Origin of the sequence: Pseudacidovorax sp. 1753, assembly GCF_040544975.1 — a bacterium.
Taxonomy (GTDB): Bacteria; Pseudomonadota; Gammaproteobacteria; order Burkholderiales; family Burkholderiaceae_C; genus Xenophilus.
Genome location: NZ_JBEPKY010000023.1, coordinates 1 through 100,288, shown reverse-complemented (window position 1 = coordinate 100,288; position 100,288 = coordinate 1). Strand labels below are relative to the sequence as shown.

The following is a 100,288-nucleotide window of genomic DNA, read 5'->3' as shown; positions in this document are numbered from 1 at the left end:
TCTCCCACGGGATTCGCTCCCCAAGGGGCAACGGGCTGTGGACAACTTCCCAAACCTTTGGTCTTCGTCATCTCAGATTCGAAGATACAAGGGGCCGAGACACCTGGGCGTCGTGGCCTTTCAGCCCTTGCGGCGGCCCTTCCAGAACTTCGGTGCATCCGCGAGCCGGCGCAAGGCCTTGCCGGCCTTCTTCGCGGTGCGGGGCTGCTGCGCCGCCAGCCAGCCGATGGCGAACCAGGCATGCGCGTCCTGCTCGGCCGCCTGCTCGTAGAGGCGGCGGGCCGTCACCTGGTCGTTGAACAGGCCCAGCGCGTCCTGCGCGGGGCGCAACTGGTCGAGGTAGCGGGCCGTCCGGCCGGCGTCCAGCAGGGGCGCCACGAACTCGGCCAGGTAGCGCAGCCGCTTGAGCCGCTTGCGGGTGCGATGGCGCTGGTCATCGTCCAGCTGGTCGAAGCGCTCCGCGTCGCGCAGCGACTGGCGGTGCAGCCGGCGCAGGCGGTGGCGCAGGTGGGCGAGGGTGGCATCGGCGTCCAGCGCCCCGACGCCCTCGGCCGGGTCTTCGGCCGCGCGGCCTGCCAGGGCCACCAGCACGCCCTGGAAGGCCGGCTCGCGCACCGCGATCGCCGGCGTGGGCGCATCCTTCGCCTCGGCCACACGGATGGCCGGTGCATCGCTGCCTTCCATCCAGCGGCGCGATTCGGCCACCACCTGCGTCCGGTCGCGCCGCGCGCCCAGGGCGTGGAAGGCGCGCTGCAGTGGTGCTTCCCAGGCTGGGTCCAGCCCGCCGGCCAGCGGCGCCAGCTCGCGCAGCGCAGTGCGCAGGCGGCGCAGGCCGATGCGCAGCTGGTGGATCTGCTCTTCGTCTTCGCTGCCCTCGGCGATCTCGCTGGCATTGGGCAGGACCTGGGCGAGGCAGGCGGCGATCACCCGACGCTGCAGCGCCGCGCCATCGGGTGGGCTGGTTTCCTCGAAGCGTGGCGTCTCGGCCTTGACCGCGGGCACCTGGGCGATGCCTTTCATCAGCCGTTCGCCACGTTCGGCCTTGGAGACGGTGCCCAGCCACAGGCCATGGCGCTGCGCCCAGTCGCGCGACAGGGCGACCAGGCCCGCGAGCGGGCCCTGCACCAGCTCCAGTTCCAGCTCGCACACGGGCGCCACGCGCATCGGACCGCCGGCGGGCGCCTGCGCGACGATCTTGCCCACGTCCAGCGCCAGCTCGACCCGCGCACCCTCGTGGCGGATCTCGCGCGTCAGGCGCCAGATGTCGGTGGCATAGGTCTCGACCACATCCTCGCCCGCGGCCTGCAGCACCTGCACCAGGCGCTCGCCCACCGCCGTGCCCTGATGGCGCAGCAGGTCGGGCCGCAGCAGGTCGGTGGCGCGGGCAGCGCCCAGGTCGGCGTTGTGCTCCAGCCGCTGCAGCAGGCCGTGTCCCGCGGCCTTGACCGTCTGCACCCAGCGGCGGCCTTCCTTGCGCAGGCGCAGCGCCATGCCCGCGGCGGCCAGGGCGCCACCGGGCGTGTCGAAGTAGCGGGCCTGCATGCGGGTGCGCTGCACGGCGCCCTGGCGCAGGTCGGCCTCGACCGCGGCCAGCCGCTCGGCGGGGATGTGGAACTTGAATTCGGTTTCCATGGGGGCTTGCTAACGGATGCGGGGTGCAGCGGCGTCGGCGCCCACGGACGCGGGCCTTCGGCCGACAGGCCGCGCGGGCGTCGGTGCCCAGAATGCCGCCGCCTGCCGATGGTGGCAGGTCTGTGTGTCATTGTCCCCGTCGACCGAGCCGAGCCCTTTCCATGCGCCTCAAAGCCACCAACTTCCTCAAGCTGGACTGCCAGCAGCCCTGCCCCGTCGTCGCCATGCTCCGCCCGCGCAGCGGCCTGGCCCAATGGGTGGTCAGCGAGCACTACCACCTGCGGCCCTGGGTGCCCACGGTGGAGTATGTGGACCCGTACGGCAACCTCGGTCAGCGCTTCGTGGTGCCGGCGGGCGGCATGGAGATCGAGGTGCAGGTGGAGATGGAGACCGAGGAGGCCCTCGCCGTCGAGCCCGCCGCGCCGGTCACGCCCGTGGACCAGTTGCCCGACGCCGCGCTGATGTACCTGCTGCCCAGCCGCTACTGCCCGTCGGACCGGCTGGCAGGCCGCGCGCGCGAGATCGTCGGCGACCTCCCGGCCGGCTATGCGCAGGTGGAGGCCATCCGCCGCTGGATCCACGAACACATCACCTACGAATACGGCGTGAGCGACGCCAGCACCGATGCGCTGGGCACGCTGAACCTCGGCAAGGGCGTGTGCCGGGACTTCTCGCACGTGGGCATCGCCCTCACGCGGGCGCTGCAGATCCCCGCGCGGCAGGTGGTCGGCTACCTGCACAAGCTCGACCCGATGGACATGCATGCCTGGTTCGAGGCCTTCATCGGCGGCCGCTGGTACACCTTCGATGCCACCCAGGCCGAGCCGCGCGGCGGCCGCCTGGTGGTGGGCTACGGCCGCGACGCAGCGGACGTGGCCTTCATCTCCAACTACGGCGAGATCGCGATCGAGGAGATGCGCGTGACGGTCGAGCAGGTGTAGCCCGCCGCAGGGCGCGGCGGCAGCGCCGGCCCTGCGTATCAGGCGCCGCGCCGCTCAATGCCAGCCGCGGTGCCAGCCATAGACGGGGTGGTACCAGCCCCAGCCATGGCGCGGGTGGTAGTGCCACACATAGCCCGGTGCCGGCATCGCATAGGTGGGCGCCACATAGACCACGGTGGGCGGCGGTGCGTACACCGGCGGAGTGACCACTACGGGCCGCGGCACCACGTGTACCGGCTCGGGGGCCACCACGCACCCGGCCAGCAGTGCGGCCGGCAGCACTGCCAGCGCACACAGCCGGACGGGAGAGGAAGAGGGGCGGGAGCTTGTCTTCATTGGCGGATGTTCGAAGTGCCCGGTCGGGCGATGTCCCCGATCAACGCCTGCGCGCATCCGCCCGGCCGACCGCCGGCGTGTAAAGAAGGGTTTACTCAGCCGGTCGTCAGTCCGTGCTCAGCCCACTGTCAGTGGCTTCTTCAGGCGGTGGTGCCGCGCGGGCCACTGCGCCGGCCCAAGGCCTTGCGGCGCAGCCTGTCCTTCTTGCGCAGCCGCTTCTGCCACTGCGAAGCGGCCACGCTCAGCACGGTGGCGCCACCGAGCAGCAGCAGCTGTCGCGCCAGGTCGCGCGTAGCGCCCTGCAGCCGCCGGTCCACCTCGGCCTGCACGTCGCCGGTCTGCGTCAGCGCCACGGCCGCGGGCGGCGGCGGCGCGTCGCCCGCGTCGGGCTGGCCGGTCGTGGTCTGGGTGGGCACGACGGGCGGATGGGCCACGCTGGCGGCCAGCCGTGCATCGGCCACCGAGCCGTGCTCCAGCGCATAGACCTTGGTGAACTCCGCACCCAGCAGGAAGATCTGCGCCGCGTAGTACACCCACACCAGCAGCACCACCAGCGAGCCGGCGGCCGCGAAGGACTCGGTCATGCTGCTGCGGCCCAGGTACAGCGCGATGGCCGTCTTGCCCACCTGGAAGAGCATCGACGTGACGGCGGCACCCACCCACACGTCGCGCCAGGCGATGCGCGTGGTGGGCATGAACTTGTAGATCATGGCGAACAGCAGCGTCATGATCGCGAAGGAGATGGCGATGTTGAGCAGCTGCAGCATCAGCTCCCAGCCCGGCAGCAATGCGCCCACCCAGCTGCCCATGGCGGCCAGGAAGGCCGACACCAGCAGCGACACCATCAGCAGGAAGGCCAGCCCCAGGATCAGCCCGAAGGACAGCACCCGCGCCCGCAGCACCGACCACACGCCCTTGGGCTTGGCCGAGGGCGGCACATGCCAGATGCGATCCAGCGCGCTCTGCAGTTCGGCGAACACGGTGGTGGCACCGACGATGAGCACGCCCACGCCGATCAGCCCGGCGACCAGCCCTTTGCCGGGTTCGCTGGCGCTGCGGATCAGGCCCTGCACCGCGATGGCCGCCTCGCGGCCGATGAGGCCGGAGAGCTGGCCGACGATCTCGCCCTGCACCGCCTCGCGGCCGAACAGCGCGCCGGCAATGGCGATCACGATCACCAGCAGCGGCGCGAGCGAGAAGAGGGTGTAGTAGCTGATCGCGGCCCCCATGCTGGGGGCGAAGTCGTCGCTCCAGGCGACGACGGCTTTCTTGCACAGCGAGAAGAGTTGCTTGAAGGTCATGGCGGCGGCTTTCTGGAGACGCGTACGACGGCGCACGGATGCCGCCAGTGTGCGGTCCCCGCGCCGCCGCGGCCATGCGTCAAGGCGCGCTTTGGGGGTAGGCCAAGTGCGATGTGCGGCGGGGTCAGGCCGGTGGCTGCTCCCGCTGGGCCGTGCCGTTGCCGTCCGCAAGGTGGCGGGCGACGTCGGTGGCGCGGTCGCCGACGGCGGCCACCGCGGCGCGCAGCCGCTCTTCGTCGATGTCCATGCGGCGCGCCCATTCGGCCACCGCGCCTTCGGACTGCAGGTCGATGCGGTCCGGGTCGTTGCCGGCGGGGGCGATGAGGGTGTGGTCGTCGGGCATGAGGGGTTCCTGCAAAGGCGGAAGAAAGAAGAAGGGTCAGATGGCCGCCGCGGCGCGCGCGAAGCTCGCGACCAGGGTGCGCCCGGGTGGTGCCGCCTGGCGCATGACCTCCAGCCGGCCGCTCTGGCTGCGCACGGCGTCGCGCAGGCGGTCCTCGCCGCCGCCGCCGGGTGCCTCGCCTTCCGCCGGCGTCGGCGCATGCACCGCGATGCGGAAGCGCTCGGGCTCCACGATGGAGGCGACGATGAGCCCGCTGCCCGGGGTCGCGACGGCGGCGGCCTCCGCCACCATGCGGCCCACCAGCTGGGCCAGGCGGTCCGGGTCGGCCTGGCAATGGCCTTCGCCCAGGCGGTCATGTTCCAGGGCATGGCCCGGAAAGGCCTGTGCCAGCGTCTCGACGCACTGGGCCACCAGCGCATGCAGGGCGACGGGGCGGTGCGGCTCGTCGGCGCTGGCGGCGGTCTGGGCCTCGGCGATGCGCTGGTCGATCAGCTGCTGCGCGCGCTCGCCGGCGCTGTCGATGTGGTCCAGCACCTGCCGCTGCTGCGGATCGAGCGCCCCTCGGCGCAGCAGCTCGGTGCCCAGCCGGATGGCGCCCAGCGGGTTGCGCAGGTCGTGGCTCAGCCGGGCGAGCTGGCGCTCCAGCTGGTGCACCTGGGCCTGGAGCGCGTCGCGCATGGCCACCAGCGGCTGCAGGTCGGGCCGGTCGTGGGACGCGGGCGGCTCGGCGGGGGCGGAATCCGGGTCGTGCATGGGCGCTCCTGGATGCGGGAACGGAAAGGCGACAGCAGGGAAGGGAGGCCGATGGTCGGGTGCGGGCCGGGGTGCGCCGATGCGCCGTCGGCGCCACCGCGGGTAGGCCAATGACGACGCCACGGGCACTGGGCACGGCGACGGTGCGCGCGGTGGCCTTCACGCACAATCGGCAGCCCTGTGGCGGGCTCCGGCGCCGCCAGACCGCCGGCGCGCCTGCTTGCAGCGCAAGGCCGGCCCACCTCTTACGAACAGGCCGTCCGCGGCCCTCCAGCCTTTTCCTTCATGCAGATCACCCAAGACACCGTCGTCACCCTGCGCCTGCGCATCGCGGACGCCCAGAGCGGCCAGCTGCTCGACAGCCCCAAGGAGCCGGTCGTGTACCTGCACGGCGGCTACGACAACATCCTGCCGGCCATCGAGACGGCCCTGGACGGCCAGGCGGCCGGCCACCAAGCCACGCTGAACCTGTCGCCCGAGCAGGCCTTCGGCGCGCGCGACGAGAGCCTGCTGCGCACCATCCCCAAGAGCGAATTCCCGCCGGGCGTGAAGGTCGGCGGCCAACTGCGCGGCCAGCTCGACAACGGCGAGCCGCATGTGTTCAACGTGGTCAAGATCAAGGGGCCGCAGGTGCTGCTGGACGGCAACCATCCCCTGGCCGGCCGCAGCCTGCGCATCCAGCTGAACGTGGTGGCCGTGCGTGCCGCCACCGGCGAGGAGATCGCCCATCGCCATGTGCATGGCGATGGCGGCCATCACCACTGAAGGCTTCCCAGCCTTGCCTCGGCATCGCCGAGGGCTGCGGCGGAGGCGACGGGGCGTGCCCGGCGCCGCAGGGCGGCCTCAGCCGTGCGGCGTCACGGGCGAGGGCGGTACGCCGCGGGCCTCGATGGCCTCGGCGGCTTCCAGGCACAGGTCCTCGCGGAAGCGCGCCGCCACCAGCTGCACGCCCACCGGCGCCGGGCCGCGCTCGCCTTCGGCCATGCCGGTGCTCACCGTCAGGCCCGGCAGGCCCATGAAGGGCAGCGCGATCTGCGTCATCTGCGCCGCCCACACGCGGGCATAGCCTTCGGGGCCCTGCAGGTCCAGGTCGACCGGGAAGGGCAGCTCGGCCGACACCGGCAGCAGCACCAGCGGATAGCGCTCGTGCAGAAAGCGCTGCCACTGCCGCGTGAGCGTCGCGCGCCGCACCAGGATGGCCGACAGCGCCGCGCTGTCCATGCGCGCGGCCACCTCGGCCTGCCCGCGCAGCACGACCAGCGCGGCCGGATCGCCCTCGCGCTCGGCCGTGCGCAGCTGCGCCTCGTAGCCATCGCCCACCCACAGCAGCGTCTGGTCGTCGGCGGCAGCCTTCAGCGGCGGCAGCGCCTCCACCTCATCCACCAGCCAGCCGGCGTCGCGCAGGCGCGCGGCCGCGTCGCGCAGCGCTGCTTCGACGGGGGCGGTGGTGGCCAGGCCGTCCGGGCGCACGCACAGCGCGGCCCGGCGCGGCACGGCGGGCCCGACCAGCGGCGCCGCCACCGACCAGGGATCGCGCGCATCCGGTCGGGCCATGGCGGCCAGCGCGAGGCGCAGGTCGTGCACATGCCGCGCAATCGGCCCGGAGACGGCCGTCAGCTGGCCGCCGATGGTGCGCTCGGGGCTGGAGGCATTCCACGCCGCCACCCGGCCGAAGCTGGGCCGCAGGCCATGCACGCCGCAGGCATAGGCCGGGTAGCGGATCGAGCCGGCGATGTCCGTGCCATGGCCGATGGCACCGATGCCTGCGGCCACCGCCGCGGCCGCGCCGCCGGAAGAGCCGCCGGGCGTCAGCGCCGGGTTGCGCGGATTGCGCGTCACGCCGTGCAGCTGGTTGCTGGTGAACCAGCGGTAGCTGAAGGCGGGCGTGTTGGTGCGGCCGATGAGCACCGCGCCGGCGGCCAGCAGGCTGTCCACCACCGGGCTGTTGTGTTCGGCGACGAGGTCCTTCTGCAGGCGCACGCCGTTGGTGGTGGCGAAGCCGGCCTGGTCGACGTTGACCTTGAGGGTGACCGGCACGCCGGCCAGCGGCCCCACCGCCTCGCCGCGGGCCAGCGCGGCGTCGATGTCGGCGGCGCGGCGCAGTGCCTCGTCGGGCCGGTGGTCGACCACGGCGTTCAGGGCGGGGTTGACCGCCTCCAGCCGCGCCAGGGCCGCCTGCGTCGCCTCGGTGGCGGAGATGCGGCGGCTGGCGACCAGGGCGGCCGTCTGGGCGGCGCCCAGCTGCCAGAGCTCGGTCGGCAGTGCGGAGAGGGGGATTGAAGAGGGAACCAGCGGGGAGGACATCCCCGAGGTGTAGCGGGATGCGTGCCCGCTTGTCCAGCACCGGACGCGCCGCCCGTGTGCCTCAGGGCCCGGCCTGCATGGCCGGCGGGCGCTCAGCGCGCCGGCCCCTGCGCGTTGCAATAGTCGAAGAAGGCGTCCAGGTCGTTGGACTTGTCGAAGACGCGGTCGGCCCCGGCGTCGCTGCAGCGGCGGCGCATGTCGGCCGTGGCGTAGTTGGTCAGCACCACCATGCGCTGCCGGGCCCCACCGTTGCGCACGCGACGCAGCACGCCCAGCCCCGAACCCTGGCGCAGGAAGAGGTCGACGATGGCAAGGTCCCAGCCGTCGGAATGCGACTGCATCCACCGCACCGCCTCGTCCTCCCCCTCGGCCAGCCCGACGATCTCAGCGTCGGTCAGGTCTTCGAGCGTGGGGATGAGGCTGTCCCGGATGGTGGGGTTGTCTTCGACGATAAAGATGCGGGGGGCGGCCATGGTGTGGCGCGGACTGGAACAGGGGAGCTTAAGGGCCGGGGCGGTGCGGGCGTGGGCGCCCTGGGCCTCCCTTCCTGTGGGACGCGGCCTACGGAACGGGGAGGGTCAGCGCGGGCGCGCCTTCTTTTCGACCTCGGATTGCGCGGCTTCGAGGGCGTCCAGCACCTCGGCGGAGCGGCTGATCTGCTCCTCGACCTGGCCCGACTGGTCCAGCGCCTGGGCCACGTCGCCGACCTGCACATGGTCGGGCAGGGCCTCTTCGAGCACGGTGTTCACGACAGCCAGATTGTCGGCCGCCTGGCGGATCTCGGCGGCCACCGCCTTGGCCTGGTCGATGGTGCGCTCCAGCGCTTCGACCGCCTGCGCCGTCGGGTCCTGCTTGTCTTGACTCATTCAACGCTCCTGCGGGGGCCTTGGGGGGAAGGCCATGCCGCGTGTGTGACGACGGCGGATGGTAGCGCCGCCCGCCCGGGGCTGCCGGTGAATCCACTGTTGCACCCATGGTCCGGGCTGTCGCGCGGGCGGGGGCTTCCACAATGGCGATATGCGCCGCATCTTCGGCGTTCGGGCTGACCGCCAGCCTTCTTGCGAACGAACGAAAGACTCTCTCCATGAGCACCCACCCCTCCTCTGCCGTCCTGGGCGTGCACCCGCTGGGCTTTCCCTGGCCGACGGTGGACCCCTTCCTCTTCTGTGCGTACCACGACGACGGCTATCCGCGCGGCGACGGCCGCATGGCGCCGGCCGCCTCGCTGGCCGGCCGCGAAATCGGCGCCGACTTCAGCCGCAAGGACGGCTGGAGCATGTACCACGGCGAATCCGTGCCCGGCTTCCCGGCGCATCCGCACCGCGGCTTCGAGACCGTGACGCTGGTGCGCCGCGGGCTGATCGACCATTCGGACTCGCTTGGCGCCGCGGCCCGCTTCGGCGGCGGGGACGTGCAGTGGGTGACGGCCGGCCGCGGGATCGTGCATTCGGAGATGTTCCCGCTGCTGCGCGAGGACGCGGACAACCCGCTGGAGCTGTTCCAGATCTGGCTGAACCTGCCGGCGGCGCGCAAGATGGTCGATCCGCACTTCACCATGTTCTGGTCGGGCCAGGTGCCGCACCTGCGCGCCGAGGGCGTGGACGTCACGGTGGTGGCCGGCCGCCTCCCGGGTGCCGACGCGCCGCCTTCGCCGCCGCCGGATTCCTGGGCCGCGCAGGCGGATGCCGACGTGGCCATCTGGACCGTGCGCCTGGCGCCTGGCGCGCGCTGGACGCTGCCGGCCGCGCGCGGGCTGGGCACGCAGCGGGTGCTGTACTTCTTCAAGGGCGCGTCGGCCACGGTGGGCGGGCAGGCGGTGCAAGGGCCGGCGGCCATCGAGCTTCGGGCCGATCTCGACGTGGCCCTGGCGGGCGGTGACGAAGTCTGCGAATTCCTGCTGCTGCAGGGCCGGCCCATCGCCGAGCCCGTGGCGCAGCACGGCCCCTTCGTCATGAACTCGCAGGCCGAGATCATGCAGGCCATGCAGGACTACCGCCGCACCCAGTTCGGCGGCTGGCCCTGGCCCGACGCGGCGCCGGTGCATGGCGCGGCGCCGGCGCGTTTCGCCCGCTATCCCGACGGGCGCCGGGAAGAGGCGGTGGACGCGGCGGAGTAAGCGTCAGCGCCGACTCGCGCTGCCGGCGATGGCGCGCGACAGCCGCCACATCAGCCACAGGAAGCCCAGCGGCAGCAGCACCGTCTGCACGACGAACAGGGCGATCAGCCGCACCATGGTGCGGGTCCATTCGCCGGCCGCCTGCAGGATCGCCTCGTAGCCGGCGCGCAGGTCGGTGGCGCGCTCGGACCAGCGCTTGAGGCGCTCCAGCAGGCTTTCCTGGGCCGGTGCGGCCGGCTGGGTGCGGCCCACCACCTGCTCGGGCGAGGCCTCGATCACGGCCAGGGCCGACTGGTATTCGCCCGCCATCACGGCCCGGTAGACGCCTTCGTTGGCCAGGCCCACGGCCGGCACCGCGAAGCGCACCAGCAGCAGGCCGGCGAAGACCGGCGACAGCCATCGCAGCGCGCGTGCGGTAGCCGCCTCCTGCCTCGCTGCGGGCGCATTGGCGCCAGCGGTTTGCGCTCGCGCGCGGGTCGACACCGTGGCCGCCCGCCAGCGCAGCACCAGCCAGGCCAGCAGCACCGCCGTCAGCGCGATCGACACCGCCGCATGTCCGCCGATGCCCAGCATCAGCAGCTGGATGCCGAAGGCCACGCTGGCAGCGAGCATCACGGCGGCGAAACGGTCCACCAGCTCGTTCAGCGGCTTGAGGGCCTGGCCCGGCGCCAGGCTCAGGCCGACGCCGGCCGGCTTGACGTCCAGCTGCGTGCCCTGGGCCACCGACAGCACTGCGCCCAGCGCCCGCGCCGCCGCAAAGGCGGTGAGCGAGCGCTGCAGGCCGGCGCGCAACTGCTCGCGGGCCAGGGGCTCCAGTGGCACCAGCCAGCAGCCGGCGAGCACCGCGGCGGCCACGAGCAGCAGCAGGGCGCGTCTCAGAGGGGCCGCGGGGGCCGGCCCCGGTGGCGCTCCCGGGCGCTCGCTCATATCGATTTGAGCGCCTCGGCGCCGGGTGCGGTCATGCTGGGCGTGAACTCGACGATGTCGAGGCGGGCCAGCTTGTGCTGCGCGAACGGGTCCTGCGCGAGCACCGCTTCGAGCGCGGCCCGGTCGCCCGAGCGGGCCAGGATGACGCCGCCCACGCGCGGCACCTGCCGGCCGGAGGCGACGAACAGGCCGCTGTCGTAGTGGCGGCGCAGCCAGGCGACGTGGGCCTCCATGTGGGCGTCGATCTCTTCGACGGGGCGGATGTAGGTGAGGGTCACGATGAACATGCGCCCGAGGGTAGCCCGCTGCGCCAGCGGCTGTCTCGGATGGCCTCGGTGGGCGCGCGGATTGCGGCGCTTCGCCCGGCGGGGCGCTGCCTTGTGCGGCGGGTGCCAGCGCCGCATCCTGGTCGGCATCGCGCCGCCGCTGTGCCTGCCCTCGGCAGTTCAGCCCTGTCCCGTGGCCACTGTCCAGACCAGCCACACATTGGCCGCGCCGATCACCGCGAACAGCCCCCAGGCCGTGGCCTTCATCGCCCAGCCGCTGGCGAATTCGCCCATTAGCCGCCGGTCGCTGGTGAAGCGCACCAGCGGCCAGATGGCGAAGGGCAGCTGGAAGCTCAGCACCACCTGGCTGAGCACCAGCATCTTGCCCACGCCGCCGTCGCCGAACCACCACACGCCCACGAAGGCCGGCACGATGGCCAGGGCCCGGGTGATCAGCCGCCGCTGCCAGCAGGGGATCTTCAGGTCCAGGAAGCCTTCCATGATGATCTGGCCGGCGATGGTGCCGGTGAAGGTCGAGCTCTGGCCCGAGGCCAGCAACGCGATGCCGAAGAGCGTGGCCGCCAGGCCGCCCACCACCGGTTCGATGAGCCGGTAGGCGTCCTCGATCTCGGTGACCGGCGCGCGGCCGCCGCCGTGGAAGGCGCTGGCCGCCAGGATCAGGATGGCGGCGTTGACGAACAGCGCCAGCGTGAGCGAGAGCACCGCGTCCATCGTTCCCAGGCGCACCGCCTCGCGCGTGGCCGCAGGCGTGCGCGCCACCAGCCGCGTCTGCACGACGGAAGAGTGCAGGTACAGGTTGTGCGGCATCACCGTCGCGCCCACGATGCCGATGGCCAGGTACAGCGCGCCGGGCTGCTGCAGCCGCTCCAGGCTGGGCACGAAGCCCATCGCCACGCCGAACCAGTTCGGCTGGGCCATGGCCAGCTCCACCGCGAAGCAGCCGGCGATGGTCAGCACCAGTCCGAGCACGATGGCCTCGACCCGGCGGAAGCCCGCGCCCTGCAGGCCCAGCACCAGCAGGGTGTCGAAGGCGGTGATGACGATGCCCATGGGAATGGACACGCCCAGCAGCAGGTGCAGCGCCAGGGCGCTGCCCAGCACCTCGGCCAGGTCGCAGGCCACGATGGCCAGTTCGGCCCCCAGCCACAGGAAGCGGTTGGTGCGCGGGCCGTAGTGGCGGCGGCAGGCCTGTGCCAGGTCGAGCTGCGCGGCCAGGCCCAGCCGTACGCACAGGGTCTGCAGCAGCATGGCCGCCAGGCTCGCCAGCAGCACCACGAAGAGCAGGCCATAGCCGAAGCGCGAGCCGGCCTCGATGTCGGTGGCCCAGTTGCCTGGGTCCATGTAGCCCACCGACACCAGCAGGCCGGGGCCGGCGAACTTCAGAAGCCTTTTGTGGAAGGGCTGGCCGGGGTCGACGGTGACGCTGCCCTTGACCTCCGAGGGGCAGAACGGCGCGGTGGCGGTGCGGGGCAGGCGGAACATGGCGGGGCCGATGGTAAGGAGCCGCCTCGCGCACCGTGCGGCGCGGCGACGCTGGGCGGCAGCGTCAGAAGTGGTCGGGCGACGGCATGTGCTCGCGCATCCACGCCGTGAAGGCGCGCAACCGCGGCGGGTACTGGCGCGCGTAGGGATGCATCAGGTAGATGGGCAGCGGATCGCCCACCCACTGCGGCGCCAGGCGCACCAGGCGGCCCTCGGCCAGGTCCGGCGCCACGGCCCAGGCCGACACCAGCGCGATACCCGCCCCGCCGAGCACGGCGCGGCGGGTGGCGTAGAGGCTGTCGGTGGCGAGGCGGGGCCGGATGGCGAAGGTCTCGCGCCTGCCGTCGGCCTCGTGCGTGAGCGTGACCTCGTCGCGGTAGAAGGTCTGCAGCGCCAGCCAGGGCAGGGCGGCCAGCTGCTGCGGCGCCTCGGGCGGCGGGCCTTCGCCCCAGAGGCCGGGCGGCGCCACCACGATGCGCTGGATCTCGGTCAGGCGCTGGGCCACCACCGACGGATCGCTCACGGCGCCGACGCGGATCGCGCAGTCGATGCCCTCGGCGATGAAGTCCGGCTGGCGGTCGTGCAGCAGCCATTCGACGCTCACTTCGGGATGGGCCTGCAGGAAGCCCAGCAGCGGCGCCATCAGCTGGTCCTGCCCGAAGGCATGTGGCACCAGCACGCGCAGGTGGCCGCGCGGCGTGTTGCGGGCGCCGCGCACGTCGGCCTCGAAGCTGTCCCAGCGCTCCAGCAGCTCCCGCGCCTGGGCCAGGCAGCGCTCCCCGTCCTCGGTCAGCGCCATGGCATGGGTGGAGCGGTGCAGCAGCCGCAGGCCCAGGCTGCGCTCCAGCGCCTGCAGGCGGCGGCTGACGGTGGGTTGGGTGCTGCCCATCTGCTGGGCGGCGGCCGAGAGGCTGCCGGCGTCCACGATGCGCACGAAGGTCTGCAGCAGGTCCAGACGGTCGACAGCAAGGGGTGCTTCTTTCATGCGTTGGGCGTATAGCCGATCTGCAATCCAGCCGTCTACAGCTTTTTGTCATTCGTTGAAAGAATGCTCCACATTCGGCAGCGCCCACATTGCCCGTAAGCAAAGGGCGGCGCCGCAGACTGCCAAGGAGTTCCCCATGTCATCCCTTCCTCTTGCCTCCGGTTCCGCCGCCGCGCCTGCCCAGCCCGACCTGTCGCGGCCGCTGGTGCTGATGCTGGCCGCGGGCGCCGGCCTGGGCGCCGCCGCCCTCTACTACGCGCAGCCGTTGCTCGGCATCCTGGGTGCGGACCTGGGCGCCAGCCCGGCCCAGACCGGCCTCGTGCCCACGCTCACCCAGCTCGGCTATGCCGCCGGCATCCTGCTGCTGATCCCGCTGGGCGACCGCTACGACCGTCGCCGCATCATCCTGGTCAAGGTGGTGCTGCTGATGCTGGCGCTGCTGGCCAGCGCCCTGGCGCCCGGCCTGGGCGCGCTGCTGGTCGCCAGCCTGGCCATCGGCCTGACCGCGACGCTGGCGCAGGACATCGTGCCCGCCGCCGCCGCGCTGGCACCCGAGGCGCACCGCGGCCGCACCGTCGGCACGGTGATGACCGGGCTGCTGCTGGGCATCCTGCTGTCGCGGGTGGCCAGCGGGCTGGTCGGCCAGCAGTGGGGCTGGCGCGCCGTGTTCCTGGCCGCGGCGGGGTCCATCGCCTTGATCGGCCTGGCGCTGTGGCGCGGGTTGCCGCGCTTCGTGCCCTCGACGCAGCTGAGCTACGGCCAGCTCATGGCCTCGCTGGTGCAGCTGTGGAAGCGCTACGGCCCACTGCGCCGCGCGACGCTGGCCCAGGGCCTGCTGTCGATCGGCTTCAGCGCCTTCTGGTCCACGCTCGCGGTGATGCTGCACGAGCGCTTCCAGATGGGCAGCGCCGCCGCCGGCGCCTTCGGCCTGGCCGGCGCCGCCGGTGCGCTGGCCGCCCCGCTGGCCGGTCGCCTGGCCGACCGGCGCGGTCCCAACCGCGTGACGCAGCTTGGGGCAGGGCTGGCGCTGCTGTCCTTCGCCCTGCTGTTGGTGCAGGACCTGCTGCCGCCTGCCGCGCAGATCGGCCTGCTGGTGGTGGCCGCCATCGGCTTCGACTTCGGCGTGCAGGCCACGCTGGTGGCACACCAGACGCTGGTCTACAGCCTCGACCCCGGCGCCCGCAGCCGGCTCAATGCGCTGCTGTTCACCGGCATGTTCATCGGCATGGCCGCCGGCGCCGCGCTGGGCAGCCAGGTGCTGGCCCATGCGGGCTGGTTCGGCGTCGTGCTGCTGGCCATGGCGAGCGCCGGGGCCACGCTGGCCGTGCGGCTCTGGCCGTCACGGCGCGGCTGAGGCGCTCGGGTTCTCCAGCAGACAGGCCGCCTGGCGAGCGCCGGGCGGCCTTTCTGCATCTGGCGTCATCGCCCGGAAAGTTTGGGGAGTCTGGGAAAAGGCCGGCTCAGAAAGGGCGAGGCTGCCTCGCCGAAGCGCCAGGGCACGTCCGCCGCGCGGGTGATGCCAATGCGCGGCCCGGTCTGCACCTGGATGTTCTCGCCAGCGGGCCGCGGACGGAGTTCGAAGGGCGGCGCATCCAGCCGCAGGTGGTTGAAGCTGGCGTCCACGCCCAGCGCCTGCCCTACGCGGCCGGGGCCGGCGGCCAGCAGGCGCACATCCTGCACGCCGCGGCGCTCGCGCATGCGGGCCAGGCCCTCGGTTGGCGCCAGCGCACGGATCAGCACGCCCGCGCCGTGGCCCTGGGGGCCGCAGACGAAGTTCAGGCACCAGTGGATGCCGTAAGAGCGGTAGACGTAAGCCCGGCCCGGCGGCCCGAACATCGCCGCATTGCGCGGCGTGGGCCCGCGATGGCTGTGCGAGGCCGGATCCTCGCGGTCGTAGGCCTCGGTCTCCACGATGCGGCCGCCCACGCCGTCGACCAGAACCTCGACGCCGATCAGGGCCCGCGCCACTTCGTGGGCGGGGGCGAGGAAGTCGATGAAGGCGGTCGTGGGCGATGAGGCGGTCACGGAGCGGAAGGGGCGAGGACGGATCGCACCAGTCTAGGAGGTGCGCCAATCCGCCGGAGCCGGACGAATGCCGGTGCACCCGACATCCCCGGCCGGCGTACGGCGCGCCAGAATGGCCGGGTCCCCGCCACCCCACGGTCCCTCGCCGCACCTGCGGCCGCCGTCCTCTTCCGCCATGTCTTCGCCGACCGACTTCGCCACGCTGATCCACCAGGGCGCCACCGCCTGCGCCCGCGCCGTCGCCGCGGGCGAGGCCACGGCGCTCGAACTCTGCGACGCCGCCATCGCCGCCATCGAGGCGAAGGACGGTGCCTTGAATGCCGTCGTGCTGCGCGACTTCGATCGCGCGCGAGACCAGGCCCGGGCCGCCGACGCCCGGCGCGCGCAGGGCGAGCGGCCAGCGCTGCTGGGCGTGCCGATGACGGTGAAGGAATCCTTCAACATCGCCGGCCTGCCCACCAGCTGGGGCCTGCCGCCCTTCCGCGACTTCCGCCCGGCGACCGATGCGGCGGCGGTGCAGCGGCTCAAGGCCGCGGGCGCCGTCATCCTGGGCAAGACCAATGTGCCCGTGGCGCTGGCCGACTGGCAGACGGCCAACCCGATCCACGGCCGCACGGTGCATCCGCTGGACGCCTCGCGCACGCCGGGCGGCTCCTCGGGCGGCGGCGCGGCCGCGCTGGCGGCGGGCCTGGTGGCGCTGGAACTGGGTTCGGACCTGATGGGCTCGCTGCGCGTGCCCGCGCATTTCTGCGGCGTGTGGGCGCATAAGCCCAGCACCGGCATCCTGCCGATGCGCGGCCAGGCCTTTCCCGGCACGCCCGAAACGCTCGGCCCACCGCCGGACCTGCCGACGGTCATCGGCCCGCTGGCGCGCAATGCCGACGACCTGAGCCTGGCGCTGGACGTGCTCGCCGGCCCGGAGATGCCCATGGCCCAGGCCTGGCAGCTGCAACTGCCGCCGCCGCGGCAACCCGACCCGGCGCGCTGGCAGGTGCTGGTGCTGGACGCCCATCCGCTCGCGCCGGCCGACGCCGAGGTGCGCGGCGCGGTGGCCGAGGCGGCGCGGCGCCTGCAGGCACAGGGCGCCCGGATCGTCCGCCCGGACGAACTGCCGACCGGCGCCCTGCCCGACCTGGCGGTGCTGCACCGGGCCTACCAGCAGTGGGTGATGACGGTGCTCGGCGCCTTCGAGCCCGGCGCCGAGTGCGACCTGAACGCGCACGAATGGATCCGCCTGGTGGCCGACCGCGGCCGGCTGCGGGCGCAGTGCTTTGCGCTGCTGGAGCGGGTCGATGCCCTCGTGATGCCGGCCTTCGGCTGCGCCGCCTTCGCGCACCAGGACGATCCGGACTGGGGGCGGCGCACCCTGCGCATCGATGGCGAGGACACCCCTTACGAGGCCCAGGCCGCCTGGGCCAGCCTCGCCTCGCTGGCCAGCCTGCCCGCCACGGCCGTGCCGGTCATGGCGGGGGCGGGCGGGCTGCCGCTGGGTGTGCAGGTGATCGGCCCGTGGCTGCACGACCGCGGGACCATCGACGTGGCGCGTCGGATTGCGAGCGCGGGCCCGCGGGCATAACGGCGGACCGCCAAAAGAAAAGCGCGCCACGGGGGCGCGCTCTTCATCGCAGTCCAGGGCCGCGGGGGCAGCCCGTGCGGCGCTGCTTACTTGGCGACGACGCGGGTCATCTCCAGGCACTTGTTGGAGTAGCCCCATTCGTTGTCGTACCAGCTCACCAGCTTGACGAAAGTGCCGTCCAGCGCGATGCCGGCCTCGGCGTCGAAGATCGACGTGCGGGCATCGCCGCGGAAGTCGGTGGCCACCACCTTGTCCTCGGTGTAGCCCAGCACGCCCTTCAGGGCGCCTTCGCTCTGGGCCTTCATCTCGGCGCAGATGTCCTTGTAGCTGGCTTCCTTCGACAGCTCGACGGTCAGGTCGACCACCGACACGTCGGAGGTGGGAACGCGGAAGCTCATGCCGGTGAGCTTGCCCTTGAGCTCGGGCAGCACCACGCCCACGGCCTTGGCGGCGCCGGTGGAGCTGGGGATGATGTTTTCCAGGATGCCGCGGCCACCGCGCCAGTCCTTGTTGGACGGGCCGTCGACGGTCTTCTGCGTGGCGGTGGCGGCGTGCACGGTGGTCATCAGACCGCGCTTGATGCCCCACTTGTCGTGCAGCACCTTGGCCAGCGGGGCCAGGCAGTTGGTGGTGCACGAGGCGTTGGAGACGATGTCCTGGCCGGCGTAGCCGCTGCTGTTGACGCCGTACACGAACATGGGCGTGTCGTCCTTGGACGGGGCCGACATGATCACCTTCTTGGCGCCGGCGGCCAGGTGCTTGCCCGCGGTTTCCTTGGTGAGGAAAAGGCCGGTGGATTCGAGCACCACGGTGGCGCCGACTTCGTCCCACTTCAGGGCGGCGGGGTCGCGCTCCTGCGTCAGGCGGATCTTCTTGCCATTGACGATCAGCGTGTTGCCCTCGACGGCGATGTCGCCCTTGAAGCGGCCGTGCACCGAGTCGTACTGGAGCATGTAGGCCAGGTAGTCGGGCTCCAGCAGGTCGTTGATGCCCACGACTTCGATGTCGGGGAAGTTCTGAACCGCGGCGCGCAGCACGTTGCGGCCGATGCGGCCGAAGCCGTTGATACCCAGTTTGATGGTCATGCGAATGCTCCAGGAAGTTATGGAAAAACCAACTCAGTCGGCAAGGACGGCCTCGACCGTCGCCGCCACGTTCTCGGGCGTGAAGCCGAAGTGCTTGAACAGCACGCCGGCCGGCGCCGATTCGCCGTAGGTGTCGATGCCCACGACGGCGTCGACGCCGTATTTCCACCAGCCGCCGGTGCTGCCCATCTCCACGGCGATGCGCGGCAGGCCCTTGGGCAGCACGGACTTCTTGTACTTGACGTCCTGGCGGTCGAAGGTGGTGGTGCTGGGCATGGAGACCACGCGCACGGCAATCTTGCGGCTGGCCAGCAGCTCCTGCGCCTTGAGCGCCAGTTGCACCTCGGAGCCGGTGGCGATGATCACCGCCTTGGCCTTCTTCTTGAGGCCCACGCGCGAGGGCTCGGCCAGCACGTAGGCGCCGCGGCTGATGTCGGCCAGCTCGTCCTTGGGTGCGTAGTTCAGGTTCTGGCGCGACAGCAGCAGCGCGGTGGGCTGCGCCTTGTTGCGCAGGGCGCAGGCCCAGGCCACCACGGTCTCGGTGGTGTCGCCGGGGCGCCAGACGTCCAGGTTGGGGATCAGGCGCAGGCTGGCCGCATGCTCGATCGACTGGTGCGTGGGGCCGTCCTCGCCCAGGCCGATGGAGTCGTGCGTGAAGACATGGATCACCCGCTGCTTCATCAGCGCCGCCATGCGGATGGCGTTGCGGCTGTAGTCGCTGAAGGTCAGGAAGGTGCCGCCGTAGGGGATGTAGCCGCCGTGCAGCGCCACGCCGTTCATGATGGCGGCCATGCCGAATTCGCGCACGCCGTAGTTGATGTGGCGGCCGATGCGGCCGTCTTCGGTGCGCACCACGGCGCCGTCGGCGGCGAAGCGCAGGTCAGGCGTGGCGGCGGTCTTGGTCAGGTTGGAGCCCGTGAGGTCGGCGCTGCCGCCGAGCAGTTCGGGCAGCTGCACCGTCAGCGTCTCCAGCGCCAGCTGGCTGGCCTTGCGGCTGGCCACGGTTTCGGCCTTGGTGTGGGCGGCCAGCACGGCGTCGACCACCACCTGGTCGAAGGCGGCGGGCAGTTCGCCCTTCATGCGGCGCTCGAAGGCGGCGGCCAGGTCGGGGAAGGCCTGCGTGTAGGCGGCGAACTTCTCGTTCCAGGCGGCTTCGGCGGCCGCACCCTTGGCCTTGGCGTCCCAGTCCTGGTAGACGGCCTCGGGCAGCTCGAAGGGGGCGTGCTCCCAGCCCAGGGCCGAGCGGGTCAGGCCGATCTCGTCGGCGCCCAGCGGCTCGCCGTGGGCCTTGGCGGTGCCGGCGCGGTTGGGGCTGCCCTTGCCGATCTGCGTCTTGCAGACCACCAGCGTGGGCTTGCTGCCGTCGCCCATCTTGGCCTGGGCGACGGCGGCGGAGACGGCGGCCGCGTCATGGCCGTCCACCGGGCCGATGACGTTCCAGCCGCAGGCCTCGAAGCGCTTGGGCGTGTCGTCGATGAACCAGGGCGCGACCTTGCCATCGATGCTGATGCCGTTGTCGTCGTACAGGGCGATCAGCTTGCCGAGCTTCCAGGCGCCGGCCAGGGCGACGGCCTCGTGGCTGATGCCTTCCATCAGGCAGCCGTCGCCCAGAAAGACGTAGGTGTGGTGGTCGACGATGGCATGGCCGTCGCGGTTGAATTCGGCGGCCAGCAGCTTCTCGGCCAGCGCGAAGCCCACGGCATTGGTGATGCCCTGGCCCAGCGGGCCGGTCGTGGTTTCCACGCCGGGGGTGATGCCCACCTCGGGGTGGCCGGCGGTGCGGCTGTGCAGTTGGCGGAAGTTCTTCAGTTCCTCGATGGGGAGGTCGTAGCCCGTCAGGTGCAGCAGGGCATAGATCAGCATCGAGGCATGGCCGTTGGAGAGCACGAAGCGGTCGCGGTCGGCCCAGTGCGGATTGGCCGGGTTGTGCTTGAGGTGCTCGCCCCAGAGCGCCGCCGCCATGTCGGCCATGCCCATCGGGGCGCCGGGGTGCCCGGAGTTGGCTTGCTGGACGGCGTCCATCGCCAACGCGCGGATCGCGTTGGCCATCAGGGCTTGGTTGGCCATGAGAAAAGGCTTTCGGGGAGGTGTAGGAGGGGAGAACCCGCGATTTTAGCGAGGGGCGCCCGGGCCCCTCGCCGGGACGCTTCACACAGGTCAAGCGCTGTCAGCCTTGGTACAAGGCAGGACACAATCGTGTCCAATTTGCGAATAAATCAGTCGTACACCCTCCCCGTGCCCCGCACGGGACTGCTAGAGTCCACGCATGCACGGCCTGCACCTTACTGCCGACCTTCACGATTGCCAGTGCGATGACTTCTGGCTGACGGACGGCACCATCCTCCTCGAGTGTCTGACGCGCGCCGTTGCCGTCGCCAAATTGAAGGCGGTGGGGCAGCTGGCTCATCACTTTCCCTCCACCCCTGCCGGGCGCGGCGGCGTCACGGCGGCGCTGCTGCTCGCGGAATCCCATGTGTGCATCCACACCTGGCCCGAGCAAGGCAGCGTGACGCTCGATGTGTACGTCTGCAACTTCGGCGGCGACCATTCCGACGCCGCGAAGGCTTTGCAGGAGGCGCTGATCGTCCTGTTCTCGCCGCGGCACGTCGAACGCAACGTCCTGCACCGAGGCAGCGTGTCCCGCCACCTGGTGTGACGGTGACGCCGGCCATGGTCCTCGCCGCGGGCCGCGGCGAGCGCATGCGCCCGCTGACGGACCGGCAGCCCAAGCCGCTGCTCGATGTCCGGGGCAAGCCGCTGATGCAATGGCCCATGGAGGCGCTCGCGCGCGGCGGCTTCACCCGGCTGGTGGTCAACACGGCCTGGCTGGGCGAGCAGATCGAACAGCGTTTCGGCACCGCGCCGCAATGGGCCGGGGGCCTGGGCTCGCAGATCGCCTATTCGCACGAAGGCCGTGATTTCGGCGCGGCGCTGGAGACGGCCGGCGGCATCGCCCGCGCCCTGCCGCTGCTGGACGCCGAGCTCTTCTGGTGCCTGGCCGGCGATGTGTACGCGCCCGACTTCCATTTCACGCAGGCCCAGGTGCAGTCCTTCGCCGAGAGCGGCCGGCTGGCCCACCTGTGGCTGGTGCCCAATCCGCCGCACAACCCGCGCGGCGACTTCGGCATCGGCCAGAACGGCTCCGCGCTGAACCTGCCGGCCGACGACCCGGTGCCGCGCTACACCTTCTCCACCATCGGCCTGTACCGGCGCGAACTCTTCGCGCCGCCGTACTGCGACATCCCGCCCGGCAACCCGGCGGGCGTGAAGGCCGCGCTGGCGCCGCTGCTTCGGCGCGCCATGGACAATGGCCGCGTCAGTGCCCAGCTGCACACCGGCCGCTGGACCGACGTCGGCACCCCCGAGCGCCTCGCCCAACTCAACTCGTCGCCATGAACGCCAGTCCCTCCCTCTACGCCGGGCGCCGGGCCCGCCTTGCCGCCCAGCTCGGTGCCGACGGCATCGCCCTCATCCCCACCGCGCCCGAGCGCCAGCGCAACCGCGACAGCGACTTCCCCTACCGGCACGACAGCTACTTCCATTACCTGACCGGCTTCACCGAGCCCAACGCCTGGCTGGTGGTCGACGCCGCGGGCCGCAGCACGCTGTTCTGCCAGCCCAAGGACCTGGAGCGCGAGATCTGGGACGGTTACCGCCTCGGCCCCGAGGCTGCGCCCGAGCGCCTGGGCGTCGATGAAGCCTTCTCGGTTGCCGAACTCGACAGCCGCCTGCCGAAGCTGCTCGAGAACCGCGCCACCGTCTGGTACCCCTTCGCCACCCATCCCGGCCTGGAAGGGCGCGTCGACGGCTGGCTGCAGAAGGTGCGCGCCCGCGTGCGCTTCGGCGCCCTGTGCCCCGAGCAGCAGCGCGACCTGTGCGGCCCGCTGGACGAGATGCGCCTGGTCAAGGACGCGCATGAGCAGGACGTGATGCGCCGGGCCGCCGACATCAGCGCCCGCGCCCACATCCGTGCCATGCAGCTGAGCGCCCGCATGTTGCGCGAGGGCCGCGACGTGCGCGAGTACCACCTCGACGCCGAGCTGCTGCACGAATTCCGCCTGGGCGGCTCCCAGTTCCCGGCCTACGGCTCCATCGTGGCGGCCGGCGCCAATGCCTGCGTGCTGCACTACCGCGCCGACGTGGCGCCCGTGCGCGCCGGCGAGCTGGTGCTGATCGATGCCGGCTGCGAGCTCGACAGCTACGCCAGCGACATCACCCGCACCTTCCCGGCCGACGGCAGTTTCACCGGCCCGCAGCGCGCGCTGTACGACCTGGTGCTCGCCAGCCAGGAAGCGGCCGTGGCCGCCACCAAGGCCGGCAACCGCTTCAACGATCCGCACGAGGCCACGGTGCGCGTGCTGTCGCAGGGCATGCTCGACCTGGGCCTGCTCGACGCCAACAAGGTGGGCAGCGTGGACGATGTGATCGAGCAGCGCGCCTACTTCCGTTACTACATGCACCGCACCGGCCACTGGCTGGGCATGGACGTGCACGACTGCGGCAGCTACGTGGAGCCCACGCAGGTGGGCGAGATCAGCGAGCGGCGCGACCCGCTCTCGGGCGAGGTGATCAAGAACCGCCCCAGCCGCATCCTCCAGCCCGGCATGGTGCTGACCATCGAGCCGGGCATCTACGTGCGCGCTGGCGACGACGTGCCCGCGCAGTTCCACAACATCGGCATCCGCATCGAGGACGACGCCATCGTCACCGCCACGGGCTGCGAGCTGATCACGCGCGGCGTGCCGGTGGACGGCGACGAGATCGAAGCGCTGATGCGCGGCTGATCGGGCGGCATCCTGCCGCCCAGCCCGCCCGACGTTCAGCCGAAACGCCGCGCCGAGTAGGGCGCCGCATCCACCATCGTCGGCCCGCCCTCGATGAGTTCCGCCAGCAGCCGGCCGCTGGCCGGGCCCAGCGTGAAGCCCTGGTGCGCATGGCCGAAGTTGAACCACAGGCCGCGGTGACGCGGGGCGGCCCCGATCACCGGCAGCATGTCGGCGGTGCAGGGCCGGGCGCCCAGCCAGGGCTCGCCTTCCACCGGATGCGGCAGGTCGAGCAGTTCGCGGGCATAGGTCTCGGCGCGCGTGAGCTGCCAGGGCGTGGGCGCGGCATCCTGGCGGGCGAATTCGGCGCCGGTCGTGATGCGGGCGCCGCGCCGCATCGGCGCGATCACCAGGCCGCGGTCCAGGTCGTACACCGGTCGGCGCAGTGTGGGGCCACCGGTGTAGTGCCGGTGGTAGCCGCGCTTGACGAAGAGCGGCAGCCGGTAGCCCAGGGGCTTGAGCAGCCGGTCGGCCCAGGGGCCCAGGGCGACCACGGCGTCCTGCGCCTCCACCGGCCCGCGCGTGGTCTGCACGCGCCAGCCCTGGGCGGTCGCCGTCAGCGTGGCGGCGTCGCCCTGCACCAGCACGCCGCCGAGCTGCTGGAAATGCGCGGCATAGCGGGCCACCAGCTCGCCCGGGTCGCTCACGCACCACGGGTCCTGCCAATGCAGCGCGCCGGGCAGGGGCTGCGTGAGGGCGGGTTCTTCGGCGCCCAGGGCGGCGCCGTCGAGGGCGCGCACCCGCAGGCCGTGCCGGGCCGCGGTGGCCTCGGCATCGCGGCGCGCCTGCGCAAAGCTGGCAGCGTCGCGGAACACGTGCAGGTAGCCGTCGCGCTGCACCAGGTCGTCGGCGCCGGCGGCTGCGATCAGCGGGGCATGCTCGCTCGTCGAATGTTCGATCAGGCGCGCATAGGCCGCGGCGATGGGCGCATAGCGCTCGGGCGCCGAGTTGCGCCAGTAGCGCGACAGCCCGGCTGCCACCGCCGGCAGTGCGCCAAGATGCCAGTTGACGTCGGCCCCGCGCTTGAGCGCCACGCCGGCCAGCTTGGCCAGGCTGCGCGGAAAGGCATAGGGCGACACGGCCTCGCGCTGGATGATGCCGGCGTTGCCGTACGAGGTCTCGCGCCCCGGCAGGCCGCGGTCGACCAGGGCCACCGAATGGCCGCGCATCGCCAGATGGAGGGCGGTGCAGGTGCCGACCATGCCGGCGCCGAGCACGAGGATCTCGCGGCCCATGGGCGTCAGGCCTTCTGCTGGGCGATGACGGTCAGTTCCACCAGCGCGCCCGGCAGCATCAGGTCCGTGCGCACGGTGGTGCGCACCGGCCGCGGCTCGGCGAAGGCGGCGGCATAGATGCCGTTGAAGGCGGCGAAGTCGGCTGCATCGACGAGGTAGGCCGTCACGCTGACCACGTCCGACAACGCCAGGCCCTGGCCGGCGAGCGTGGCCGCGATGCGCTCCAGGCACAGGCGGGTCTGGGCCTCGATGCCGGCCGGCACCGAGCCATCGGCGGCGATGCCCAGTTCACCGGAAAGGAAGACGAGCGGGCCGACGGTGCGGACCTTGGAGAAGGGCAGGGCGGAGGTCTGAGTCATGAGGGGTGCCGGCGCCGAGCGCCGGCCCTGAAGGTGGGGAAGCGGCGCCATCCAGCGCCGAAGGCGATTATTCCGCCGGCTGCATTGCCGACCAATGTGTGCTTCGCAAGATCGTATTGCCGATTGGGCAATGCGTTCACGCTCCGAGCCCGAGTGGCCGCGTGGGGCGGAACTGTCCGCCAGGGCACCCGAGGAACCGGCTTTGCCGGGCCTCTGGGTGCGCCCACCCTCCAAGCCGAAGGCGCCAGAGAGGGGCTGAGGTCCGCGGCTCCGAGCCTGCCAATGCAGGCTTGGACGTGCCCGAAGAGCAGCCGCCTCTGGCGGCCGCCCGGAGCCGCGAAGCGGCATGGGGAGTGTCACTCCAATGTTTTGCGCAGGTGGTCGATGAAGGCCCGCGCCGCATCCGGCAGATGACGGCCGGCCATGGTCTGCACCTCGAAGTGGCGCTCGTTCATCTCGCGGTCGCGCAGCGGGATGGCCACCACGGCACGGTTGTGCAGCTGCTGGCGCAGCGCCAGCTCGCCGCAGAAGGTGACGGCCTGGGTGTGGGTCGCGTACTGGATCAGCGGATAGAGGTGGTCGCTGGTGATCACCGGCTGCAGGACCAGGCCCTGCCGGCTGCTGCTGATGTCCAGCAACTGCCGCAGCGTGGAGGTGCCGGCCGGCAGCGCCAGCGGCCAGGCCAGCAGCTGCGCCAGCGACACCTGCCGGCGATCGGCCAGCGGATGGGCGGGCGCCACCACCGCCATCACCGGCGATGGATGGCGGAAGGCCACCTGCAGGCCGCTCTCCGAGCTGAGGCTCACCGTCACGCCCAGGTCCACCAGCCCCTCGCGCACGCGGCGCGCCACCTCGCGCTGCACCGCCATGTCCAGCTGGAAGCGGATGCCCGGGCAGCGCGCCTGGAAGTCCGCCACCACCGCGGGCAGGAACTCGTAGGCGAAGCCCTCGGTCGCCACGATGCGCACCTCGCCCTGACGCAGGCCGCGCAGGGCCAGGATGTCGTCGGTCACGCGCTCGATGTCCAGCCAGGCGCGCCGGGCATGGGCGGCCAGCAGTTCGCCGGCGGAATTGAGCGTCATGCCGCGGGCGCGACGCTCGAACAGCAGGGTGTCCAGCTCGCGCTCCAGCCGGCCGATCTGCCGGCTGACGGCCGAGGGCGCCACGTCCAGTCGGGCCGCGGCCTCGGTGACCGAGCCGGCGCGCGCCACCTCCAGGAAGTAGCGCAGGGCCACCTCCTGCAGCACGCGCTGGTTGGGATCGCGCCGTGCAGGCTTGGCGGCGGGGGTGGACGCGGGCGGGGGAGAAGCCATCGGATGCGGTGCCAGAATATTGCCGAATCGGCAATGAAGGTTTAAGAGCCTTGTGCTTGCTGCACGGGAGGCGCGTTTCTAGCATGCGGCCATCGTCTTCCGAAAGGCCTGCGCCATGACCTTCGCGCCCATCCCCGCTTTCCGTCCTGCCTCGGTGTCCCGCCGTGCCGCCGTGTGCGGCCTGCTCGCGCTGGCCGCCACCGCCGGCGCGCTTCCTGCCATGGCGCAGCCGGACTATCCCAGCCGTCCGATCACGCTGGTGATCCCCTTCCCGCCCGGCGGCAGCGCCGACGTCATCGGCCGGCTGATGGGCCAGCGGATCTCGACCGCCCTGGGCCAGCCGGTGGTGGTGGACAACCGCCCGGGCGCCGGCACGGCCATCGCCGCCGGCTACGTCGCGAAGGCGCCCGCGGACGGTTACACGCTGCTGCTGGGCTCGCCCTCCACCTTCACGGCCAACCCGGCCATCCGCAGCAACCTGCCCTACGACCCGGTCAAGAGCTACGACCCCATCGCCATCGTGGCGCGCATCCCGCTGGTGCTGCTGGCCAACAAGGACGTGCCGATCAACACGGTGAAGGAATTCGTCGCCGCCGCCAAGGCCTCGCCCGAGAAGTATTCGTACGCCTCCTTCGGTGCGGGCACCACCTCGCACTTCGCGGGCGAGATCATCCTGGGCGCCGTCGGCGCGAAGATGCTGCATGTGCCCTACAAGGGCAGCGCTCCGGCCATGACCGACCTGATCGGCGGCCAGGTGCCCTTCTCGGTGGACACCGTCACCGCCGCCATTCCGCAGCTCAAGGGCGGCAAGGTCAAGGCCATCGCCGTGACCACGGCCAAGCGCTCGTCGCAGCTGCCGAACGTGCCCACCTTCGCCGAGGCGGGCTACCCGGACATCGACGTCGACACCTGGATCATGCTGGTCGCGCCCAAGGGCACGCCCGCGCCGGTGCGCGAGCGGCTGGAGAAGGCCATCGCGCAGATCGTCGCCTCGCCCGATGCCAAGGCCGCGCTCGCGGCCCAGGGCGCGGAGCCCGCTTTCGCCGGCCAGGCCGCGTCCGCGAAGCAGATCGAGAACGAGCTGCCCCTCATGCGCGCGGTCGCGCAACGCGCCAACATCAAGGCAGATTGATGGCCGAACTCGTCGAACTCTCCGCCGTCGAGCAGCGCCGCCTGATCGGTGCGCGCCAGCTCTCGCCCGTCGAACTGCTGGAGGCGTGCATCGCGCGCATCGAGCAGGTCAACCCCTTCGTCAATGCCGTCACCGCCACCTGCTTCGAGCGGGCGCAGGGCGAGGCTCGCGCCGCCGAGCAGGCCGTGATGCGCGGCGAGCCCCTGGGCCTGCTGCACGGCCTGCCGCTGGGTGTGAAGGACCTGGAGCCCACGGCCGGCCTGCTCTCCACCTCGGGTACGCCCAGCCTGCGCAACCATGTGCCGGCGCAGGACATCGAGCTGGTGCGGCGCCTGCGCGCGGCCGGCGCCATCGTGGCCGGCAAGACCAACGTGCCCGAGATGGGCGCAGGCGCCAACAGCCGCAACCCGGTGTGGGGCGCCACGGGCAACCCCTTCGATCCCAACCTCAATGCCGGCGGTTCCTCCGGCGGCTCGGCCGCGGCGCTGGCGCTGGACATGCTGCCGGTGTGCACCGGCTCGGACACCGGCGGCTCGCTGCGCATCCCGGCCGCCAAATGCGGCGTGGTGGGCCTGCGCCCCTCGCCCGGCGTGGTGCCCAGCGTGCGCAAGCCGATGGGCTGGTCGCCCATCTCGGTGGTCGGGCCCATGGGCCGCAGCGTGGCCGATGCCTGCCTGCAACTGGCGGCCACCGCGGGCCCGCATGCGGGCGATCCGCTCAGTCATCCGCTCGACGCCATGGCCTTCCTGGCGCCGCGCACGGCCGACCTGTCGCGACTGCGCGTGGCCTGGACTGAGGACTTCGGCTGCTGCGACGTCGACCCGGTGGTGCGCCGCGCCTTCCGCGAGAAGATGGCCGCCATGCGCCACCTGTTCGCCACCTGCGACGAGGTGCCGTTCGCGCTGGGCGAGGTGCACCGCTGCTTCGACGTGCTGCGCGCCGAGGCCTTCGTGGCCGGCATGCGCGAGACCTACGAGCGCAACCCCGAAAGCCTGGGGCCCAATCCGCGTGCCAACTACGAGATGGGCGTGCGCATGAGCCTGCTCGACAGCGCCTGGGCGCAGACCGAGCAGACGCGCATCATCGGCCGCTTCCAGAAGGTGTTCGAGGGCTACGACCTGGTCATGTCGCCCACCACGCCGGTCTCGCCCTTCCCGTGGACGCTGCCGTACGCCGCGGAGGTGGACGGCCGCCCGCAGGAGAACTACTACCGCTGGCTGGCGCTGACCTATGTGGTCACGCTCACCACGCATCCGTCCATCAGCCTGCCCTGCGGGACGGACGAGCGCGGCATGCCCTTCGGCCTGCAGGTGACGGGCACCTTCCGCGGCGACCTGCCGCTGCTGTCGGCCTCGCTGGCCATGGAGCAGGCCTTTGCCCTGTCGCCGACGCTGGCGCGGCCGCGGCCGGACATCGCGAAGTTGCGGCCGGCCGACCCGCCGCTGAAGAGCATCGTCACCGCCGCGCCGGACGATCCCCGGGCCAGCCGGCCCACCGAGGCGGGCGCCGCCTCGGTCGTGTGACCGCCTGGGCGCGCGGTGGGGCCTTCAGTCGAAGGCCCCCGCCGGCGCCTCGGCCGCCACCGCCTCCATGTGCCGCGCGATGGCGCCGGGCGTGGTGAACCACACGCGGCCCTCGTCGCGTGCCCGGGCCAGGTGGCCCAGCACCTCGCGCAGGTGCCGCAGCCGGTACGGCTGGCCCACGATGTAGGGATGCAGCGCCAGCCCCATCACCAGCGGCTGGGCCTGCGACTGCATCAGCATCTCCTCGAAGTTGTCCACCACCATGTCGCAGAAGGCGCGCGAGTCCATCTGGCGCGCCACGATCATCGGAATGTCGTTCAACTCCTGCGGATAGGGCACCGCCCACAGCCGCCCGCCGCCGCGGGTGCGCATGCGCATCGGTTGGTCGTCGTGGCACCAGTTGAGCGTGTAGCCGTAGCCGGTCTCGGCCAGCAGGTCGGGCGTGAGGTGGCTCTCGGAGATCCACGGCGACAGCCATCCGGCCGGCGCCTGGCCGCTCTCGCGCTCGATGCGGTCGCGGCAGCGCTGCAGCAGGGCGCGTTCCTCGTCCTCCGACAGCTGGCCCTGGCGCTCGGCGTTGCTGTGGCCGTGGCCGATCAGCTCGTCGCCGCGGGCCGCGAAGGCCTGCACGAGTTCGGGGCAGTGGTCGTACAGGGCGGTGTTGATCAGCGTGCCGGTGGGCAGGCCCAGCTGGTCGAAGAGTTCCAGACAGCGCCAGGCGCCCACGCGGTTGCCGTATTCGCGCCAACCGTGGTTGAGCACATCCGGGTGCGGCGAGGCCGGGCCGATGCAGGCGCCCAGGCCGTCGCCGAAGGCGAAGTGCTCGATGTTGAAGCCCAGGTACACCGCCAGCCGCGCGCCATTGGGCCAGGCGTAGTCGTGGCGGCGGGTGATGGGCCGGTAGTCGAAGCGGTCATGCCCCGGCAGGCGCTCGGGCCAGCGGGTGCGGGCGGGGTCGTGCGGCGTGCTCATCGGCTGCTGGTTCACAGCGTGGCCAGGCCGGCGCGCACCAGCAGCCATTCGGCGCTGTCGTTCCACACGTCCATCTGCACGATCAGGCCGCGGCGCACCACGTAGCGGTCCACGTAGCGGTTGCCTTCGAAGGGCGTGCCGTCGGGCCAGGCGCCGTAGAGCGTGCCGAGGCTGTAGACCACGGTCTCGTCCTCGCTGCCGCCGGCCACGGTCTCGGTGCGCTCGATCTTCTTCTTCACCCAGGCGTAGCGCTTGGCGTTGAAGGCCGAGGTGTCGCCCGGCGCCGTCATCGGCCGGTTGCCGGTGAAGCGGATGCGGATGTCGGGCGCGGTGTAGCGCGAGGCCGAGGCCGGGTCGGGAATCATCACGAGGCGCAGGAACTCGTCCACGATCTCGGCGGGGGTGGTGGGTTGGGCGGTGGTCGTCATCGATGCTTTGGGGGCTTGGGCGAAAGGGGCGGGCGCGTGCAAGCCACGTGCCCGGGGTGCGGCTGGGTCAGTGTCCCCGCGTCGGCGCCCTCGGTCGAGCCCCCGGCGGCCGACAGGCCCGCCCGGCACAATCGCCGGCTATGCGTTTCTTCCGGGATGTCAACCTGCCCGCCTTCACCGCCGGCTTCGTCGCGGTGCTGGTGGGCTTCACCAGTTCGGTGGCCATCGTGTTCCAGGCCGCGCAGGCCTTCGGTGCCGATTCCGCCCAGATCGCCTCCTGGATGTGGGCGCTGGGCCTCGGCATGGGCCTGGCCACCGCCATCCCGTCGCTGTGGCTGCGCAAGCCCGTGATGGTGGCCTGGAGCACGCCCGGCGCCGCCGTGCTGGCCACCGCCGGCGCGGGCTATTCGATGGGCGAGGCCGTGGGCGCCTTCATCGTCTGCGCGGCGCTCATCACGCTGGCCGGCGCCACCGGCTGGTTCGAGCGGGTGATGAACCGCATCCCCATGGCCATCGCCTCGGCCCTGCTGGCGGGCGTGCTGGCGCGCTTCGGCCTCTCGGCCTTCACGGCGGCGCAGACGGCGCTGCCGCTGGTGCTGCTGATGCTGGCGACCTACCTGGCGGGCAAGCGCTGGCTGCCGCGTTACGCCGTGCCGCTGACGCTGGCGGTGGCCATCGCCTATGCGGCCGTGCGCGGCCAGCTGGCCTGGAGCACGGTGCATTTCTCGCTAGCCATGCCGGTGTTCACGATGCCGCAGTTCACGTGGCAGGCGGCCGTCAGCCTGGCGCTGCCGCTCTTCGTCGTGACCATGGCCTCGCAGAACCTGCCGGGCGTGGCCGCCATCCGCGCCGCGGGCTACGACATGCCGATCAGCAAGCTCATCACGCTGACCGGCGTGGCCACGCTGCTGCTGGCGCCGTTTGGCGGCTATGCGCTCAACCTGAGCGCGATCACCGCCGCCATCTGCATGGGCCGCGAGGCGCACGAGGATCCGCACAAGCGCTACACCGCCGCCGTGTGCTGCGGGCTCATCTATGTGCTCATCGGCTGCTTCGGCGCCGCGGTGGCTGGGCTGCTCACGGCCTTCCCGAAGGAACTGGTGGCGGCCATCGCCGGACTGGCGCTGCTGTCGACCATCGGCGGCGGCCTGGCCACGGCCCTGCGCGACGAGGCGCATCGCGAGGCGGCGCTCATCACCTTTTTGGTCACGCTGTCGGGCGTGACCCTCTTCGGCATCGGCTCGGCCTTCTGGGGCGTGGTGGCCGGTGCGGCCGCGCTGCTGGTGCAGCAGGCCGGCCGGTCAAAGACCGCCGCCGGCAAGGACATCGCACCTGCCTGCAAGATCAGGCTGGACGCCCGCCAGGGCGGCCACGACAACACGCACAAGCCATCATGAACTTCCTCTTCGTCGCCGATCCGCTCGACCTGTTCAAGACCTACAAGGACACCACCTTCTCGATGATGCGCGAGGCCCAGCGGCGCGGCCACCGCATCGCCGCCTGCCTGCCGCAGGACCTGGGCTGGCGCTCCGGCGGCGTGGTCGAGGCCGAGGTGCTGCGCATCACCCTGACCGGCGATGCCGACGACTGGTACACCGTGGACCTGCGCGAGCGCGTGGCCCTGAAGGACTTCGACGCCGTGCTCATGCGCAAGGACCCGCCCTTCGACGCCGAGTACATCTACGCCACCCACCTGCTGGAGCAGGCCGAGCGCGAGGGCGCGCGCGTGGTCAACAAGCCGCGGGCGCTGCGCGACCATCCGGAAAAGCTGGCGATCATGGAGTTCCCGGAATTCACCGCGCCCACGCTGGTCACGCGCAGCGACGCGGCGGTGCGCGCCTTCCATGCCGAGCATGGCGACATCATCCTCAAGCCGCTGGACGGCATGGGCGGCATGGGCATCTTCCGCGTCAAGCAGGATGCGCTGAACCTCGGCTCCATCATCGAGACGCTCAACAAGGGCGGCGCCGAGACGATCATGGTCCAGCGCTTCGTGCCCGAGATCAGCCAGGGCGACAAACGCGTGCTGGTGATCGCCGGCCAGCCGGTGCCCTATTGCCTGGCGCGCATTCCCCAGGGCACCGAGGTGCGCGGCAACCTGGCGGCCGGCGGCAAGGGCGTGGCCCAGCCGCTGTCGGCCGACGACCGCCGCATCGCCGAGGCCATCGGCCCCAAGCTCTTCGCGCGCGGACTGCTGCTGATCGGCCTGGACGTGATCGGCGGCTCGCTCACCGAGATCAACGTCACAAGTCCGACCTGCTTCCAGGAAATCCACGACCAGACCGGCTGCGACGTGCCGGCGCTGTTCGTCGATGCGCTGGAGGCGCAGGTCAAGGCCGCCTGAGCGGCCCTGCGCCTGCGGCTCAGAGCACGCCGCGGGCGCGCAGGCCGGCGATGTCGTCGGCGCCCAGGCCCAGCCGTTCCGCCAGCACCGCGTCGGTGTGCTGGCCCAGCGCCGGTGGCGCATGGCGCAGGGTGGGCGGGGTCTCCGACAGGCGCAGCGGGCTGGCGGCCGTGACCACGCGGTCCACCTTTTCGCCGGCCGGGCGCTCGCCGTCGGCATAGCGGCGCTGCGTCACCGCAAGGCCGCGAGCCTGCACCTGCGCATCGTCGAAGGCCTGGCCGATGTCGTTGATGGCGCCGCAGGGCACGGCCTTGTCCTCCAGCAGCACGATCCATTCGGCCGTCGGGCGCTGGCGCGTCACGGCGTCCATCATCGGGATCAGCGCCGCACGGTGCACCACGCGTGCCGCGTTGGTGGCGAAGCGCGGCTCCTGCGCCCAGCCGGCGCCGGCGGCGGCGCAGAAGCGCGCGAACTGCCCGTCGTTGCCGATGGCCAGCAGCATGCGGCCGTCGGCGGTCGGAAAGTCCTGGTAGGGCACCACGCTGGGGTGGCTGTTGCCCAGGCGGCCCGGCACCTGGCCGCTGTTGAGGTAGCCTGCACCCTGGTTGGCCAGCACGGCCATGGCCACGTCCATCAGCGCCATGTCGATGTGCTGGCCGCGGCCGGTGCGGTGGCGCGCCTCCAGCGCGCCCAGGATGGCGGTGGTGGCGTACATGCCGGTGAACAGGTCGATCACCGCCACGCCCACCCGCAGCGGGCCGCCGCCGGGCTCGTCGTCGGGGCGGCCGGTCACGCTCATCAGGCCGCTCATGGCCTGCACCAGCAGGTCGTAGCCCGCGCGCGGCGCGTAGGGGCCGGTGTGGCCGAAGCCGGTGACCGAGCAGTAGATCAGCCGCGGGTTCAGCGCCGACAGGCTGGCGTAGTCGAGCCCGTAGCGCGCCAGGCCGCCGGTCTTGAAGTTCTCCACCACCACGTCGCTCTGCGCCGCCAGCGCGCGGATCAGTTGCTGGCCCTCGGCGGTGGCCATGTCCACCGTGACCGAGCGCTTGTTGCGGTTGCAGGCGGCGAAGTAGCAGGCCTGGTCGGTGGGCTGGCCGTTTTCGTCCGCGAAGAAGGGCGGGCCCCAGCGGCGGGTGTCGTCGCCTTCACCGGGCTTCTCGATCTTGATGACGTCGGCGCCCAGGTCGGCCAGGTTCTGCGTGCACCAGGGCCCGGCCAGCACGCGCGAGAGATCGAGCACCCGCAGGTGCGAAAGCGCGCCGGCAGGCGCTCCGGTGGCAGGCGTCGGGGCAACGGTCATCGCAGGCTTGTCTCCACGGCGCAGAGCAGGCCGCCGGCCCATGCTACGGGCGGCGGCGGGCGCTGCGCTTTTCATTTGTGGAAGGCGGGCTTCCACCGAGGCGGGCAGGGCCTTCGCGTCGAAAGCCCCTTCCTAGAATGCCCGCCCATGGCCATGCATTTCGACCTGGTGGACCTGCGCCTGATGGTGCACATCGCCGACGCCAACAGCATGACGCGTGGCGCGGAGCTGTCCTTCATCTCGCTGCCCGCGGCCAGCACCCGCATCAAGAACCTGGAGGAGGGCATCGGTACCAAGCTGCTCTTCCGCACCAACCAGGGCGTGACGCTCACGCCGCCCGGCCAGGCGCTGGTGACGCATGCGCGCGCCGTGCTCGGCCAGATCGAGCACCTGCGCGGCGACATGCAGGAGTACGTGCGCGGCATCAAGGGCCATGTGCGGGTGTTCGCCAACACCACCTCGCTCAGCGAGTTCCTGCCGCCGGTGCTGCGGCACTTCCTGCGGTGCAACCCGGACGTCAACATCGACCTGCGCGAGCGCCTGTCGCACGACATCGTGCGCGCGGTGATGGACGGCCAGACCGACATCGGCATCGTGGCCGGCCTGGTGCGCACCGAGGACCTGGAGACGCTGCCCTACCGCCGCGACCGGCTGGTGCTGGTGGTGCCGCAAGGCCATGCGCTGCAGGCCGAGGCGCAGATCGACTTCGCCGACACGCTGGCATTCGACCATGTGGGCCTGCACGAGTCCAGCGCCATCCATGCCTTCCTGCGCCAGGCCAGCGACCAGCTGCACAAGCCCATCAAGCAACGCATCCAGGTGGGCAACTTCGAGACCGCCTGCCGCATGATCGCCTCCGGCGTGGGCGTGGGCGTGCTGCCCGAATCGGCCGCCAGCCGCCATGCGCAGGCCATGGCCATCGGCATCGTGCCGCTGTCGGACGCGTGGTCGGTGCGCGAGATGCAGATCTGCATGCGCCGGCGCGAGACGCTGCCCGCCTTCGCGCAGGAGCTGGTGGCGCTGCTGGTGGCCGACGCGCAGGGCCGGCTCGACCCGGACTGACCCCACCCGCCTGCAGACTCAGGCCACGCGCCCGTCGCGCGCCATGGCCCGCGCGATGATGATCTGCTGGATCTGCGTCGTGCCCTCGTACAGGCGAAGCAGCCGCACGTCGCGGTAGAAGCGTTCGATGCCGTACTCGGCCATGTAGCCCGCGCCGCCCAGGATCTGCACCGCGCGGTCCGCGATGCGGCCGCAGGCCTCGGTGGCGAACATCTTGGCGCTCGAGGCCTCGATGGCCACCGACCGGCCGTCGTCGCGGCGGCGCGCGGCCTCCAGCGTCATCGATTCGGCGGCGAACAGCTCGGCCTGGCTGTCGGCCAGCATGGCCTGCACCAGCTGGAAGTCGGCCACCGGCTGGCCGAACTGGCGGCGGTCCATCGCATAGGCCAGCGCGTCGCGCAGGATGCGCCGCGCCAGGCCCACCGCGACGGCCGCGATGTGGATGCGGCCCTTCTCCAGCACCTTCATCGCGGTGCGGAAGCCCTGGCCCTCGCGGCCGCCGATGAGGTTGGCGGCCGGCACCCGCACGTCGTCGAAGATCACGTCGCAGGTATGGGCGCCGCGCTGGCCCATCTTGCGGTCGGGCTTGCCGAAGCGGATGCCCGGCGTGCGCGCGTCGACGATGAAGGCCGAGATGCCGCCCGCGCCCTTGTCCTGCGGATCGGTGCGCGCCATGAGCGTGAACATGCCCGCATGCGGCGCATTGGTGATGTAGCGCTTGCTGCCGTTGACCACGTAGTGGTCGCCGTCGCGGATGGCCGTGGTGCGCAGCGAGGCGGCGTCCGAGCCGGCCTCGGGTTCGGTCAGCGCGAAGGACGCGATCAGCTCGCCGCTGGCCAACCGGGGCAGCCAGTCGCGCTGCTGCTCGGGCGTGCCGTCGATCAGGATGCCCTGCGAGCCGATGCCCACGTTGGTGCCGATCACCGAGCGGAAGGCGGGCGAGGTCTGGCACAGCGCGAACAGCACCCGCGCCTCTTCTTCCATGGTGAGGCCGAGGCCGCCATGCTGCTCGGGGATCGACAGGCCGAACAGGCCCAGCGCGCGCATGTCCTGCACGATGTCGGCGGGCACCTGGTCGGTGCGCTCCACGGCGTCTTCGGCCGGCACGAGGCGCTCGCGCACGAAGCGGTTCACGCTGTCGAGCAGCGCATCGAGGATCTGGGGATCGCGGATCATGGGTCTTCCTTAAAGGGCGTCGGCCGTGCCCAGCACGGCGGTGGATTGGCTGGACAGCGTGCCGCCGTTGCCGTGGACCACGGCGGTGCGGTGCGTCGCCAGCTGGCGCTGGCCGGCTTGGCCGCGCAACTGCCGCACGGCCTCGATCAGGGCGAAGATGCCGTACATGCCCGGGTGCACGCAGGACAGTCCGCCGCCGTTGGTGTTGACGGCCAGCCGCCCGCCCGGGGCGATGGCGCCGCCTTCCACGAAGGGGCCGCCCTCGCCCTTGGCGCAGAAGCCCAGGTCCTCCAGGAACAGCAGCGTGTTGATGGTGAAGGCGTCGTAGAGCTGGGCCATGTCCATGTCGGCCGGGCCCAGGCCCGCCATGGCGAAGGCCTGCGCGCCCGACTGTGCGGCGGCGGTGGTGGTGAGCACCGGCATGCACGAGATCTGGCGGTGCCACATCGCGGTGGCCGTGCCCAGCACATGCACCGGCGGCTGCGGCAGGTCGCGCGCCCGGTCGGCGCGCACCAGCACCAGGGCGCCGCCGCCGTCGGTCACCAGGCAGCAGTCGAGCACGCCGAGCGGGCTGGCGATGGGGCGGGCTGCGAGCACGTCGTCGACCGTGAGCGGGTCGCGCCGGAAGGCCTCGGGATTGCGCTGGGCCCAGGCGCGGGCGGCCACGGCCACCTCGGCCAGCTGGGTGCGCGTGGTGCCGAACTCGTGCATGTGGCGCGCCGCGGCCAGCGCATAGGCGGTCACGGGCAGCACCGGCTCGTAGGGAAACTCGAAGGGCTGCGGATCGAGGAAGCGCCGCGCGGCCTGCATCTCCCGCCGGCCGAAGCTGGCCGAGCGCTGCGCGCTGCCGTAGCACACCAGCACCGCCTTGCACTGGCCCGCCTCCAGCGCACGGATGGCCGGCAGCAGGTGGGCGATGAAGCTGCTGCCGCCCAGCATGGTGCCGTCCACGTAGCTGGGGTTGAGGCCCAGGTGCTCGACCACCGGCATGGCCCACATGCTGGCCGACACGCTGCAGGTGGCGATGCCGTCGATGTCCTGCATCGTCAGGCCCGCATCGGCCACCGCCGCATGGGCGGCGCGCACCAGCAGCGTCATGTCGTCCATGCCCGGCGATTCGCCGCAGCCGTAGGTGGCGGCACCGGCGATGGCGACGCGGCCCCGCAGACCGCGGTTGACGGCGCCGGCATCCAGCGTCGAGCGGGGAATCTGTCCGGCCGTGGTCATGCCGCACCGCCTTCCTCGGGATGGAAGAGCACCAGCCCGCGGCCCTCGCGCTGGACGACGCGCGCCTTCACGCGCTGGCCGATGCGAACGGCCTCGGGCGCGACGCCTTCCACGCGGCTCATCATGCGCACGCCCTCGTCGAGGTCGATCAGCGACACGTTGTAGGGGCCGCCGTCCTCGGCCTTGCGGTGGACCGTGCTGGCCGAATGGACCTGGCCGGTGCCGCGCGCCCGCACCCAGCGCAGCGGGGCGGCGCCGCAGTGGGGGCAGAGTTCGCGCGGCGTGAAGACATGGCGGCCGCACTGCGGGCAATGCTGCAGGCAGAAGCGGCCGGCATCCAGCTCTGCCTGGTAGTGGGCGCCCGCGCCGACGTGCATGGTGTGAGAGGGTGTGCTGGACATGGGTCAGGACACCGTGATGCCGGCCGTCTTGATGACCTTGGCCCACTTGGCCATCTCGTTGTGCAGCCGCTGGCGCAGCGCCTCCTGCGTGCCGGGGTCGGCCTCGGCGCCCGCGTCCAGCAGCCGCTGGCGCACGGCCGGGTCGTTGAAGGCGGTGTTGAAGTCGGCGTTGATGCGCTCCAGCACCGGCTGCGGCGTGCGCGCCGGCGCGAACAGCGCCGCCCAGGAATAGGCCTCGTAGCCCGGCAGGCCGGACTCGGCCACCGTGGGCACCGACGGCAGCATGGCCGAGCGCTGCGGGCTGGCCACTCCCAGCACCTTGATGCGGCCGGAGCGGATGTGCGGCAGCGCCGTCGGTGCGTCGCTGAACATCAGCTGCACCTGCCCGCCCAGCAGGTCGTTCATGGCCGGCGCGCTGCCCTTGTAGGGCACATGCAGCAGCTTGGTGCCGGCCTCCATGTTGAACAGCTCGCCCGCCAAGTGCGTGCCGCCGCCGTTGCCGGAGGAGCCGAAGCTCAGCTGGCTGCCGGGCTTCTTCGCCAGCGCGATCAGCTCGGTGATGGTGTTGGCGGGCACCGCGGCATTGGCGACCACGAACACCGGGAACACCGCCGCGAAGCTCACCGGCGCGAAGTCCTTCTCGATGTCGTAGGGCAGCTTGCCCATGAGCGAAGGATTGACCGAATGGTGGATGGCGCCCACGAACAGGCTGTAGCCGTCGGGCGCCTCCTTGGCCGCCACCGTGGCGCCCACGGTGCCGCCGGCACCGGCGCGGTTGTCGATGAGGGTGGGGGTCTTCCAGATCTCCGACAGCCGCTGGCTGGCGATGCGCGCCGTGGTGTCCACCGGCCCGCCGGGCGGAAAGGGCACGATGAAGCGCACCGGGCGGCTGGGCCAGGGCTCGGCCGCCAGGGCACCGAGCGGCCAGGCGGCGGCGCTGAGCAGGCCACCGGCCAACAGGCGGCGGCGGGTGGAATCGACGGGGGCGATGGGCATGGCGGTGTCTCCTTCTTGTTCAGGGCGTCGGCGCTTCGGCCCATTCGCGCAGCACGCGCCGCAGGACCTTGCCGTTGGTGTTGGTGGGCAGCTCGTCCAGCGCCACGATGCGCGCCGGGCGCTTGTAGGGCGCCAGCAGCGGGCGCAGGTGGGCCTGCAGCGCCGCGGCGTCGAGCAGCGCGCCGCGGCGCAACTCGACATAGGCCACGATGGCCTCGTTGCCGTCGTCCTCGGGGCAGCCGACCACGGCCGAGCGCTGCACGGCGGGATGGGTGTTCAGTGCCAGCTCCACCTCCGCCGGGTACACGTTGAAGCCCGAGCGGATGATCATTTCCTTCAGCCGGCCGACCACGAAGAGCGCGCCGTCCGCCGCCAGCTCGCCCAGATCGCCGCTGGCATACCAGCCGCCCGGGCGCATGGCGGCCGCGGTGGCCTCGACGTCGCGGAAGTAGCCGGGCATCAGGCCGCGGCCGCGGATCCACAGTTCGCCGCGCTCGCCCGCGGGCAGCAGCCGGCCCGTCGCGGGCTCCACCACCTGCAGCTCGGCCTCGGCCACGCGGTGGCCGGCGCTGGTGTCGTCGCGCGGCTCGCCCAGTCGGGTGATGTGCACCGAGCCCGCGTATTCGGACAGGCCGTAGCCGTGGTGCAGCACCTGGCCGAAGGCGGCTTCCACGCGCCGCTTGAGCGCCAGGTCCAGCGGGCCGGCGCCGGTGTAGAGGTAGCGAAGCTCGGGCGCCGCGGGCCGCGCGATGCCCGCGTGCTCCAGGTGCGCCAGCAGGCGCGAGAACAGCGCCGGCGGGCCCTGCAGCTGCGAGACGCCTTCATGGGCCAGCGCGTGCAGCAGGTCCTGCGGCTCGAACTGCGGCCGCATCACCAGCTGCGCGCCGGCCAGCAGCGAACTGATCAGCACCGTGCCCAGGCCGAAGATGTGCGTCATCGGCACGAAGGCATAGCTGCGGTCCTCCGGCCCCAGTTGGCGCGAGGCGCCCGACACGCGCGCGAAGTGCAGCAGCGCGTCGTGGGTGAGCATCACGGCCTTGGGCCGGCCGGTGGTGCCCGAGGTGAAGATCAGCGCGGCCACCGCGCCGCGCTCGCCCGGCGTCGGGTCGGGCTCCGGCCGGGCGGCGGGGCGCACGGCGCTGCGATACAGGCCGGGCACTGCCGACGGCACGGCGCCCATCCGCGTGGCATGGGCGGCGGCGCTGTCGCTGGCCTGGCTCGTGAAGTACACCACCCGGGCATCCGCGGTGGCGTCGAAGCCTTCCACCTCGGCCGGCGCCATGCGGGCGTTGACGCCGCAGGACCAGGCGCCGACCCGGCTGCAGGCCAGGATCAGCGCCGCATGCTCGGGGCAGTTCTCGGCCACGACCATCACGCGGTCGCCGGGCCGCACGTGCAGCGCGCGCAGCTCGGCCTCGGCCACGTCGGTCAGTGCGCCCAGCTCGGCAAAGCTCAGGCTGCGCCCATCGGGCAGGTGGATGAAGGGCCGCTGCGGCGCATCGGCCAGCCAGCGGTCCAGGGCATGGTGCAGGCGGGTGGGCATGTCAATCGACGGTGATGCCCTGGGTGACCGTGGACCACATCGCCCGCTCCTGCGCGGCGCGTTCGGCCAGCTTCTGCGGCGAGCCGGTCCATTCGTCGTAGCCCAGCTCCTTCAGGCGCCGGGCCAGGGCCGGCTGCGCCAGCGTGGCGGTGATGGCGCGGTTGAGGCTTTCCACCTTGGCCGCGGGCAGGTCCTTCGGTCCGTAGATGCCGTACCAGCCGCCCACGTCGAAGCCCTCCAGCCCGGCGATGCCCGACTCGGCCAGCGTGGGCACGTCCGGCAGCGTGGCATTGCGCTGCGGCGAGGTCACGGCGATGGGCCGCACCTTGCCCGCCGCGATGTAGGTGCCGGCGGTGCTGATGATGTCCATCATCATGTCGATCTGGCCGCCGATCAGGTCGGTCATGGCCGGCGCATTGCCCTTGTAGGGAATGTGATTGAGCGCGATGCCGCTGCGCTTGGCGAACAGCAGCACGCCCAGGTGGTTGGAGCCGCCCACGCCGGCCGATCCGTAGCTCAGCTTGCCCGGGTGCGCCTTGGCATGGGTCACCAGCTCGCGCGTGGTCCTGAAGGGCTCGTCGTTGTTGGCCACCAGCACGTTGTAGTAGCTCAGCACCGGCGCCACGGGCGTCAGGTCGCGGGCCGGATCGAAGGGCATGCGCGCCATCACGTTGGGGCTGATGGTGATGGTGGGGCTGGCCGCGAAGAAGAGCGTCAGGCCGTCGGGCTTGGCACGCACCACCTCGCCGCCGGCCAGGGTGGCATTGGCGCCGGGCTTGTTCTCCACCAGCACCGGCGCGCCCAGCTCGCGCGAGAGCGCGACGGCCACAAGGCGCGCGCCCTGGTCCACCGGGCCGCCGGCCGCGTAGCCGACGACGAGGCGCACCGTCTGGTTGTCCTGCGCCAGGGCAGGCGGCAGCGCGAGGGCGGCCGCAAGGGCCAGGGCGGCCTGCAGCAACGGGCGCCGGGCAAGAGGGGGGCGGGGGCGGGCCATGGGGTTGTCTCCTTGTTGTCGAATGAACGGGTGGCCGGCGGCAGGCCGGTGCTCAGGCGCGTTCGAACACGGCCGCGATGCCCTGGCCGCCGCCGATGCACATGGTCTCCAGCGCATAGCGGCCCTGGCGGCGCTGCAGCTCGTGCATCAGCGTGGCCAGGATGCGCACGCCGGTCGCGCCGATGGGATGGCCCAGCGAGATGCCCGAGCCGTTGACGTTGAGCTTGTGGTCGATGGCGTCCCGGTCCTGCCAGTCCCAGCCCTGCAGCACGGCCAGCACCTGGCAGGCGAAGGCCTCGTTGAGTTCGACCAGGTCCATCTGGTCCAGCGTGAGGCCCAGGCGCTGGAGCAGCTTCTTGGTGGCGGGCACCGGGCCGATGCCCATGTGCGAGGGCTCGCAGCCGGCCGCGGCCCAGCCCACGAGCGTGCCCATGGGCGTGAGGCCCAGCGCGGCCAGCTTGTCCTCGGCCACCACCAGGCAGGCCGCGGCGGCATCGTTCTGCTGGCTGGCGTTGCCGGCGGTGACGCTGCCCTCGGCCATCAGCGGCCGCAGCCGCCCGAGGCTCTGGGCGGTGGTGTCGGGGCGGATGCCTTCGTCGCGCGCGAAGCGCAGGGCCTCGCCCTTGCGCTGCGGCACTGTCACCGGCACCACCTCGGCGTCGAAGCGGCCGGCCTCCCATGCGGCGGCGGCGCGGGCATGGCTGCGCGCGGCGAAGGCATCGGCGGCCTCGCGGGCGATGCCGTGGTCGCGCGCCAGGTTCTCGGCCGTCTCGATCATTCCGGAGATGCGGCCGAAGCGCTCGACCGGCTGCGAGCGCTCGCGCCCGCGTTCGAGCCGGTCGTAGAAGCGCACGTTGCCCGCGCGCGCACCCCAGCGCATGTCGGTGCTGTAGTACTCGATGTTGCTCATGCTCTCCACGCCGCCCGCCAGCACCACGTCGGCCGCGCCGCTCTGCACCATCATGGCGGCCGTCACCACGGCCTGCAGACCGCCGCCGCAGCGCCGGTCCAGCTGCATGCCGGGCACCTCCACCGGCAGGCCGGCCTGCAGCGCGGCCCAGCGGCCCACGCAGGGCACCTCGCTGTTGGCATAGGACTGGGCGAACACCACGTCGTCGATGCGGGCCGGGTCGACGCCGCTGCGGTCGACGACGGCGCGCACCACGGTGGCGGCCAGTTCCTCGACGGGCACGGGCCGCAGGCTGCCGCCGAAGGCGCCGACGGGCGTGCGCAGGGGGGTGACGATGGCGGCTCGGCGCATGGGGACTCCTGGGGCGATGAAGGGAAGGGCGGTCAATGGAAGGCCGCGCCGCACTGGCGCAGCAGCGCATGCGCCTCGTCGGCCAGGGCGGCGCGATGCGCGGGCGCGGCGATGTCGATCAGGCGCTGCACGCGGCGCGACAGCGGCTGGCCGCGCAGGTCGGCCACGCCGTGCTCGGTGACGATGAGGCCGGCATCGCTGCGGGCCGTGCTCACGGGACCGGACAGGCGGGCCACGACGCGGCTGCGGCCCTGGTGCGTGGCAGGCAGCGCCACGATGGGCAATCCGCCGCGGCTGCGTGCGGCGCCGCGCAGGAAGTCGGCCGCGCCGCCCACCGCGCCCACGTACACGCCGCCGGCGACCTCGGCATTGACCTGGCCGGTGAGGTCGACCTCGATGGCGCTGTTGATGGCGGCCAGACGATGGCTGTCCGCCAGCACCTGCGCATCGTGTGTGTAGCCGGTGTCGCGCAACTGCAGCGCCGGGTTGCGGTGGGCCCAGCGCCGCAGCGCGGCCGTGCCCATGAGGATGCCGGCGATGCCCGTGCCGGCATCGCGCGTCTTGCGGGCATGCGTGAGCACGCCGGCTTCGGCCAGCGCGGCCACGCCGTCGCCGGCCACGCCGCTGTGCAGGCCCAGGTCGCGATGGCCGTGCAGGGCGGCCAGCACCGCCTCGGGCAGGTTGCCCACGCCCAGCTGCAGCGTGGCACCGTCCTCCACCAGGCCGGCGATGTGCGTGGCGATGGCCTGCTCGGCCGGGCTGGGCGCGCTGCGCTGCAGGTCGGGCGGCGGCTCGGTGGCCCCCACGAGCAGGTCGAAATCCGCCCGCTGCAGCAGCGGGCCGCCGGCCGTCCAGGGCACGTCGGCGTTCACCTCGCCGATCAGCACGCGGGCGCGGGCGATGGCGGCCGGCAGGTATTCGCAGGCCAGGCCCAGGCTGAAGCGGCCCTGGGCGTCGGGCGGCGGCAACTGCAGCAGCACCACGTCCGCGGCCAGCCGGCCGTCCGCGAGCAGCGCCGGCAGCTGCGAGTAATGGCAGGGCAGGATGTCCAGCACGCCGGCCTGGGCCAGGGCGCGGTGGGCGCCGCCGGCCGCATAGCCGAAGAAGTCCAGCACGTCGGCCTGCGCAGGCTGCAGCGTGTCCGACGCGGCGATGCCCACGAACACCCGCAGCCGCCCGCCGGCCGCCATCGCATGGCGATGCGCCACCAGCGCGCGGGTCAGCGTCAGCGGCTCGGCGGTGGCCTGGCCCCACCAGAGCGTGTCGCCGGGGCGCACCAGCGACTGCAACCGCTGCGCGAGCGCTGCCTGCGTGGCCGTCATGCGTCGCGGTTCCAGTCGAAGCGCAGCGGCTGCTTGTCGCGGAAGCGCTGCACCGCGTCCTGGTGGTAGGCCGAGCTGCGGCACATCGTCTGTGCATAGGCCTCCATCTCGGCCAGGGCGGCGGCGTCCTGCTCGAAGGCGCGGTTCATGATGGTCTTGGCCATGCCGATGGCAGCGGTGGAGGCCTGGCCGAAGCGCCGGGCCAGGCCCAGGGCCGCCGCCTGCAGCGCCTCGGCGTCCTCCACCACCTGGTAGACGATGCCCAGCGACTGCGCTTCCTCGGCACCGAAGCTGCGGGCGGTGAAGACCAGCTCCTTGGCCTTCTGCCGGCCCACGATGCGCGGCAGCAGGTGCATGGCGCCCAGGTCGGGCACCAGGCCGATGCGGCCGAACACGGCGCAGAAGCTGGCGCGGCGCGTGGCCAGCACGAAGTCGGCCGCCAGCGCCAGGCTCAGGCCGGCGCCGAAGGCGGGGCCGTCCACCGCGGCGATGACCGGCTTCTCCAGGTTCTCCAGCGCCGGGAACCACTGGTGCAGCTGGCGGATGCGGTCGCGCCAGGGCAGGCCGGCCTGGGCCGGGTCCAGCATCTGGCCGATGTCGCCGCCGGAGCAGAAGGCGCCGCCGGCGCCCTGCAGGATCACGGTGTGCACCTGCGCGTCGTCGCGCATGCGGGCGATGGCCGCGGCCAGCGCCGGGCGCATGGCCTGGCTCAGGGCGTTGCGCGTCTCGGGACGGTTGAGCGTGAGGGTGCCCACGCCGTCCTGCACGTCGGCGAGGATGGGGCTGTCGTCGGACATGGCGGGTGCGTCAGACCGGGTCCCAACTGAACACGTCGGCCGAGCGGTCCATCGGCACGAAGGCGGCCTTGAGCGCGGGCATGCCGTGCTCGGCGATGAACTGCGGCGACCAGCCCTCGCTGCGGTGCACCGAGCGCAGCGGCCGCGGCTGGCTCATGACGAAGATCTCGTTGTTGCGCACCGCGAAGACCTGCGCATTGACCCCGGCCGCCGCGTCCGACAGCAGGTAGACGGCCAGCGGTGCGATCTTGCCGGGCGTCATCTGGCGCAGCTTCTCGACGCGGGCCTGCTGCTCCGGCGTGTCGGTGGGAATGGAGCCGATCATGCGGCTCCAGGCGAAGGGCGAGATGCAGTTGGAGCGCACGTTGAACTTCTGCATGTCCAGCGCAATGCTCTTCGACAGCGCCACCAGCCCCAGCTTGGCCGCGCTGTAGTTGGCCTGGCCGAAGTTGCCGATGAGGCCGGAGGTGGAGGTCATGTGCACGAAGGCGCCGCTCTCCTGCTCCTTGAAGTGGTTGGCCGCGGCGCGGCTCATGTGGAAGCTGCCGTACAGGTGCACGCGGATCACCGCGTCCCATTCGTCCACGCTCATCTTGTGGAAGAAGCGGTCGCGCAGGATGCCCGCGTTGTTGACCACGCCGTCGATGCGCCCGAAGTGGTCGAGCGCGCACTGCACGATGCGGCCCGCACTGGCCGCCTCCGAGACGCTGTCGGTGCTGGCCGCGGCCTGGCCGCCCGCGGCGCGGATCTCGTCCACCACGCGCTGGGCCGGACCGGCATCGGTGCCTTCGCCGGTGGTGGAGGTGCCGATGTCGTTGACCACCACGCGCGCCCCCTCGGCCGCCAGCGCCAGGGCCATGTCGCGGCCGATGCCGCCGCCTGCGCCCGTGACCACCACCACCTTGTCCTGCACCATCTTCTGTCCGGCCATGTCTCGTCCTTGTCGGTTCTGATGGCGCGAGCTTCGCCGCATCGGGGTCGCCGCACCATTCGCCATTGCGAAGGCCGGGCTTCGGCTGCATGGAAGGGCACGCCTTCGCGTGCATGGAGGGGGCGCCTTCATCGATGCGAAAGCCCCGCTTCCACAAAGCCGGCTTGCCGCGGCGCCGCTGCCCGCCGACCATCGCGGCCATGAAGAAGAGCCTCTTCGCGGCCCCGGCCGCCGCCACGCCATGATCGACAAGACGCTGTCCGACAACCACCACGACATCCGCGATGCCGTGCGCGCGCTGTGCGCCGGATTCCCCGACGCCTACTTCCGCGAGGTGGACGCGCAGCGCGCCTACCCCGAGGCCTTCGTCGATGCGCTCACCCGCGCCGGCTGGCTGGCGGCGCTGATCCCGCAGGAATACGGTGGCTCGGGCCTCGGCCTCACCGAGGCCAGCGTGGTGATGGAGGAGATCAACCGCTGCGGCGGCAACGCCGGCGCCTGCCACGGCCAGATGTACAACATGGGCACGCTGCTGCGCCACGGCTCCGAGGCCCAGAAGCAGCGCTTCCTGCCGCGCATCGCCAGCGGCGAATGGCGCTTGCAGTCGATGGGCGTGACCGAGCCCACCACCGGCACCGACACCACGAAGATCAAGACCACCGCCGTCAAGAAGGACGGCCGCTACGTGGTCAACGGCCAGAAGGTGTGGATCAGCCGCGTGCAGCATTCCGACTGGATGATCCTGCTCGCGCGCACCACGCCGCTGGCCGAGGTGACGAAGAAGTCCGAGGGCATGTCGATCTTCATGGTCGACCTGAAGGAGGCGCAGCAGCGCGGCCTGACCGTGCGGCCCATCGCCAACATGGTCAACCACGAGACCAACGAGCTGTTCTTCGAGAACCTGGAGATCCCCGAGGAGAACCTCATCGGCCAGGAAGGCCTGGGCTTCAAGTACATCCTCGACGGGCTGAACGCCGAACGCACGCTGATCGCCGCCGAATGCATCGGCGACGGCTACTGGTTCATCGACCGCGTGACGCACTACGTGCGCGAGCGGCAGGTCTTCGGCCGGCCCATCGGCCAGAACCAGGGCGTGCAGTTCCCCATCGCCGATGCCTTCATCGAGGTCGAGGCCGCCAACCTGATGCGCTGGAAGGCCTGCGAGCTGTTCGACGCGCATCAGCCCATGGGCGCGCAGGCCAACATGGCCAAGTACCTGGCGGCCAAGGCGAGCTGGGAGGCTGCCAACGCCTGCCTGCAGTTCCACGGCGGCTTCGGCTTCGCCTGCGAATACGACGTGGAGCGCAAGTTCCGCGAGACGCGGCTCTACCAAGTGGCACCCATTTCCACCAACCTGATCTATTCGTATGTGGCCGAGCATGTGCTCGGCCTGCCTCGGTCGTTTTGAGACCACCCCCCGCCATGAAGAACGAAACCCCCGCCGCCGTCCACCCGCTGGCCGTCTTCGCCGCCACGCTCGACTGGCAGGACGTGCCCGTGCCGGTGCGCCGCCGCACCAAGGACCTGCTGGTGGACTGGTTCGGCTCGGTGCTGGCCGGCCAGGGGGCGCGGCCGGTGCGCAGCATCGCCGGCTTCGCACTGGCGCAGGGGCCGGAGACCGGGCCCTGCGAAGTCATCGGCCACGCAAGGGGCAGCGCGCCGCTGGCGGCCTCGCTGGCCAATGCCGCGGCCTCACACGTGGCAGAGCAGGACGACGTGCACAACGGCTCGGTGTTCCACCCGGCTGCGGTCGTGTTCGCGCCCGCACTCGCCGTGGCGCAGCAGCAGGGCGCCAGCGGCATCGACCTGCTGGCGGCCTGCGTGGCGGGCTACGAGGTGGGCATCCGCGTGGGCGAGTTCCTGGGCCGCAGCCACTACCGCGTGTTCCACACCACGGCCACGGCCGGCACGCTGGCCGCCGCCGCGGCAGTGGGGCGGCTGCTGCGGCTCACGCCGCTGCAGATGCAGCATGCCTTCGGCTCGGCCGGCACGCAGTCGGCGGGGCTGTGGGAGTTCCTGGCCACGGGCGCCGACAGCAAGCAGTTGCACACGGCCCATGCCGCCGCGGCGGGGTTGATGGCGGCCTGCCTGGCGCAGGACGGCTTCACCGGTGCCGCGGACATCTTCACCGGCGCGCGCGGCCTGGCGGCCGGCATGTCCACCGACGCCGATCCGGCGCGGCTGGTCGATGGCCTGAGCACGCGCTGGGCCACGGCCGAGACCTCGTTCAAGTGGCATGCCTCCTGCCGCCACACGCATCCCGCGGCCGATGCGCTGCTGCAGCTGATGAAGGCACACGGCATCCAGGCCAGCGACATCGCGCAGGTCACCTGCCATGTGCACCAGGGCGCGCTGGACGTGCTGGGGCCGGTGGTGTCGCCCGTCACGGTGCACCAGAGCAAGTTCTCCATGGGCACCGTGCTGGCCCTGGTGGCGCGCTTCGGCCATGCGGGCCTGGGCGAGTTCGACGCCGAGTTCCTGGCTCCCGCGACGGTGGCCCTGCGCGAGCGCGTGACGATGGTGCTGGACGCGGAGGTGGACGCCGCCTACCCGCGCCGGTGGATCGGCAAGGTGACGCTGCGCACCACCGATGGCCGCGTGCTGCAGGGCCGCGTGGACGAGCCCAAGGGCGATCCGGGCAACACCCTGTCGCGCGCGGAGATCACGGCCAAGGCCCTGCGCCTGGCCGCCTATGGCAGCCCGGCGCTGCCGGCGGATGCGGCGGCCGCGGCGGTCGAGCGCCTGTGGGGCATCGAACAGCAGCCGCGCGTGGGCTGGCTGCTGGGCTGAGTCCGGCTTGCGCCTGTCGGGGGCGCCAGGCGCCGGCCGGCGGCGCGGGCGCGATCGCCCGCGCCTCGCGTCAGCCCAGGGTGGCGCGGGCGTCCATCGTCAGGTGGCCCTCGGCGTCGCGCGCCCACAGGTGCACCGTGCCGTCCGCCTGCGGCGCACCGCAGACCTCGAAGCTGGCGATGTCGAAGGTGGGCTTCATCGCACGGAAGCTGAACTGCCGCACCGTGGCCTCGGGCCGGTGGCGGCGCAGCAGGTCCAGCAGCAGCGTGGCGATCAACGGGCCATGTACCACCAGGCCGGGATAGCCCTCCACCTCGGTGACGTAGCGCCGGTCGTAGTGGATGCGGTGGCCGTTGAAGGTCAGGGCCGAGTAGCGGAACAGCAGCACGTCGTCCGGCGCGATGCGGCGCACCCAGGCGGCCTCGGCCGTGGCCGCCACGGGAGGCGGCGGGACTTCGCCCGGTGCCGGCATGTCGCGGTAGACGATGTCGTGGCGCTCCTCGATGGCGAGTTCGCCATCGGCCTCGATGCGGTGGTCGACGTTGACGAACACCAGTGGTCCGGTGCGGCCCTCCTTCAGGCGCACGTCGGCGATGCGCGAGCTGCGCATGAGGGCCTGCCCCACGCGCAGCGGCCGGTGGAAGCTGAGCTGGCTGCCCGCCCACATGCGCCGCGGCAGCGGCACCGGCGGCAGGAAGCCCCCCCGCTGCGGATGGCCGTCGGGGCCCAGCTCGGACTGCGGCGCCGCGGGCAGGAAGTACAGCCAGTGCCACACCGGCGGGATCGGCGCGCCGGGCGCCTGGGGCGCGTCGTCGCGGTCCAGCGTGGCGGTGAGCGCGCGCAGCGGCGCGGCCGTGACCTGGTCGTGCAGCTGCTCGGTGCGGCCGATCCATTGGCGCAGGTGGTCGATGTCGAGGGGCTGGGGCATGCCGGTGTCTCCGTGGGGCCGGCGTCGAGGCGCTGGCGAAACGCCAGATTCTGGTCAGCCGCGGGCTAGCTGTGAAATACTGATTCCGGCTATCGGCTAGATGCCATCCGGCTAGCGATAGGCTGTGCCGTGCGGAGCATCTGCCCATGCAGGCCCCCAGGGCCTTCCCATCGTGCCGGCAGTGGCCATGCAGGCCGGCCTCTTCCTCCCTGAACCCCAGGACTTCCCCACATGGAGCTTCGCCAACTGCGCCTGTTCGTTGCCGTGAGCGAGGCAGGCAGCCTGCTCAAGGCCTCGGCCCAGGTGCATCTGGCGCAGCCTGCGCTGGGCCAGCAGATTGCGGCCCTGGAGGCCGAGCTGGCGGCGCCGCTCTTCGTGCGCTCCAGCCGCGGCATGACGCTCACGCCCGCGGGCAGCGTGTTCCTCGAACACGCCAAGGTGGTGCTGGCCGATGCCGAGCGGGCGCGCCTGGCGGTGCGCGAGGCGCTGGACGCGCCGCAGGGCGAGGTGGCCATCGGGTTGCCCACCACCGTCGCGCTGGTGGCCACGTTGCCCCTCCTGCGCGCCTGCCGCGAGCGGCTGCCGCAGGTGCGGCTCAAGCTGGTGGAGGGCTACAGCGGCTTCGTGCGCGAATGGCTGCTGTCGGGCCGGCTGGACCTGGCGCTGCTCTACGGCGATGCCCCGGAGCCCGGCCTGGCCAAGCAGCCCCTGCTGGACGACCGCCTGGTGCTGGTGACCAGTGCCGTGCAGGGCCGGGTGCCCCGGCGCATCGGCCTGGCCTCTTTGGCGCGCTGGCCGCTGGTGCTGCCGGGCCGCGAGCATGGCCTGCGCCGGCTGATCGACGAGGCCTGCGCGCCCGCAGGCGTGCAGCTGGACGTGGTGGCCGAGATCGAGTCGCTGGGCAGCGTCAAGCGCGCGGTGGAGGAGGGCATCGGCAGCACCATCCTGGCGGCCGGCGCCGTGGCCGAAGAGGTGGCGGCGGGCCGCCTGCGCACCATCGCCATCGACAGCCCCGCCATGCGCCGCCGCGTGGTGCGCGTCCTGGGCACCGCGCGCCCGCAGACCGTGGCCTGCGCCGCGGTCGATGCGCTGGTGGTGGACGTGCTGCGGGACATGGCGCGCTCTTCAGCCTGGCCAGCGACTTGGATCGGGCCCTGAACCCGCGCGCTGCTCAGAAGTCCACCGTGGCGCTCACGTTGAAGGTGCGCGGTGCGCCCTGCACCAGGTAGCCGTAGCCTGGATAGCCACCCACTGAGGCCCAGTAGTTGCGGTCCGTGGCGTTGTCGATGCGGGCGCGGAAGGTGACGGGCTTGCCCGCCACTTCGGTGAGGTAGCGTGCGCCGACGTCCAGGCGCGTCCAGCCGGGTACGCGCAGGGTGTTGGCGGCGTCGGCATAGCTGCTGCCGTTGCGCACGACGCGGCCGGTGAGGGCCAGGCCCGGCACGCCGGGCACGTCCCATTCCAGGCCGAGGCTGCCCTGGGCGCGCGCCACGCCGATCACGCGCTTGCCGTCGGTGGCGGCGCTGCCGGTGTTCTTCTGCTCGGCGTCCAGCCAGGTCACGCCGCCCAGCACGCGCAGGCCGCGGGTGATCTCGCCGAAGGTGTTGAGCTCCACGCCCTGGTGGCGGTCCTCGCCGCGGGCCGAGAAGATGCCGGTCGCCGTGTCCAGGTAGGCGCGCGGCTTCTCGGTGCTGAAGACGGCCACGGTGGCGCCGATGCGGCCACCGTCGTACTTGAGGCCCACTTCCTTCTGCTTGGAGACATACGGGGCCAGCGCCTGGCCGCCGTTGACCACCAGCACGCCGTTGGTGGCGGTCGGCGCCGTGTCGCCCTGCGCCAGGCCTTCGATGTAGTTGGCGTAGATCGACAGGTTGTCCTGCAGCCGGAAGACGACGCCCGCCACCGGGCTGGTGCGGCTCTGGTCGTAGCTGCTGATGCTGGTGCTGCCCGCCACGAAGCGGCCGGCATTGGCGACCACGTAAGGGATGCTGGTCGATTCGAGGGTCTGGTAGCGCGCGCCCAGCGTCACGCGCAGGCGGTCGTCCAGGAAGGACAGCGTGTCGCCCAGCGCCCAGCTCTTGAGCGTGGTGGTGCCGTTGAGCGCGGGGTGGGTGAGGTCGTTGCCCAGGTAGCTCAGGCCCGGCGCGAAGCGGGCGACCGGCGTGTAGATGCTGCTGGCGACCGAGGAGCCCGCCGCCAGGCCCATGGCATAGGCGTTCTTCTTCTGCAGGTCGTACCAGGAGTAGCCCAGCACCCATTCGTGGCCCACGCTGCCCGTGCGCAGCTTGCCGCGCAGGCCCAGCTCGGCCGTCTTCACGTCGTCCTCGCGGGTGTTGTCGAAGCGCGTGGCCGTGCTGGCGCCGGTGAAGGCGTTGTTGACCGTCGGATTGGCCAGCGCGTTGCTTTCGGCGCTGCGGCGGGCGCCGGCGGCGGCCCAGGCGGTGATGTCGGGCGTGATGTCGTACTCGCCGCGCAGGGAGCCGAAGGTGTCGCGCTCCATCGAATAGGTCCAGGGCTGCGCGTAGTTGCTGCGGCCGTCGGGCGCGCGCGGCACCACGGTGACGGCGCTACCCAGCGTCACGTTGGGCCGGGCCGCGTCGAGCCGGTGCTCCTGATGGCCGATGTCGGCCGACACCCGGGCATCGCGGCCGCGCCAGTCCAGGCCCACCGACAGTGCACTCAGCTTGACCGACTCGCCGTCGACGCCGGTGCCGCCGTCGCGGTGGGCGGCGTTCACGCGCACGCCCAGGCTCTGGTCCGGCCCGAAGCGCCGCGCGATGTCGGCTGCGGCATAGCCCTGCGAGCCGCTGGCGCCGCCCACGGTCAGCTGCGTCAGCGGCTCGTTGCCGGCGCGCTTGGGCAGCAGGTTGATGTTGCCGCCGATGCCGCCGCCCGAGGGCGTCGCGCCGTTGAGGAAGGCGCTGGCGCCGCGCAGCACCTCCACGCGCTCGAACAGCTCCGAGGCGATGTACTGCCGCGGCAGCAGGCCGTACAGGCCGTTGTAGGCGATGTCGTCCGAGTTCACGATGAAGCCGCGCATGAAGTACGACTCCTGGAAGTTGCCGAAGCCGCGCGCCACCCGCACCGAGGGGTCGTTCTGCAGCACGTCCGCCACGCTGCGGGCCTGCTGGTTCTGGATCAGTTCCTGCGTGTAGGCGGTGGTGGCGAAGGGCGTGGCCATCAGGTCGACGTTGCCCAGCAGGCCCACGCGCCCGCCGCGGGCAACCTGGCCGCCGGCATAGGGCTTGGTCAATCCTTCGGCCGAGGCGTCGGCGCTGGCCTCGACGGTGACGGTGGACAGCGTGCCGGCAGCGGCGGGTGCGGTCGTCGCGGCGGGCGGGGTCTGGGCCGAGGCGGCCAGCGCCTGCAGGGCCAGGCCGGCGGCCAGGGCCAGCGGCCCCGGCGTGAAGAGTCGGGTCATGGAGATGGGTCTTGAGAGAATGCGAATTGTTATTATTAGTTAACGCATCGTCAACGCAAGGCGGTGCAGGCGCAAGCCCGCCGTTGCAGCGTGGCCATCTCTCCGGGGGAGCCGCGAAGGGGCTCGGGGGTGTCAGCCCCTGCGTCTGCCGTTCTCGAAGACCCGCAACTCACCGGGCGCGAACGGCACCCAGGTCTCGTTGGTCGTGAGCGGTGCCGTCACCACCACCGCCACCCGGTCGTCGGGCGTGGTGTGCTGGGCGAAGTCCATCGACAGGTCCTCGTCCGCCAGCTGCGCCAGCGTGAATGGGTGCTGGCGCTCAATGGACCAGAGGTTGGTGGACGCATGTGCCCACAGCGCCTGCCCGTTGGAGAGCAGGAAGTTGAACGTGCCGTGCGTCGCGATGCGCGGGGCCAGTTCGCGCAGCGTGAGCGTCAGCTCGTCCACGCTCGGTACGTCGGCATGCGACTTGGCCAGCTCCTGCATCAGCCAGCAGAAGGCGTGCTCGCTGTCGGTGCCGCCCACGGGATGGAAGTTGCCGTGCAGCCGCGGGCGGAAGTCCTTCAGGTCGCCGTTGTGGGCGAACACCCAGTAGCGGCCCCACAGCTCGCGCACGAAGGGATGGCAGTTCTGCAGGTTGACCGCGCCCTGCGTCGCCTTGCGGATGTGCGCGATGACGTTGCGGCTCTTGATGGGGTAGCGGCGGATCAGCTCCGCCACCGGCGAGTCGCAGGCCGGCAGGTGGTCCACGAAGTGGCGCAGCCCGCGGTCCTCGAAGAAGGCGATGCCCCAGCCGTCCGCATGGTGGTCGGTGCGGCCGCCGCGCTGGGCGAAGCCGGTGAAGCTGAACTGCACGTCGGTGGGCACGTTGCAGTTCATTCCGAGGAGCTGGCACATGGCGGCGGCGGGGCGGTCGTTGCAAAGGGAGATTCAGGCCTTGCGGCTGGCGCGGTACAGCCCGCAGAGCTTGTGGCCGTCCGGGTCGCGCACATAGGCGAGGTGCATGGTGCCGTCGCCGCGGGGGCCCGGGGCGTCCTCGATGGCGGTGCCGCCATGCGCCACGGCCACGTCGTGGAACTGCTGCAGCTGCTCGGGCGACGTGCACTTGAAGCCGATGGTCGCGCCGTTGGAGACGGTGGGTGCCTCGCCGTTGATCGGCTCGGTGATGCCGAAGGTGTTGCCGTCGTGGCGCCAGAACACGCGCTGGTGGCCGCCCGGGCCGGTGTTGCGCATGCCTTCGGGCGCGCCCAGCACGCCGAGCACGGCGTCGTAGAAGCGCTTGGCGCGTTCGATGTCCTGGCTACCGACCATCACATGGTTGAGCATCTGCGGGATCTCCTTCGTTGTTGTCGGGCGGCTGGGGCCCGGGTTGAAAAAAGCGGCCCCGATTAGACCCGAGCCGTCGCGTCGCGGCTGTCGCGCACACTGCGGTCAGAGCGAGCCGCGGTGGTGCCGCTCCCGCAGCTGCAGCGCCGCCAGCAGCGCCAGGCCGCACAGCCCGGCCAGGATGAGGAACACCTCGTCGAAGGCCGCCAGCCGCGCCGGGCTGCTCTGCAACTGCGCCAGCGAATCGCCATGCACCGCCAGCCGCCATTCGAGCACCACGGCGCACAGGCTCACGCCCGCCGAGCCGCCCAGCTGCCGCAGGAAGCTGATGGCACTCGCACCCTGAGGGATCATGGCCTTGGGCAGCGGCCGCATCGAGCCGATGTTGAGCGAGGGCAGGATGAAGCCCAGCCCGATGCGCCCGATCACGGCATACAGCGTCAGCAGCCACAGCGGCCCGGCCAGCGACAGCGTGGGCATCAGCGCGAAGCTGACGGTCAGCAGCAAGAGGCCGGTGCTCACCAGCAGCCAGGTGGGGTGCCGATCGGCCAGCCGGCCCACGCCGGCGATGGTGAAGGCCAGCACGATGCCGGCCGGCAGCATGATGGTGCCCACGTGCGAGGCCGACAGGTGCAGCGCCACCTGCATGAACACCGGCAGCAGGTAGGTCGAGCCGAACAGCGCCGTGCCGTAGATGAAGGCCACCACCGTGCCCATGGCGAACTGGCGGTGGGTGAAGAGGCGCATGTCCATCAGCGGCTCGCCGCCGCGCGCGGCCAGGCGCCGCTCCCACCACACGAAGGTGGCCAGGGCGGCGGCGGCCAGCGCCAGCAGCAGGGCGGCCTGGCCGGGCGTCTCGCCGCGCAGCTCGACCAGGCCGTTGAGCAGGCACAGCGTGCCCGCGGTGCCGATCAGCAGGCCTCGCCAGTCCAGCGCATGGCTGCGGCCGGCCTGGGCGCCGCCGGGCGCCGTGGGCGGCACGAACTTCCAGGCCAGCCAGAAGGCCGCCAGGCAGAAGGGCACCACCATGAAGAAGATCGAGCGCCAGCCGGCCAGGTCCACCAGCACGCCGCCGATGCTGGGCCCCACGGCGGGCGCCAGCACCACGCCCATGCCGAAGATGCCGCTCGCCCGCCCCTGCTCGTGCGGCTCGAAGGCGCGCAGGATGATGATGGCCGGGATGGGCTGCACCACGCCCGCCGCCAGGCCTTCCATCACGCGCGCGGCCAGCACCAGCGTGAAGTGGTCGGACAGCCCGCCCAGCAGGCCGCCCGCCAGCAGCAGCACCATGGTGCCCACGTAGGTGCGCCGGTAGCCGAAGCGCGCCAGCAGCCACGGCGTGGTGAGCATCGAGGCGGTCATCGCCACCATGAAGCCGGAGCTGACCCACTGCGCCCGCTCCTGCCCCAGGCCGAAATGCCGGCTCAGGTCCGGGATGGCCACGTTGACCACGGTGGAGGACATGATCGAGGCCATCGTCCCCACCATGACCGACAGCAGCAGCAGCCAGCGGTAGCGCGGCCCGTAGCGTTGACGCATCGGCGAATGGGCGGGGGCCGGGGCGGGCGCGGAGGCGGGGGAAGGCGTGGGTGAGGTCATGGAGCAGCGGGCCGCGGAGGGCCGGCCTCCGCGCGGAACGGGCAGGGCCGTCCGGTCCTACAAGCATACGGGGCTTCGCCCGCCGAGCGGCCCGAGGGGGCGCCCGAACAATCTGCGGCGTTCGGGATGGAGCGGGCGGGGTTGTGCGTCTTCCAGCGTGCGCAGCCAGTCGTGCGCCTCCCGATCCCCCTATCCACGCACAACAAGGGAGTGCCCATGCCCCCATCCGAAACCTCATCCACCCACGTGCACAGCGGCGGCTCGCTGGCCGACGAATTGGCCGCGCCCGCCGTCAGCCGCGCCTACGTCTGCCAGTGCGGCCGGCCGGTCTATCTGCGCAACAGTCAGTGCCTGGCCTGCGGCACGCCACTGGGCTATGTGACCTCGCGGGTCGGTGTGCTGCCGCTGGCGCCCACCGACGATCCCGAGCTGTTCACCGTCTTCGGCGAGCCGGACGGGCCGCGCTACCGGCGCTGCGCCAACTTCAGCACCGCCGCCGGCTGCAACTGGCTGGTCCCTGAAGATGAGGAGCCCGACCCGGGCCCGGCCCACACCCACGGCCTCGCGCCGGGCCTGTGCCTGGCCTGCAGCGCCACACGCACCATCCCCGACCTGTCGGTGCCGGAGAACCCCGAGCTGTGGCTGAAGATGGAGACGGCCAAGCGCCGCCTGATGTCGCAGCTGCTGGCGCTGGGCCTGCCGATCAGCACCCGGCTGGCCGATCCGGCCCATGGCCTGGCGTTCGACTTCCTCTCCAACCTGCCGGGCGCACCGCGCGTGCTCACCGGGCATCAGGACGGCGTGATCACCCTCAACATCGAGGAAGGCGACGACGCCCAGCGCGAGAAGACGCGTGCCGAGATGCGCGAGCCTTACCGCACGCTGGTGGGCCATTTCCGCCACGAGATCGGCCACTACTACTGGGACGTGCTGGTCGCGCCCACGCCCTGGTTGGACGGCTTCCGCGCGCTGTTCGGCGACGAGACGCAAGACTACGGCCAAGCCCTGCAGCGCCACTACGAGAACGGCCCACCGGCCGACTGGGCGCTGCGCTACGTCACCAGCTACGCCAGCACCCATCCCTGGGAGGACTGGGCCGAGACCTGGGCGCACTACCTGCACATGGCCGACACGGTGGACACCGCCCTGAGCTTCGGCGTCAACGCCGTGAACGTCGAACTCACCAGCGACCTCTTCACCCGCGAGGACCTCTGGCAGCCCGAGCACGAGGACGCCGACCGCTTCCTCGACTTCCTCAACGGCTGGGTGCGGCTGACGAACGTGCTCAACGAGCTGTCGCGCAGCATGGGCCAGCCGGACTTCTATCCCTTCGTGCTGCCGCATGCGGCGGTGGGCAAGCTGCAGTTCATCCATCAGCTGGTGACCGCGCAGCGCGGCCAGCCGGCGCCGGTGCGCGCCGAGAGTGGCGAACCGGCGCCGGTGCAGGAGCCGCCGCCGGCCGGCGATCCGGTGCCGGTCCAGGATCCGTCGCCCGAGCCCGCCGTGTCGCAGCAGGACCAGGCGCCCGTCCCGGTCGAGGGCACCGCACCGCTGGTCACGGAAGCCCCTGCCGCGAACGCGGACGAGCCGTTGCCGCAGCAGCCGCTCGCTGCCTGATCGAACCGGCGGTGCGCTCAGCGCGCCGTCGTGAACATCACGATCAGCAGGGCGATGCCCGCCAGAAAGGCGAGCAGCCGCGCCACCCACGGAAACACCAGCCAGGCGCCCAGCACCGCGGCCAGGCGGCCGAGCAGGCCGGGCGTCACCAGGCGCTGATCGGCCGGACGACCCTTGGCGGCGATCGGCGCGCCGCAGTTGGGGCAGCTCGGCGCGCGCGGCGACACGCGGCGTCCGCAGTCGGGGCAGTCGATCAGCGCCATGGCATCTCCTTGCTCTGCGTCCATCCGTTCGACGCGCGCGGGCCGATCACGATCTCCACCCGCCGGTTCTTCTGCCGGCCTTCGGGGTCGTCCCGGCCATCGGGCCGGGTGTTGGCGGCGATGGGCTCGCGCCGGCCCAGGCCTTCGGTCTCCAGCTTTCGCGTGCCCGTCGCGGCGGCCAGCCGCTCGGCCACGCGCTGCGCGCGACGCAGAGACAGCGCGTCGTTGTAGGCGTCGCTGCCGCGCGCATCGGTGTGGCCGCGCACGCGCACGGGTGCATCGGGATAGCCCTGCAGCAGCTCGGCCGCGCGGGCCAGCGCGGGCTCGGCATCCGGCCGCAGGTCGGCCTTGTCGAAGTCGAAAAGCACGTCCGCCGGCAGGTCGACGACGATGGACTTTTGCGGTGTCGGCCGGGCGTTCAGCTCGGTCAGCAAGGTGCGGGTGCGGGCCAGGCGTGCGGGCGGCACCTCCGCCAGACGCAGCGTGGTGTCGGGCGCGGCGGCCTTGCCGAAGGTGGATTCGGCCGCGGCGCGCTGCCAGCTGCTGCCGGTGCCGGCCGGGCGCCATTCGCTGACGGGTGCGCCAACCGCCGGCTGCCAGCGCGTGGGCTCTCCGGCCAGCGACTGGGCGCTGCGCCGCACCTGATAGCCGCCACCCCCTGCGGTCGACGCTGGGGTCGCTTGTGCCATCGCGGCGCAGGCGACGAGCAGCCCGGCCGCGCCGACCACGGCTGCCGCGCGCTTCATCCGCCGGCCTTGAGCGGCAGCACCATCTCCAGGCCGGGGCTGTTGGTGTCGTCCGGCGGACTGCCTTCGTTGATGACGAGCTTGACCTGCCGCGCATCGGCCGGCACGGCGCCCAGGAAGACCAGCCGGCCTTCCATGGTGTCGCCGGTCTTGATCTTGAGGTAGCGGTTGTCCTCGGGCCGCTTGAGCATGAGCTTGTTGCCGGCCTCGTCCTGCAGGTAGGTGTCGCCGGACGCCATCTGCGTCCAGTTGGTGAGCGGGCTGGCGAAGGAGGCGCTGACGTCCAGCACGGTCGCATCGGGCCCCAGCTCCACGCCCTTCACGCGAACGGTGAGGCCGGCGCTGGCCACGCCCTGCACGGACAGGGGCAACTGGCGTGCGCTGGTGGGGGTGGCGGCGGTCGGCGCCGGAGCGGGCGCGGAAGCGCTGCCCTCGGCGGGCGCCGCCGTCGGTGCCACTGCGGGCGCTGGGCTTGCCATCGGCGCCGCGGCCGGTGCCGGCGTGGGGGTGGATGCTGCCGGTGTGCTGTCGCGGTCGGAGCAGGCGGCCAGCAGCCCTGCTGCCAGCGCGAGGGTGGCGATTGGAAAGGCGTGCGTGGGCTTCATCGGATGTTGACGCTGTTGACGTTGGCTGCGGCCCCGGCACCCCCTTGGGCGCAGTCGACGCCAGCCTTCACGTCGCGCGTGTTGCGGCCGGTGACGACGACGGTGCGGCCCTGCAGGGCGCGGCTGTCGATGGCGACGCTGTTGACGTTGGCGCCGGCCGTGGTGGCGGTGCCGTCGGCGCAGCGCACCTGCACGTTGCTGGCGCTGTTGCCAGTGACTTCGATGCGGTTGGTGCCGGTGCCGGGACGTTCGATCATGGTGGTCGTGCTTCGGTCGGGAGAAAGGCCAGCGGCCCAGCCGGCGCCTGCCACCAGGCCGGCGGCGAGCGCGGCCGCGACACGGGGCGCTCGCAAGGGGCTGCGGGCTGGCGCTGCGGGAGGGGTGGAAGGTCTCTGGGTCATGGCGAAGGTCTCGTCACGGTGGATGCGGAGGGGCGGCCGGGGCCCGACGCTCAGCGCGATGGCGATGGCGATGGCGATGGCGTCGCCTGCAGCGCCTCCTGTCCAGGAAAGCCGCCGAGCGGCGAACGTGCAGGGGCGGGCGCTGGCGCGGGCGACGGCGGCTGCGCGGTGGCCTCGGCGGCTCGCAGGGCGCCCAGGCCGGGCGGGCCGGAGAGCTTGGGCCCCGCCGGCCCCAGCGCGGCCGCTGGCGGCGGCGATGCCATGCCCGGTACGGCAGGCGCGCCGGATGCAGCCGCGCCAGGCGCCTGCCGCATCTGCGCTTCCAGTTCGCTGGCGAAGCGGTCGGCCAGCGCCGTCTCCTCCGCCGCCATCTCCTGGCCCAGGCTGTTGATGGTCTCGGCGGCGCCCTGGGCGTTCTGGCTGCCGGGCAGCGCCAGGCGCTGCGCCAGGCGGGCGTAGCCCAGGGCCTTGATGTTGTCCTTGGGCACGCCCTGGCCGTTGCGGTAGAGGTCCGACAGTCGCTGCATGGCCCGCGGATCGCCGCGCACCGCGCCCAGCAGGTACCAGCGGTAGGCCTGGCCGATGTCGGAGATGCCGCTGCGGTTGCTCTGGTAGGCATCGCCCAGCAGGGTGAGCAGGGCGGGGTTCTGGGTGCGCAGCGCGTCTTCCTTGAGGCGCGAGATCTCGCTGCCGTAGAGCGGGCCCTGACAGCCGGGGTTGACCATGCCGCGCTCGATGGCCTGCTGGCACGATTCGACGAAACGCGCGCCCGCCTCGGCGGCGGCAGAGGGCGTCGTGTTGGCGCCTGCGGGCGTGACCGGTGTGGCCGCCGCCGAGCCGCTGACGACCGCGCCTGCGGCACCGCTGCTCACGGCTGCGCCATTGCTCACGTTGGCGCCCGGGTTGCCGATCACGGTCTGCGCGCGCACGGCAGGCGCGCCGAGCGCGGCCGTCGTGGCCATGGCCGCCAGCAGCAGTGGGGCCGCCAGCGCACTCGCCCTGGCAGATGGCGCCGGCGCCGGGGTGGCACCGCGGCCAACGCCGCAAGAAGAAGCCCGGCGCAGCCTCATGCGCCCGTCCTCGCCGGCGCGGCCGCCGCGGGCGGCACCGTGCCGGCGGCCGGCACCGCCGTGGCGGGCGCGGCCAGCTGGCCGTCCCACGGCATGGGCACGCCGAAGAACAGCGGCTCGAAGCCCTGCCAGCTCAGCACGTCCACCGTGTCGCCCAGCTGTGGATAGCGGCTCGAATACACGCGCCGCAGCGCCTCCTGCGTGGGCGCGTCCAGCTGCTGGTTGATGGCCACGTTCTCGCCGTACTTGCGCAGCGTCACCTGAATCAGGCCGATCTTGACTTGCGGCGTGAGCGCCTCGAAAGACTTGCGCATGTTGTCCACCACCACCGGGTCGGGCGTGCCGCCGGGAATGCAGCGCCAGTAGGGCGTGTTGGTGGCCTTGCCCATCAGCTCCAGCACGCTCAGGTCGACCAGCGTGCGGATGGCCGAGTGCCGGCCCTGCAGGTACTTGCCCTCGAGCTTGAAGCCGAAGGCATCGCCGTAGAAGCCCAGGCTGGCGTTGTCCTCCGAGCTGAAGTTCAGCACCTTGATCACGTTCGAGGCCTGCACGCGCGGCACCATCTGCTGGGTGCTGAAGCTCACCAGGTTCAGGTCCAGCGCCAGGGCCGAGAGGATGGCGGTGCGCTTGAAGTCGGCGCCGATGTTGGTCTCGCCCTTGCCCTTGCCGAAGTCCACGCTGGCCGAGTTGGAGCGGCCAGCGCCCGACAGCGCGCGGTCGAATTCGGTCAGTGCGCCGGTGATCAGGAAGTCCGGCATGGTCACGCCGAAGCGCGCGCCCAGCTGGGCCTGCGAGATCAGGTAGTCGGGGTGGTAGGGCACGTAGACGATGCGCGCACCGATGCGGTTGACGGCCGTGCGGACCATCTCGGTGATGTCGCCCGGGATCTCCGAACCCACCAGCGGGTTGGAGAGGTTGGTCGCATCGAGGATGTTGCGCGTCTGCATGTAGACCACCGGGTCGCCGTCCTTGTAGACGTCGAGCATGGTGCCGAAGCGCGTGAGCGCGGCGGCGTACTGGCTCAGGTTGGCGGTGGGCAGGGACTTGGCGGCCTCGCGCTCGGCGAGCAGCTGGTCGGCGTCCTTGAGGGCGTTCTCCGTGGTGGCGCAGCCGGCTACCAGGGCGGCGGCGGCAGCGAGGGTGGCTAGGCGGGCGCTGATCCGGGCGCCGCGGGCGAGTGCGAAGGTCATGTGAGCAGAGGCGTTGTTGTTATCGGTACGCGGTGTACGGCCCGCGCGGGCCGGGGCGGTGGTGCTGCGTCAGCGGCCGTTGTTGAGCACGGTGATGTTCTCCACCCCCTTGCCGTCGACGAACAGCGTCACGTTGCCGCTCACGTTGCCCTGGATCGTTGGGCTCGCGATGCGCAGCTGGCCGTCGGCCCCTTGCTGGACGTTGCTGTAGTCGGTGCGGATCACCAGGTTGGTCTGGTTGGCCGGCAGCTTGAGCGTGCCGTCGGGCTGCACCAGCGCCTGCTGGTCCACCACCTTGTTCTGCTCCAGCGCCCGGGCCACCCGGGCGCGGGCCGTGACGCCGGGCGTGACGCCGTCGATCAGCTTCACGCCCGCGTCCTTGTTGTCCCTGTAGTTGCCCAGTTGCTCGCTGTAGTTGACGAGCTGGGCCTGCGCTGCGCCGGCCAGCAGAAGGGCGGTGGCGGCGGCGGCGACAAGGGACCACTGTGGTGTGCGTGTGTGCATGATGAAGAAGGTCTCCAGAGTGGGTTGAATCACATGTTGAGCACCGTCACCGCGGGGCCGACGGTCACGCTGCGGTTGACCACGCCGGTGGAGGGCAGGGTGATGGTCTTGCCGACGCTGGCGGCCCAGGGCGCGCCGCCGGTCACGCCGGCCGCGCCCGCCAGCGCGCCGTAGTTGCGCACGCTGGCGGTGGTGGTGCCCATGCCGGCGCGGGCGTTGTTGCCCACGATGGTCACGCTGCCGGTGATGCTGCCGCGGTTGATGACCGAGTTGGCCGTGCCGCCCATGCCCGCCGACCCCTGGTTGCCCGCGATGGTCACCTTGCCGGACATGGTGCCCGTGTTGACCAGCGAGTTGACCGTGCCGCCGTTGGACGCCGTGCCGCGGTTGCCCACGATGGCCACTGCGCCACTCAGGTTGCCGCGGTTGACCACGCTGTTGACCACGCCGCCGCCACTGGCCGTGCCCTGGTTGCCGAGGATGGTGATGTTGGCGGCCAGGTTGCCGGTGTTGCGCACGCTGTTGGCCAGGCTGCCGTTGCCGCGCGCGCTGCCCGTGTTGCCGGCGATGTGCACATTGCCCGTGGCCCGGCCGCTGTTGACGAAGGAATTGACGGTGCCGCCGTCCTGCGCGCTGCCCTGGTTGCCCAGGATGGTGATCTGTCCGCCGGCCAGCGTGCCGCTGTTGTCCACGCTGTTGGCCGTGCCCTTGCGCGCCACCTGGCCCTGGTTGCCGCTGATCGTCACGCGGCTGCCGGCCATGCTGCCGCGGTTGCGCACCGTGTTGGCGATGGCGTCGCCCCCGTCGGCCTGCACCGTCGCGCGGTTGCCGTCGATGCCGATCTGCGCACCGCTGATGCGGCCTTCGTTGACCAGGCTGTTGGCGGCGGCCACATGGCCATCCTTGGCCTGCACGCCCTGCGCCTGGTTGCCCCGTAGGCTGACGCTGCTGCCTTGCAGTGTCGAGTTCCCGTCCAGCAGCACGCTGTTGGCCAGCGCCACGGCCTGGTCGCCGCGCACCTGGCCGGCCAGGTTGTCGGCCAACGCCAGGCTGCTGCCGCGCAACTGGCCCAGCACCTGCACCGCGTTGGCATAAGCCTGGCCCACGCCGCCGCTGACGGCCTTGCCGAACAGCGTGCCTTGCTCGCCGCTGCTGCGCACGTCGCTGGCCTGGTTGCCGGTCAGCGTGACCGGGCTGGCCTGCACGTCGCCCTGGCCGTTGACGGCCAGCGCGTTGGCATTCACCCGGCCGCCATCGGCCTGCAATTGGCGGGCCGTGTTGCCGCGCACCGTCAGCGGCGACGAGGCCAGCCGTGCGCCGCCCTCGCCTTCGAGGTACAGGCCGTTGGCGACCAGGATGCCGTTCTTCGCCGAGCCGGCGCCCATGGCCTGGCCCGAGCCGCCGCCCGCCGTCACGTCGCTGGCCTGGTTGTCGGCCAGCGTCACCGGGCTGCCCGAGAGCTGCGAGTCCCGGTACACGCCCAGGGCGTTGACCAGCGCCGTGCCGCCCGGCGCCCTCACGTTGGACGCGCGGTTGCCCGTCACCTGCAGGGTGGAGCCGCCGTCGGCGCGCGCGTTCTGGTGCAGCACCACGGCGTTGACGGCCGCGCGTGCGTTCTGGTCGGTCGAGGCCAGCCCGCCCGCAACGCCGCCCGAGGCGGCGCCGGTGGCGATCTGGCGGGCACTGTTGTCCTGCACCGTGGTGCGGGCCGACAGGCGCGATGCGCCGCCCTCGCCCTTTTCCACGCTCACGGCATTGGCCACCAGCTTGCCGCCGCGCGACGACAGGCCCGAGGCCTGATTGCCGAGGATGTCCACCCGGCCCGCGTCCACCTCGGAGCCCAGCACGCCCAGGCTGTTGACCAGCGCCATGGCGTTCTGCTCGCCCGAGGCGATCAGGCCGCCGGCCGCGCTGCCCTGGAAGCCGGTGGTGGCGACGTTGTCGGCCTTGTTGTCCTGGATGACCACGCTGGTCGCGCGCGTCGTGGCCTTGTCCAGCCACACGCTGTTGGCCACGGCCGCGCCGCCGTTGGCGCGCACGCCGTCGGCCACGTTGCCGCTCACCTGGTGCCGGGTGCTGCCCTCGACGCTGCCGCCCTGCACCGAGATGCTGTTGGCCAGCGCCACCGCGGCCATCTGCACATCGGCCAGCGCGCCCCCCAGCACCGAGCCACTGCCGCCGTCGGCACCGACGCGGCTCGCTCGGTTGTTGGCGATCTGCGCGCTGTACTGACGCAGCGCGGCGCCCTGGTAGTCGGCCAGGTTCAGGCTGTTGGCCAGGGCGCTGCCGCCGGTGGCCGTGATCGATTCGGCCTGGTTGCCCTGCTGCAGCAGCCGCGCACCTTCGAGCCGGCTGTTGGCGGCCGTTAGCGCGTTGGCCGCGGCCACACCGCTCAACTGCGCCGAGGCGATCGCGCCCCAGCCCACGCTGGCGCTGCCGCCACCGGCGCGCACGTCGCGGGCGCGGTTGTCCGTCTGGGTGATCTGCAGGTCGTCCACCGGCGTGCGCGCCAGCGTGCTGCCGTTGGCAATGGCCGCGCCGCCGAGCGAGGCCACGCCCTCCGCACGGTTGCCCGTGACGTCGGCGCGCAGGCGGCGCAGATCGCTTTCGTCGGCCAGCAGGCCGTTGGCGGTGGCGCGCCCGGGCAGCTGCAGCGAGCCGGCACCGAGTGCCACCGACGCCTTGGCGCCGTGGGCCTCGATGCGGCTCGCCTGGTTGTTCTGGATCTGGATGCGGCTGTCGGCCAGCGGCCGGCGGCCCTGGCCGCCCGAGAGCAGCACGCTGTTGGCCGAGGCCGCGCCGCCGATGGCACGCACAAAGCCGCTGACCTGGTTCTGCAGCACCGACACCTGCGTATTGCGTGTGTCGAGCGCCGACAGGCCGATCATGTTGGCCTGCGAGGTGGCGATGAGTTCGGCCGAGCCGGCGATGCCGGCGCCCGCGGTCGCCTTGCCGCCGCCGGCCATCACTTCGCCGCTGGCGCGGTTGCCCGTGTTGCGGGCGCTGCTGCCGCCTTCCAGCGTGGAGCCGGGGCGCTCGGTGATCCAGCCGAGGCCATGCAGCACGCTCTCCTGCGCCTGCACGCCGGTCGTCGCCAGGCCGGCCAGGCCGCCGCACACGAGGGCGAGGGCATGGACGAGGGCGGTGTTCTTCTTTCTCGGGGCCTGGGGCACGGGCACGGTCTCCATCCGGTGTCCGGGACGGCGGGCGGATCAGCCCTCCCGCCCGGCGGCCGTCCCGGCACACCGAGCGAGGGCCTCCGCTCAGTTGATGTTGACGGAGTTGACGTTGGCGGTGCCGCCGATGGCCTTGATGGTGTCGGCCTCGTTGCCGCTCACCGTGATCTCGCTGTTGCGCACCTTGGAGCCGGTGATGTTGACGGAGTTGACGTTCGCCATGCCGGTCATGCTGACGTTGGCACCGACCTTCATCACGCCGGCCTCGCCGCCGCCGGCCAGCACGTCGCGGGCCTTGTTGCCGCTGACGGTGATGCGGCTGTTGGTGATCTCGGAACCTGTCGATCCGCTGGCCTTGCCCACGCCCGGGATGGTGACGGCGCCGCTCTGCGCAAAGGCGGGGGCGCACAGACCGGCCATGAGGGCGACGGCACCGGCTGCAACGAATTTCTTCATGGAAAGGACTCCTGTTGGATGCGATGAGAGATGGGTTGAAGCGCGGTCCGCTGGGGACCACGGACCGCAATCTATCGGCGTCCCGGATGTCGCTTTGACATAGATGTAAGTCGCTGTGTTGCTCACATTTTTTTGCGTTTGCTTCCAAATCCCGCGCCGGAGTGTGAAGAATTTCGTGGTCTGGACCCCGTAGGCCAAGACGCATGGGAGGCGTCGTCCTCAGCTCCCGCCGGGTCAGGTTGTGCACCAAAGTGGTCAGTTTTCGGGGCCGGCGAAGGGGTGGCGAGCCTTAACGGAAGCTGAAGGGTGTTGTCAAACCCGAAGTCGTGCCGCTGAAACGAATTCGAGGTCAGGCTGGACACAGTTTGGAAACAGGCGTTCACAAACCCGGCATGGCCGTAACCGTCCGTCGGCCTTCTCTGGCGTGCGCCGGTCGATCCGGCCCGCACACTGCGGCCGTGTTCCATTGACCTTCAGACCAATGCTTTTGAGAACAACGAGGCCCCGACGCCTTCCGGTGGCGCTGGCCGCCGTGTTGGCCGGTGCAGTGCTGCTCCAAGGATGCGAGCGCAATGCGGCCGGCGGCGACATCCGCTACCCCGACGACGCCGCCATCGCCCAGGCCCTGCGCCAGAACTTCGGCGAGGACCCGGACAACGCCAAGGCCCGCGAACTGATCCAGACCCTGGGCGGGGCAGAGGGCCAGCTCGACTACCAGGTGCGCCGGGTGATCTGGCGCCAGGGCAGCTTCGAGGTGCATTACGACGCGAGCCTGCGCATGGCCCAGGGTGGCGAGCAGAGCCTGCAGCGTCTGTACGCCACCATGATCCCCAAGGAGGAAGCCGCCAAACTGCCCGACCAGAGCCTCAAGGCCCAGGAGGACTGGCTCAACGCCCAGGCCGACGCGCTGGCGCGCAGCGATGCCGCGCAGGGCCAAGCGCTCAAGGCCAGCCTGGAGAACCTGGGCCGCTGCTACCGCCAGGCCAAGGCGGGCGACACCGTGCCGCTGATGGAAGGCCTGCATGCGCTGCTGTCGCCCGCGCGCGAAGGCCTGTATGCGGAGCGCCTGCAGGCGCCCGGCGTGCAGCTCAAGTGCCTGCCGCTTTGACCGTCGAGCTTGGTGCTGGGCATGCCTGAGCCACGCAGTTCCTGCAGATGCAGGCCAGCCCCTGCGCTTCTGCCGGCACCCGGGCCCGCAGCGCAGCCGGAATGGCTACCGTCATGCACCAGCAGTCGGTGCATGGCTCCCCGCTGCAGCGGGCCGCCTCGGCGCCGCAGGCATTGGGCTGGCCGCACAAGGGGCAGAGGTCGGGGGGCGTCGCGGCGTGCGGCACGTCAGCTCTCGACCACGCTGCGCGCCGCCCGCATCGGATGACATAGGCGCGACAGCAAAGATCGAAGGGCCGCGGAGCAGGCCACGCCAGGGCACCCGCGGAACTGGCTCGGCCAGGCCGCTGGGTGCGCCCCCCTCCAAGCCGAAGGCGCAAGTGAGGGGGGAGCCGCGAAGCGGCATGGGGGGTGCTTCTTCACTTCACGCATAGAGGGGGTCCTCGGCCATCGCCTCGCACTGGTCCTGCAGCATCTGGATCTGGCCCTTCCAGTAGTCGCTGCTGCCGAACCAGGGGAAGTTGATTGGGAAGATCGGGTCCTGCCAGCGGCGGGCCAGCCAGGCGCTGTAGTGCAGCAGGCGCAGGGTGCGCAGCGGCTCGATCAGCGCCAGTTCGCGGCGGTCGAATTCGCGCATCTGCTCGTAGCCGTCGAGCAGGCCCGACAGCTGCGCGGTGCGCTGTGCGCGGTCCCCGGAGAGCAGCATCCACAGGTCCTGCACGGCCAGGCCGGTGCGGGCGTCGTCCAGGTCGACGAAGTGCGGGCCGCCGCCGGGCCGGTCCGTGGGCGTCCAGAGGATGTTGCCGGGGTGGCAGTCGCCATGCACGCGCAGCCAGCGCAGCTCGCCCGCCGGCTTCGTCGTGTCCAGGGCGGTGGCGCCGATCATCGCCAGCGCCTCGTTGCAAGCGGCTTCCCATTCCTTCTGCACGTCCAGCGGAATCATCTCGTGCGCCAGCAACCAGTCGCGCGAGGCGGTGCCGAAGCTCGCCATGTCCAGCGCGGGCCGCTCGGCAAAGGCCTTCTTGCGGCCCACGGCGTGGATGCGCGCCAGGAAGCGGCCCACCCATTCCAGCACCTCGAAGTCGTCCAGCTCGGGCGCGCGTCCGCCGCGCGAGGGACTCACTGCGAAGGCGAAGCCGCCGTGGTGGTGCAGCGTGCGGCCTTCGAGCGCCAGCGGCGCGACCACGGGGATGTCGTCCGCGGCCAGCTCGGTGGCGAAGTCGTGCTCCTCCTGGATCTGCGCATCGCTCCAGCGGCCGGGCCGGTAGAACTTGACGACCACGTTCGAGCGGTCTTCCAGGCCCACCTGGTAGACGCGGTTCTCGTAGGAGTTGAGCGTCAGCAGCCGGCCGTCGCCATACAGGCCGACGCTGGCCAGCGCATCGAGCACCGCGTCGGGCGTGAGGGATTCGTAGGGATGGGCCGCGGCCGAGATGTCAGACATCGGGGCATTGTCGGCGTCGGGGGAGGCGGCTGCATCAGCCTTGTGCCGGCCGAGCCGCGAAGCAGGCAGCGTGGGCGCGCCGCCCAGGCCCTTGCGGCGCGAACTCCGCGTGTGACCGGCTGCGGCCCGCTTCGTTCGGTGATGCTCAGGGCGCGAGCGACACCACATGCGCCGCATGCGGATCGCCGCGGCCGTGCATCACCGTGGGCCACAGCGCCTGCAGCGCCGCGCTGCCACGGTGCTGCTCGACCCGCAGCCAGGGTGCATCGGCCTGCGTGGCGCGGCCGGTGAAGGCCTGCCAGCCCTGCGCCAGCTTCTGGCCAAAGGCCTCGGCGCCCCACTCGCCGGTGCGCTTCCTGATCTGTGTCGGCGCGAAGAAGAAGGTGGCGCGGGGCCCGGGCAACGTCTTGGCGCTGCCCTCGGGCGCGCGCTGGTCCACATGCGTGTTGCCGATCACCATGCTGTAGCGCAGCTGCCCGAAGCGTTCGTGGATGGCGCGGCGCAGCTCGCCGTTGCCGGCAAAGTCCACGTAGACGCAGGGCACGTCGGCGGCGATGCGGTCCAGCTCGCCGTAGGCCAGCACCTCGTCGTAGCAGCCCAGGCCCTCGCAGAAGGCGCGGTTGCCCTCGGAGGTGAGACCGACCACGCGCACGTCGGGCCGCTGCGCGAGCTGGAAGGCGGTGCCGTAGGCCGTCTTGCTCGACGCGCTGGAGAGCAGCACCGTGGCCCGGCCGCCATCGGCCGCGCCGAAGAAGGCGTTGTCTCCCAGAAAGTCGTCGATCAGCCACGAGGTGATGAACAGCGGCCGCAGCAGCGCCTGGATGTCCTCCGTGTCGGCGGTGTAGAGCGGATCGCTGGCGCAGCGGAAGTACTGGTTGTAGACCGCCGGCAGCTCGGCCCGGTGCGCCGCCATGTCGGTGAAGCGCTCCGGCGACAGCCGTCCGGGCGTCAGCACGACCTTGGATGCCGTGGGAAAGAAGCCGTACACCCGCTCGCCCACCGCCACGCCGGGATGCGTGGACTGCAGCACCCGCGCAAAGCCCCACACCGGCACGAAGCGCCAGGCCTCGTCACCGGTGGGAAAGAAGCGCCAGTAGCCCATCCCGTCGCCGAAGGCGGCATAGGTGACGTTGTTGGCCGTCAGCGCGAAGCGGTCGATGCCCAGGCGCACCTGGCCGGGTTCGAGCGGGGTGTCCTCGCGCTCGCGCAGGTGCGTCTGGCCGAGCTCGATGGGATGGACGAGGAAGTCGGTGGTGGGCATGGGGCAGGTCCGTGGCGAGGGACTGCGCACCTTAGCGGCTGCACGGCTGGTCCGCGATGGGACAAGCGTGAACGTCGTCGCCTGGGTGACGCAGCTGCGGCGGGCGTGCGCCGCCAATGCCCGCGCGAAGGATTCAGTCCCGCGGCGCGAACCGGTCGCCCGGCGTCAGCGGCACATGCCGGTAGCTCGCCGGCGTACGGTCCAGCTTGATGGGCGAGCCCAGCCCGCGCCAGCCGCCTTCCATCTCCACCACCATGCCGCGGTGCGCCGTGTGCGGATGCCGGAGCGCGGCTTCCACATCCAGCACCGGGGCGGCGGGCACGCCAGCGGCCATCAGGTCCTCGACCAACGCACGGCCGTCCAGGGCGGCCATCTGCGCCTCCAGCGCCGCCTTGAGCGCATCGCGGTTCGCCGAGCGGGCGCCGGCGGTGGCGTAGTCGGCGTGGGTGGCAAGGTCGGGCATCCCGATCACGCGGCAGAAGGCGGCGAACTGCCGGTCGTTGCCCACGGCCACGAACACCGGGTCGGTGCCCGTGCGCAGCGCGTCGTAGGGGTAGATGTTGGGATGCGCATTGCCGGTGCGTTTGGGCGCGCGCCCGTCCATGAACCAGTTGGCCGCATGCGGGTGCAGCAGTGCCAGGCCGCTGTCGTACAGCGCCGCCTCCACCAACTGGCCGCGGCCGCTGCGTTCGCGCTCCTGCAAGGCCATCAGCACGCCCAGCGCGGCATTCATGCCGGTCACCATGTCCACCACCGGCAGGCCCACGCGCAGCGGGCCGCCGTCGGCCTCGCCGTTGATGCTCATGATGCCGGTCATGGCCTGCACCGCGGCGTCGTAGCCGGGCAGCGCGCCCAGCGGGCCGTCGCTGCCGAAGCCGGTGACGCGGCACCACACCAGGCGTGGAAAGCGCTGAGACAGTTCGGCCTGGCCGATGCCCCAGCGCTCCATGGTGCCGGTCTTGAAGTTCTCGATCAGCACGTCGGCCTCGGCGACCAGGGCCAGCATCCGCTCCCGATCCTCGGCCGTGGTCAGGTCCAGGTGCTGGATGCGCTTGTTGCGGTTGAGGCCGTGGTAGTACGAGGCCACGCCGTCGCGAAAGGGCGGGCCCCAGGTGCGGGTGTCGTCGCCGCCGGGCGGCTCGACCTTGAGCACATCGGCGCCATGGTCGCCCAGGATCTGGCCGCAGTAGGGGCCGCCCAGGATGCGCGACAGGTCGAGCACGCGGATGCCGGCCAGCGCGCCGGCTTGGGAAGGCAGATGCATAGGAGCGCGCGATGCCTCAGTCGAGTTGCGCGCCGGACTGCGCGACCACGCCCTTCCACTTGGCCGTCTCCGTGGCGATGAAGCGGGCCAGTTGCTGCGGCGAGGTATCGGGCGCGGGCTCCAGGCCCTGCGTGTCGAAGGACTGCTTGACCTTGGGCGAGGCCAGCACCTCCGCGAACTGCCGGTTGAGCAGCGCGATGCGATCGGCCGGCGTGCCGGCCGGCGCCACGATGCCGAAGAACACGCTGACGTCGTAGCCCTTGTAGCCCTGCTCGGCGATGGTCGGCACCTCGGGCAGCGCCCGCGAGCGGCTGGCCGTGGCCACACCCAGCGCGCGCAGCTTGCCGGCCTTGATGTAGGGCAGGGCGGTGAGGATGTCGGTGAAGGTCATGCTCACCTGCCCGCCCAGCAGGTCGTTGAGGGCCGGACCGGTGCCCTTGTAGGGCACATGCAGGATCTCGGTGCCCGCCATGCTGTTGAACAGCACGCCCGCCAGGTGCGACGAGGCGCCGTTGCCCGACGAGGCATAGCTCAGCTTGTTGGGGTTGGCCTTGGCATAGGCGACCAGCTCCTTCACGTCCTTGGCGGGCAGTGCGGGGTTGACCACCAGGATGTTGGGCAGGTGCCCCACTTGGATGACGGGCGCGAAGCTCTTGGTGGGGTCGTAGCCGATTTTCCGGTACAGGCTCACGTTGATGGCCAGCGGGCCCGAGGTGCCGAACATCAGCGTGTGGCCATCGGCCTCGGCCCGCGCCACATATTCGGCGCCGATGTTGCCGCCGGCGCCGGCGCGGTTCTCCACCACCATGGGCTGGCCCAGGCGGGTGCTCATCTCGGCAGCCAGCGTGCGGGCCATGGCGTCGGTCGGGCCGCCGGGCGGAAAAGGCACGACGAGCATCACGGGCTTGGACGGAAAGGGCGCCTGCGCGAAGGCGCGTGGCAGGAAGGCGGCGGCGGTGGCAGCCAGCGCGAAGTGGCGGCGGCGAACAAGGGTTGCGGTCATGGGTGTCTCCGTGTCGTTGTGGGTGTCGGTTGCACGTCAGGCGGGTATCTGCAGGTCCGCGGCGGGCGCCGTGGCCGGCGTCGTCTGCCAGTGGGCAGGCAGTGCATCGGCAGCCAGCGGGTCGCGCGGCAGCACGCGGTGCAGCAGCGCCAGCTGCGCCCAGCGCAGCCGGTCTGCCGAGCCGGTGCGCACCGACTCCCAGGCCATGGCGGTGGCACTGGTGCAGTGGTAGAGGGCCGAGGCCGCCTGCCGTGCCAGCACGTCGCCACCGTCCTGGGTGGCGGTCTCGGCGAGCGCGCAGGCGCGGTCCATGGCCTGGCGCAGCGCCTGCACGAAGGCGGGCGCAAGCGCGTGCCCGGCCTCGGCCAGCAATCCGGCGACATGCGCGCGCAGCACCGGCAGCGAGCCTTCGCGGCGGATGGCGCGCAGCACGTCCAGCGCCACGATGTTGCTCGTGCCTTCCCAGATCGAGCCCAGGTGCGCGTCGCGCACCAGGCGCGGATCGCTCCATTCCTCGATGTAGCCGCAGCCACCGCGCACCTCCATGGCGTCGCCGGTGACCTTGCGCGCGTCGCGGCAGGCGCGGAACTTGATGAGCGGCGTGAGGATGCGCAGCAACGCGTAGGCCTGCGCATCGCCGCCGTCCGAGCGCTCGAGCGTGCGCGCGGTCTGGAACACCATCGTGCGGGCCTGCTCGGCCGGCACGCGCAGCTTGTCGAGCTGGCGCTGCATCAGCGGCATCTGCGCCAGCGTGCGGCCGAAGGCGCGGCGCTCGCGGGCGATGAACTCGGCCTCGGCCACCGCGCGGCGCATCAGGCCGGCGGCGCGCACGCCGTTGGACAGGCGCGAGTTGTTGACCATGTCGGCCATCTGCACGAAGCCGCGGCCGGCCTCGCCCACCAGGTGCGCGATGGCGCCGTCGAGCCGGATCTCGCCGCTGGCCATGGAGCGCGTGCCCAGCTTGTTCTTGAGCCGCACGATGCGGTAGTGGTTGAGCGCGCCGTCCGGCAGCCGCCGCGGCAGCAGAAAGAGCGAGACGCCCTTCATGCCCGCGGGCGCGCCGTCGGCGCGGGCCAGCACCATGGCGAAGTCGGCGTCGGGGTTGGAGCAGAACCACTTGTCGCCCGACAAGCGCCATTGGCCGGCCTCGTCCTGCCAGGCGCGCGTTTCGGTGGCGGCGATGTCGGAGCCGGCGGCCTGTTCGGTCATGAACATGGCGCCTTGGGCCAGTTCGTCGAAGTCCAGCGAGGTGAGCCGCGGCAGGAAGCGCGCCACCAGCTCGGGGCTGCCGAACTTGCGCAGCGTGCGGGTGAGCGAGTCGGTCATCGAGACCGGGCAGCACAGCCCGAACTCGGCCTGCACGAAGAGGAAGGTCAGCGCGTACTTGACCGCGGGCGGCATCTTGCCGCGCCAGCCCAGCGTCTCCTCACGGTGCGACATGGCGCCCAGGCCGAATTCGGCCAGCGCCAGGCGTTCCATCTCCACATAGGCCGGATGCTTGACGATGCGCTGCTCGTCCTGGCCGGTGCGGCTGCGCAGGCTCAGCGTGGGCGGGTTCTGGTCGGCGGTGGCGGCCAGGGTGTCCAGCGGGCCACCGGCCAGGGCGCCCAGCCGGTGAAGGTGCGGCTGCAGGTGCGCGAGCAAGGGCGCGGGCAGGTACAGCGCCAGCAGGCGCTGCAGCTCGACATCGGCGGTGTAGAGGTTCTGGCCGTGGCGGTCGGGAATGGCGGCGGCGGCCGCGGGTGGGCGGGTGTCGGGCATGGCGCGTGTCTCCTGAGGGGGCCGTCGCGGGGCGACCGCGACCAGCCTTTCCCCACATTGTTCGGAGCCGATCCATGCAGGTCTAATATCGTTTGACACATGTTCCATTCGAAGGAGCTATCGATGGACCTGCGACAACTGCGCTATTTCGCCGTGCTGGCCGAAGAACTGCACTTCGGCCGTGCCGCGCAGCGGCTGGCCATCTCGCAGCCCCCACTGTCCGTAGCCATCCGCCAGCTGGAGGCGCGCCTGGGCGCGCGCTTGTTCGAGCGCACCAGCAAGGCCGTGCGCCTGACCCCGGCGGGGCTGGCGCTGCAGGCCTCGGCCGCCCGGCTGCTGGCCCAGGCCGCCGAGGCCGCGCAGGAGGTGCGCGACGTGGCCGAGGGCTCGGCGGGCCGGCTGCGGGTGGGCTTCGTCGGCGCCATGCTCTACCGCGGGCTGCCGCAGGCGCTGCGGCGCTTCCAGGCGGCGCATCCGCGCGTGAAGCTCAGCCTGACCGAACTCAACTCGGCCGAGCAGACGGCGCGCCTGCAGCACGACCAGCTGGACCTGGGCTTCATCCACACCAGCCGCATCCCCGACGAGCTGGCGCAGCGGCTCTTGGTGCGCGAGCCCTTCGTCTGCTGCCTGCCCAGCGGCCATGCGCTGGCACGCCGGCGCGAGGTGGCGCTGTCGGCCCTGCGCGAGCAGACGCTGGTGCTCTTCTCGCGCGAAGCCTCGCCCGACTACCACGGGCGCATCCTGGACCTGTGCGTGGCCGCCGGCTTTGTGCCCCAGGTGCGGCACGAGGTGCGCCACTGGCTGGCCGTGCTGGCGCTGGTCGCCGAAGGCCTGGGCGTGGGGCTGGTGCCGGCGGCCATGCAGCGCGCCGGGCTGCGTGGCGTGGTGTTCCGCCCGCTGGCCGAGGCCTCGGGCCAGTCCGAGGCCCACGCCATCTGGCGCCGTGGCTCACCGCATGTGCATGCGCAGCGCCTGCTGGCGCTGATGGAGGACGGAGCGCCGGGTTGAAGGGTTGCTGGACCGCCGAGACGATCAGCGCGACGCGGGTGCGGCCAGCTGCTGGCGGAAGAAGGCCACGACCGCCGCGTTGAAGCGCTGGTGGAAGGCCGCGCGGTCGAAGCCGGGGCCGTCCTTGCAGATCTCGGGCGCCATGCGCGTGAACGCGGCCGAGCATGGCGCCAGAAAGGCAAAGTGCGCCGCGCCCTCGGCCACCTGCCATTGCGGCGGCGTGGGCAGGCCGTCGCGCACGGCGGTCACGCTCTCGGGCGTCACACCGTCGCCGCCGAATTGCGAGGCCCACAGCTGCACCGGCACGCGCACGTTCTTCAGCCCCGCGGCAGCGAACACGCTCAGCGGATCGACCACCACGGCGGCCCGGATGCGGGCGTCCGGCAAGGGCGGCGGCGGCACGTCGCCGCGGGCCGCCTCCTGGCACAGCGGCACCGTCGATCCGGCCGGGCACAGGTCGCGCCGCAGCGTCCAGTCCGGCTGTGCGCCGATGAGCGCCAGGGCGGTGTAGCCGCCGCGCGAGAAGCCGAAGATGCCGATGCGCTGCGGGTCCAGCGCCGCATGCCCGGGCCAGCGCCCGACCATGTGGTCGACGAGCCGCCGCATGTCCACGGGACGCGTGGCAAAGATGGACAGCCGCGCCTGCCGGCTCAGGTCGCGGAAGTTGTCGCCCGGGTGCGCGATGGCGGCCACGACGAAGCCCGCATCGGCCAGTGCGGCAGCCGTGTCGTGGTGGCCCATGGCTGAGCCGCCCGTGCCGTGCGACACCACGACCAGCGGCAGCCGGTCGCCGGCCACCGGGCAGTCGCGCACGCCTTTCACCACGAGCGGGTCGAGCACGATGTCCGCCGCGGGTGTGGCGCACGGCGACCAGACCGTGCCCTGCAAGGCGGGTCCGTCGGCATCGGCAGGCACATTGATGAACGCGAGGCCGGCCGCTTGGCTGCCGGCGCCGGCCAGGGCAAAGAGGAGGGCGAATAGCGCGGGGCGAAGGGGCTTCATCGGTCGTCGGCGGGGCGGATTGGAATGAGCAGGTCGGTGCGCAGTTGGGCCGGAAGGGCGTTGCGCGGCGAATTCAGGTAATGCTCGAGCGCGGGCCGGTCGTCCGGCTCGTAGCCGCTGGCGGGCAGCCAGCGGGCATACAGGGCGTCGAAGGCGGCGCTGATGCGGGTGTAGGGCCCCGCCAGTCGGTGGCGCGCGTAGAGGCCGGCGGGAATGGTGAGTGCTTGCAGTTCGGCGTGGCAGGACGTGCCGTGCATTCCCGGTGCTGCGGCAGCGTGGTAGATCAGCCCCGCCTGCGGACCAGCCGGGTCGTCGCAAACCATGCCCAGCCAGACGGTGTCGGCGGCCTCGCCCAGCAGCAGGTGCAGCCGCCGCTGGGTGTGCGGAATCATGGCGATGGGCCCTTGGTGGCGCAACGCCAGGACCTGCTGGGCCGGCCACTCGACGATCTGGACGATGCCCGATGGCGCGGGGGCATCCTTCGCTTCTGCCGGACCGTCGGACGGTGCCGCCGCTGTGTTTGCGCCGCGCGCCAGGCGCTGCATCGCCTGCTGGAAGGCGCTGGGCGGCTGGCCGGTGAACTGGCTGAAGGCGCGGGAAAAAGCCTGCGGGCTGTCGTAGCCCGTGGCGAGCGCGATGTCGGTGACGCTCTGAGTGCCTTCCTGCAGCAGGCGGGCCGCCTGCGCCAGCCGCAGCCGCCGCACGGTCGCGGCCACGCTCTCGCCGGTGACGCTGGCATAGATGCGGTGGAAGTGCCAGGGCGAGAAGTGCGCCATGGCCGCCAGTTCGTCCAGGCGATGCTCTGCCATCGGATGCGCCACGATGTGGGCCACCACCCGTGCGACCCGCTCCCTGTATCGCGTCTCTGCGCGGCTGGTTGTCATGCCAGCCAGTGTGCCGGCCCGGCGACGGCGCTGCTTAGCCGGGTTTGCGCAAATGCGGGCTTTGGCGGCGCATGCCGGGCGAAAAAAAGACGCCACCCGAAGGTGGCGTCTTTCATCGCAAGGCGAGTGCGTCGATCAGGCGATCGACAGCTCGACCTCGACGTTGCCGCGGGTGGCGTTGGAGTACGGGCACACCTCGTGGGCGGCATCGACCAGCTTCTTCTTCTGCTCGGCGTCCAGGCCCGGCAGGGTGATGGCCAGCTTGGCCGCGATGCCGTAGGCGGCGCCGCCCTTGATCGGGCCCAGGGAGACGCTGGCGTCGATGCTCACGTCATCGGGCACCTTCACGCCGACCTTGGGGCCGACGGCCTTCATGGCGCCGATGAAGCAGGCGGAATAGCCGGCGGCGAACAGCTGCTCGGGGTTGGTGCCCGGCTTGCCGGAGCCGGGGGAGCTCAGCGTCACGTCCAGGGCGCCGTCGCTGGTCTTGCTGGCACCGTCGCGGCCACCGGTGGTGTGGGCTTGGGCGGTGTAGAGCACTTTTTCGAGCTTGTGGGTCATGGTCTTTCTCCTGGGTTGGGTGGGAAAACGAAAGGGAGGCAAGGAACGATCAGGCGGCGGACACGCGGTCGCGCAGCGCCTGCAATTGCCGGGTGAGCTGCGAGAGCTCCTCCAGCGAACACTGACTGGCAGCCAGCAGGCACTGCGGCACCTGCACGGCCCGGGCCCGCAGCGCCCGGCCCTCGGCCGTCAGGCGGATCAGCACGCGCCGCTCGTCGGCCACGTCGCGCATGCGGCTGAGGTAGCCGGTCGCTTCGAGGCGCTTGAGCAAGGGGGTGAGCGTGCCGGAGTCCAGTGACAGCCGGGTGCCGAGGTCCGACACGGTGACGCCATCCGCCTCCCACAGTGCCAGCATCACGAGGTACTGCGGGTAGGTCAACGCCAACTCGTCGAGCAGCGGCTTGTACAGCCGCGTCATGGACAGCGACGCCGAATACAGCGCGAAGCACAGCTGGTTGTCCAGGCTGAGCAGTTCGGCGGTGGTGGGCGTCTTGGGCATGGATCGGATTGTGCGCGCAATTAAATTGCACGCAAAACAATTGCGCGCAAGACCATGCCGCGGACAGGGGAGTCGTCCCTGTCCCTGGCGCGCCCTCAGCGGCCGGTGAAGCGCGCCGGCCGCCTTTCGACGAAGGCGCGCACGCCCTCGGCGGCGTCCTCCGTCGTCTGCAGGCGTTGCTGCACCGGGCCGAAGTCGGCCACGGCCGCGGCCTGGCCCAGTTCGATGGCCTTGAGCACGTTCAGGCGCGTGGCGACCACCGCCTGCGGCGCCTGCGCGGCGATGCGGCGAGCGATGCCGACAGCGGCGTCCAGCACCTCGGCCGCCGGCACCACCTTCTGTACGAAATTGCAGCGGTAGGCCTCGGCCGCATCGAACTCGTCGGCGGTGAGCAGGTGCAGCAGCGCATTGCCCACGCCTGCGCGCTCGGGCATGCGCAGCGTGGCGCCGCCGGTGGGCAGGATGCAGCGCTGCACCTCCATCTGCGAGAAGCGGCAGTCGTCGGCCGCCACGGTGATGTCGGCGCCCAGCATCAGTTCGATGCCCACCGTGTAGCAGATGCCCTTGACGGCCGCGACCATGGGCTTGGTGCGGCGGCGGTAGCCGGGCAGGCCGAAGTCGTGCGGCTCGACCAGGCCCATGGGCGCGAGCTTCTCGCCGCGGCGCAGGTGCTCCACCACCTGCGGCAGGTCCAGCCCGGCGGTGAAGTGGTCGCCGAAGGCATGCAGCACGCCCACGCGCAGTTCGGGCTCGTCGTCGAGCCGGGTGTAGGCCTCGGCCAGCTCTCGGAACATGCGCGGCGTCCAGCCGTTGCGCTTGGCCGGACGGTTGATGCCGATGAGCAGGATGTGCGTGTCGACGACTTCGCAGCTGATGCAGCCTTCGGGCGGGGGGGCGGGGGTCTGGATGTCCATGGTGGGCGCGTTTCGGGGGGGTTGTCTGTCTCCAGCCGCGAAACATAGGGCATCGGCGCGCGCATCGGGGTCGCGTAGACGACGGCCGCTGCCACCACGCGCACCGCCCGTAGCCGCCGAGGTCCACGGCCGCCGCACGCCTGAATCGCTTCCCCTAGACTGCCCGCACGCCATGCCTCTCACCATCGACCCCCGCGACATCGAGTTCACCGCCGTCCGCGCCCAGGGGCCGGGCGGGCAGAACGTCAACAAGGTGTCCAGTGCGGTCCACCTGCGTTTCGACATCCGCCGCTCTTCGCTGCCCGAGGCGGTCAAGGAGCGGCTGCTCCAACGTCAGGACCAGCGCATCAGCAAGGATGGGGTGATCGTCATCAAGGCCCAGTCCTCGCGCAGCCGGGACCAGAACAAGGCCGAGGCCCTGGGCCGGCTGGAAGAGATCGTCGCCGCCGCTGCCATCGAGCGCAGGTCGCGCCGGGCGACCAAGCCGACCTTCGCGTCCACCCAGCGCCGGCTCGCCTCGAAGGCCCTGCGCGCCACGATCAAGTCGGGCCGCGGCAAAGGCGCTTCGCGCCTCGATGCCTCCTGAGCTCGGTTTCGGGGGAGGCGCGCGCAAGAGGCTGGCAGACCGCGCCGCGGGCCGACCTCGCAGCCTCAGTAGCCGTACACCCCACGCCCCGTCTTGCGGCCCAGTTGGCCGGCCGCGACCATCTCCTTGAGCAGCGGGCAGGGCCGGTACTTGGAATCGCCGAATTCCTCCAGGTAGACCTCCATCACCGCCAGGCACACGTCCAGGCCGATCATGTCGGCCAGGGCCAGCGGGCCGATGGGGTGGTTGCAGCCCAGCTTCATGCCGGCGTCGATGTCCTCGGGCGTGGCCAGACCCTCGGCGAGCACGAAGAAGGCCTCGTTGATCATCGGCACCAGGATGCGGTTGACCACGAAGCCGGGGGCGTTCTTCACGGTGATGGGCTGCTTGCCCAGCTTGAGGGCCAGCGCCTTCACGGCGTCGTGGGTGGCGTCGCTGGTCAGGTAGCCGCGGATCAGCTCCACCAGCGCCATCATCGGCACCGGGTTGAAGAAGTGCATGCCGATGAAGCGGTCGGCGCGCGAGGTGTCGGCCGCCAGCTGCGTGATCGAGATGGACGAGGTGTTGGACGCGATGATCACCTCGGGCGCCAGCAGCGCATCGACCTGCTTGAGGATCTTGCGCTTGAGTTCGTGGTTCTCGGTGGCGGCCTCGATGACCAGCTGCGCGGCCTTCAGGTCGTCGTAATTGGTCGAGCCCTGGATCAGCTTGAGCGCGTCGGCCTTCTGCGCCTCGGTCAGCTTCTCCTTCTTGATCAGTCGGTCGAGGCTGCCCGAGACGGTGGCCAGTCCCTTGTCCACGGCGGCCTGGCTGATGTCCACCATCACCACCTTGACGCCCGACACGGCACAGGCCTGCGCGATGCCGTTGCCCATGGTGCCGGCGCCGATGATGCCCACGGTCTGGATGTCCATTGATTCGCTCCTCGAAGATTGGAAATGAAGGGAAGGAAAAGAGGCGGAAGGATCAACGGGCAATGCTAACGGCCCATGGGCGGCCGGGCTGTTGCACAGGCGCAGGCCCACGCGCGTGCGGCCCGGCGGGGCCGCACCATGGCGCGGTCAGCGCGCCGGCCGGATGCGGTAGATGCCGTTGTCGCGGTCGGCCGAGTAGTAGATGCTGCCGTCCTCGCCCACGGCCACGCCGGTGGGCACGTAGGGCGGTGGCATGCCCGGCCCGCCCGCCATGCCGATGGGCAGGTTCTCGGCCACGGTGCGCCGGCTGCCGCTCGCCATGTCGATCTCGGTGAGGCGCCGTGCCGCTGTCTCGGCCACCACCAGGCTGCCCCAGGGCGTGAAGGCCAGGCCCTCGGGCATCGCCAGGCCTGACGCCACCGTGACCGGCGCGGCGCCCGGCACCAGCCGCAGTACGCGGCCGGCCGCCTCGCTCACGTACAGCTGGCCGGCGCCATCGCGCGCCAGCTGCAGCGGACCCTGCAGCCCGCTGGCCAGTACCGTGCGCTGCGCGAAGTCGGGGCCGCTGGCACGCGTCACCGTGCCGGCGCCCAGTTCGGTGTAGACCACGCTGCCGTCGTCCAGGGGCAGGGCGTCGTAGGGTGCCTTGAGGCCGTGCAGGGTGTGCAGCGTGCGGCGGCCGGTGCGGTCCACGACCTGCACCGTGCCGGTGAACCACGAGGCCAGCGCGAAGCGGCTGGCCGAGACGCCCACCGCGAAGGGGTACTCCAGCGCCGGGTCGCGCTGCATGCGGAAGACGTCGCGCACCTGGCCGCTGGCCGTGTCGACCTCGCGGAAGCCGAACACGTCGGCCACCCACAGCGTGCGGCCGTCGATGCGCAGGCCGGCCGGCACCGCCACCGGGCTGCCCGTGAGCCTGCGGCGTGTGCCGGTGGCCGGGTCCACCGCGTCGATGGCGTTGTTGGCCATGTTGGAGACGTAGACCGTGCCGTCCGGCGCGATGGCCAGGTTGTCCAGAGAAGGCTCGAGCCGCGCCACGACGGTCTTGCGTCCGTCCGCCAGCGCCACCTTCACCAGCTCGCCGGTGCGCGTGTCCACCACCCACAGGTTGCCCTTGCCGTCCAGGTTGGCCGCGGCCGGGATCTTGAAGCCGTCGGCGATGACGGTGAGCGCGCCGCTGGCCGGATCGATCTTCACCACCTGGCCCTTGAACCACAGCGGGCCGTAGAGCAGGCCGTCCGGCCCCACCTCGAAGCCGTTGAAGCCGCCCAGGTCCTTGCGGATCAGGCGCGGCGGGTTGCGGCCGCTGCGGTCGATCTCCCACAGCGCATCGCCCAGGAAGACCTGCGAGGCATAGAGCTTGCCGTTGCGGCGGTCGAAGTCCAGCGAGTTCAGGCCCGGCAGGTCCTGGGCGAGAACCTGCAGGGGCGCGCCGTCGTGCTCGCGGTAGCGCAGCATGCCCATCAGGTAGTTGGTCCAGGCCAGTTCGCCGCGGGGGCCAACGGCGATGTCGTCGGCCTGGCCTTCGGGCGCATCGATGAAGACGCGCGCCTGGCCGGTGCGGCGGTCGACCTCCCACATCGTGTTGCCGACCACCGAGCCGGCCAGCAGCCGCCCCTTGCCATCCACGGCCAGCCCATGCACGCCGGCGAAGGGCGAGGGCGCCACCAGGGCCTGCGGCGCGGACCAGCCCGCGGGCCGCGTGGGCCCCGAGGCGCAGCCCGCGAGCCCCAGGCCGAGGCCCGCGCCGAGAAGGGTGGCGAACGCGAGCGCGCGTGCGCCCCGCCGCATGCGGAAGAAGGTCATGGTGCGTGTCTCCGTCTTGCTGTGTGAATCGGCGCGCAGTCTGTGCATGGGCCCGGGCTGCCCGCAGTCACGCGAGGGACAAGCGTCCGCTCCCCGGGTCAGTCCCGATGCCCGGGGGCGGCCGGCAGCCAGTTGCCGCAAGCGCCCGGGGCGGGCCGCTGCCTACCCTCGCAGCCACGACCGGGCCTCCAGAGCCCCGGCTTCAAATCTGTTGGAGACATGTCCATGCGCCCTAGGGTAAGTCCCTCGAGCCGCCCGCTTCCAAGCGCCCAGGCACGCCACTACGATGGCGCGCGCTTCCCGTCGAACGGGCTGCCGGGTGCGGCCGCGGCGGGAGCCGCTTCGCACCCTGGCCCCGGCGCCACGGGGCCGCACCTTCTGCCAGGAGGAGACACGGGAATGCACACCAGCAGGGCCGCGCGCGCCGCAGGCGAGCGCGTGATGTGGCTGACGTCGCAGCGCGTCTTTTACGCGGGGCTGCTGGGCGCGACGCGCTCGCGCAGCCTGGGCGGTCATGCGGTGTATGTGTCGCCGCGCGGCCTGCCCAACCGCGTAAGCATCGATGGTGGCCCGTGGCAGTCGGGCGAGCTGCTGGTGGTGCCGCCGCACATGCCCCATCGCGTCGAAAGCCCCGAGCCCCAGGTCTTCAACGTGGTGGTCGAGGCGGAGTCGGTCGAGGCCGATGCCCTGCCGCCGCTGCTGCAGCACAGCGGTGCGGTGCATGACGAGACCATGGTCCGCCGCGTGCGGGTGGCCCATGCGCAGTTGCTGGCCGCCTGCCAGGGCCAGGCCGCGGCGCCCGCCGATTTCGACCAGCTTTTCTTCGGCCAGGCGCTGGTGCCGCGGCGGCTGGATGCGCGCATCGCCCAGGTGATCGCCCGCATCTGCGCCAATCCGGCCGAATCGCTGGCCGCCGAGGCCTGCGCAGAGTCGGTGGGGCTGTCCTTCTCGCGCTTCCTGCACCTGTTCCGCGATCAGGTGGGGGTGCCCTTCCGGGTGTTCCGCGCGTGGAAGCGGGCGCGCAGCCTGCTGCGCTATGTGCACCAGGGCACGAGCCTCACCGACATCGCGCTGGAGGCGGGCTATCCCGATTCCACCCACTTCAGCCATTCGATCCGTCAGGTGTATGGCCTCACGCCCAGCGACATCGTCGCGGGCTCGCGCCGCCTGGCCGTGATGGACGCGCACGGGCCCGCGGCGGCCTGAGCGCGCGCCGCTGCCGCCCCACCCCGCGACGACGGACGCCGCGCGCATACGCACATGCAGGTGCTGCAACTCCTGCTCTCGGGCATCGCCCAGGGCTGCATCTACGGGCTGATCGCCCTGGGCTTCGTGCTCATCTACAAGGCCACCGAGACCGTCAGCTTCGCCCAGGGCGACCTGATGATGCTCGGCGCCTTCGCGGCCTTTGCGGCCATGACGCTGCTGGGCCTGCCCTTCTGGCTGGCGGCGGTGCTGGCCGTGGCGGCGCTGGTGGCCTTCGGCGCCCTGCTGGAGCTGGTGGTGATCCGGCCCATCCTGGGTCAGCCGCAGTTCTCCATCGTCATGCTGACCATCGGCATCGGCTACGTGGCGCGCGGGCTGATCACCATGGTGCCCGGCATCGGCACCGAGACCCACACGCTGCCTGTGCCCTACAAGGACCAGGTCTGGAACCTGGGCGGCCTGGTGGTCAACGTGGAGCAGGCCGTGGTGATCGCGGCCACGGCCGTGCTGTGCGGGCTGCTGTTCGCCATGTTCCGCTACAGCAAGCTGGGCATCGCGATGCAGGCCAGCTCGCAGAACCAGCTGGCGGCCTACTACATGGGCATTCCGGTCAAGCGGCTCAACGGCCTGGTGTGGGGCCTGGCGGCGGCGGTGGCGACGGTGGCCGGCATCCTGCTCGCGCCCATCACCTTCGTGCATGCCAACATGGGCTTCATCGGGCTCAAGGCCTTTCCTGCCGCGGTGGTGGGCGGCTTCGGCAGCCTGCCCGGCGCCATCGTGGGCGGGCTGGTGATCGGCGTCGTGGAGTCGCTGGCGGGCTTCTACCTGCCCGACGGCTTCAAGGACACGGCGCCTTACATCGTGGTGCTGGCCATGCTGATGGTCAAGCCGAATGGTCTGTTCGGCGAGAAGCTGCGCAAGAAGGTCTGAGCCATGCGTTTCATCTTCAAGACCTCCTACGCGCAGGACATCGACCTGGCCAAGCATGGCGGCCATCGTTTCTGGTACTCGCTGCTGGGCGTGGTGCTGCTCGCGGCGCCCTGGCTGCTGGACGAGTACTGGCTGGCGCAGCTCAACTTCGTGCTCATCTACTCGGTGGTGGGCCTGGGGCTGATGCTGCTGGCGGGCTTCACCGGCCAGTTCTCCATCGGCCATGCGGCCTTCCTGGGCACGGGGGCGTACACGCAGGGCGTGCTGGTCAACCTGGGCGTGCCCTTTCCGCTGGCGATGGTGGCGGCGGCGCTTCTGTCCGGGGCGGTGGGCGTGGTGGTGGCCATGCCGGCGCTGCGGGTCAAGGGCATCTACCTGGGCATCGCCACGCTGGCCTTCGGTTTCATCGTGGAGGAAGTGTTCGCGCGCTGGGAGAGCCTGACCGGCGGCAATGCGGGACTGCACGTCAAGTCGCCCAGGCTCTTCGGGTTCGACTTCAGCAGTGCGGAGGCCTTCTACTTCGTCTGCCTGCTGACCACCGTGTTGTGCACGCTGGGCGTGCTCAACCTGCTGCGCGCGCCCACCGGCCGGGCCTTCGTGGCCATCCGCGATTCGGAGATCTCGGCGCAGAGCATGGGCATCCACCTGGCGCGCTACAAGACGCTGGCCTTCGCCCTGTCGGCGGCGCTCGCGGGGCTGGGTGGGGCGCTCTACGCGCACAAGATCAGCTTCCTCTCGCCCGACCAGTTCAGCATCCTGCAGTCCATCGACCTGCTGCTGCTGGTGGTGATCGGCGGGCTGGGCTCGGTGCACGGCGTGTTCCTGGGCGCCATCTTCCTGATCTCGATGCCGCAACTCATCGCGCTGAGCAAGGACTGGTTGCCCGAGGCCATCGGCCAGGCGCCGGGCCTGCAGGGGCTGGTGTACGGCCTGGTGCTGATCGCCTTCGTGCTCTTCGAGCCCATGGGCCTGTACGGCCGCTGGCTCAAGGTGCGCGCCTGGCTGCAGCTTTTTCCCTTCTACCGCCGCGGCATGTTCAAGCGGCAGAAGTCCTTCACCAAGTCCGACAGGTTGAAATGAGCGACGTGCTGCTTTCCGCCCAGGACCTCAGCGTGCGCTTCGGCGGCGTGCTGGCGGTCAACCAGGTGAGCTTCGACGTGCGGCGCGGCGAGGTGTTTACGCTGATCGGCCCCAACGGCGCGGGCAAGACGACGGTGTTCAACCTCATCAGTCGCATCTACCAACCCACGACGGGCCGCATCACCTGGCATGGCGGCGCGGCGCCGCTGACGCTGACCGACCAGCCGCCCCATGCCATCGCGGCGTTGGGCATCGCGCGCACCTTCCAGAACATCGAGCTCTTCGAGCATGCGACGGTGCTGCACAACCTGCTGATCGGGCGGCATGTGCACCGGCGCACCGGCTTCTGGTCGGAGCTGTTCTTCACGCCCGCCACGCGCGCCGCCGAAGTCGCCGCGCGCGAGAAGGCCGAGCAGGTGATCGACCTGCTGGACCTGCAGCACCACCGCGACTCGCTCGTCGCCGGCCTGCCCTACGGCGTGCGCAAGGTGGTCGAGCTGGCCCGCGCCCTGTGCACCGAGCCGCAACTGCTGCTGCTGGACGAGCCCTCGTCCGGCCTGAACGTGGAGGAGACCGCGGACATGGCCTTCTGGATCCAGGACATCCAGCACGAGCTGGGCATCTCCGTGCTGATGGTGGAGCACGACATGACGCTGGTCTCCAAGGTGTCGGACCGCGTGCTGGCCATGGCCCAGGGGGAGGTGCTGGCGTTGGGCAGCGCGCGCGAGGTGCAGGCCGATGCGCGGGTCATCGAGGCCTACCTGGGCACGGCCGAGGACGTGAGCAGCCTGCGGCGGCCGAAGGTGGCGGCATGACGCGGCCGGTCGCATCGCAAGCCCGACGCGCCACGCGTCTTCCATGAGTGCGCCCATGAGTACCGGCATCGCCATCACATCGACCACGTTGCCCCTGCATGCCGGCCTGCCCATGGGTCCGGGCGCCGAGCCGGCCGAGGACGTGCTGCAACTGCTCAACGTCGAAAGCGCCTATGGCCCCATCAAGGCCATCCGCGGCGTCAGCCTCAAGGTACGGCGTGGCGAGATCGCCACCGTGCTGGGCAGCAATGGCGCCGGCAAGACGACCATCCTCAAGACCATCTCCGGCATCATCGATCCGCGCAAGGGCACGGTGCACTTCAAGGGCAACGACATCACCGCGCGCGACCCGGCCTTCATCGTGCAGCAGGGCCTGTCGCATGTGCCGGAAGGCCGCGAGGTGTTCCCGCTGCTGTCGGTGCGCGACAACCTGCTGATGGGCGCCTACACCCGCCGCGACCGCGACGGCGTGGCGCGCGACCTGGAGACGGTGTTCGGCTACTTCCCCATCCTGCGCGAGCGCGCAACGCAGGACGCCGGCCTGCTCTCCGGTGGCCAGCAGCAGATGCTGGCCATTTCGCGCGCACTCATGGCTGCGCCCGAGTTGATCCTGCTGGACGAGCCATCGCTCGGCCTGTCGCCCAAGCTCACCAAGGAGATCTTCGAGATCGTGGTGCGCATCAACCGCGAGCGCGGCACCACGCTGCTGGTGGTGGAGCAGAACGCCAACATGGCGCTCAACGCGGCCGACTACGGCTATGTGCTGGAGAACGGCCGCATCGTCATGGAGGACAGCTGCGAGCGCCTGCGCGAGAAGGAGGACATCAAGGAGTTCTACCTCGGCATGCAGGAGACCGGCGCCCGCGGCGAGCGGCGCTGGAAGAAAAAGAAGACCTGGCGCTGACGACGAAAGGCCCGCACCATGCGCACTCCGCCCTTCCAACTCGCCCGCACCGCGACGGCCTTCCTGCGCGTTGGGCTCGATGCCTCCGCGCCGGCTGCCGCTTCTGCCGTGCCCGCCACCGGCCCCGCCCGCGTGCCCGCGGGACTCTGGGACACGGCCCACATGGCACCGCGCACCGACATTGTGGTGCCTGGCGAGACGCTGCCCGCCGTGTTCTGGAACGCTGCCCGCCTGCGCGGCGAGCGCGTGTGGATGCGCCAGAAGGAGCTGGGCATCTGGCGCGCCTGGACCTGGCAACAGACCGCCGACGCTGTGCGCGAGATCGCGCACGGCCTCATGGCACTGGACTTCGCGCCCGGCGACTGCGCGTCGATCCTGTCCAACACGGTGATCGAATGGGTGCTGGCCGACCTGGCGGTGCTGAGCTGCGCGGGCGTCTCCAACGGCATCTATCCCACCGACGCGGCCAGCCAGGTGCACTACCTGTGCGAGGACTCGTCGACCACGGTGCTCTTCGTCGAGGACGACGAGCAGCTCGACAAGGCGCTGGCCGTGCGTGCGCAGCTGCCGCGGCTGCGCAAGGTGGTGGTCTTCGACATGAAGGGGTTGCGCGACTTTCACGACCCCGACGTGATGTCGCTGCAGGACCTGCGGGCCCTGGGCCGCGAGCACCTGCGGCTGCATCCCCAGGCCATCGATGAGCGCGTGGGCCAGTTGACGCCCGCCGACCTGGCCATCCTGATCTACACCTCGGGCACCACCGGCAAGCCCAAGGGCGCCATGCACAGCCACGGTGGGCTGGTGTATGCCATGCGCGGCTACAACACGCTGATCGCGCAGGACGAGCGCGACGAGCGCATGTGCTTCCTGCCGCTGTGCCATGTGGCCGAGCGCATGGGCGGCGAGTACTTCGCCATGTACACGGGCTCGGTGCTCAACTTCGTCGAGAACCCCGAGACGGTGCCCGAGAACGTGCGCGAGATCGCGCCCACCGTCTTCCTCGCGGTGCCGCGCGTGTGGGAGAAGTTCTACTCCGGCGTGATGATCGCCCTCAAGGAGGCGACGCCCCTGCAGCGCGCCGCCTATGCCTGGGCCATCGGCGTGGGCGAGCGCATCGCCGAGCGCGTGCTGGCCGGCCAGCCGGTCGATGGCGCGCTCAAGCTGCAGTTCCGCCTGGCGCGGGTGCTGGCGCTGGACAACGTGCGCAAGCTCATCGGCATCCACCGCGCACGCTTCCTGGTGACGGGCGCAGCGCCCATCTCGCCGGACCTGGTGCGCTGGTATCTGGCGCTGGGCGTGCCCATGCTGGAGGTCTGGGGCATGACCGAGACCGGTGGCGCCTCCACCGGCATGCCGGCCGACCGCATCAAGCCCGGCTCCATCGGTCCTGCCACGGCCTACAACGAAGTGCGCATCGACGAAGGCACGGGCGAGATCCGCGTGCGCGGCCCCAACGTCTTCATGGGCTACCTCAACCAGCCCGAGAAGACGGCCGAAACCATCGATGCCGAGGGCTGGCTGCACACGGGCGATGTGGGCACGGTGGACGCGGACGGGTTTTTCCGCATCACCGACCGCATGAAGGACATCATCATCACCGCGGGCGGCAAGAACATCACGCCCAGCGAGCTGGAGAACGAGCTCAAGTTCAGCCCGTACATCACCGACGCGGTGGTGATCGGCGATGCGAAGCCCTACCTCACGGTGATCATCATGATCGACCAGGAGAACGTCGAGAAATTCGCGCAGGACCACGACGTGCCCTTCAGCAACTACGCCAGCCTGACGCGTGCCCGCGAGGTGCAGGACCTGATTCAGGGCGAGATCGACCGCGTCAACGCGAAGTTCGCGCGCGTCGAGCAGATCAAGAAGTTCTTCCTGCTCGACACCCAGCTCAGCGCCGAGGACGAGGAGCTCACGCCCACCATGAAGCTCAAGCGCAAGCTGGTGCAGGCCAAGTACGCCGCGCAGATCGATGCGATGTATGCGGCGTGATACCGACCGCCCCGACCACCCAAGGAGACAGCCATGAAGACCTTCCGACCCGCCGCGACCTCGGTCGCCCTTCTCGCGCTCGGCCTCCCGCTGGCCCATGCCCAGCAGCAGGGCGTGAGCAAGGACGAGATCCGCATCGGCACGATCCAGGACCTGTCCGGCCCGCTGGCCGGCTTCGGCAAGCAGGCGCGCAACGGCATGCAGTTGCGCGTGGAGGAGATCAACGAGCAGGGCGGCATCAATGGCCGCAAGCTCAAGCTCTATGTCGAGGACTCGGGCTATGACCCCAAGAAGGCCGTGCTGGCGGCGCAGAAGCTGGTCAACCAGGACAAGATCTTCATCATGGCCGGCCACATCGGCACGGCCCAGAACATGGCGGCGATGCCGGTGCAGTTCGACAAGAACATCATCAACTTCTTCCCGATCACGGCGGCGCGCGAGATGTACGAGCCGCTCAACCGGCTCAAGTATTCCTTCGCCGCGACGTACTACGACCAGATCCGCATGGCGCTGCCGAAGATGGTGAAGGAGAAGAACGCCAAGAAGGTCTGCACCATCTACCAGGATGACGAGTTCGGCCTGGAGGTGAACCGCGGTGCCGAAGCCGGCCTGAAGGCCGTGGGCATGGAGCTGGCCGAGAAGACCAGCTTCAAGCGTGGCGCGACCGATTTCAGCAGCCAGGTGGCCAAGATGAAGGCGGCTGGCTGCGAGGTGGTGGTGCTGGGCACGATCATCCGCGAGACCATCGGCACCATCGGCGAGTCGCGCAAGACCGGCTTCAATCCGGTCTTCCTGGGCTCCAGCGCGGCCTACACCGACCTGATCCACAAGCTGGGCGGCAAGGCGATGGACGGCATGTACGCCACCATGACGGTGCAGAACCCGTACACCGACGAGCAGAACGACAAGATCCGTTTCTGGGCCAACAAGTACAAGACCAAGTTCAACGAAGATCCGACGGTGTTCTCGGTCTACGGCTACTCCATCGTGGACGACTTCGCGCAGGTGGCGCAGAAGGCCGGGGCCAATCTCACGACCGATTCGTTCATCAAGATCATGGACGCGAGCACCTTCGAGCCGGACATGTTCGGCTCGCCCAAGATGACGTTCACGGCGACCAAGCGGCTGGGCAACAACGCGTCGCGGCTGTCGCAGATCGTGGATGGCAAGTGGAAGGTGGTGTCGGACTACGTGGCGGAGTGAGGTTCGAGTTTCGCGGCCGAGGCTCGAACCCGACTTGACTTGACCTGACCTGACCTGACCTGACCCGACCTGAGCTGAGCTGAGCTGAGCTGAGCTGAGCTGAGCGTTGGGGTTGGGGTTGGGGTTGGGGTTGGAGGGCGGTCCGGGGTGCGCGCCGGCGCCGGGCCCAGGGCGCGCGGGCTCATACGGGGTCGGTCGTCCCTGCGGGCCGACTCCGCTGCGGTGCTCGCATGGACGGGCCGCGGCAGAACTCGCTACGCGCTTCGCGCTGCGCTCAGACAACTGCCGCGAGTCAGTTCACGAAGCAGGCCTGTCCTTCGGCAGGCCTGCAGCCCGTCCATCCTGCGCGCCTCGCCGACCCCGAAATCGCCTGCGCGCCCTGGGCCCGGCGCCAGCGCGTGGAGGCGGACGTTGGGCATCCAGGAGGCAGAGCGGGTGCGGAACTCACCGTCGTGGCGCACTGGCCCCCTCCCTGCATTCCCCCAGCGGGGAAGGAGCCCAGCCAGGACGGCAAGTGAGCCTGCCTCGGCGCAGGCATAGGCACAGGTGCAGGTGCAGGACCTAGTGCCGGCCGATCACCCGCAGCGCAGGCCCTCAACGGCGCCAGGGCCGGACCAACGCCCACCCAGCCCAACGGCCAAAAAACGAAAAGGGGCCCGTCAAGGGCCCCCGGAGGACAGCAGGCATGGCAATCATGCCCGCTCGAACCAGCAGCGCGTCACTCCTCCACGAAGGCCTCTTCGCGCTTGGACTTCACCGCTGGCAGCAGCACGATGGTCAGCAGTGCCAGGGCGGCGACCAGCAGGCCGGCCGAGATCGGACGCGTCACCAGCACGCTCCAGCTGCCGCGCGACAGCAGCAGCGCACGGCGCAGGTTCTCTTCCATCATCGGCCCCAGGATGAAGCCCAGCAGCAGCGGCGCCGGTTCCACCCGCAGCTTGATGAACACATAGCCGATGAAGCCGAAGATCGCCACCATCCACACGTCGAAGGTGTTGTTGTTGGTCGAGTACACGCCGATGGCGCAGAACAGCACGATGGCCGGGAACAGCAGGCGGTACGGCACCTTCAGCAGCTTGATCCACATGCCGATCAGCGGCAGGTTCAGGATGATCAGCATCAGGTTGCCCAGCCACATCGAGGCGATCAGGCCCCAGAACAGCTCGGGGTTGCTGGTCATGACCTGCGGGCCGGGCTGGATGTTGTGGATGGTCATGGCACCCACCATCAGCGCCATCACCGGGTTGGGCGGGATGCCCAGCGTCAGCAGCGGGATGAACGAGGTCTGCGCACCGGCGTTGTTGGCCGACTCGGGGCCGGCCACGCCGCGGATGTTGCCGCGGCCGAAGGCCACTTCGCCGGGAGCCATCTTCAGCTTCTTCTCCAGCGCATAGGAGGCGAAGGAGGCCAGCAGCGCGCCGCCGCCCGGCAGGATGCCCAGGGCCGAGCCCAGCGTCGTGCCGCGCAGCACGGCCGGGGCCATGCGTTTGAAGTCGTCGCCGGTGGGCCACAGGCCGGTCACCTTGCTGGTGAAGACCTCGCGCTCCTCTTCGCCCTGCGACAGGTTGCCGATGATCTCGCCGTAGCCGAACACGCCCATCGACACCACGATGAAGCCGATGCCGTCCGTCAGCTCGGGAATGTCGAAGCTGAAGCGCGCCACGCCGGAGTTCACGTCCGTGCCCACCAGGCCCAGCAGCAGGCCCAGCACCACCATGGCGATGGCCTTGAGCAGCGAGCCCGAGGCCAGCACCACGGCACCGATCAGGCCCAGCACCATCAGGCTGAAGTACTCGGCCGGGCCGAATTTGAAGGCCAGCTCGGTCAGCGGCGGCGCAAAGGCGGCCAGGATGATCGTGCCCACGCAACCGGCGAAGAACGAGCCCAGGCCGGCCGCCGCCAGCGCGGGGCCCGCCCGGCCCTGCCGCGCCATCTGGTAGCCGTCGATACAGGTGACCACCGACGACGATTCGCCCGGCAGGTTCACCAGGATGGCGGTGGTCGAGCCGCCGTACTGCGCGCCGTAGTAGATGCCCGCCAGCATGATCAGCGCCGACACCGGTGGCAGCGCATAGGTGGCCGGCAGCAGCATGGCGATGGTCGCGACCGGGCCGATGCCCGGCAGCACGCCGATCAGCGTGCCCAGGATGCAGCCGATCAGGCAGTACAGAAGGTTGGTCCAGGTGACGGCGACGCCGAAGCCCGTGGCCAGGTTGGAGATCAGGTTGAAGTCCATGGTTGTCGTTCTTTCCCGATCAGCCCGAAATGAAGGTGGGCCACACCTGGATCTGCAGTTTGAGGGCCACGATGAAGGCCAGGTAGCTGCCCACGGCCAGCACCACCGCCAGGATCAGCGAGTCGCGCAGATTGAACTGGTTGCCCGCCATGCTGGCGATGATGGTGAGCGCGAAGATGGCGATGATCAGCCCCATGGCCGGCAGCCCGATGCTGGGCAGGCCGCCCAGCAGCACGCCGAAGGCGAGGTTGGCGCCGAGCACGAAAGCCAGTGGCTTCCAGGCCCAGCGGCCGATCTTGCCGCCATCGGTGGTCTCGACCACCATGGCCTGCAGCGAGATCACCGCACCGATGAGCGCGAGCAGCACCCCCAGCATGAGCGGAAAATAACCCGGGCCCATGCGGGCCCCGTCACCGATGGTGTAGTTGGTGGAGCCGACCGCGAACGTTGCGCCCACGGCCATGAACATCACACCGGAAAAAAAGTCAGCCTGGCTTTTGATGGCCATTTCGTTGCTTCTCCACGAGTCCTTGTTGAAACGGGGGCGAGGGTCGTCGCCCGAGGCTGACCATGGGCTGACTTGATGTGTAGGGATAAGCGCGTAAGCAGTCTCCACATCGAGGGGAATCGAACGGAAGACGAGGCATTGTTGAGATTGATTCTTTCGCTATGAAAGTCGTAGCGTTTTTTCGTGCGCCGAGCCGTCAGGTCGGCGCTTTTTTCCTGACTGGAGACAGACTGAGATGACTGCCACCCGCCGCGACTTCGTCGCTTCCTCCCTTGCCGCAGCCGGCTTTGCGCTGGCCGGCGCCCCGGCCTTCGCCCAGTCCGACTGGCCGGCCAAGCCGATCCGGCTGATCGTGCCCTTCCCGCCCGGCGGCGGCACCGACATCCTGTCGCGCCTCGTCGCCAACAAGCTCACCGAGGTCAGCAAGTGGACGGTGGTGCCCGACAACCGCGGCGGCGCGGGCGGCACCATCGGCATCGCCGAGGCGGCGCGGGCCCAGCCCACGGGCTACGACCTGGTGATGGGGCAGAAGGACAACATGGTCGTCGCGCCCTGGCTCTACAAGAACCTGAGCTACGACCCGGTGAAGGACCTCACGGCCGTGGCCCATGTGGCCTACACGCCGGTGGTGATCGTGGTGCGCAGCGAATCGCGCTTCAAGACGCTCAAGGATGTGGTCGAGGCCGCCCGCGCCCAGCCCGATGCCGTCACCTTCGGCTCGCCCGGCAATGGCACCACCATCCACCTGGCCGGCGAGATCTTCAAGACCGCCGCCAAGATCCAGATCCGCCACGTGCCCTACAAGGGCAGCAACGCCGCCATGATGGACGTGCTGGCCGGCAACGTGGACCTGCTGGTCTCGTCGCTGCCTTCGGCCATCGCGCAGATCAAGGCCGGCAAGCTGCGCCCGCTGGCCGTGACCTCGGCCAAGCGCAGCACCTCGCTGCCCGACATCCCGACCGTGGCCGAACTCGGCTATGGCAAGGACTTCGACGTCAGCACCTGGTATGGCATCTTTGCGCCGGCCGGCACGCCCAGGCCGGTGGTCGACAAGGTCAATGCCGAGGTCAACAAGCTGCTGGCCCGCCCCGACGTGCAGGCGGCCATCCACGAGCAGGGCGCCGAGTACCAGGCCATGTCCACCACCGAATTCGCCACGCTGGTGAAGGACGACGTGGCCAAGTGGAAGGGCATCGTCCAGGCCTCGGGCGCGCGCATCGAGTAAGCCCGGCGGGCCGGGCCGGGACGGACGCCCGCGCTCCGGCCGCCAGTCGGCCAGGCAGAAGCAGAAGGGGCCGCACTCGTGCGGCCCCTTCTCTTTCGTCGGCGGGGCCGGCGAAGGGCTCGGCCTTCAGCGGCCGGGGCCGTGCATGAAGAAGGGGCCGCGCGGGCCGGGATGGGGGCCGTGCCAGCCGCCGCCGAGCACCAGCCCGACGCTCAGGGCGGTCAGGCCCACCCACCAGGGGTCGACCGCATAGCCGCTGGTCACCAGCACCGGCGCCGGCGCGGCGACCAGCACCGGGGCACTGCTCACCACCACGCCCGGCTCCACCGGCACCGTGGCCGGGACGGTGCTGGCCGTGGCGGCAGGCGCCGCCGTCACCGGCACGCCGGTCGGCGGCTGGGCCATCCAGGTGCTGTAGTCGTGGCCGCCCAGGCGGTAGCTCACGCTGTAGCCGCCTTCGGCCAGGGCCACGCAGGCGGTCACCTGCGCCTGGGCCGGCAGTGCCTGCGCCTGCGCGGGGACACCGGCGGCCAGCAGGGCTGCAAGCGCGGCGCCGCCGGCCCAGCGCCGCAAGGAATGGATTCGTGAACGGGTCATGGGAGGGCTCCTTTCAGAACGATGTGCCGATCTGGAACTGGAAGCGCTGGGTGCGATCGGCCGTGATGCCTGCGGCGGTGTCTTCCTTCTGGTAGAGCACGGGCACCGCATAGGCCAGGCTCAGCGGCCCCAGCGGCGAGAGCCAGCTCACGCCCAGGCCGACCGAGGCGCGCAGCTTCTGCTGCGCCTTCCACTGCGCATCCGTCAGCGACGAGGTGCGGTCGGCGAACACGTTGCCCGCGTCGAAGAAGCCGAACAGCCGCAGCGTGCGGTCGTTGCCCGCACCCGGGAAGGGCGTGCTCAGCTCCGCATTGACGATGGCCTTGCGCAGGCCACCCAGCGCGCCCGCCGTCACGCTGTCGCGCGGGCCGAGCGAGTTGCTCTCGAAGCCGCGCACCGAGCCCAGGCCGCCGGCATAGAAGTTCTTGAACACCGGGTAGGTGTCGCCACCCAGCGCGCGCGCCCAGCCCAGCTCGCCGTTGAGGGCGAAGGTGTACTGCTTGCTGATGGGGAAGTAGCGCTGGTACTGGTAGCTGGTCTTGAGGTAGCGGGCGCCCGAGGCCAGGCCCCATTCGGCGTTGGCGTTCTGCAGGGTGCCGCGCGTGGGCACCAGGGCGCTGTCGCGCGTGTCGCGCGACCAGCCGATGGTCAGCGGCACGCCGGTGATGGCGTCGCGCGCGCACACCACGCTGGGCGCGGTGCCTGAGCATTCGAAGTAGTCCAGGTAGGCCTGCGGCGTCGCCGTGTAGACGTAACTGCCGTCGACCAGCGTATAGGCGCCGTTGGTGCCGGGCTTGAAGGAGTAGCGCTCCAGGCCCAGGCCGAAGTACACCCGGTTGAGTTCGTCGAAGGGCACACCGAACTTCAGTGACACGCCCTGCGTGGTGAGCTTGTAGTTGCCGTCCGCGGCGTACGAGGGGCGCGTGGTGTTCTGGTAGACGCTGATGATGCGCGAGATGCCGTCGGCGGTGAAGTAAGGGTCGATGGCCGAGACCGACACCGAGGTGCTGTACGAGCCGATGCTCGCGTTCAGCCCCAGGTAGTTGCCCGAGCCGAAGACGTTCTCCTGCGTGATGCCGAAGGTCAGCGTCACCTTGTCGGTGCTGGAGTAGCCCGCGCCCAGGTTCAGCGAGCCGGTGGGCTTTTCCTTCACGTCGACCATCAGGTCCACCGTGTCGGGCGAGCCGGGCACCTCCTGCGTCTGGATGTCCACGTCGCTGAAGTAGCCCAGCCGGTCCAGCCTGTCGCGCGAGAGCTTGATCTTGTCGCCCTCGTACCAGGCCGATTCGTACTGCCGCATCTCGCGCCGGATCACCTCGTCGCGGGTGCGCGCGTTGCCGCCCACCAGGATGCGACGCACGAACACACGCTGGCGCGGCAGGCCCTTGAACACCATCGTCACGCGGCCGGTGGTGCGGTCGGCGTCCGGCGCGGCCTCCACCTTGGCGAAGGCGAAGCCGAAGCGCGCGTAATGCTCGGTGAAGGCCCGCGTGGTCGCGGTGACGTCGTCGCCGTTGTAGTAGTCGCCCGGCCGCACCGTCACCAGCGACTTGAAGTCGTCCTCGCGGCCGAGGTAGTCGCCCTCCAGCCGGACGCCGGCCACCACGAAGCGCTCGCCCTCGGTGATGTTGACCGTCACCGTCACCGACTGGCGGTCCGCCGACAGCCCCACCTGCGTGGAGTCGATGCGAAAGTCCATGTAGCCGCGCGTCAGGTAGTACTGGCGCAGCGTCTCCAGGTCGGCGTCGAGCTTGGCGCGCGAATACTGGTTGGACTTGGTGTACCAGCTCATCCAGTTGCCGGCATCCAGGTCGAACAGGCCCAGCAGCGTCTTCTCGCTGAAGGCCTTGGCGCCCACCACCCGCACCTCGGTGATGCGGGCGGATTCGCCCTCGGTCACCGTGAAGCTGATGTTGACGCGGTTGTTCTCCAGCGGCGTGGCGGTGGTCTGCACGCTGGCGCTGTAGTAGCCCTTGCCGATGTACTGGCGCTTGAGCTCCTGCTCGGCGCGGTCGGCCAGCGCCTTGTCGTAGGGCCGGCCCTCGGCGAGGCCCACCTCGCGCAGCGCCTTGGTCATGGCCTGCTTGTCGAATTCCTTGGCGCCCTCGAAGTCCACGCCCGCGATGGTCGGGCGCTCCTCCACGATCACCACCAGCACGTTGCCGGAGATGTCGAGCCGCACGTCCTTGAACATGCCCAGCTCGTACAGCGCCCGGATGGCCGCCGAGCCAAGGTCGTCGGTGTAGGTGTCGCCCACATGCAGGGGCAGGGCATGGAAGATGGTGCCGGGTTCCACCCGCTGCAGGCCTTCCACCCGCAGGTCGCGGATGGTGAAGGGCTCGGCAGCCCACGCGGCATGGCTGCCGGCGAAGAGGGCGAAGGCGCCGAGGGCGGCGTGCAGCGGTCGGCCGCGGAACAGGAAGCGCATGGATCGGGTCGGGGCGCCGGCGCCGGGAGCGCAGGTCGCCAGAGTGGCTTGGCGCGGATCATGGGCGGCCACTTGGGAGGAATCGTGGATGACGCGCCGCCGCGCTCCCGCCTTTGTCCGACAAGGGCGGCGCGACCGCCGCCACGCCCGGCCGCAGCCGTTGTCGTAGAGTGCTTGGCGATGCGGCCCCTGCGCCGCCCACCGCATGGCTGTGCGCCCCGCCGCGCATGCCGACCGCCCGCCCTGCCGTCCCGACCATGAAGCACGACCTGCCCTTCCTCAACCCCTACCGCCACGGCTTCGCCCGCGTGGCCGTGGCCATGCCGCGCAACCGCGTGGCCGACCCGCTCTCCAACGCTGCCGAGACCATCCGCCTCTACCGGGAGGCCGAGGCCCAGGGCGCGGCGGTGGTCGCCTTTCCGGAGCTGGGCCTGTCGGCCTACACCTGCGACGACCTGTTCCATCAGTCTGCACTGCTCGATGGCTGCGAAGCGGCGCTGGCCCAGGTGGTCGAGGCCTCGCGCGACCTGAATGCCGTGGCCGTGGTCGGCCTGCCGCTGCGGGTGGAGCATCGGCTCTTCAACTGTGCCGCGGTGGTGGCCCGGGGCAAGGTGCTGGCCGTGCTGCCCAAGACCTACCTGCCCAACTACGGCGAGTTCTACGAAGCGCGGCAGTTCAATGCCGCCGGCAGCGCCGTGACCGACCATGTGCAGCTCTTCGGCCACCGCGTGCCCTTCGGCACCGACATCGTCGTGCGCGCGCGCGAGCTGCCGCTGCTGGCGCTGCACGTGGAGATCTGCGAGGACCTGTGGACGCCCATTCCGCCGTCGAGCTTCGCGGCGCTGGCAGGCGCGACGGTGCTGGTCAACCTGTCGGCCTCCAACATCATCATCGGCAAGGCGGCTTTCCGGCACCAACTGGTGGGCCAGCAGTCGGCACGCTGCATCGCGGCCTACCTCTACACCTCGGCCGGCATCGGCGAATCGACCACCGACCTGGCCTGGGATGGCCAGTCGCTGATCTACGAATGCGGCGATCTGGTGGCCGAAGGCGCGCGCTTCGCCAACCAGGCGCAGATCGTGATGGCCGACGTGGACCTGGAGCGCCTGGCCCACGAGCGCATGCGCCTGACCAGCTTCGGCGAGACCGCCCGCCGCCACAAGGTCGAGCTCGCGACCTGGCGCACGGTGGAGTTCGACCTGGCCCCGCCCGCGCAGGTGCCCGGCGGCCTGATGCGCACCGTGGAGCGCTTTCCATACGTGCCGGCCGATGCGCGCTCCCTGGACGAGCGCTGCTATGAGGTCTTCAACATCCAGGTGCAGTCGCTGGTGCAGCGGCTGGAGGCCGCGCGCATCGGCAAGGTGGTGATCGGCATCTCGGGCGGACTCGACTCCACCCATGCGCTGCTGGTGGTGGCGCAGGCCATGGACCGGCTGGGCCGGCCGCGCAGCGACATCCTGGCCTACACCATGCCCGGCTTTGCGACCAGCACGCGCACGCTGCAGCAGGCCCATGCGCTGATGCGCGTGGTGGGCTGCACCGCGCAGGAAATCGACATCCGCCCCAGCTGCCGGCAGATGCTGGCCGACCTGGGCCACCCCTTCGGCCGCGGCGAGCCGGTGTACGACGTCACCTTCGAGAACGTGCAGGCCGGCGAGCGCACCAGCCACCTGTTTCGCCTGGCCAACCACCATGGCGGCATCGTGGCCGGCACGGGCGACCTGAGCGAGCTGGCGCTGGGCTGGTGCACCTATGGCGTGGGCGATCACATGTCGCACTACAACGTCAACGCCAGCGTGCCCAAGACGCTCATCAAGCATCTGGTCAACTGGGTGGCGGGCAAGGGCCTGCTGGGCGCGGAGGGCAGCCAGGTGCTGCGGGCCATCCTCTCGACCGAGATCAGCCCCGAGCTGGTGCCGGCGGATGCCGAAAGCCAGGGCGCCGAGCCGGCGCAGAGCACCGAGAGCGTGGTCGGCCCCTACGAGCTGCAGGACTTCCACCTGTACCACACGGTGCGTCACGGCATGCGCCCGTCCAAGGTGGCCTACCTGGCCTGGTGCGCCTGGCACGACCGCGAGAAGGGGCCGTGGCCCGACACGCTGCACGGCGAGCGCAACCAGTACACCCTGGCCGAGATCAAGAAGCACCTGGGCACCTTCCTGTTCCGCTTCTTCCAGATCAGCCAGTTCAAGCGCAGCTGCGTGCCGAACGCCCCCAAGGTGGGCTCCGGCGGCTCGCTCTCGCCCCGCGGCGACTGGCGCGCGCCCAGCGATTCGGAATCGCGGGTGTGGCTGGACGAGCTGAAGACGGTGCCGGACGAGGTGTGAGGGCGCCAGGCTCTCTTTGGTCGACCGTATTCGATTGGATACAATTCCGCGATGCTGGACGTCCAGCTCACCACCACCTTTCAACGCTGGCTTGGCGGCCTCACCGACCTGCGCGCCCGCATTGCCATTGCGCGCCGGCTGGAGCGCTTGGCCGCGGGCAACGCGGGCGACAGCAAGTCCGTCGGCGAGGGTGTGACAGAGATGCGCGTCGACGTCGGGCCCGGCTATCGCGTGTACTACACGCGGCGCGGGCAGCGATCGTGATCGTGCTCGCGGGCGGCGACAAGTCATCGCAGCAGCGCGACATCCAGCGCGCACAGACCATGGCCAAGGAGTATTGAGATGCCCGACACCCTTCACGCTTTCGACATGTCCGAGATGCTCGACAGCGACGAGGCCATTGCCGAGTACCTGTCGCAGGTGATGGCGGACGGCGATGCCGATGAGCTGGTGGCAGCGCTCGGTCACATCGCACGCGCCCGCGGCATGGCGCAGATCGCGCGCGACGCCGGCCTGGGCCGCGAGTCGCTCTACAAGGCGCTTGCGCCCGGGGCCAAGCCCCGCTTCGACACCGTGCTGCGTGTGGTCAGGGCGCTGGGCGTGCGGCTGGAGGCCCGTCCTGCCGGTTGAGCTGGCGCGGGTCAACCGCCTGGCGTGCGCCGGCCGGGCACCCGCTTGAGCGGCGCCAGCAGCGGCCGCAGGCCGTTGTGGTCGATCTCTAGCATCAGCGCGAGCAGCCGGCCGATCTCGCCCTTGGGGAAGCCTTCGCGCGCGAACCACGCCAGGTAATTGCCGGGCAGGTCGGCGATGAGGGTGCCCTTGTGCTTGCCGAAGGGCATGGGCAGTGTGGCCAGGCGTTCGAGGTCTTCGGGCTTCATTCGGTCTTGGTCCAGTTCAGGCCATCTCTGGAGCGGTAGGTGCCGCCGGTGGCGCAGCAGCCGCCTGCGCCGAAGGCCATGCGGCCCAGCTCGGCCGTCACGCCCTGCGCATCGGCCGTCAACGAATGACGCTGGCAGCTGGTGAGGATGTTGCCGGGGTAGTAGGGCTTCGGCGCCAGCACCTGCTCCCATGCCACCTGGGCACCTTGCATCGACACGATGCGATAGACGGCGCAGTCGTGGATCACGAGGTGGACGGGCCGGCCGTTCAGCACGCCCTCGAATATGTCGTCGGGCCCCGCAGCCTGCAGCGCGAGCGCGGCTTCGGTGGGCTGGGGCGGCGGTTCCTTGCACCCCATGGCCAGGCTGGCCGCCATCAGTGCCGCGAGAGCCGGGCGAATGGAGAAAGGCATCCGGCCATTGTGCGGTCGGAGCGCCGACCGCTCGACCCACCACCGTTCGACCCACAACGGATCGACCCAGAACCGTTCGGGCTGAGCTTGTCGAAGCCGGGCGCGGCGCTTCGACAGGCTTGTATGGTTTGGTTTCCATCAACCAAACCGTAAGAAAGGGCGAGGAGCCGGGATGTAGGGACATCGACAGGCATCGGCGGTAGCT

Annotated in this window: 95 protein-coding genes; 31 read left to right on the top strand and 64 right to left on the bottom strand. The window is 71.1% G+C overall.

What is annotated here, in order from left to right; translation table 11 throughout:
* Positions 1-120: 120 nt before the first annotated feature.
* Positions 121-1,632 (bottom strand): CYTH and CHAD domain-containing protein, encoded by a 1,512-nt coding sequence (locus ABIC63_RS24600; protein WP_354321718.1) that lies wholly within the window; start codon positions 1,630-1,632, stop codon positions 121-123.
* Positions 1,633-1,793: 161 nt separating this feature from the next.
* Between ABIC63_RS24600 and ABIC63_RS24595 the strand changes: the two genes are divergently transcribed.
* On the top strand, positions 1,794-2,573 hold the full coding sequence (locus ABIC63_RS24595; RefSeq protein ID WP_294378883.1) for a transglutaminase domain-containing protein: 780 nt from the start codon (positions 1,794-1,796) through the stop codon (positions 2,571-2,573).
* 54 nt (positions 2,574-2,627) lie between these two features.
* Here the strand turns inward: ABIC63_RS24595 and ABIC63_RS24590 are convergent, their stop codons facing one another.
* From ABIC63_RS24590 to ABIC63_RS24575, 4 genes are all read right to left on the bottom strand, one after another.
* A complete protein-coding gene (locus ABIC63_RS24590) occupies positions 2,628-2,909 on the bottom strand; it encodes a hypothetical protein (protein WP_354321717.1) in 282 nt (93 codons plus the stop codon).
* A gap of 140 nt (positions 2,910-3,049) precedes the next feature.
* Entirely contained in the window at positions 3,050-4,210 is a 1,161-nt protein-coding gene (locus ABIC63_RS24585; RefSeq protein ID WP_354321716.1) for a YihY/virulence factor BrkB family protein, read from the bottom strand.
* 124 nt (positions 4,211-4,334) lie between these two features.
* Entirely contained in the window at positions 4,335-4,553 is a 219-nt protein-coding gene (locus ABIC63_RS24580; protein WP_354321715.1) for a DUF3606 domain-containing protein, read from the bottom strand.
* 36 nt (positions 4,554-4,589) lie between these two features.
* Positions 4,590-5,306, bottom strand: a complete 717-nt coding sequence (locus ABIC63_RS24575; RefSeq protein ID WP_354321714.1) for a sensor histidine kinase — start codon at positions 5,304-5,306, stop codon at positions 4,590-4,592.
* Positions 5,307-5,591: 285 nt separating this feature from the next.
* On the opposite strand from ABIC63_RS24575, the gene ABIC63_RS24570 reads away from it, so the two are divergent.
* Positions 5,592-6,071 (top strand): FKBP-type peptidyl-prolyl cis-trans isomerase, encoded by a 480-nt coding sequence (locus tag ABIC63_RS24570; protein ID WP_294378892.1) that lies wholly within the window; start codon positions 5,592-5,594, stop codon positions 6,069-6,071.
* A gap of 78 nt (positions 6,072-6,149) precedes the next feature.
* Here the strand turns inward: ABIC63_RS24570 and ABIC63_RS24565 are convergent, their stop codons facing one another.
* From ABIC63_RS24565 to ABIC63_RS24555, 3 genes are all read right to left on the bottom strand, one after another.
* Positions 6,150-7,610, bottom strand: coding sequence for an amidase family protein (locus ABIC63_RS24565; RefSeq protein ID WP_294378894.1), 1,461 nt, complete (start codon positions 7,608-7,610; stop codon positions 6,150-6,152).
* Between the two features lie 92 nt (positions 7,611-7,702).
* Positions 7,703-8,083, bottom strand: coding sequence for a response regulator transcription factor (locus ABIC63_RS24560; protein WP_294378896.1), 381 nt, complete (start codon positions 8,081-8,083; stop codon positions 7,703-7,705).
* A gap of 105 nt (positions 8,084-8,188) precedes the next feature.
* Entirely contained in the window at positions 8,189-8,476 is a 288-nt protein-coding gene (locus tag ABIC63_RS24555) for a hypothetical protein (RefSeq protein ID WP_234193356.1), read from the bottom strand.
* 218 nt (positions 8,477-8,694) lie between these two features.
* Between ABIC63_RS24555 and ABIC63_RS24550 the strand changes: the two genes are divergently transcribed.
* Positions 8,695-9,726, top strand: a complete 1,032-nt coding sequence (locus tag ABIC63_RS24550) for a pirin family protein (protein ID WP_294378900.1) — start codon at positions 8,695-8,697, stop codon at positions 9,724-9,726.
* Positions 9,727-9,729: 3 nt separating this feature from the next.
* On the opposite strand, the gene ABIC63_RS24545 is transcribed toward ABIC63_RS24550, so the two are convergent.
* The 4 genes from ABIC63_RS24545 to ABIC63_RS24530 form a co-directional block, all read right to left on the bottom strand.
* Entirely contained in the window at positions 9,730-10,653 is a 924-nt protein-coding gene (locus ABIC63_RS24545; RefSeq protein WP_354321713.1) for a hypothetical protein, read from the bottom strand.
* Positions 10,650-10,940, bottom strand: coding sequence for a YciI family protein (locus tag ABIC63_RS24540; protein WP_294378904.1), 291 nt, complete (start codon positions 10,938-10,940; stop codon positions 10,650-10,652). Before ABIC63_RS24540 ends, ABIC63_RS24545 begins: the two co-directional genes overlap by 4 nt.
* 159 nt (positions 10,941-11,099) lie before the next feature.
* Positions 11,100-12,422 (bottom strand): Nramp family divalent metal transporter, encoded by a 1,323-nt coding sequence (locus ABIC63_RS24535; protein WP_354321712.1) that lies wholly within the window; start codon positions 12,420-12,422, stop codon positions 11,100-11,102.
* Between the two features lie 64 nt (positions 12,423-12,486).
* Complete coding sequence (locus tag ABIC63_RS24530; protein WP_294378907.1) at positions 12,487-13,407, bottom strand: LysR family transcriptional regulator; 921 nt, start codon at positions 13,405-13,407, stop codon at positions 12,487-12,489.
* Positions 13,408-13,543: 136 nt separating this feature from the next.
* Here ABIC63_RS24530 and ABIC63_RS24525 point away from each other — a divergent pair, with 136 nt between their 5' ends.
* Positions 13,544-14,761 (top strand): MFS transporter, encoded by a 1,218-nt coding sequence (locus ABIC63_RS24525; protein ID WP_294378908.1) that lies wholly within the window; start codon positions 13,544-13,546, stop codon positions 14,759-14,761.
* A 65-nt stretch (positions 14,762-14,826) separates the two neighbouring features.
* Here ABIC63_RS24525 and ABIC63_RS24520 read toward each other — a convergent pair whose 3' ends face one another.
* Positions 14,827-15,432, bottom strand: a complete 606-nt coding sequence (locus ABIC63_RS24520) for a DNA-3-methyladenine glycosylase (RefSeq protein WP_354321711.1) — start codon at positions 15,430-15,432, stop codon at positions 14,827-14,829.
* Between the two features lie 175 nt (positions 15,433-15,607).
* Here ABIC63_RS24520 and ABIC63_RS24515 point away from each other — a divergent pair, with 175 nt between their 5' ends.
* On the top strand, positions 15,608-17,008 hold the full coding sequence (locus ABIC63_RS24515) for an amidase family protein (RefSeq protein ID WP_354321710.1): 1,401 nt from the start codon (positions 15,608-15,610) through the stop codon (positions 17,006-17,008).
* Positions 17,009-17,094: 86 nt separating this feature from the next.
* On the opposite strand, the gene gap is transcribed toward ABIC63_RS24515, so the two are convergent.
* Together gap and tkt are read right to left on the bottom strand one after the other, a co-directional pair.
* Complete coding sequence (gene gap / locus ABIC63_RS24510; RefSeq protein ID WP_354321709.1) at positions 17,095-18,093, bottom strand: type I glyceraldehyde-3-phosphate dehydrogenase; 999 nt, start codon at positions 18,091-18,093, stop codon at positions 17,095-17,097.
* 33 nt (positions 18,094-18,126) lie between these two features.
* On the bottom strand, positions 18,127-20,160 hold the full coding sequence (gene tkt, locus ABIC63_RS24505; protein ID WP_354321708.1) for a transketolase: 2,034 nt from the start codon (positions 20,158-20,160) through the stop codon (positions 18,127-18,129).
* 199 nt (positions 20,161-20,359) lie between these two features.
* Between tkt and speD the strand changes: the two genes are divergently transcribed.
* The 3 genes from speD to ABIC63_RS24490 are packed head-to-tail and all read left to right on the top strand — an operon-like array spanning position 20,360 to position 22,877.
* Positions 20,360-20,749 carry an adenosylmethionine decarboxylase gene (speD, locus tag ABIC63_RS24500; protein WP_017759350.1) on the top strand — a complete coding sequence of 130 codons (390 nt, stop codon included), beginning with the start codon at positions 20,360-20,362 and terminating at the stop codon, positions 20,747-20,749.
* 14 nt (positions 20,750-20,763) lie between these two features.
* Positions 20,764-21,489, top strand: coding sequence for a nucleotidyltransferase family protein (locus ABIC63_RS24495; RefSeq protein ID WP_354321707.1), 726 nt, complete (start codon positions 20,764-20,766; stop codon positions 21,487-21,489).
* The gene (locus ABIC63_RS24490) at positions 21,486-22,877 is read left to right on the top strand and encodes an aminopeptidase P N-terminal domain-containing protein (RefSeq protein WP_354321706.1); all 1,392 of its coding nucleotides are present in this window, start codon (positions 21,486-21,488) and stop codon (positions 22,875-22,877) included. The genes ABIC63_RS24495 and ABIC63_RS24490 overlap by 4 nt, the downstream gene beginning before the upstream one ends.
* A 35-nt stretch (positions 22,878-22,912) precedes the next feature.
* On the opposite strand, the gene ABIC63_RS24485 is transcribed toward ABIC63_RS24490, so the two are convergent.
* The 3 genes from ABIC63_RS24485 to ABIC63_RS24475 form a co-directional block, all read right to left on the bottom strand.
* The gene (locus tag ABIC63_RS24485) at positions 22,913-24,151 is read right to left on the bottom strand and encodes an NAD(P)/FAD-dependent oxidoreductase (protein ID WP_354321705.1); all 1,239 of its coding nucleotides are present in this window, start codon (positions 24,149-24,151) and stop codon (positions 22,913-22,915) included.
* Between the two features lie 5 nt (positions 24,152-24,156).
* A complete protein-coding gene (locus tag ABIC63_RS24480; RefSeq protein ID WP_354321704.1) occupies positions 24,157-24,510 on the bottom strand; it encodes a RidA family protein in 354 nt (117 codons plus the stop codon).
* A 356-nt stretch (positions 24,511-24,866) separates the two neighbouring features.
* Positions 24,867-25,823, bottom strand: a complete 957-nt coding sequence (locus ABIC63_RS24475; RefSeq protein ID WP_354321703.1) for a LysR family transcriptional regulator — start codon at positions 25,821-25,823, stop codon at positions 24,867-24,869.
* Between the two features lie 115 nt (positions 25,824-25,938).
* On the opposite strand from ABIC63_RS24475, the gene ABIC63_RS24470 reads away from it, so the two are divergent.
* Both ABIC63_RS24470 and ABIC63_RS24465 read left to right on the top strand, forming a co-directional pair.
* Positions 25,939-26,955 carry a Bug family tripartite tricarboxylate transporter substrate binding protein gene (locus tag ABIC63_RS24470; protein WP_502935910.1) on the top strand — a complete coding sequence of 339 codons (1,017 nt, stop codon included), beginning with the start codon at positions 25,939-25,941 and terminating at the stop codon, positions 26,953-26,955.
* Positions 26,955-28,478: an amidase gene (locus ABIC63_RS24465; protein WP_294377827.1), complete on the top strand. Its 1,524-nt coding sequence runs from the start codon at positions 26,955-26,957 to the stop codon at positions 28,476-28,478. The genes ABIC63_RS24470 and ABIC63_RS24465 overlap by 1 nt, the downstream gene beginning before the upstream one ends.
* Positions 28,479-28,502: 24 nt before the next feature.
* On the opposite strand, the gene ABIC63_RS24460 is transcribed toward ABIC63_RS24465, so the two are convergent.
* Together ABIC63_RS24460 and ABIC63_RS24455 are read right to left on the bottom strand one after the other, a co-directional pair.
* A complete protein-coding gene (locus ABIC63_RS24460; protein ID WP_354321702.1) occupies positions 28,503-29,450 on the bottom strand; it encodes a polysaccharide deacetylase family protein in 948 nt (315 codons plus the stop codon).
* An 11-nt stretch (positions 29,451-29,461) separates the two neighbouring features.
* Positions 29,462-29,878, bottom strand: a complete 417-nt coding sequence (locus ABIC63_RS24455) for a nuclear transport factor 2 family protein (protein WP_114801576.1) — start codon at positions 29,876-29,878, stop codon at positions 29,462-29,464.
* Positions 29,879-30,018: 140 nt separating this feature from the next.
* Between ABIC63_RS24455 and ABIC63_RS24450 the strand changes: the two genes are divergently transcribed.
* Both ABIC63_RS24450 and gshB read left to right on the top strand, forming a co-directional pair.
* The gene (locus ABIC63_RS24450) at positions 30,019-31,275 is read left to right on the top strand and encodes a benzoate/H(+) symporter BenE family transporter (protein ID WP_354321701.1); all 1,257 of its coding nucleotides are present in this window, start codon (positions 30,019-30,021) and stop codon (positions 31,273-31,275) included.
* Entirely contained in the window at positions 31,272-32,222 is a 951-nt protein-coding gene (gene gshB, locus ABIC63_RS24445) for a glutathione synthase (protein WP_294377839.1), read from the top strand. Before ABIC63_RS24450 ends, gshB begins: the two co-directional genes overlap by 4 nt.
* Positions 32,223-32,241: 19 nt before the next feature.
* Here the strand turns inward: gshB and ABIC63_RS24440 are convergent, their stop codons facing one another.
* On the bottom strand, positions 32,242-33,522 hold the full coding sequence (locus tag ABIC63_RS24440; RefSeq protein WP_354321700.1) for a CaiB/BaiF CoA transferase family protein: 1,281 nt from the start codon (positions 33,520-33,522) through the stop codon (positions 32,242-32,244).
* A 147-nt stretch (positions 33,523-33,669) separates the two neighbouring features.
* Here ABIC63_RS24440 and ABIC63_RS24435 point away from each other — a divergent pair, with 147 nt between their 5' ends.
* Complete coding sequence (locus tag ABIC63_RS24435; protein WP_354321699.1) at positions 33,670-34,584, top strand: LysR family transcriptional regulator; 915 nt, start codon at positions 33,670-33,672, stop codon at positions 34,582-34,584.
* A gap of 18 nt (positions 34,585-34,602) precedes the next feature.
* Here ABIC63_RS24435 and ABIC63_RS24430 read toward each other — a convergent pair whose 3' ends face one another.
* From ABIC63_RS24430 to ABIC63_RS24385, 10 genes are read right to left on the bottom strand one after another with little or no spacing between them, the layout of a single operon-like run.
* A complete protein-coding gene (locus tag ABIC63_RS24430) occupies positions 34,603-35,760 on the bottom strand; it encodes an acyl-CoA dehydrogenase family protein (RefSeq protein ID WP_354321698.1) in 1,158 nt (385 codons plus the stop codon).
* A gap of 9 nt (positions 35,761-35,769) precedes the next feature.
* Positions 35,770-36,987 carry a thiolase family protein gene (locus ABIC63_RS24425; RefSeq protein ID WP_354321697.1) on the bottom strand — a complete coding sequence of 406 codons (1,218 nt, stop codon included), beginning with the start codon at positions 36,985-36,987 and terminating at the stop codon, positions 35,770-35,772.
* On the bottom strand, positions 36,984-37,364 hold the full coding sequence (locus ABIC63_RS24420; protein ID WP_354321722.1) for a Zn-ribbon domain-containing OB-fold protein: 381 nt from the start codon (positions 37,362-37,364) through the stop codon (positions 36,984-36,986). The genes ABIC63_RS24425 and ABIC63_RS24420 overlap by 4 nt, the downstream gene beginning before the upstream one ends.
* 27 nt (positions 37,365-37,391) lie before the next feature.
* On the bottom strand, positions 37,392-38,384 hold the full coding sequence (locus ABIC63_RS24415; RefSeq protein ID WP_354321696.1) for a Bug family tripartite tricarboxylate transporter substrate binding protein: 993 nt from the start codon (positions 38,382-38,384) through the stop codon (positions 37,392-37,394).
* A 19-nt stretch (positions 38,385-38,403) separates the two neighbouring features.
* Positions 38,404-39,927 carry a class I adenylate-forming enzyme family protein gene (locus ABIC63_RS24410; RefSeq protein WP_354321695.1) on the bottom strand — a complete coding sequence of 508 codons (1,524 nt, stop codon included), beginning with the start codon at positions 39,925-39,927 and terminating at the stop codon, positions 38,404-38,406.
* A gap of 1 nt (position 39,928) precedes the next feature.
* Complete coding sequence (locus tag ABIC63_RS24405; protein ID WP_354321694.1) at positions 39,929-40,921, bottom strand: Bug family tripartite tricarboxylate transporter substrate binding protein; 993 nt, start codon at positions 40,919-40,921, stop codon at positions 39,929-39,931.
* Positions 40,922-40,973: 52 nt separating this feature from the next.
* Complete coding sequence (locus ABIC63_RS24400) at positions 40,974-42,182, bottom strand: acetyl-CoA C-acetyltransferase (RefSeq protein ID WP_354321693.1); 1,209 nt, start codon at positions 42,180-42,182, stop codon at positions 40,974-40,976.
* Positions 42,183-42,214: 32 nt separating this feature from the next.
* Complete coding sequence (locus ABIC63_RS24395) at positions 42,215-43,504, bottom strand: acetyl-CoA hydrolase/transferase family protein (protein ID WP_354321692.1); 1,290 nt, start codon at positions 43,502-43,504, stop codon at positions 42,215-42,217.
* Complete coding sequence (locus ABIC63_RS24390) at positions 43,501-44,301, bottom strand: enoyl-CoA hydratase/isomerase family protein (protein ID WP_354321691.1); 801 nt, start codon at positions 44,299-44,301, stop codon at positions 43,501-43,503. Before ABIC63_RS24390 ends, ABIC63_RS24395 begins: the two co-directional genes overlap by 4 nt.
* A 10-nt stretch (positions 44,302-44,311) precedes the next feature.
* Positions 44,312-45,217 (bottom strand): SDR family NAD(P)-dependent oxidoreductase, encoded by a 906-nt coding sequence (locus ABIC63_RS24385; protein ID WP_354321721.1) that lies wholly within the window; start codon positions 45,215-45,217, stop codon positions 44,312-44,314.
* A 256-nt stretch (positions 45,218-45,473) separates the two neighbouring features.
* On the opposite strand from ABIC63_RS24385, the gene ABIC63_RS24380 reads away from it, so the two are divergent.
* Both ABIC63_RS24380 and ABIC63_RS24375 read left to right on the top strand, forming a co-directional pair.
* The gene (locus ABIC63_RS24380) at positions 45,474-46,640 is read left to right on the top strand and encodes an acyl-CoA dehydrogenase family protein (RefSeq protein ID WP_294377876.1); all 1,167 of its coding nucleotides are present in this window, start codon (positions 45,474-45,476) and stop codon (positions 46,638-46,640) included.
* A 14-nt stretch (positions 46,641-46,654) separates the two neighbouring features.
* Entirely contained in the window at positions 46,655-48,022 is a 1,368-nt protein-coding gene (locus tag ABIC63_RS24375) for an MmgE/PrpD family protein (protein ID WP_354321690.1), read from the top strand.
* 70 nt (positions 48,023-48,092) lie between these two features.
* On the opposite strand, the gene ABIC63_RS24370 is transcribed toward ABIC63_RS24375, so the two are convergent.
* A complete protein-coding gene (locus ABIC63_RS24370; RefSeq protein WP_354321689.1) occupies positions 48,093-48,950 on the bottom strand; it encodes an HTD2 family dehydratase in 858 nt (285 codons plus the stop codon).
* Positions 48,951-49,181: 231 nt separating this feature from the next.
* Here ABIC63_RS24370 and ABIC63_RS24365 point away from each other — a divergent pair, with 231 nt between their 5' ends.
* Complete coding sequence (locus ABIC63_RS24365) at positions 49,182-50,108, top strand: LysR substrate-binding domain-containing protein (RefSeq protein WP_354321688.1); 927 nt, start codon at positions 49,182-49,184, stop codon at positions 50,106-50,108.
* 13 nt (positions 50,109-50,121) lie between these two features.
* Here ABIC63_RS24365 and ABIC63_RS24360 read toward each other — a convergent pair whose 3' ends face one another.
* From ABIC63_RS24360 to ABIC63_RS24345, 4 genes are all read right to left on the bottom strand, one after another.
* On the bottom strand, positions 50,122-52,371 hold the full coding sequence (locus tag ABIC63_RS24360; protein WP_354321687.1) for a TonB-dependent receptor: 2,250 nt from the start codon (positions 52,369-52,371) through the stop codon (positions 50,122-50,124).
* Positions 52,372-52,503: 132 nt separating this feature from the next.
* A complete protein-coding gene (locus ABIC63_RS24355; RefSeq protein ID WP_354321686.1) occupies positions 52,504-53,268 on the bottom strand; it encodes a class II glutamine amidotransferase in 765 nt (254 codons plus the stop codon).
* A gap of 33 nt (positions 53,269-53,301) precedes the next feature.
* The gene (locus ABIC63_RS24350) at positions 53,302-53,697 is read right to left on the bottom strand and encodes a VOC family protein (RefSeq protein ID WP_294377894.1); all 396 of its coding nucleotides are present in this window, start codon (positions 53,695-53,697) and stop codon (positions 53,302-53,304) included.
* Positions 53,698-53,802: 105 nt separating this feature from the next.
* Complete coding sequence (locus ABIC63_RS24345) at positions 53,803-55,296, bottom strand: DHA2 family efflux MFS transporter permease subunit (protein ID WP_354321685.1); 1,494 nt, start codon at positions 55,294-55,296, stop codon at positions 53,803-53,805.
* Between the two features lie 216 nt (positions 55,297-55,512).
* Between ABIC63_RS24345 and ABIC63_RS24340 the strand changes: the two genes are divergently transcribed.
* Positions 55,513-56,913 carry a zinc-binding metallopeptidase family protein gene (locus ABIC63_RS24340; RefSeq protein WP_354321684.1) on the top strand — a complete coding sequence of 467 codons (1,401 nt, stop codon included), beginning with the start codon at positions 55,513-55,515 and terminating at the stop codon, positions 56,911-56,913.
* 17 nt (positions 56,914-56,930) lie between these two features.
* On the opposite strand, the gene ABIC63_RS24335 is transcribed toward ABIC63_RS24340, so the two are convergent.
* The 9 genes from ABIC63_RS24335 to ABIC63_RS24295 all read right to left on the bottom strand — a co-directional run bounded on the left by ABIC63_RS24335 (position 56,931) and on the right by ABIC63_RS24295 (position 65,324).
* Positions 56,931-57,176: a zinc ribbon domain-containing protein gene (locus ABIC63_RS24335; RefSeq protein ID WP_354321683.1), complete on the bottom strand. Its 246-nt coding sequence runs from the start codon at positions 57,174-57,176 to the stop codon at positions 56,931-56,933.
* A complete protein-coding gene (locus ABIC63_RS24330; RefSeq protein WP_354321682.1) occupies positions 57,167-57,922 on the bottom strand; it encodes an OmpA family protein in 756 nt (251 codons plus the stop codon). The genes ABIC63_RS24335 and ABIC63_RS24330 overlap by 10 nt, the downstream gene beginning before the upstream one ends.
* Complete coding sequence (locus tag ABIC63_RS24325; protein ID WP_294377905.1) at positions 57,919-58,527, bottom strand: hypothetical protein; 609 nt, start codon at positions 58,525-58,527, stop codon at positions 57,919-57,921. Before ABIC63_RS24325 ends, ABIC63_RS24330 begins: the two co-directional genes overlap by 4 nt.
* The gene (locus ABIC63_RS24320) at positions 58,524-58,784 is read right to left on the bottom strand and encodes a hypothetical protein (RefSeq protein WP_354321681.1); all 261 of its coding nucleotides are present in this window, start codon (positions 58,782-58,784) and stop codon (positions 58,524-58,526) included. Before ABIC63_RS24320 ends, ABIC63_RS24325 begins: the two co-directional genes overlap by 4 nt.
* A gap of 194 nt (positions 58,785-58,978) precedes the next feature.
* Entirely contained in the window at positions 58,979-59,890 is a 912-nt protein-coding gene (locus ABIC63_RS24315; RefSeq protein ID WP_354321680.1) for an SEL1-like repeat protein, read from the bottom strand.
* Between the two features lie 104 nt (positions 59,891-59,994).
* Positions 59,995-61,188, bottom strand: coding sequence for a hypothetical protein (locus ABIC63_RS24310; RefSeq protein WP_294377912.1), 1,194 nt, complete (start codon positions 61,186-61,188; stop codon positions 59,995-59,997).
* A gap of 69 nt (positions 61,189-61,257) precedes the next feature.
* Entirely contained in the window at positions 61,258-61,725 is a 468-nt protein-coding gene (locus tag ABIC63_RS24305) for a hypothetical protein (protein ID WP_354321679.1), read from the bottom strand.
* Positions 61,722-64,880: a beta strand repeat-containing protein gene (locus tag ABIC63_RS24300; protein WP_354321678.1), complete on the bottom strand. Its 3,159-nt coding sequence runs from the start codon at positions 64,878-64,880 to the stop codon at positions 61,722-61,724. The genes ABIC63_RS24305 and ABIC63_RS24300 overlap by 4 nt, the downstream gene beginning before the upstream one ends.
* A gap of 75 nt (positions 64,881-64,955) precedes the next feature.
* On the bottom strand, positions 64,956-65,324 hold the full coding sequence (locus ABIC63_RS24295) for a hypothetical protein (RefSeq protein WP_017757875.1): 369 nt from the start codon (positions 65,322-65,324) through the stop codon (positions 64,956-64,958).
* Between the two features lie 517 nt (positions 65,325-65,841).
* Between ABIC63_RS24295 and ABIC63_RS24290 the strand changes: the two genes are divergently transcribed.
* A complete protein-coding gene (locus ABIC63_RS24290; RefSeq protein ID WP_354321677.1) occupies positions 65,842-66,432 on the top strand; it encodes a hypothetical protein in 591 nt (196 codons plus the stop codon).
* Here ABIC63_RS24290 and ABIC63_RS24285 read toward each other — a convergent pair.
* From ABIC63_RS24285 to ABIC63_RS24260, 6 genes are all read right to left on the bottom strand, one after another.
* Positions 66,413-66,658, bottom strand: coding sequence for a cysteine-rich CWC family protein (locus ABIC63_RS24285; protein WP_354321676.1), 246 nt, complete (start codon positions 66,656-66,658; stop codon positions 66,413-66,415). The two genes, ABIC63_RS24290 and ABIC63_RS24285, sit on opposite strands and share 20 nt — an antisense overlap.
* 197 nt (positions 66,659-66,855) lie before the next feature.
* Entirely contained in the window at positions 66,856-67,875 is a 1,020-nt protein-coding gene (locus ABIC63_RS24280) for a serine/threonine protein kinase (protein WP_354321675.1), read from the bottom strand.
* 145 nt (positions 67,876-68,020) lie between these two features.
* A complete protein-coding gene (locus tag ABIC63_RS24275) occupies positions 68,021-69,136 on the bottom strand; it encodes a DUF2855 family protein (RefSeq protein WP_354321674.1) in 1,116 nt (371 codons plus the stop codon).
* A gap of 133 nt (positions 69,137-69,269) precedes the next feature.
* Positions 69,270-70,400: a CaiB/BaiF CoA transferase family protein gene (locus tag ABIC63_RS24270; protein ID WP_354321673.1), complete on the bottom strand. Its 1,131-nt coding sequence runs from the start codon at positions 70,398-70,400 to the stop codon at positions 69,270-69,272.
* Positions 70,401-70,416: 16 nt separating this feature from the next.
* Positions 70,417-71,403, bottom strand: coding sequence for a Bug family tripartite tricarboxylate transporter substrate binding protein (locus ABIC63_RS24265; RefSeq protein WP_294377942.1), 987 nt, complete (start codon positions 71,401-71,403; stop codon positions 70,417-70,419).
* 36 nt (positions 71,404-71,439) lie between these two features.
* Positions 71,440-73,164: an acyl-CoA dehydrogenase family protein gene (locus ABIC63_RS24260; RefSeq protein ID WP_294377945.1), complete on the bottom strand. Its 1,725-nt coding sequence runs from the start codon at positions 73,162-73,164 to the stop codon at positions 71,440-71,442.
* A 123-nt stretch (positions 73,165-73,287) separates the two neighbouring features.
* Between ABIC63_RS24260 and ABIC63_RS24255 the strand changes: the two genes are divergently transcribed.
* Positions 73,288-74,172, top strand: coding sequence for a LysR family transcriptional regulator (locus ABIC63_RS24255; RefSeq protein WP_294377951.1), 885 nt, complete (start codon positions 73,288-73,290; stop codon positions 74,170-74,172).
* Between the two features lie 24 nt (positions 74,173-74,196).
* Here ABIC63_RS24255 and ABIC63_RS24250 read toward each other — a convergent pair whose 3' ends face one another.
* The 5 genes from ABIC63_RS24250 to ABIC63_RS24230 form a co-directional block, all read right to left on the bottom strand.
* A complete protein-coding gene (locus ABIC63_RS24250; RefSeq protein WP_294377953.1) occupies positions 74,197-75,174 on the bottom strand; it encodes an alpha/beta hydrolase family protein in 978 nt (325 codons plus the stop codon).
* A complete protein-coding gene (locus ABIC63_RS24245; RefSeq protein WP_294377957.1) occupies positions 75,171-76,058 on the bottom strand; it encodes an AraC family transcriptional regulator in 888 nt (295 codons plus the stop codon). The genes ABIC63_RS24250 and ABIC63_RS24245 overlap by 4 nt, the downstream gene beginning before the upstream one ends.
* Before the next feature lie 135 nt (positions 76,059-76,193).
* Positions 76,194-76,619 (bottom strand): organic hydroperoxide resistance protein, encoded by a 426-nt coding sequence (locus ABIC63_RS24240; RefSeq protein WP_294377960.1) that lies wholly within the window; start codon positions 76,617-76,619, stop codon positions 76,194-76,196.
* Between the two features lie 49 nt (positions 76,620-76,668).
* Positions 76,669-77,118 (bottom strand): MarR family winged helix-turn-helix transcriptional regulator, encoded by a 450-nt coding sequence (locus tag ABIC63_RS24235; RefSeq protein ID WP_017757148.1) that lies wholly within the window; start codon positions 77,116-77,118, stop codon positions 76,669-76,671.
* A gap of 95 nt (positions 77,119-77,213) precedes the next feature.
* Positions 77,214-78,032 (bottom strand): crotonase/enoyl-CoA hydratase family protein, encoded by an 819-nt coding sequence (locus tag ABIC63_RS24230; RefSeq protein ID WP_058640835.1) that lies wholly within the window; start codon positions 78,030-78,032, stop codon positions 77,214-77,216.
* Between the two features lie 172 nt (positions 78,033-78,204).
* Here ABIC63_RS24230 and arfB point away from each other — a divergent pair, with 172 nt between their 5' ends.
* Complete coding sequence (gene arfB / locus ABIC63_RS24225; RefSeq protein WP_294377972.1) at positions 78,205-78,618, top strand: alternative ribosome rescue aminoacyl-tRNA hydrolase ArfB; 414 nt, start codon at positions 78,205-78,207, stop codon at positions 78,616-78,618.
* Between the two features lie 65 nt (positions 78,619-78,683).
* Here the strand turns inward: arfB and ABIC63_RS24220 are convergent, their stop codons facing one another.
* Both ABIC63_RS24220 and ABIC63_RS24215 read right to left on the bottom strand, forming a co-directional pair.
* Positions 78,684-79,532 carry a 3-hydroxybutyryl-CoA dehydrogenase gene (locus tag ABIC63_RS24220; RefSeq protein WP_354321672.1) on the bottom strand — a complete coding sequence of 283 codons (849 nt, stop codon included), beginning with the start codon at positions 79,530-79,532 and terminating at the stop codon, positions 78,684-78,686.
* A 147-nt stretch (positions 79,533-79,679) separates the two neighbouring features.
* Positions 79,680-81,338 (bottom strand): hypothetical protein, encoded by a 1,659-nt coding sequence (locus ABIC63_RS24215; RefSeq protein ID WP_354321671.1) that lies wholly within the window; start codon positions 81,336-81,338, stop codon positions 79,680-79,682.
* 399 nt (positions 81,339-81,737) lie between these two features.
* On the opposite strand from ABIC63_RS24215, the gene ABIC63_RS24210 reads away from it, so the two are divergent.
* The 7 genes from ABIC63_RS24210 (at position 81,738) to ABIC63_RS24180 (ending at position 89,471) form a co-directional block, all read left to right on the top strand.
* Positions 81,738-82,544, top strand: a complete 807-nt coding sequence (locus ABIC63_RS24210) for a helix-turn-helix transcriptional regulator (protein ID WP_354321670.1) — start codon at positions 81,738-81,740, stop codon at positions 82,542-82,544.
* A gap of 54 nt (positions 82,545-82,598) precedes the next feature.
* Positions 82,599-83,474 (top strand): branched-chain amino acid ABC transporter permease, encoded by an 876-nt coding sequence (locus ABIC63_RS24205; RefSeq protein ID WP_354321669.1) that lies wholly within the window; start codon positions 82,599-82,601, stop codon positions 83,472-83,474.
* Positions 83,475-83,477: 3 nt separating this feature from the next.
* Entirely contained in the window at positions 83,478-84,554 is a 1,077-nt protein-coding gene (locus ABIC63_RS24200) for a branched-chain amino acid ABC transporter permease (RefSeq protein ID WP_354321668.1), read from the top strand.
* Positions 84,551-85,369, top strand: coding sequence for an ABC transporter ATP-binding protein (locus ABIC63_RS24195; protein ID WP_294377991.1), 819 nt, complete (start codon positions 84,551-84,553; stop codon positions 85,367-85,369). Before ABIC63_RS24200 ends, ABIC63_RS24195 begins: the two co-directional genes overlap by 4 nt.
* A 112-nt stretch (positions 85,370-85,481) precedes the next feature.
* Positions 85,482-86,273, top strand: coding sequence for an ABC transporter ATP-binding protein (locus tag ABIC63_RS24190; RefSeq protein ID WP_354321720.1), 792 nt, complete (start codon positions 85,482-85,484; stop codon positions 86,271-86,273).
* A 162-nt stretch (positions 86,274-86,435) separates the two neighbouring features.
* Positions 86,436-88,268: an AMP-dependent synthetase/ligase gene (locus ABIC63_RS24185; protein WP_354321719.1), complete on the top strand. Its 1,833-nt coding sequence runs from the start codon at positions 86,436-86,438 to the stop codon at positions 88,266-88,268.
* A 33-nt stretch (positions 88,269-88,301) separates the two neighbouring features.
* On the top strand, positions 88,302-89,471 hold the full coding sequence (locus tag ABIC63_RS24180) for an ABC transporter substrate-binding protein (protein ID WP_294377995.1): 1,170 nt from the start codon (positions 88,302-88,304) through the stop codon (positions 89,469-89,471).
* 718 nt (positions 89,472-90,189) lie between these two features.
* Here ABIC63_RS24180 and ABIC63_RS24175 read toward each other — a convergent pair.
* Positions 90,190-91,707, bottom strand: coding sequence for a tripartite tricarboxylate transporter permease (locus ABIC63_RS24175; protein WP_294367639.1), 1,518 nt, complete (start codon positions 91,705-91,707; stop codon positions 90,190-90,192).
* Between the two features lie 19 nt (positions 91,708-91,726).
* On the bottom strand, positions 91,727-92,215 hold the full coding sequence (locus tag ABIC63_RS24170) for a tripartite tricarboxylate transporter TctB family protein (protein ID WP_294367641.1): 489 nt from the start codon (positions 92,213-92,215) through the stop codon (positions 91,727-91,729).
* A 235-nt stretch (positions 92,216-92,450) separates the two neighbouring features.
* Between ABIC63_RS24170 and ABIC63_RS24165 the strand changes: the two genes are divergently transcribed.
* Positions 92,451-93,440, top strand: coding sequence for a Bug family tripartite tricarboxylate transporter substrate binding protein (locus tag ABIC63_RS24165; protein ID WP_294367642.1), 990 nt, complete (start codon positions 92,451-92,453; stop codon positions 93,438-93,440).
* Positions 93,441-93,566: 126 nt separating this feature from the next.
* On the opposite strand, the gene ABIC63_RS24160 is transcribed toward ABIC63_RS24165, so the two are convergent.
* Together ABIC63_RS24160 and bamA are read right to left on the bottom strand one after the other, a co-directional pair.
* Positions 93,567-94,037 (bottom strand): hypothetical protein, encoded by a 471-nt coding sequence (locus tag ABIC63_RS24160; protein WP_354321667.1) that lies wholly within the window; start codon positions 94,035-94,037, stop codon positions 93,567-93,569.
* Between the two features lie 13 nt (positions 94,038-94,050).
* A complete protein-coding gene (bamA, locus tag ABIC63_RS24155) occupies positions 94,051-96,465 on the bottom strand; it encodes an outer membrane protein assembly factor BamA (RefSeq protein WP_354321666.1) in 2,415 nt (804 codons plus the stop codon).
* A 257-nt stretch (positions 96,466-96,722) separates the two neighbouring features.
* Here bamA and ABIC63_RS24150 point away from each other — a divergent pair, with 257 nt between their 5' ends.
* The 3 genes from ABIC63_RS24150 to ABIC63_RS24140 all read left to right on the top strand — a co-directional run bounded on the left by ABIC63_RS24150 (position 96,723) and on the right by ABIC63_RS24140 (position 99,422).
* Positions 96,723-98,792: an NAD(+) synthase gene (locus tag ABIC63_RS24150; RefSeq protein ID WP_354321665.1), complete on the top strand. Its 2,070-nt coding sequence runs from the start codon at positions 96,723-96,725 to the stop codon at positions 98,790-98,792.
* 51 nt (positions 98,793-98,843) lie between these two features.
* Positions 98,844-99,056 carry a type II toxin-antitoxin system RelE/ParE family toxin gene (locus ABIC63_RS24145; RefSeq protein ID WP_354321664.1) on the top strand — a complete coding sequence of 71 codons (213 nt, stop codon included), beginning with the start codon at positions 98,844-98,846 and terminating at the stop codon, positions 99,054-99,056.
* A 78-nt stretch (positions 99,057-99,134) separates the two neighbouring features.
* The gene (locus ABIC63_RS24140; RefSeq protein ID WP_017759720.1) at positions 99,135-99,422 is read left to right on the top strand and encodes an addiction module antidote protein; all 288 of its coding nucleotides are present in this window, start codon (positions 99,135-99,137) and stop codon (positions 99,420-99,422) included.
* An 11-nt stretch (positions 99,423-99,433) separates the two neighbouring features.
* On the opposite strand, the gene ABIC63_RS24135 is transcribed toward ABIC63_RS24140, so the two are convergent.
* Both ABIC63_RS24135 and ABIC63_RS24130 read right to left on the bottom strand, forming a co-directional pair.
* On the bottom strand, positions 99,434-99,670 hold the full coding sequence (locus tag ABIC63_RS24135; protein WP_294367650.1) for a DUF3820 family protein: 237 nt from the start codon (positions 99,668-99,670) through the stop codon (positions 99,434-99,436).
* Positions 99,667-100,083 carry a hypothetical protein gene (locus ABIC63_RS24130; RefSeq protein WP_354321663.1) on the bottom strand — a complete coding sequence of 139 codons (417 nt, stop codon included), beginning with the start codon at positions 100,081-100,083 and terminating at the stop codon, positions 99,667-99,669. The genes ABIC63_RS24135 and ABIC63_RS24130 overlap by 4 nt, the downstream gene beginning before the upstream one ends.
* Between the last annotated feature and the right edge of the window lie 205 nt (positions 100,084-100,288).

What these genes read in the sequence shown, in the direction of transcription:
- ABIC63_RS24420 (WP_354321722.1), bottom strand. Translation starts at nt 37,364, where the DNA reads ATGCACGTCGGCGCGGGCGCCCACTACCAGGCAGAGCTGGATGCCGGC.
- ABIC63_RS24240 (WP_294377960.1), bottom strand. Translation starts at nt 76,619, where the DNA reads ATGACCCACAAGCTCGAAAAAGTGCTCTACACCGCCCAAGCCCACACC.
- ABIC63_RS24470 (WP_502935910.1), top strand. Translation starts at nt 25,939, where the DNA reads ATGACCTTCGCGCCCATCCCCGCTTTCCGTCCTGCCTCGGTGTCCCGC.
- ABIC63_RS24350 (WP_294377894.1), bottom strand. Translation starts at nt 53,697, where the DNA reads ATGCTCAACCATGTGATGGTCGGTAGCCAGGACATCGAACGCGCCAAG.
- ABIC63_RS24300 (WP_354321678.1), bottom strand. Translation starts at nt 64,880, where the DNA reads ATGGAGACCGTGCCCGTGCCCCAGGCCCCGAGAAAGAAGAACACCGCC.
- ABIC63_RS24575 (WP_354321714.1), bottom strand. Translation starts at nt 5,306, where the DNA reads ATGCACGACCCGGATTCCGCCCCCGCCGAGCCGCCCGCGTCCCACGAC.
- ABIC63_RS24485 (WP_354321705.1), bottom strand. Translation starts at nt 24,151, where the DNA reads ATGGGCCGCGAGATCCTCGTGCTCGGCGCCGGCATGGTCGGCACCTGC.
- ABIC63_RS24315 (WP_354321680.1), bottom strand. Translation starts at nt 59,890, where the DNA reads ATGGCCACGACGGCCGCGCTCGGCGCGCCTGCCGTGCGCGCGCAGACC.
- ABIC63_RS24160 (WP_354321667.1), bottom strand. Translation starts at nt 94,037, where the DNA reads ATGACCCGTTCACGAATCCATTCCTTGCGGCGCTGGGCCGGCGGCGCC.
- ABIC63_RS24480 (WP_354321704.1), bottom strand. Translation starts at nt 24,510, where the DNA reads ATGACTCAGACCTCCGCCCTGCCCTTCTCCAAGGTCCGCACCGTCGGC.
- ABIC63_RS24400 (WP_354321693.1), bottom strand. Translation starts at nt 42,182, where the DNA reads ATGCGCCGAGCCGCCATCGTCACCCCCCTGCGCACGCCCGTCGGCGCC.
- ABIC63_RS24270 (WP_354321673.1), bottom strand. Translation starts at nt 70,400, where the DNA reads ATGCATCTGCCTTCCCAAGCCGGCGCGCTGGCCGGCATCCGCGTGCTC.
- ABIC63_RS24280 (WP_354321675.1), bottom strand. Translation starts at nt 67,875, where the DNA reads ATGTCTGACATCTCGGCCGCGGCCCATCCCTACGAATCCCTCACGCCC.
- ABIC63_RS24595 (WP_294378883.1), top strand. Translation starts at nt 1,794, where the DNA reads ATGCGCCTCAAAGCCACCAACTTCCTCAAGCTGGACTGCCAGCAGCCC.
- ABIC63_RS24210 (WP_354321670.1), top strand. Translation starts at nt 81,738, where the DNA reads ATGCACACCAGCAGGGCCGCGCGCGCCGCAGGCGAGCGCGTGATGTGG.
- ABIC63_RS24580 (WP_354321715.1), bottom strand. Translation starts at nt 4,553, where the DNA reads ATGCCCGACGACCACACCCTCATCGCCCCCGCCGGCAACGACCCGGAC.
- ABIC63_RS24390 (WP_354321691.1), bottom strand. Translation starts at nt 44,301, where the DNA reads ATGTCCGACGACAGCCCCATCCTCGCCGACGTGCAGGACGGCGTGGGC.
- ABIC63_RS24430 (WP_354321698.1), bottom strand. Translation starts at nt 35,760, where the DNA reads ATGATCCGCGATCCCCAGATCCTCGATGCGCTGCTCGACAGCGTGAAC.
- ABIC63_RS24565 (WP_294378894.1), bottom strand. Translation starts at nt 7,610, where the DNA reads ATGTCCTCCCCGCTGGTTCCCTCTTCAATCCCCCTCTCCGCACTGCCG.
- arfB (WP_294377972.1), top strand. Translation starts at nt 78,205, where the DNA reads ATGCCTCTCACCATCGACCCCCGCGACATCGAGTTCACCGCCGTCCGC.
- ABIC63_RS24370 (WP_354321689.1), bottom strand. Translation starts at nt 48,950, where the DNA reads ATGCCCCAGCCCCTCGACATCGACCACCTGCGCCAATGGATCGGCCGC.
- ABIC63_RS24335 (WP_354321683.1), bottom strand. Translation starts at nt 57,176, where the DNA reads ATGGCGCTGATCGACTGCCCCGACTGCGGACGCCGCGTGTCGCCGCGC.
- ABIC63_RS24600 (WP_354321718.1), bottom strand. Translation starts at nt 1,632, where the DNA reads ATGGAAACCGAATTCAAGTTCCACATCCCCGCCGAGCGGCTGGCCGCG.
- ABIC63_RS24170 (WP_294367641.1), bottom strand. Translation starts at nt 92,215, where the DNA reads ATGGCCATCAAAAGCCAGGCTGACTTTTTTTCCGGTGTGATGTTCATG.
- ABIC63_RS24360 (WP_354321687.1), bottom strand. Translation starts at nt 52,371, where the DNA reads ATGACCCGACTCTTCACGCCGGGGCCGCTGGCCCTGGCCGCCGGCCTG.
- ABIC63_RS24230 (WP_058640835.1), bottom strand. Translation starts at nt 78,032, where the DNA reads ATGGACATCCAGACCCCCGCCCCCCCGCCCGAAGGCTGCATCAGCTGC.
- ABIC63_RS24245 (WP_294377957.1), bottom strand. Translation starts at nt 76,058, where the DNA reads ATGACAACCAGCCGCGCAGAGACGCGATACAGGGAGCGGGTCGCACGG.
- ABIC63_RS24570 (WP_294378892.1), top strand. Translation starts at nt 5,592, where the DNA reads ATGCAGATCACCCAAGACACCGTCGTCACCCTGCGCCTGCGCATCGCG.
- ABIC63_RS24455 (WP_114801576.1), bottom strand. Translation starts at nt 29,878, where the DNA reads ATGACGACCACCGCCCAACCCACCACCCCCGCCGAGATCGTGGACGAG.
- ABIC63_RS24340 (WP_354321684.1), top strand. Translation starts at nt 55,513, where the DNA reads ATGCCCCCATCCGAAACCTCATCCACCCACGTGCACAGCGGCGGCTCG.
- ABIC63_RS24150 (WP_354321665.1), top strand. Translation starts at nt 96,723, where the DNA reads ATGAAGCACGACCTGCCCTTCCTCAACCCCTACCGCCACGGCTTCGCC.
- ABIC63_RS24260 (WP_294377945.1), bottom strand. Translation starts at nt 73,164, where the DNA reads ATGCCCGACACCCGCCCACCCGCGGCCGCCGCCGCCATTCCCGACCGC.
- bamA (WP_354321666.1), bottom strand. Translation starts at nt 96,465, where the DNA reads ATGCGCTTCCTGTTCCGCGGCCGACCGCTGCACGCCGCCCTCGGCGCC.
- ABIC63_RS24355 (WP_354321686.1), bottom strand. Translation starts at nt 53,268, where the DNA reads ATGTGCCAGCTCCTCGGAATGAACTGCAACGTGCCCACCGACGTGCAG.
- ABIC63_RS24205 (WP_354321669.1), top strand. Translation starts at nt 82,599, where the DNA reads ATGCAGGTGCTGCAACTCCTGCTCTCGGGCATCGCCCAGGGCTGCATC.
- ABIC63_RS24165 (WP_294367642.1), top strand. Translation starts at nt 92,451, where the DNA reads ATGACTGCCACCCGCCGCGACTTCGTCGCTTCCTCCCTTGCCGCAGCC.
- tkt (WP_354321708.1), bottom strand. Translation starts at nt 20,160, where the DNA reads ATGGCCAACCAAGCCCTGATGGCCAACGCGATCCGCGCGTTGGCGATG.
- ABIC63_RS24440 (WP_354321700.1), bottom strand. Translation starts at nt 33,522, where the DNA reads ATGACCGTTGCCCCGACGCCTGCCACCGGAGCGCCTGCCGGCGCGCTT.
- ABIC63_RS24325 (WP_294377905.1), bottom strand. Translation starts at nt 58,527, where the DNA reads ATGAAGCCCACGCACGCCTTTCCAATCGCCACCCTCGCGCTGGCAGCA.
- ABIC63_RS24475 (WP_354321703.1), bottom strand. Translation starts at nt 25,823, where the DNA reads ATGGCTTCTCCCCCGCCCGCGTCCACCCCCGCCGCCAAGCCTGCACGG.
- ABIC63_RS24540 (WP_294378904.1), bottom strand. Translation starts at nt 10,940, where the DNA reads ATGTTCATCGTGACCCTCACCTACATCCGCCCCGTCGAAGAGATCGAC.
- ABIC63_RS24490 (WP_354321706.1), top strand. Translation starts at nt 21,486, where the DNA reads ATGAACGCCAGTCCCTCCCTCTACGCCGGGCGCCGGGCCCGCCTTGCC.
- ABIC63_RS24190 (WP_354321720.1), top strand. Translation starts at nt 85,482, where the DNA reads ATGGGTCCGGGCGCCGAGCCGGCCGAGGACGTGCTGCAACTGCTCAAC.
- ABIC63_RS24530 (WP_294378907.1), bottom strand. Translation starts at nt 13,407, where the DNA reads ATGAAAGAAGCACCCCTTGCTGTCGACCGTCTGGACCTGCTGCAGACC.
- ABIC63_RS24585 (WP_354321716.1), bottom strand. Translation starts at nt 4,210, where the DNA reads ATGACCTTCAAGCAACTCTTCTCGCTGTGCAAGAAAGCCGTCGTCGCC.
- ABIC63_RS24450 (WP_354321701.1), top strand. Translation starts at nt 30,019, where the DNA reads ATGCGTTTCTTCCGGGATGTCAACCTGCCCGCCTTCACCGCCGGCTTC.
- ABIC63_RS24130 (WP_354321663.1), bottom strand. Translation starts at nt 100,083, where the DNA reads ATGCCTTTCTCCATTCGCCCGGCTCTCGCGGCACTGATGGCGGCCAGC.
- ABIC63_RS24275 (WP_354321674.1), bottom strand. Translation starts at nt 69,136, where the DNA reads ATGCCCACCACCGACTTCCTCGTCCATCCCATCGAGCTCGGCCAGACG.
- ABIC63_RS24375 (WP_354321690.1), top strand. Translation starts at nt 46,655, where the DNA reads ATGAAGAACGAAACCCCCGCCGCCGTCCACCCGCTGGCCGTCTTCGCC.
- speD (WP_017759350.1), top strand. Translation starts at nt 20,360, where the DNA reads ATGCACGGCCTGCACCTTACTGCCGACCTTCACGATTGCCAGTGCGAT.
- ABIC63_RS24320 (WP_354321681.1), bottom strand. Translation starts at nt 58,784, where the DNA reads ATGATCGAACGTCCCGGCACCGGCACCAACCGCATCGAAGTCACTGGC.
- ABIC63_RS24195 (WP_294377991.1), top strand. Translation starts at nt 84,551, where the DNA reads ATGAGCGACGTGCTGCTTTCCGCCCAGGACCTCAGCGTGCGCTTCGGC.
- ABIC63_RS24535 (WP_354321712.1), bottom strand. Translation starts at nt 12,422, where the DNA reads ATGTTCCGCCTGCCCCGCACCGCCACCGCGCCGTTCTGCCCCTCGGAG.
- ABIC63_RS24215 (WP_354321671.1), bottom strand. Translation starts at nt 81,338, where the DNA reads ATGACCTTCTTCCGCATGCGGCGGGGCGCACGCGCGCTCGCGTTCGCC.
- ABIC63_RS24555 (WP_234193356.1), bottom strand. Translation starts at nt 8,476, where the DNA reads ATGAGTCAAGACAAGCAGGACCCGACGGCGCAGGCGGTCGAAGCGCTG.
- ABIC63_RS24385 (WP_354321721.1), bottom strand. Translation starts at nt 45,217, where the DNA reads ATGGTGCAGGACAAGGTGGTGGTGGTCACGGGCGCAGGCGGCGGCATC.
- ABIC63_RS24265 (WP_294377942.1), bottom strand. Translation starts at nt 71,403, where the DNA reads ATGACCGCAACCCTTGTTCGCCGCCGCCACTTCGCGCTGGCTGCCACC.
- ABIC63_RS24460 (WP_354321702.1), bottom strand. Translation starts at nt 29,450, where the DNA reads ATGAGCACGCCGCACGACCCCGCCCGCACCCGCTGGCCCGAGCGCCTG.
- ABIC63_RS24135 (WP_294367650.1), bottom strand. Translation starts at nt 99,670, where the DNA reads ATGAAGCCCGAAGACCTCGAACGCCTGGCCACACTGCCCATGCCCTTC.
- ABIC63_RS24250 (WP_294377953.1), bottom strand. Translation starts at nt 75,174, where the DNA reads ATGAAGCCCCTTCGCCCCGCGCTATTCGCCCTCCTCTTTGCCCTGGCC.
- ABIC63_RS24310 (WP_294377912.1), bottom strand. Translation starts at nt 61,188, where the DNA reads ATGACCTTCGCACTCGCCCGCGGCGCCCGGATCAGCGCCCGCCTAGCC.
- ABIC63_RS24380 (WP_294377876.1), top strand. Translation starts at nt 45,474, where the DNA reads ATGATCGACAAGACGCTGTCCGACAACCACCACGACATCCGCGATGCC.
- ABIC63_RS24200 (WP_354321668.1), top strand. Translation starts at nt 83,478, where the DNA reads ATGCGTTTCATCTTCAAGACCTCCTACGCGCAGGACATCGACCTGGCC.
- gap (WP_354321709.1), bottom strand. Translation starts at nt 18,093, where the DNA reads ATGACCATCAAACTGGGTATCAACGGCTTCGGCCGCATCGGCCGCAAC.
- ABIC63_RS24180 (WP_294377995.1), top strand. Translation starts at nt 88,302, where the DNA reads ATGAAGACCTTCCGACCCGCCGCGACCTCGGTCGCCCTTCTCGCGCTC.
- ABIC63_RS24495 (WP_354321707.1), top strand. Translation starts at nt 20,764, where the DNA reads ATGGTCCTCGCCGCGGGCCGCGGCGAGCGCATGCGCCCGCTGACGGAC.
- ABIC63_RS24395 (WP_354321692.1), bottom strand. Translation starts at nt 43,504, where the DNA reads ATGACGGCCACGCAGGCAGCGCTCGCGCAGCGGTTGCAGTCGCTGGTG.
- ABIC63_RS24255 (WP_294377951.1), top strand. Translation starts at nt 73,288, where the DNA reads ATGGACCTGCGACAACTGCGCTATTTCGCCGTGCTGGCCGAAGAACTG.
- ABIC63_RS24425 (WP_354321697.1), bottom strand. Translation starts at nt 36,987, where the DNA reads ATGACCACGGCCGGACAGATTCCCCGCTCGACGCTGGATGCCGGCGCC.
- ABIC63_RS24185 (WP_354321719.1), top strand. Translation starts at nt 86,436, where the DNA reads ATGGCACCGCGCACCGACATTGTGGTGCCTGGCGAGACGCTGCCCGCC.
- gshB (WP_294377839.1), top strand. Translation starts at nt 31,272, where the DNA reads ATGAACTTCCTCTTCGTCGCCGATCCGCTCGACCTGTTCAAGACCTAC.
- ABIC63_RS24175 (WP_294367639.1), bottom strand. Translation starts at nt 91,707, where the DNA reads ATGGACTTCAACCTGATCTCCAACCTGGCCACGGGCTTCGGCGTCGCC.
- ABIC63_RS24365 (WP_354321688.1), top strand. Translation starts at nt 49,182, where the DNA reads ATGGAGCTTCGCCAACTGCGCCTGTTCGTTGCCGTGAGCGAGGCAGGC.
- ABIC63_RS24550 (WP_294378900.1), top strand. Translation starts at nt 8,695, where the DNA reads ATGAGCACCCACCCCTCCTCTGCCGTCCTGGGCGTGCACCCGCTGGGC.
- ABIC63_RS24330 (WP_354321682.1), bottom strand. Translation starts at nt 57,922, where the DNA reads ATGAAGCGCGCGGCAGCCGTGGTCGGCGCGGCCGGGCTGCTCGTCGCC.
- ABIC63_RS24560 (WP_294378896.1), bottom strand. Translation starts at nt 8,083, where the DNA reads ATGGCCGCCCCCCGCATCTTTATCGTCGAAGACAACCCCACCATCCGG.
- ABIC63_RS24140 (WP_017759720.1), top strand. Translation starts at nt 99,135, where the DNA reads ATGCCCGACACCCTTCACGCTTTCGACATGTCCGAGATGCTCGACAGC.
- ABIC63_RS24545 (WP_354321713.1), bottom strand. Translation starts at nt 10,653, where the DNA reads ATGAGCGAGCGCCCGGGAGCGCCACCGGGGCCGGCCCCCGCGGCCCCT.
- ABIC63_RS24345 (WP_354321685.1), bottom strand. Translation starts at nt 55,296, where the DNA reads ATGACCTCACCCACGCCTTCCCCCGCCTCCGCGCCCGCCCCGGCCCCC.
- ABIC63_RS24465 (WP_294377827.1), top strand. Translation starts at nt 26,955, where the DNA reads ATGGCCGAACTCGTCGAACTCTCCGCCGTCGAGCAGCGCCGCCTGATC.
- ABIC63_RS24235 (WP_017757148.1), bottom strand. Translation starts at nt 77,118, where the DNA reads ATGCCCAAGACGCCCACCACCGCCGAACTGCTCAGCCTGGACAACCAG.
- ABIC63_RS24295 (WP_017757875.1), bottom strand. Translation starts at nt 65,324, where the DNA reads ATGAAGAAATTCGTTGCAGCCGGTGCCGTCGCCCTCATGGCCGGTCTG.
- ABIC63_RS24525 (WP_294378908.1), top strand. Translation starts at nt 13,544, where the DNA reads ATGTCATCCCTTCCTCTTGCCTCCGGTTCCGCCGCCGCGCCTGCCCAG.
- ABIC63_RS24145 (WP_354321664.1), top strand. Translation starts at nt 98,844, where the DNA reads ATGCTGGACGTCCAGCTCACCACCACCTTTCAACGCTGGCTTGGCGGC.
- ABIC63_RS24515 (WP_354321710.1), top strand. Translation starts at nt 15,608, where the DNA reads ATGTCTTCGCCGACCGACTTCGCCACGCTGATCCACCAGGGCGCCACC.
- ABIC63_RS24415 (WP_354321696.1), bottom strand. Translation starts at nt 38,384, where the DNA reads ATGCCCATCGCCCCCGTCGATTCCACCCGCCGCCGCCTGTTGGCCGGT.
- ABIC63_RS24435 (WP_354321699.1), top strand. Translation starts at nt 33,670, where the DNA reads ATGGCCATGCATTTCGACCTGGTGGACCTGCGCCTGATGGTGCACATC.
- ABIC63_RS24410 (WP_354321695.1), bottom strand. Translation starts at nt 39,927, where the DNA reads ATGCCCACCCGCCTGCACCATGCCCTGGACCGCTGGCTGGCCGATGCG.
- ABIC63_RS24590 (WP_354321717.1), bottom strand. Translation starts at nt 2,909, where the DNA reads ATGAAGACAAGCTCCCGCCCCTCTTCCTCTCCCGTCCGGCTGTGTGCG.
- ABIC63_RS24220 (WP_354321672.1), bottom strand. Translation starts at nt 79,532, where the DNA reads ATGGACATCCAGACCGTGGGCATCATCGGCGCCGGCACCATGGGCAAC.
- ABIC63_RS24405 (WP_354321694.1), bottom strand. Translation starts at nt 40,921, where the DNA reads ATGGCCCGCCCCCGCCCCCCTCTTGCCCGGCGCCCGTTGCTGCAGGCC.